Annotated in this window: 121 protein-coding genes, 1 tRNA gene and 1 other RNA gene (2 of these 123 running past the window's edge); 74 read left to right on the top strand and 49 right to left on the bottom strand. The window is 57.2% G+C overall.

The features are described 5' to 3' along the window. From WMP97_RS03540 to WMP97_RS03530, 3 genes are all read left to right on the top strand, one after another. Window positions 1-141: the 3' end of a glycosyltransferase family 2 protein gene (locus WMP97_RS03540; RefSeq protein WP_086587977.1), read on the top strand. The gene continues 759 nt to the left of window position 1, outside the view; the window shows 141 of its 900 coding nt (coding positions 760-900); its start codon lies off the left edge, out of view; the stop codon is at window positions 139-141. 100 nt (window positions 142-241) lie between these two features. Further along, the gene (locus WMP97_RS03535; RefSeq protein WP_086587978.1) at window positions 242-1336 is read left to right on the top strand and encodes a sugar phosphate nucleotidyltransferase; all 1095 of its coding nucleotides are present in this window, start codon (window positions 242-244) and stop codon (window positions 1334-1336) included. A 567-nt stretch (window positions 1337-1903) separates the two neighbouring features. Beyond that, window positions 1904-2152: a WhiB family transcriptional regulator gene (locus WMP97_RS03530; protein WP_005528147.1), complete on the top strand. Its 249-nt coding sequence runs from the start codon at window positions 1904-1906 to the stop codon at window positions 2150-2152. Window positions 2153-2232: 80 nt separating this feature from the next. On the opposite strand, the gene WMP97_RS03525 is transcribed toward WMP97_RS03530, so the two are convergent. After that, window positions 2233-2703, bottom strand: coding sequence for a metallopeptidase family protein (locus WMP97_RS03525; RefSeq protein ID WP_023020761.1), 471 nt, complete (start codon window positions 2701-2703; stop codon window positions 2233-2235). Between the two features lie 95 nt (window positions 2704-2798). Between WMP97_RS03525 and WMP97_RS03520 the strand changes: the two genes are divergently transcribed. Beyond that, on the top strand, window positions 2799-3266 hold the full coding sequence (locus WMP97_RS03520; RefSeq protein WP_086587979.1) for a DUF3499 domain-containing protein: 468 nt from the start codon (window positions 2799-2801) through the stop codon (window positions 3264-3266). A gap of 54 nt (window positions 3267-3320) precedes the next feature. Beyond that, complete coding sequence (locus WMP97_RS03515) at window positions 3321-4688, top strand: phosphomannomutase/phosphoglucomutase (protein WP_340439817.1); 1368 nt, start codon at window positions 3321-3323, stop codon at window positions 4686-4688. On the opposite strand, the gene WMP97_RS03510 is transcribed toward WMP97_RS03515, so the two are convergent. Beyond that, a complete protein-coding gene (locus WMP97_RS03510; RefSeq protein WP_340439816.1) occupies window positions 4685-6040 on the bottom strand; it encodes an FAD-dependent oxidoreductase in 1356 nt (451 codons plus the stop codon). The genes WMP97_RS03515 and WMP97_RS03510 overlap by 4 nt on opposite strands. 252 nt (window positions 6041-6292) lie before the next feature. Here WMP97_RS03510 and WMP97_RS03505 point away from each other — a divergent pair, with 252 nt between their 5' ends. Genes WMP97_RS03505 through WMP97_RS03490 form a run of 4 tightly spaced genes read left to right on the top strand, consistent with a single transcriptional unit; the run spans window position 6293 to window position 9956 of the window. After that, complete coding sequence (locus WMP97_RS03505) at window positions 6293-7969, top strand: nitrite/sulfite reductase (protein ID WP_340439815.1); 1677 nt, start codon at window positions 6293-6295, stop codon at window positions 7967-7969. Continuing rightward, window positions 7966-8217 carry a hypothetical protein gene (locus WMP97_RS03500; protein ID WP_023020766.1) on the top strand — a complete coding sequence of 84 codons (252 nt, stop codon included), beginning with the start codon at window positions 7966-7968 and terminating at the stop codon, window positions 8215-8217. Before WMP97_RS03505 ends, WMP97_RS03500 begins: the two co-directional genes overlap by 4 nt. A 9-nt stretch (window positions 8218-8226) precedes the next feature. After that, a complete protein-coding gene (locus WMP97_RS03495) occupies window positions 8227-8913 on the top strand; it encodes a sirohydrochlorin chelatase (protein ID WP_086587983.1) in 687 nt (228 codons plus the stop codon). Next, window positions 8907-9956 carry a sulfite exporter TauE/SafE family protein gene (locus WMP97_RS03490; RefSeq protein WP_086587984.1) on the top strand — a complete coding sequence of 350 codons (1050 nt, stop codon included), beginning with the start codon at window positions 8907-8909 and terminating at the stop codon, window positions 9954-9956. The genes WMP97_RS03495 and WMP97_RS03490 overlap by 7 nt, the downstream gene beginning before the upstream one ends. 111 nt (window positions 9957-10067) lie before the next feature. Here WMP97_RS03490 and cobA read toward each other — a convergent pair whose 3' ends face one another. Beyond that, on the bottom strand, window positions 10068-10805 hold the full coding sequence (gene cobA, locus WMP97_RS03485) for a uroporphyrinogen-III C-methyltransferase (protein ID WP_086587985.1): 738 nt from the start codon (window positions 10803-10805) through the stop codon (window positions 10068-10070). Window positions 10806-10846: 41 nt separating this feature from the next. On the opposite strand from cobA, the gene WMP97_RS03480 reads away from it, so the two are divergent. Then, window positions 10847-11869: an exopolyphosphatase gene (locus WMP97_RS03480; protein ID WP_340439814.1), complete on the top strand. Its 1023-nt coding sequence runs from the start codon at window positions 10847-10849 to the stop codon at window positions 11867-11869. 6 nt (window positions 11870-11875) lie between these two features. After that, a complete protein-coding gene (gene manA / locus WMP97_RS03475; protein WP_340439813.1) occupies window positions 11876-13105 on the top strand; it encodes a mannose-6-phosphate isomerase, class I in 1230 nt (409 codons plus the stop codon). A 253-nt stretch (window positions 13106-13358) separates the two neighbouring features. On the opposite strand, the gene WMP97_RS03470 is transcribed toward manA, so the two are convergent. Beyond that, window positions 13359-14165 (bottom strand): hypothetical protein, encoded by an 807-nt coding sequence (locus WMP97_RS03470; protein WP_340439812.1) that lies wholly within the window; start codon window positions 14163-14165, stop codon window positions 13359-13361. Between the two features lie 248 nt (window positions 14166-14413). On the opposite strand from WMP97_RS03470, the gene WMP97_RS03465 reads away from it, so the two are divergent. The 9 genes from WMP97_RS03465 to WMP97_RS03425 all read left to right on the top strand — a co-directional run bounded on the left by WMP97_RS03465 (window position 14414) and on the right by WMP97_RS03425 (window position 24988). After that, window positions 14414-14767 (top strand): DUF4259 domain-containing protein, encoded by a 354-nt coding sequence (locus WMP97_RS03465; RefSeq protein ID WP_340439811.1) that lies wholly within the window; start codon window positions 14414-14416, stop codon window positions 14765-14767. Between the two features lie 67 nt (window positions 14768-14834). Beyond that, window positions 14835-15449: a dTMP kinase gene (locus WMP97_RS03460; RefSeq protein ID WP_340439810.1), complete on the top strand. Its 615-nt coding sequence runs from the start codon at window positions 14835-14837 to the stop codon at window positions 15447-15449. Between the two features lie 3 nt (window positions 15450-15452). Further along, on the top strand, window positions 15453-16145 hold the full coding sequence (gene mtrA / locus WMP97_RS03455) for an MtrAB system response regulator MtrA (protein ID WP_023027822.1): 693 nt from the start codon (window positions 15453-15455) through the stop codon (window positions 16143-16145). Window positions 16146-16234: 89 nt separating this feature from the next. Beyond that, on the top strand, window positions 16235-18004 hold the full coding sequence (mtrB, locus tag WMP97_RS03450) for an MtrAB system histidine kinase MtrB (RefSeq protein WP_445293076.1): 1770 nt from the start codon (window positions 16235-16237) through the stop codon (window positions 18002-18004). Then, a complete protein-coding gene (lpqB, locus tag WMP97_RS03445) occupies window positions 18001-19740 on the top strand; it encodes an MtrAB system accessory lipoprotein LpqB (protein WP_340439806.1) in 1740 nt (579 codons plus the stop codon). The genes mtrB and lpqB overlap by 4 nt, the downstream gene beginning before the upstream one ends. 177 nt (window positions 19741-19917) lie before the next feature. Further along, the gene (locus tag WMP97_RS03440) at window positions 19918-20406 is read left to right on the top strand and encodes a ComF family protein (RefSeq protein ID WP_340439805.1); all 489 of its coding nucleotides are present in this window, start codon (window positions 19918-19920) and stop codon (window positions 20404-20406) included. Window positions 20407-20551: 145 nt separating this feature from the next. Further along, window positions 20552-21196 carry a ribosome hibernation-promoting factor, HPF/YfiA family gene (gene hpf / locus WMP97_RS03435; protein ID WP_023020779.1) on the top strand — a complete coding sequence of 215 codons (645 nt, stop codon included), beginning with the start codon at window positions 20552-20554 and terminating at the stop codon, window positions 21194-21196. Window positions 21197-21443: 247 nt separating this feature from the next. Beyond that, window positions 21444-24029, top strand: a complete 2586-nt coding sequence (gene secA / locus WMP97_RS03430; RefSeq protein ID WP_086587994.1) for a preprotein translocase subunit SecA — start codon at window positions 21444-21446, stop codon at window positions 24027-24029. 140 nt (window positions 24030-24169) lie between these two features. Further along, window positions 24170-24988, top strand: coding sequence for a hypothetical protein (locus WMP97_RS03425; protein WP_340439804.1), 819 nt, complete (start codon window positions 24170-24172; stop codon window positions 24986-24988). A gap of 95 nt (window positions 24989-25083) precedes the next feature. On the opposite strand, the gene WMP97_RS03420 is transcribed toward WMP97_RS03425, so the two are convergent. Continuing rightward, the gene (locus WMP97_RS03420; RefSeq protein WP_340439803.1) at window positions 25084-25395 is read right to left on the bottom strand and encodes a hypothetical protein; all 312 of its coding nucleotides are present in this window, start codon (window positions 25393-25395) and stop codon (window positions 25084-25086) included. A gap of 178 nt (window positions 25396-25573) precedes the next feature. Here WMP97_RS03420 and WMP97_RS03415 point away from each other — a divergent pair, with 178 nt between their 5' ends. The 3 genes from WMP97_RS03415 to WMP97_RS03405 are packed head-to-tail and all read left to right on the top strand — an operon-like array spanning window position 25574 to window position 26767. Continuing rightward, window positions 25574-25984 carry an HAD-IA family hydrolase gene (locus tag WMP97_RS03415; protein WP_023020783.1) on the top strand — a complete coding sequence of 137 codons (411 nt, stop codon included), beginning with the start codon at window positions 25574-25576 and terminating at the stop codon, window positions 25982-25984. Next, complete coding sequence (locus WMP97_RS03410; RefSeq protein WP_411703449.1) at window positions 25984-26499, top strand: DUF6912 family protein; 516 nt, start codon at window positions 25984-25986, stop codon at window positions 26497-26499. Before WMP97_RS03415 ends, WMP97_RS03410 begins: the two co-directional genes overlap by 1 nt. 16 nt (window positions 26500-26515) lie before the next feature. Beyond that, on the top strand, window positions 26516-26767 hold the full coding sequence (locus WMP97_RS03405) for a hypothetical protein (protein ID WP_340439802.1): 252 nt from the start codon (window positions 26516-26518) through the stop codon (window positions 26765-26767). Here the strand turns inward: WMP97_RS03405 and rsgA are convergent. Beyond that, window positions 26764-27789 (bottom strand): ribosome small subunit-dependent GTPase A, encoded by a 1026-nt coding sequence (gene rsgA, locus WMP97_RS03400; RefSeq protein ID WP_086587999.1) that lies wholly within the window; start codon window positions 27787-27789, stop codon window positions 26764-26766. The two genes, WMP97_RS03405 and rsgA, sit on opposite strands and share 4 nt — an antisense overlap. Next, on the bottom strand, window positions 27782-29083 hold the full coding sequence (gene aroA / locus WMP97_RS03395) for a 3-phosphoshikimate 1-carboxyvinyltransferase (RefSeq protein WP_340439801.1): 1302 nt from the start codon (window positions 29081-29083) through the stop codon (window positions 27782-27784). The genes rsgA and aroA overlap by 8 nt, the downstream gene beginning before the upstream one ends. On the opposite strand from aroA, the gene WMP97_RS03390 reads away from it, so the two are divergent. Beyond that, complete coding sequence (locus tag WMP97_RS03390) at window positions 29082-29729, top strand: SOS response-associated peptidase (protein WP_340439800.1); 648 nt, start codon at window positions 29082-29084, stop codon at window positions 29727-29729. The two genes, aroA and WMP97_RS03390, sit on opposite strands and share 2 nt — an antisense overlap. Here the strand turns inward: WMP97_RS03390 and ybaK are convergent. After that, complete coding sequence (gene ybaK / locus WMP97_RS03385; protein ID WP_340439799.1) at window positions 29715-30218, bottom strand: Cys-tRNA(Pro) deacylase; 504 nt, start codon at window positions 30216-30218, stop codon at window positions 29715-29717. The two genes, WMP97_RS03390 and ybaK, sit on opposite strands and share 15 nt — an antisense overlap. A gap of 28 nt (window positions 30219-30246) precedes the next feature. On the opposite strand from ybaK, the gene WMP97_RS03380 reads away from it, so the two are divergent. Beyond that, a complete protein-coding gene (locus tag WMP97_RS03380; protein WP_023020790.1) occupies window positions 30247-30858 on the top strand; it encodes a sigma-70 family RNA polymerase sigma factor in 612 nt (203 codons plus the stop codon). Continuing rightward, complete coding sequence (locus tag WMP97_RS03375; protein WP_023020791.1) at window positions 30858-31130, top strand: mycothiol system anti-sigma-R factor; 273 nt, start codon at window positions 30858-30860, stop codon at window positions 31128-31130. Before WMP97_RS03380 ends, WMP97_RS03375 begins: the two co-directional genes overlap by 1 nt. Window positions 31131-31237: 107 nt before the next feature. On the opposite strand, the gene WMP97_RS11805 is transcribed toward WMP97_RS03375, so the two are convergent. Continuing rightward, window positions 31238-31312 (bottom strand): 50S ribosomal protein bL37, encoded by a 75-nt coding sequence (locus tag WMP97_RS11805; protein ID WP_100067784.1) that lies wholly within the window; start codon window positions 31310-31312, stop codon window positions 31238-31240. Window positions 31313-31395: 83 nt separating this feature from the next. After that, window positions 31396-31656, bottom strand: a complete 261-nt coding sequence (locus tag WMP97_RS03370; RefSeq protein WP_005322377.1) for a WhiB family transcriptional regulator — start codon at window positions 31654-31656, stop codon at window positions 31396-31398. A gap of 496 nt (window positions 31657-32152) precedes the next feature. On the opposite strand from WMP97_RS03370, the gene WMP97_RS03365 reads away from it, so the two are divergent. Next, complete coding sequence (locus WMP97_RS03365; RefSeq protein ID WP_239205912.1) at window positions 32153-32641, top strand: hypothetical protein; 489 nt, start codon at window positions 32153-32155, stop codon at window positions 32639-32641. Window positions 32642-32716: 75 nt separating this feature from the next. Here the strand turns inward: WMP97_RS03365 and WMP97_RS03360 are convergent, their stop codons facing one another. Both WMP97_RS03360 and WMP97_RS03355 read right to left on the bottom strand, forming a co-directional pair. Then, the gene (locus tag WMP97_RS03360) at window positions 32717-33955 is read right to left on the bottom strand and encodes an Rv3212 family protein (protein WP_340439798.1); all 1239 of its coding nucleotides are present in this window, start codon (window positions 33953-33955) and stop codon (window positions 32717-32719) included. Then, window positions 33952-35277 (bottom strand): DEAD/DEAH box helicase, encoded by a 1326-nt coding sequence (locus tag WMP97_RS03355; RefSeq protein WP_340439797.1) that lies wholly within the window; start codon window positions 35275-35277, stop codon window positions 33952-33954. The genes WMP97_RS03360 and WMP97_RS03355 overlap by 4 nt, the downstream gene beginning before the upstream one ends. Window positions 35278-35348: 71 nt before the next feature. On the opposite strand from WMP97_RS03355, the gene WMP97_RS03350 reads away from it, so the two are divergent. The 8 genes from WMP97_RS03350 (at window position 35349) to WMP97_RS03315 (ending at window position 47650) form a co-directional block, all read left to right on the top strand. Beyond that, window positions 35349-35573, top strand: a complete 225-nt coding sequence (locus tag WMP97_RS03350) for a DUF3107 domain-containing protein (protein ID WP_005322370.1) — start codon at window positions 35349-35351, stop codon at window positions 35571-35573. Window positions 35574-35634: 61 nt separating this feature from the next. Beyond that, window positions 35635-36573 carry a DUF3152 domain-containing protein gene (locus WMP97_RS03345; RefSeq protein WP_340439796.1) on the top strand — a complete coding sequence of 313 codons (939 nt, stop codon included), beginning with the start codon at window positions 35635-35637 and terminating at the stop codon, window positions 36571-36573. Between the two features lie 9 nt (window positions 36574-36582). Next, window positions 36583-37368 carry a hypothetical protein gene (locus WMP97_RS03340; protein ID WP_340439795.1) on the top strand — a complete coding sequence of 262 codons (786 nt, stop codon included), beginning with the start codon at window positions 36583-36585 and terminating at the stop codon, window positions 37366-37368. A 32-nt stretch (window positions 37369-37400) separates the two neighbouring features. Beyond that, window positions 37401-40508 carry an ATP-dependent helicase gene (locus tag WMP97_RS03335; protein WP_340439838.1) on the top strand — a complete coding sequence of 1036 codons (3108 nt, stop codon included), beginning with the start codon at window positions 37401-37403 and terminating at the stop codon, window positions 40506-40508. Then, window positions 40501-43680 carry an ATP-dependent helicase gene (locus WMP97_RS03330; protein WP_340439794.1) on the top strand — a complete coding sequence of 1060 codons (3180 nt, stop codon included), beginning with the start codon at window positions 40501-40503 and terminating at the stop codon, window positions 43678-43680. The genes WMP97_RS03335 and WMP97_RS03330 overlap by 8 nt, the downstream gene beginning before the upstream one ends. Window positions 43681-43773: 93 nt before the next feature. Continuing rightward, complete coding sequence (locus WMP97_RS03325; RefSeq protein ID WP_034655803.1) at window positions 43774-44868, top strand: potassium channel family protein; 1095 nt, start codon at window positions 43774-43776, stop codon at window positions 44866-44868. Then, the gene (locus tag WMP97_RS03320) at window positions 44869-45600 is read left to right on the top strand and encodes an NAD(+) diphosphatase (protein ID WP_340439793.1); all 732 of its coding nucleotides are present in this window, start codon (window positions 44869-44871) and stop codon (window positions 45598-45600) included. After that, entirely contained in the window at window positions 45593-47650 is a 2058-nt protein-coding gene (locus WMP97_RS03315; RefSeq protein ID WP_340439791.1) for an ATP-dependent DNA helicase UvrD2, read from the top strand. The genes WMP97_RS03320 and WMP97_RS03315 overlap by 8 nt, the downstream gene beginning before the upstream one ends. On the opposite strand, the gene WMP97_RS03310 is transcribed toward WMP97_RS03315, so the two are convergent. After that, the gene (locus tag WMP97_RS03310; RefSeq protein ID WP_340439789.1) at window positions 47628-48449 is read right to left on the bottom strand and encodes a hypothetical protein; all 822 of its coding nucleotides are present in this window, start codon (window positions 48447-48449) and stop codon (window positions 47628-47630) included. The two genes, WMP97_RS03315 and WMP97_RS03310, sit on opposite strands and share 23 nt — an antisense overlap. Before the next feature lie 127 nt (window positions 48450-48576). Between WMP97_RS03310 and WMP97_RS03305 the strand changes: the two genes are divergently transcribed. Beyond that, window positions 48577-49098: a M48 metallopeptidase family protein gene (locus WMP97_RS03305; RefSeq protein WP_301716048.1), complete on the top strand. Its 522-nt coding sequence runs from the start codon at window positions 48577-48579 to the stop codon at window positions 49096-49098. On the opposite strand, the gene WMP97_RS03300 is transcribed toward WMP97_RS03305, so the two are convergent. Continuing rightward, on the bottom strand, window positions 49095-50507 hold the full coding sequence (locus WMP97_RS03300) for a zinc-dependent metalloprotease (protein WP_340439788.1): 1413 nt from the start codon (window positions 50505-50507) through the stop codon (window positions 49095-49097). The two genes, WMP97_RS03305 and WMP97_RS03300, sit on opposite strands and share 4 nt — an antisense overlap. Before the next feature lie 93 nt (window positions 50508-50600). Here WMP97_RS03300 and WMP97_RS03295 point away from each other — a divergent pair, with 93 nt between their 5' ends. Beyond that, complete coding sequence (locus WMP97_RS03295) at window positions 50601-51665, top strand: YlbL family protein (protein ID WP_316360376.1); 1065 nt, start codon at window positions 50601-50603, stop codon at window positions 51663-51665. Window positions 51666-51670: 5 nt separating this feature from the next. Here WMP97_RS03295 and WMP97_RS03290 read toward each other — a convergent pair whose 3' ends face one another. Together WMP97_RS03290 and WMP97_RS03285 are read right to left on the bottom strand one after the other, a co-directional pair. Continuing rightward, window positions 51671-52342: a beta-N-acetylglucosaminidase gene (locus WMP97_RS03290; protein ID WP_340439787.1), complete on the bottom strand. Its 672-nt coding sequence runs from the start codon at window positions 52340-52342 to the stop codon at window positions 51671-51673. 46 nt (window positions 52343-52388) lie between these two features. Then, window positions 52389-52925 (bottom strand): PPA1309 family protein, encoded by a 537-nt coding sequence (locus WMP97_RS03285; RefSeq protein ID WP_023020808.1) that lies wholly within the window; start codon window positions 52923-52925, stop codon window positions 52389-52391. Between the two features lie 90 nt (window positions 52926-53015). Between WMP97_RS03285 and WMP97_RS03280 the strand changes: the two genes are divergently transcribed. The 10 genes from WMP97_RS03280 to WMP97_RS03235 all read left to right on the top strand — a co-directional run bounded on the left by WMP97_RS03280 (window position 53016) and on the right by WMP97_RS03235 (window position 63320). Further along, window positions 53016-56006 carry a UPF0182 family protein gene (locus WMP97_RS03280; RefSeq protein ID WP_200288036.1) on the top strand — a complete coding sequence of 997 codons (2991 nt, stop codon included), beginning with the start codon at window positions 53016-53018 and terminating at the stop codon, window positions 56004-56006. A gap of 154 nt (window positions 56007-56160) precedes the next feature. Beyond that, window positions 56161-56237, top strand: a tRNA-Met gene (locus tag WMP97_RS03275). 362 nt (window positions 56238-56599) lie between these two features. Then, window positions 56600-56980 (top strand): hypothetical protein, encoded by a 381-nt coding sequence (locus WMP97_RS03270; protein WP_340439786.1) that lies wholly within the window; start codon window positions 56600-56602, stop codon window positions 56978-56980. After that, the gene (locus tag WMP97_RS03265; RefSeq protein ID WP_340439785.1) at window positions 56973-57734 is read left to right on the top strand and encodes a hypothetical protein; all 762 of its coding nucleotides are present in this window, start codon (window positions 56973-56975) and stop codon (window positions 57732-57734) included. Before WMP97_RS03270 ends, WMP97_RS03265 begins: the two co-directional genes overlap by 8 nt. A gap of 528 nt (window positions 57735-58262) precedes the next feature. Next, the gene (locus tag WMP97_RS03260; RefSeq protein WP_023020814.1) at window positions 58263-58709 is read left to right on the top strand and encodes an ABC transporter ATP-binding protein; all 447 of its coding nucleotides are present in this window, start codon (window positions 58263-58265) and stop codon (window positions 58707-58709) included. 142 nt (window positions 58710-58851) lie between these two features. After that, window positions 58852-59724, top strand: a complete 873-nt coding sequence (locus WMP97_RS03255) for an ABC transporter substrate-binding protein (protein ID WP_023020815.1) — start codon at window positions 58852-58854, stop codon at window positions 59722-59724. A gap of 29 nt (window positions 59725-59753) precedes the next feature. Beyond that, window positions 59754-60686, top strand: coding sequence for a FecCD family ABC transporter permease (locus WMP97_RS03250; protein ID WP_198010448.1), 933 nt, complete (start codon window positions 59754-59756; stop codon window positions 60684-60686). After that, window positions 60676-61659 (top strand): FecCD family ABC transporter permease, encoded by a 984-nt coding sequence (locus WMP97_RS03245; protein ID WP_200288010.1) that lies wholly within the window; start codon window positions 60676-60678, stop codon window positions 61657-61659. Before WMP97_RS03250 ends, WMP97_RS03245 begins: the two co-directional genes overlap by 11 nt. Before the next feature lie 2 nt (window positions 61660-61661). Further along, window positions 61662-62474 (top strand): ABC transporter ATP-binding protein, encoded by an 813-nt coding sequence (locus WMP97_RS03240; RefSeq protein ID WP_200288008.1) that lies wholly within the window; start codon window positions 61662-61664, stop codon window positions 62472-62474. A 24-nt stretch (window positions 62475-62498) separates the two neighbouring features. Continuing rightward, window positions 62499-63320, top strand: coding sequence for a kinesin (locus WMP97_RS03235; RefSeq protein ID WP_200288006.1), 822 nt, complete (start codon window positions 62499-62501; stop codon window positions 63318-63320). 305 nt (window positions 63321-63625) lie between these two features. Here the strand turns inward: WMP97_RS03235 and WMP97_RS03230 are convergent, their stop codons facing one another. Then, window positions 63626-64066, bottom strand: coding sequence for a DUF1990 family protein (locus WMP97_RS03230; protein ID WP_023020821.1), 441 nt, complete (start codon window positions 64064-64066; stop codon window positions 63626-63628). Window positions 64067-64215: 149 nt separating this feature from the next. Between WMP97_RS03230 and WMP97_RS03225 the strand changes: the two genes are divergently transcribed. The 4 genes from WMP97_RS03225 to WMP97_RS03210 all read left to right on the top strand — a co-directional run bounded on the left by WMP97_RS03225 (window position 64216) and on the right by WMP97_RS03210 (window position 67988). Then, the gene (locus tag WMP97_RS03225) at window positions 64216-65304 is read left to right on the top strand and encodes a S1 family peptidase (RefSeq protein WP_023020822.1); all 1089 of its coding nucleotides are present in this window, start codon (window positions 64216-64218) and stop codon (window positions 65302-65304) included. A 259-nt stretch (window positions 65305-65563) separates the two neighbouring features. Next, window positions 65564-65809 carry a FeoA domain-containing protein gene (locus WMP97_RS03220; protein WP_084279013.1) on the top strand — a complete coding sequence of 82 codons (246 nt, stop codon included), beginning with the start codon at window positions 65564-65566 and terminating at the stop codon, window positions 65807-65809. Beyond that, the gene (feoB, locus tag WMP97_RS03215) at window positions 65809-67731 is read left to right on the top strand and encodes a ferrous iron transport protein B (RefSeq protein ID WP_248099675.1); all 1923 of its coding nucleotides are present in this window, start codon (window positions 65809-65811) and stop codon (window positions 67729-67731) included. Before WMP97_RS03220 ends, feoB begins: the two co-directional genes overlap by 1 nt. Next, window positions 67728-67988 carry a MarR family transcriptional regulator gene (locus WMP97_RS03210; RefSeq protein WP_301716040.1) on the top strand — a complete coding sequence of 87 codons (261 nt, stop codon included), beginning with the start codon at window positions 67728-67730 and terminating at the stop codon, window positions 67986-67988. Before feoB ends, WMP97_RS03210 begins: the two co-directional genes overlap by 4 nt. On the opposite strand, the gene hisN is transcribed toward WMP97_RS03210, so the two are convergent. Further along, the gene (hisN, locus tag WMP97_RS03205; RefSeq protein WP_301732436.1) at window positions 67985-68767 is read right to left on the bottom strand and encodes a histidinol-phosphatase; all 783 of its coding nucleotides are present in this window, start codon (window positions 68765-68767) and stop codon (window positions 67985-67987) included. The genes WMP97_RS03210 and hisN overlap by 4 nt on opposite strands. Next, window positions 68760-69596: an inositol monophosphatase family protein gene (locus WMP97_RS03200; protein ID WP_340439784.1), complete on the bottom strand. Its 837-nt coding sequence runs from the start codon at window positions 69594-69596 to the stop codon at window positions 68760-68762. Before WMP97_RS03200 ends, hisN begins: the two co-directional genes overlap by 8 nt. A gap of 60 nt (window positions 69597-69656) precedes the next feature. On the opposite strand from WMP97_RS03200, the gene prfB reads away from it, so the two are divergent. Beyond that, window positions 69657-70754 (top strand): peptide chain release factor 2, encoded by a 1098-nt coding sequence (prfB, locus tag WMP97_RS03195; RefSeq protein ID WP_200288005.1) that lies wholly within the window; start codon window positions 69657-69659, stop codon window positions 70752-70754. A gap of 76 nt (window positions 70755-70830) precedes the next feature. Here the strand turns inward: prfB and WMP97_RS03190 are convergent, their stop codons facing one another. Continuing rightward, entirely contained in the window at window positions 70831-72450 is a 1620-nt protein-coding gene (locus WMP97_RS03190; RefSeq protein WP_340439783.1) for an AbgT family transporter, read from the bottom strand. 109 nt (window positions 72451-72559) lie between these two features. Between WMP97_RS03190 and ftsE the strand changes: the two genes are divergently transcribed. The 11 genes from ftsE to WMP97_RS03135 all read left to right on the top strand — a co-directional run bounded on the left by ftsE (window position 72560) and on the right by WMP97_RS03135 (window position 79820). Further along, complete coding sequence (gene ftsE / locus WMP97_RS03185) at window positions 72560-73249, top strand: cell division ATP-binding protein FtsE (protein ID WP_301732440.1); 690 nt, start codon at window positions 72560-72562, stop codon at window positions 73247-73249. Next, window positions 73246-74148, top strand: coding sequence for a permease-like cell division protein FtsX (gene ftsX / locus WMP97_RS03180; RefSeq protein ID WP_340439782.1), 903 nt, complete (start codon window positions 73246-73248; stop codon window positions 74146-74148). Before ftsE ends, ftsX begins: the two co-directional genes overlap by 4 nt. A gap of 44 nt (window positions 74149-74192) precedes the next feature. Continuing rightward, on the top strand, window positions 74193-74696 hold the full coding sequence (gene smpB / locus WMP97_RS03175) for an SsrA-binding protein SmpB (protein ID WP_005322310.1): 504 nt from the start codon (window positions 74193-74195) through the stop codon (window positions 74694-74696). Next, window positions 74689-75045 carry a DUF488 domain-containing protein gene (locus WMP97_RS03170; protein ID WP_023020832.1) on the top strand — a complete coding sequence of 119 codons (357 nt, stop codon included), beginning with the start codon at window positions 74689-74691 and terminating at the stop codon, window positions 75043-75045. Before smpB ends, WMP97_RS03170 begins: the two co-directional genes overlap by 8 nt. A gap of 62 nt (window positions 75046-75107) precedes the next feature. Beyond that, window positions 75108-75488, top strand: a transfer-messenger RNA (tmRNA) gene (gene ssrA, locus WMP97_RS03165). A gap of 170 nt (window positions 75489-75658) precedes the next feature. Beyond that, the gene (locus WMP97_RS03160) at window positions 75659-76906 is read left to right on the top strand and encodes a tyrosine-type recombinase/integrase (protein ID WP_340432230.1); all 1248 of its coding nucleotides are present in this window, start codon (window positions 75659-75661) and stop codon (window positions 76904-76906) included. 244 nt (window positions 76907-77150) lie between these two features. After that, on the top strand, window positions 77151-77342 hold the full coding sequence (locus tag WMP97_RS03155; RefSeq protein WP_340432232.1) for a helix-turn-helix domain-containing protein: 192 nt from the start codon (window positions 77151-77153) through the stop codon (window positions 77340-77342). Further along, window positions 77342-77722: a hypothetical protein gene (locus WMP97_RS03150; RefSeq protein ID WP_340432234.1), complete on the top strand. Its 381-nt coding sequence runs from the start codon at window positions 77342-77344 to the stop codon at window positions 77720-77722. The genes WMP97_RS03155 and WMP97_RS03150 overlap by 1 nt, the downstream gene beginning before the upstream one ends. Continuing rightward, window positions 77723-78307 (top strand): DnaB-like helicase N-terminal domain-containing protein, encoded by a 585-nt coding sequence (locus WMP97_RS03145; protein ID WP_340432236.1) that lies wholly within the window; start codon window positions 77723-77725, stop codon window positions 78305-78307. A gap of 2 nt (window positions 78308-78309) precedes the next feature. Next, window positions 78310-78504 (top strand): hypothetical protein, encoded by a 195-nt coding sequence (locus tag WMP97_RS03140; protein WP_340432238.1) that lies wholly within the window; start codon window positions 78310-78312, stop codon window positions 78502-78504. After that, window positions 78504-79820: a hypothetical protein gene (locus WMP97_RS03135; RefSeq protein WP_340432240.1), complete on the top strand. Its 1317-nt coding sequence runs from the start codon at window positions 78504-78506 to the stop codon at window positions 79818-79820. Before WMP97_RS03140 ends, WMP97_RS03135 begins: the two co-directional genes overlap by 1 nt. 567 nt (window positions 79821-80387) lie before the next feature. Here WMP97_RS03135 and WMP97_RS03130 read toward each other — a convergent pair. Then, window positions 80388-80915, bottom strand: coding sequence for a CAP domain-containing protein (locus WMP97_RS03130; RefSeq protein ID WP_340439781.1), 528 nt, complete (start codon window positions 80913-80915; stop codon window positions 80388-80390). Between the two features lie 69 nt (window positions 80916-80984). Next, a complete protein-coding gene (locus WMP97_RS03125; RefSeq protein WP_340439780.1) occupies window positions 80985-82076 on the bottom strand; it encodes an ATP-binding protein in 1092 nt (363 codons plus the stop codon). A 164-nt stretch (window positions 82077-82240) separates the two neighbouring features. Between WMP97_RS03125 and WMP97_RS03120 the strand changes: the two genes are divergently transcribed. Together WMP97_RS03120 and WMP97_RS03115 are read left to right on the top strand one after the other, a co-directional pair. Further along, window positions 82241-82522, top strand: a complete 282-nt coding sequence (locus WMP97_RS03120) for a hypothetical protein (RefSeq protein ID WP_340439779.1) — start codon at window positions 82241-82243, stop codon at window positions 82520-82522. A 43-nt stretch (window positions 82523-82565) separates the two neighbouring features. Beyond that, window positions 82566-82958, top strand: coding sequence for a DoxX family protein (locus WMP97_RS03115; protein ID WP_023021060.1), 393 nt, complete (start codon window positions 82566-82568; stop codon window positions 82956-82958). 1630 nt (window positions 82959-84588) lie between these two features. Here the strand turns inward: WMP97_RS03115 and WMP97_RS03110 are convergent. The 16 genes from WMP97_RS03110 to WMP97_RS03035 all read right to left on the bottom strand — a co-directional run bounded on the left by WMP97_RS03110 (window position 84589) and on the right by WMP97_RS03035 (window position 91880). Then, complete coding sequence (locus WMP97_RS03110; protein WP_023021057.1) at window positions 84589-84840, bottom strand: hypothetical protein; 252 nt, start codon at window positions 84838-84840, stop codon at window positions 84589-84591. After that, window positions 84837-84995: a hypothetical protein gene (locus WMP97_RS03105; RefSeq protein ID WP_023021056.1), complete on the bottom strand. Its 159-nt coding sequence runs from the start codon at window positions 84993-84995 to the stop codon at window positions 84837-84839. The genes WMP97_RS03110 and WMP97_RS03105 overlap by 4 nt, the downstream gene beginning before the upstream one ends. Continuing rightward, complete coding sequence (locus WMP97_RS03100; protein ID WP_340439777.1) at window positions 84988-85329, bottom strand: hypothetical protein; 342 nt, start codon at window positions 85327-85329, stop codon at window positions 84988-84990. Before WMP97_RS03100 ends, WMP97_RS03105 begins: the two co-directional genes overlap by 8 nt. Beyond that, window positions 85322-85501 (bottom strand): hypothetical protein, encoded by a 180-nt coding sequence (locus WMP97_RS03095; protein ID WP_340439776.1) that lies wholly within the window; start codon window positions 85499-85501, stop codon window positions 85322-85324. The genes WMP97_RS03100 and WMP97_RS03095 overlap by 8 nt, the downstream gene beginning before the upstream one ends. Before the next feature lie 68 nt (window positions 85502-85569). Further along, window positions 85570-85929 carry a hypothetical protein gene (locus tag WMP97_RS03090; RefSeq protein WP_340439774.1) on the bottom strand — a complete coding sequence of 120 codons (360 nt, stop codon included), beginning with the start codon at window positions 85927-85929 and terminating at the stop codon, window positions 85570-85572. A 125-nt stretch (window positions 85930-86054) separates the two neighbouring features. Next, window positions 86055-86456: a RusA family crossover junction endodeoxyribonuclease gene (locus WMP97_RS03085; protein ID WP_340439773.1), complete on the bottom strand. Its 402-nt coding sequence runs from the start codon at window positions 86454-86456 to the stop codon at window positions 86055-86057. Then, window positions 86453-86632: a hypothetical protein gene (locus WMP97_RS03080; RefSeq protein ID WP_340439772.1), complete on the bottom strand. Its 180-nt coding sequence runs from the start codon at window positions 86630-86632 to the stop codon at window positions 86453-86455. The genes WMP97_RS03085 and WMP97_RS03080 overlap by 4 nt, the downstream gene beginning before the upstream one ends. Then, window positions 86629-87462: a hypothetical protein gene (locus WMP97_RS03075; RefSeq protein WP_340439770.1), complete on the bottom strand. Its 834-nt coding sequence runs from the start codon at window positions 87460-87462 to the stop codon at window positions 86629-86631. Before WMP97_RS03075 ends, WMP97_RS03080 begins: the two co-directional genes overlap by 4 nt. A gap of 130 nt (window positions 87463-87592) precedes the next feature. Further along, the gene (locus WMP97_RS03070) at window positions 87593-88012 is read right to left on the bottom strand and encodes a dUTP diphosphatase (protein WP_340439769.1); all 420 of its coding nucleotides are present in this window, start codon (window positions 88010-88012) and stop codon (window positions 87593-87595) included. 13 nt (window positions 88013-88025) lie between these two features. Then, window positions 88026-88187, bottom strand: a complete 162-nt coding sequence (locus WMP97_RS03065; RefSeq protein ID WP_340439767.1) for a hypothetical protein — start codon at window positions 88185-88187, stop codon at window positions 88026-88028. Between the two features lie 54 nt (window positions 88188-88241). Further along, the gene (locus WMP97_RS03060; RefSeq protein ID WP_340439766.1) at window positions 88242-88448 is read right to left on the bottom strand and encodes a hypothetical protein; all 207 of its coding nucleotides are present in this window, start codon (window positions 88446-88448) and stop codon (window positions 88242-88244) included. Then, window positions 88448-88930: a single-stranded DNA-binding protein gene (locus WMP97_RS03055; protein WP_340439764.1), complete on the bottom strand. Its 483-nt coding sequence runs from the start codon at window positions 88928-88930 to the stop codon at window positions 88448-88450. The genes WMP97_RS03060 and WMP97_RS03055 overlap by 1 nt, the downstream gene beginning before the upstream one ends. Then, a complete protein-coding gene (locus WMP97_RS03050; RefSeq protein WP_340439763.1) occupies window positions 88931-89710 on the bottom strand; it encodes a hypothetical protein in 780 nt (259 codons plus the stop codon). Then, the gene (locus WMP97_RS03045; protein WP_340439762.1) at window positions 89711-89914 is read right to left on the bottom strand and encodes a hypothetical protein; all 204 of its coding nucleotides are present in this window, start codon (window positions 89912-89914) and stop codon (window positions 89711-89713) included. Between the two features lie 166 nt (window positions 89915-90080). After that, a complete protein-coding gene (locus WMP97_RS03040) occupies window positions 90081-91064 on the bottom strand; it encodes a YqaJ viral recombinase family protein (protein ID WP_340439837.1) in 984 nt (327 codons plus the stop codon). A gap of 630 nt (window positions 91065-91694) precedes the next feature. Next, window positions 91695-91880, bottom strand: a complete 186-nt coding sequence (locus tag WMP97_RS03035) for an excisionase family DNA-binding protein (protein WP_340439761.1) — start codon at window positions 91878-91880, stop codon at window positions 91695-91697. 361 nt (window positions 91881-92241) lie between these two features. On the opposite strand from WMP97_RS03035, the gene WMP97_RS03030 reads away from it, so the two are divergent. Then, window positions 92242-92736, top strand: coding sequence for a hypothetical protein (locus WMP97_RS03030; protein ID WP_340439760.1), 495 nt, complete (start codon window positions 92242-92244; stop codon window positions 92734-92736). A gap of 1101 nt (window positions 92737-93837) precedes the next feature. Here WMP97_RS03030 and WMP97_RS03025 read toward each other — a convergent pair. Then, on the bottom strand, window positions 93838-94020 hold the full coding sequence (locus WMP97_RS03025; RefSeq protein WP_340439759.1) for a hypothetical protein: 183 nt from the start codon (window positions 94018-94020) through the stop codon (window positions 93838-93840). A gap of 118 nt (window positions 94021-94138) precedes the next feature. Next, window positions 94139-94864, bottom strand: coding sequence for a Rha family transcriptional regulator (locus WMP97_RS03020; protein WP_340439758.1), 726 nt, complete (start codon window positions 94862-94864; stop codon window positions 94139-94141). Window positions 94865-95327: 463 nt separating this feature from the next. Between WMP97_RS03020 and WMP97_RS03015 the strand changes: the two genes are divergently transcribed. From WMP97_RS03015 to WMP97_RS02985, 7 genes are all read left to right on the top strand, one after another. Continuing rightward, a complete protein-coding gene (locus tag WMP97_RS03015) occupies window positions 95328-95855 on the top strand; it encodes a helix-turn-helix domain-containing protein (RefSeq protein WP_340439757.1) in 528 nt (175 codons plus the stop codon). Further along, entirely contained in the window at window positions 95848-96849 is a 1002-nt protein-coding gene (rhuM, locus tag WMP97_RS03010) for a RhuM family protein (protein WP_340439756.1), read from the top strand. Before WMP97_RS03015 ends, rhuM begins: the two co-directional genes overlap by 8 nt. Continuing rightward, complete coding sequence (locus tag WMP97_RS03005; RefSeq protein WP_340439755.1) at window positions 96842-97870, top strand: DUF3644 domain-containing protein; 1029 nt, start codon at window positions 96842-96844, stop codon at window positions 97868-97870. The genes rhuM and WMP97_RS03005 overlap by 8 nt, the downstream gene beginning before the upstream one ends. A 28-nt stretch (window positions 97871-97898) precedes the next feature. Beyond that, the gene (locus WMP97_RS03000) at window positions 97899-98384 is read left to right on the top strand and encodes an ImmA/IrrE family metallo-endopeptidase (protein ID WP_340439754.1); all 486 of its coding nucleotides are present in this window, start codon (window positions 97899-97901) and stop codon (window positions 98382-98384) included. A gap of 810 nt (window positions 98385-99194) precedes the next feature. Beyond that, window positions 99195-99611: a hypothetical protein gene (locus WMP97_RS02995; RefSeq protein ID WP_340439753.1), complete on the top strand. Its 417-nt coding sequence runs from the start codon at window positions 99195-99197 to the stop codon at window positions 99609-99611. Window positions 99612-99794: 183 nt separating this feature from the next. Beyond that, complete coding sequence (locus WMP97_RS02990; protein WP_023021029.1) at window positions 99795-100109, top strand: hypothetical protein; 315 nt, start codon at window positions 99795-99797, stop codon at window positions 100107-100109. Between the two features lie 78 nt (window positions 100110-100187). After that, complete coding sequence (locus tag WMP97_RS02985) at window positions 100188-101288, top strand: tyrosine-type recombinase/integrase (protein ID WP_340439752.1); 1101 nt, start codon at window positions 100188-100190, stop codon at window positions 101286-101288. A gap of 139 nt (window positions 101289-101427) precedes the next feature. Here the strand turns inward: WMP97_RS02985 and WMP97_RS02980 are convergent, their stop codons facing one another. From WMP97_RS02980 to WMP97_RS02965, 4 genes are all read right to left on the bottom strand, one after another. After that, window positions 101428-102801 carry an NAD-dependent succinate-semialdehyde dehydrogenase gene (locus WMP97_RS02980; protein ID WP_284798776.1) on the bottom strand — a complete coding sequence of 458 codons (1374 nt, stop codon included), beginning with the start codon at window positions 102799-102801 and terminating at the stop codon, window positions 101428-101430. Between the two features lie 98 nt (window positions 102802-102899). Then, the gene (locus tag WMP97_RS02975) at window positions 102900-104105 is read right to left on the bottom strand and encodes an oxygenase MpaB family protein (RefSeq protein WP_340439751.1); all 1206 of its coding nucleotides are present in this window, start codon (window positions 104103-104105) and stop codon (window positions 102900-102902) included. Between the two features lie 43 nt (window positions 104106-104148). After that, entirely contained in the window at window positions 104149-105516 is a 1368-nt protein-coding gene (locus WMP97_RS02970; RefSeq protein WP_239208752.1) for an oxygenase MpaB family protein, read from the bottom strand. Window positions 105517-105560: 44 nt separating this feature from the next. Next, entirely contained in the window at window positions 105561-106928 is a 1368-nt protein-coding gene (locus tag WMP97_RS02965; RefSeq protein WP_340439749.1) for an oxygenase MpaB family protein, read from the bottom strand. Window positions 106929-107391: 463 nt separating this feature from the next. Between WMP97_RS02965 and WMP97_RS02960 the strand changes: the two genes are divergently transcribed. After that, window positions 107392-108459, top strand: a complete 1068-nt coding sequence (locus tag WMP97_RS02960; RefSeq protein WP_200288804.1) for a PDR/VanB family oxidoreductase — start codon at window positions 107392-107394, stop codon at window positions 108457-108459. Between the two features lie 11 nt (window positions 108460-108470). Here the strand turns inward: WMP97_RS02960 and WMP97_RS02955 are convergent, their stop codons facing one another. From WMP97_RS02955 to WMP97_RS02935, 5 genes are all read right to left on the bottom strand, one after another. Next, complete coding sequence (locus WMP97_RS02955; protein WP_340439747.1) at window positions 108471-108878, bottom strand: DMT family transporter; 408 nt, start codon at window positions 108876-108878, stop codon at window positions 108471-108473. Further along, window positions 108794-109393, bottom strand: coding sequence for a DMT family transporter (locus WMP97_RS02950; RefSeq protein WP_340439745.1), 600 nt, complete (start codon window positions 109391-109393; stop codon window positions 108794-108796). The genes WMP97_RS02955 and WMP97_RS02950 overlap by 85 nt, the downstream gene beginning before the upstream one ends. A 168-nt stretch (window positions 109394-109561) precedes the next feature. Further along, window positions 109562-110935 (bottom strand): acetyl-CoA carboxylase biotin carboxylase subunit, encoded by a 1374-nt coding sequence (gene accC, locus WMP97_RS02945; protein ID WP_340439743.1) that lies wholly within the window; start codon window positions 110933-110935, stop codon window positions 109562-109564. Between the two features lie 33 nt (window positions 110936-110968). Next, complete coding sequence (accB, locus tag WMP97_RS02940) at window positions 110969-111520, bottom strand: acetyl-CoA carboxylase biotin carboxyl carrier protein (protein WP_239208746.1); 552 nt, start codon at window positions 111518-111520, stop codon at window positions 110969-110971. Between the two features lie 2 nt (window positions 111521-111522). Continuing rightward, window positions 111523-111589, bottom strand: the final stretch of a protein-coding gene (locus WMP97_RS02935) for a pyruvate carboxylase (protein ID WP_239208744.1). The gene runs 1493 nt beyond the window's last position; 67 of the gene's 1560 nt are visible here — the last part of the coding sequence; its start codon lies beyond the right edge, outside the window — the gene reads right to left on this strand; its stop codon occupies window positions 111523-111525.

Here is a 111589-nt window from a genome sequence, read left to right as displayed (position 1 = left end):
ATGCTACGCGCTCACCACAACTCCGCCTATCGCTTCCAAGCAGACCGCCACCCCGCCTGGTGGCAGGCCCCATTGCGTGGTGCACTGTGGCTGGGGCTGCGGGTGCGTGGGTTAATTGCCTCGGCATCGGCAGGTTCTTAGGCCGCGGTGCGCGTGCCGTTGACCTAGATTGCGCTTTTAAGCTCTACACTGTCCCTCAGAAAATCACCGAATAAAACTGTCCGCATACATAAGGAAGACTATGACTGAAGCAGTCACCACCCACGGTGCCAGCACGGATGCAGTGATTCTCGTTGGCGGTCGCGGTACCCGCCTGCGTCCACTAACCATCGGTACACCGAAGCCGATGCTGCCGACGGCCAACTATCCGTTCCTGCAGCATCTTCTCGCCCGCATCAAGGCCGCCGGCATCGAGCACGTGGTCATGTCTACCTCATATAAGGCTGAGGTCTTTGAGGAGTACTTCGGCGACGGTTCGGACCTCGGCCTGGAGATTGAGTACGTGGTGGAAGAGACCGCACTCGGTACCGGCGGCGGTATCCGTAATGTCTACGACAAGCTGCGCAATGACACCGTCATGGTCTTCAACGGCGATGTGCTGTCCGGCATGGACCTGGAGGGAATCCTCACCACGCACCATGACAAGGATGCCGATGTCACCATGCATCTGCTCAACGTGGCTGATCCTCGGGCCTTCGGTTGCGTGCCTACCGATTCCAATGGACGGGTAACCGCCTTCTTGGAAAAGACTGAGGACCCGCCGACCAACCAGATCAACGCCGGCTGCTACGTATTCAAGCGTTCGGTCATCGAGTCTATTCCGGCCAATCGCGTCGTCTCTGTCGAACGCGAGACTTTCCCGGGACTGCTGGCAGAAGGCCGCCTCGTCGTCGGTCACGTGGACAACTCCTACTGGCGCGACATGGGCCGCCCAGATGACTTCACTCGCGGATCGTCGGACTTGGTGCGCGGCATTGCGCCTTCCCCGCTGATTGAAGGCAAGACCGGCGAGTCGTTGGTGGATCCTTCGGCCGGCATCGCTGGTGGCGTGCTGCTGCTGTCCGGTACTGCCGTGGGCCGTGGCTCCGAGGTAGGCGCCGGATCTCGCCTCGAGGGCACCGTCGTCTTCGATGGCGTGCGCATTGAGCCAGGTGCCATCATTCATAACTCCATTATTGCCTCCGGCGCTCATATTGGCGCCAACGCGGTCATTGAAAACTGCGTCATTGGCGAGGGCGCCCACATCGGAGCGCGCTGCGAGCTTCTCGACGGCATGCGTGTCTTCCCCGGCGTTTCCATCCCGGACGCTGGAGTGCGTTTTAGCTCCGATGCTTAACGCTTCTGCCGTGGGCTGAGCCATGCGATAAGTCCGACTGGGGTAGGCCGAACTGAGGACAATGCGTCTTTGGTTCGGCCTTTTTCATGCGGAATTACTCAGCCTGTCCTTCTCAAGCTGCCACCATAATGCGAAATCTGTGCAGCGTTGCTGAGTACGTAGATCCCTTCTTTGAGAGATTGTGCGCGCGACACGCCGGAATTTTCTGAAAATTGTTGACAGAAAAACGGGGTGCCACTACATGTAGTACCCCCTACCTACACCCCCGGTGGGGCGTAGTTGTTACAGATGTGACGTGTGGGGATCGTGTGCTGCGTTTTTGCCGAAAAGTGCGAAGAAGCCACTAATTCGGGTTGACGATATTTAGTGATCCGGTGTGAAATTACATCAGTGAAAGAAACAGCGGCCGACGCCGTTACTTCCACACCGGCCCGGCGGGGTTACCCAAAGGGAATGTGGTGTACGGTCGGTTGCACTGATTAGAATTACCCAACCTCGGAGAAAGGAAAAGGCGTGGACAAAATGGCTAATAACAACGCCATTCTCCGTGGCGGTGCTGCTGCAGAGATGTCACTCGATGAACTCTTCGGTGCCGTCGAGCAGGAGTGGCAGGACCAAGCGCTGTGTGCACAGACGGACCCTGAAGCATTCTTCCCTGAAAAGGGAGGTTCTACCCGTGAGGCTAAGCGCATTTGCCAGGCCTGCGCGGTGCGTGATGAATGCTTGGAGTACGCGCTGGAGCACGACGAGCGCTTCGGTATTTGGGGCGGGCTTTCGGACCGTGAGCGCCGCCGCCTCAAGCGCGAGATTGGATAATTAAGGTGTCCAGAAAGGTCCCGGGCAAGCACATGACGTGCGGCCCGGGGCCTTTCTGCTAGGTCATATCGTGAAGGTGGCTACCAGCTATAGCGTGGATCCACTTCCTCCGGATCCAAGTTGAGATAATTCGCCACGAGCGCGGTAATAACCGTACCTAGAAGCTCGGAACGCTCGGACGGGGTGGAAGCGCGCTGCTCGATGGGCATGCGGAAAATGACCAACCGGGCGCGCGTGGGGTGGCCTGCGGAGTCTACGCCGGCAGGAACCACGCGCCCGAGGGGGACCGGCCCATCGGCGATAATCTCATCCGGGAGCACGGTCATATCGGGTGAGAGTCGCATGCGCGGAATGGTGTCTACGGCTAGGTCGAGGCCACGCAATTGCGGGGCGAAGGAGTTTTGGATGGGGGCATAGGCCTCCAAGACGGCCATGTCGAAGTGCTCGCGCGCGCTGCGGTAGCGCGGGGTCTGCTGGGGGAGGAGGGGTCCGCGCATGCCGTGGCCGTGTCGGTCGCGGGCGGGGCGGATATGCGGGCGAGCGGCGGTCATGCCCTGATTCTAAGTCGCAGGTGGTCTGGATTTAGCGGAGCCACGCCGGGGCGAAGACTATCTAAATCTCAACTAAGGGTTTAGACTTATGCGCTGTGACTATTTCTCGCCATTGCTCCCGCCCAGGCTGCGGCCGCCCCGCCGTGGCGACATTGACCTATGCGTACGCGGACCAGACGGCCGTGGTCGGCCCGCTGGCGGAAGAAGAGAACCCGCACAGTTGGGACCTGTGCGCCACGCACCGCGATCGCATCTCGGCTCCGGTGGGCTGGGAGCTGGTGCGCGTCGATCGCATCGAGCTGGATGAGGAAGACGATTTGATGGCCCTGGCAGAGGCGGTCAAGGAAGACGGCCGCGTGACCACCGGCTTGGTCGATGACGGTAGCGCCGGTTCGGGAGCAGACCCTATCGACTATTCCGCGACCTTTGATGGCGCTGACCCAGCTAATTCGAATCACCCGGTCTTTCGTACCCGTCGCGTGGCTTATGCCAAAAAGGCCCGCCGTGCCCACCTTTCGGTTGTACCCGATGAAACAACGCCGGCGGAATCGGAACTGGACTGACACGGACCCCGCAGTGCGGTAGTTTCCCTGCGGGCGAGAGTACTATTGCTGGGTATGCGAACTCGTGAGCAGCTTGATGCAGTAATTAAGGCCTATGACGTCCGTGGCGTGGTGGGCGAAGATATCGATGAAAACTTCGTGCGCGATACGGGCGCTGCGTTTGCCGCCATCTTGCGTGAGGAAGGCGAAAATACCGTGGCCGTCGGCCACGATATGCGTCCCTCCTCACCGTCTTTGGCGCGCGCCTTCGCTGAGGGTGTGACCTCGCAGGGGCTCAATGTGACCCTGTTGGGGCTGACCTCTACCGACGAGCTTTACTACGCCGCTGGTTCCCTGGAGTGCGCGGGCGCTATGTTTACCGCCTCCCACAACCCAGCCAAGTACAACGGAATTAAGCTCTGTCGTGCCGGCGCAGTGCCTGTGGGCCAGGAGACTGGTTTGGGGCAGATTAAGCAGATGCTTATTGAAGGCACCCCGGAGTACACCGGCACTGAAGGTGCGATTGCAGAGCAGGAGATCCTGGCTGGCTATGCGGACTTCCTCCGCAAGCTGGTGCCGTTGGAGGATTCCAAGCCTCTCGTCGTGGCTGTAGATGCCGCCAATGGTATGGGTGGCCACACCGTGCCGGCTGTCTTCGATGGCCTGCCTTTCGAGGTTCGCGATTTGTACTTCGAACTTGACGGTACCTTCCCGAACCACGAGGCTAATCCGCTGGACCCGAAGAACCTAGTGGATCTGCAGAAGTTCACCGTGGAACAGAAAGCCGACATTGGCTTGGCGTTCGATGGCGATGCGGATCGCTGCTTCGTCGTGGATGAAAAAGGCCAGCCGGTTTCCCCGTCTGCCATTTGCGCGTTGGTGGCAGGGCGCTACTTGGATAAGTTCCCCGGCGCTACCATCATCCACAACTTGATTACCTCTAAGACCGTGCCGGAGCTCATCAAGGAAAAGGGCGGCACCCCAGTGCGCACCCGCGTGGGTCACTCCTTCATCAAGGCCCAGATGGCTGAGCACAAGGCCGCCTTCGGCGGTGAGCATTCCGCGCACTATTACTTCCAAGAGTTTTGGAATGCTGATTCCGGCATGCTTGCCGCTATGCACGTGCTGGCAGCGCTCGGCCAGTCCGATAAACCGCTGAGCGAGCTCATGGCAGAATACTCCCGCTATGAAGCCTCTGGTGAGATCAATTCCACCGTGGAGGACCAGAAGGCCGCTACCCAGGCAGTGCTGGATGAGCTGGCGGATAAAATTGAGTCCGTCGATGAGTTGGATGGTGTGACTGTCGAGCTCAAGGGAACCGAGGCCTGGTTTAACGTACGTGCCTCCAATACGGAGCCGCTGCTGCGTCTTAATGTGGAGGCAAAGACCGCCGACGAGGTTCAGTCCATCGTCGACGAAGTCCTCGCCATCATCCGCCGTTAAACCTCGGCGCGCGAGTGGGAGACCATGTCCTCCCACTCCACGAACTTCTTGCGTTCGCGGCCCTCGCGTTCGCCCAGTGCGCGCTCGGCCGCGTCCAAACGCTGCCAGTCCTGCCACGTCAGGTATTCGATTCCCCGCTCGCTAAGAACCTCGGTGATATCTGCGGCGCTGGAAGGGGAGGGGAGGGTGCCGGAGGCGGCGTCGGCAAGCAGCATGTCAATCGTTTCCGTGGCATCGGACTTGGTATTGCCAATGAGCCCCACTGGCCCGCGCTTAATCCACCCGGTGGTGTACAGGCCCGGAACTACCTTGCCAGCCGCATCGATGACATGGCCGCCATCATTATTGATGACGTTTTTGTCCTGGTTGAAGGGCACGCCATCGACCCCATCCGAGCGGTAGCCGGTGGCGAAATAGACCGCCTGCACCGGCCATTCGGTGAACTTCCCAGTACCGTGCACGCTGCCATCCCCATTAAGGGCGGTGCGCTCGGTCTTAATTCCGCAGACTTTGCCGTCTTTCCCCAAAATCTCCACCGGCTGCTCAAAAAGGTGAATCTGCAGGGTGTGCGGTGCCTTTTTCGGATCGCGGATAGCGTACTGCTCGAGCACCTGGCACACCAAGTCAGTGGACTTGCTTTCTTGGCGCGCGGCCAGCGAAGCCTCGTCATAGTCAATGTCCTCCGGGGAGACCACGACATTAATGGATTCCGAATGGTCCAGCTCCTTGAGCTCCTGCGGGGTGAACTTGGCCTGAGCCGGGCCGCGGCGGCCGAAGACGCGCACAGTCTCGGCCTGGTTCTGGGCCAGGGAATCGTAGACATTATCGGGGATTTCGGTCACCTTGAGCTCGTCACCGGTCTTGGACAGGATGCGGGAGACATCAAGGCCCACGTTACCCACGCCGATGACTGCAACCTCCTTGGCAGAAAGATCCCAGTCCCTCTCGAAGCGCGGGTTGCCATCGTAGAAGCCCACGAACTCGCCGGCACCATGTACGCCGTCGAGGTCCGCGCCGGGGATGTCGCGGTGGCGGTCGCCCACGGCGCCGGTGGCAAAGATCACGGCATCATAATGCTGCTGCAGCTCATCGACGGTGATATCCCGGCCGATGTGCACGTTGGTCAGCAGGCGAATCTGCTCCGTATCGAGTACGCGGTGGAGGGATTTAATGATGCCTTTAATGCGCGGATGGTCCGGTGCTACGCCGTAACGGATGAGGCCAAAGGGGGCGGGCATCTGTTCAATGAGGTCAATCTGTACCTCACCACCGGTCTTTTTTACCAAGATGTCGGAGGCATAGATGCCGGCCGGGCCGGCACCGATAACGGCTACTTTTAAGGGCTGATTCATGCTACACGAATGCCTTTCTCTTTCCTGCGGGGCTAGACCGCTGGGTTCATTTTCTTTGCCTTATTCTTCTGGCAATTGAACCGTCTGGTCTAGGTTGCGGCAAGGCTATGAATTAGTTTCTAAAAATGTTCTGACTTTTGTGCAGGTTATGGCGATTTTTTACTTGAAAATAAAAAAGACCGCTTTGTCTGCCTGATTTAGACGGGTAGGTTGTCTTTCAATACTTAGGAAAGGCAGGTTGAGATCTACACCATGACCACCGCGACTAATACCAAGCGCACACCCCGCGCCAAGAAGCCCGAAGGCCAATGGAAGATTGACGGTACCAAGCCCCTCAATAACGATGAGGTAATTAAGCAGGAGGATGGTGGGCTTTCTGCCAAGCAGCGCGTCATCGATATCTATTCCAAACAAGGATTTTCCTCGATCCCTTCTGATGACCTAGCTCCTCGGTTCAAGTGGTTGGGCCTTTATACCCAGCGCAACCAGAACTTGGGCGGCGAGATGACCGCTAAGCTTTCTAACGCTGAGCTGCAGGATGAGTACTTCATGATGCGCGTGCGCTTCGATGGCGGCCGCGCCGATCCTGCCAAGCTGCGCGCCGTGGGTGAAATCTCGCGCGATTATGCCCGCTCCACCGCGGATTTTACCGACCGCCAAAATATCCAGCTGCACTGGATTCGCATCGAGGATGTCCCCACCATTTGGGACAAGCTTGAGTCGGTGGGGCTGAGCACGCTTATGGGGTGTGGCGACGTGCCCCGCGTTATCCTGGGCTCGCCTGTCGCGGGCGTGGCAGAGGACGAGATTATCGATGCCACCCCGGCCATTGAAGAGATCAAAAATACTTACCTGCCGCGTGAGGAGTTCCATAACCTACCGCGCAAATTCAAAACCGCCATCTCTGGCAACTCCCGTCAGGACGTCACGCACGAGATTCAAGACGTCGCCTTCGTAGGCGTGAATCATCCGGAGTACGGCCCCGGATTCGATTGCTTTGTTGGCGGGGGCCTTTCCACTAACCCGATGCTCTCGCAGTCCCTTGGTGCATGGGTTCCCCTGGAGCGTGTGCCTGAGGTGTGGGCCGGTGTGGTCGGCATCTTCCGTGACTACGGCTTCCGCCGCAATCGAAACCGAGCCCGCCTGAAGTTCTTGGTGGCTAAGTGGGGCGTTGAAAAGTTCCGCCAAGTGTTGGAAGAGGAATACCTAGATGAGCCGCTGCTGGATGGCGTCCCGTTGGAAGTCGAGCCCGGCTCCCGCGATCATCTTGGCGTGCACCGCCAAAAGGACGGCAAGTTCTACGTGGGCGTGAAGCCTACAGTGGGCCATGCCACCGGCGAACAGCTCATCGCTATCGCAGACGTGGCTGAGAAATTCGGGATTAGCCGTATTCGCACTACCCCGATGAAAGAGCTGCTTTTCCTCGACGTCGATGAAGAGGACATCCCGAGCCTATCCCGTGCGCTCGACGAGACCGGCCTGTATTCCCAGCCATCCGAGTTTCGCCGTGGCGTCATCTCCTGCACCGGGCTGGAGTTCTGCAAGCTCGCGCACGTGACCACCAAGGCCCGCGCCATCGAGTTGGTGGACATCCTGGAAGACACCCTGGGTGATCTGGATGTGCCGATTTCCATCGCGCTCAACGGCTGCCCCAACGCCTGTGCGCGTTCGCAGGTAGCAGACATTGGCCTGAAGGGGCAGATCGTCACTGATTCCGAGGGCAACCGTGTCGAGGGTTTCCAGGTCCATCTAGGCGGCGCCCTTGGCCTGTCTCCGGACTGGGGCCGCAAGCTGCGTGGCCACAAGGTCGTGGCCGATGAGGTGCCTGAGTACGTCATTCGCTTGGTCAACAAATACAAGGAACAGCGCGAGGAAGGTGAGCAGTTCCGCCACTGGGTCTTGCGCGCAGCTGAGGAGGACTTGCAGTGAATTTTCGCCGCCAGCCCAATCCCAACCGCAACCATCCCAGCTTCTGCCCGTATTGCGCCGGAACCGACCTCTTTCCGGACGAGGAAGACGACTTTGCCTGGAAATGCCAGGAATGCTTGCGGATTTTCTCCGTGCGTTTCCACGGCCAGGACGATGCCCCGGTAGCCCCTGCACCGGCCGTGTCCTCCAACGAAGCACTGAAGCGTTCGCTTGCCCGCCGCGGCCACACCACGGCGCCAAAGGCTTAAGGATGCCCCATGCCCGCACTTATTACCCTGTCTCACGGTTCACGGCATCCGGGTGCTGCGGCCGGAATTGAGCGTTTGACCCAGGCCACGGGCCTGCGTCCAGCTCGTGCGGCGCACCTGGAATTCAACGAGCCCGACCTCACCGCGGCCGCGCTCGAGCTTGCCCAGGTGGGGGAGACCGAGGCAATTGTGGTTCCCCTGCTTTTCACCCAGGGTTACCACCAGCGCGTTGATGTTCCGCGCGCGCTTGCCGCAGCCTCCCAGACCTCACACTTGTCCCTCCACCTCGCCGCAGGCCTCGGCACTGGCGAGGACCTCGCCCATGTGCTCGCCTCACGTACCCGGCCCGGCGACGCCCACGTGGTCATCTATTCCGTTGGTTCTTCCGATTCAGCGGCGAATGATGCCATCCGTGAGCTCGCCCACCGCACCTTCGCGCTCACCGGCGTACCCGCGACGGTGGAATTTGCTACCCGTGGTGGTCGCGAGGGGATCGTGCGCCTGTGCCGCGAGCATGCGGCACCTAAGCGCGTGCGCGTCATACCGCTCTTTGTCACCGAGGGGCTGCTCCTAGACCGCTTGGCGGGTGTTCCCGCGACCGTTGAACACCCGCTCGGCACTGATCTTTCAGGCCTCGTCGCAGACCGTTTTCATCATGCACGCCGCGGCGCACAGGAGGTATTCGCGCCATGCTAACTCTCATTCTTATCGCCCTCGCCGGCGCGGCCGCCAACCTCGTGGACGGTGGCATCGGCATGGGGTTCGGCGTCACATCTACCACGATGCTGCTCCTTGCCGGCCTAGGTCCCGCGCAGGCCTCTGCCGTCGTGCACACCGCTGAGCTTGGCACCACTGCCATTTCCGGTTTGAGCCACGCACGCTTCGGCAACGTGGACTGGAAGACGGTGGTCCGCCTTGGCGTCCCCGGCGGTATTGCCGCGTTTGTGGGGGCCACGTTGCTTTCGAATATTTCCACTGCCGCTGCCGCACCGGTGACCGCACTCATCCTGGTAGGCATAGGTGCCAACCTCATCTGGCGGTTCGCTCAGCCACGCCGCCGCGGTTCCGCCTACAAGCGCTCGCATTCCACTCCGTTTCTCGCTGGCCTTGGCCTGGTGGGTGGATTTGTCGATTCAACCGGTGGCGGTGGCTGGGGTCCCGTGTCGACCTCCACGCTTATGGCCATCGGTCGCGAGCAGCCGCGCCGCATTGTGGGCACGGTCAACGCCGCCGAATTCCTCGTGACCTTGGGCGCTACCGCGGGCTTTATCGTCGGCCTCTGGCACGACATCGTCGGCAACCTTGCCGCCGTTATCGCGCTTCTCATCGGCGGCGCCATCACTGCTCCCATCGCTGCGTGGCTCATCTCTCGTATCAACCCGGTCCTGCTTGGTGGATTGGTGGGCACGGCCATCGTAGGGCTTAATATCAGCAAGGTTATCGGCGGCGCCGAGACCTACTTTGGCTGGTCAGTGCCATCAGCAGTTACCTGGGTAGTCATCGCCGTCGTGGTCGCTGCTGGTGTGGCCGCTACAGTTTGTGGCACGCTGCGCACCAGGCGTGCCCGTGCAGCGGAATTGGAAGCAGAAAACGCTGAGGAAGCCGCCCACGCAGACTTTCATACCCCGGATTACCCAGAGCGTGTCGCCGCCGCCCATCACTTCCACGGTTCGCGCAGGTCAGGTGTCACCATCGTGCAGGATAAGGCGCCCGAAAGCCCCGCCTCGGACCGAATGTAGCGCATCGACTGCGGCCTTTGGCCAGGCAATAGACCAACGTTTGGCTGCAGTAGGCGGAACGCGGCCGAAGGTGGGGTTAGGGCTTATGTGAGTCTTGCTACCCTGAACCCGCTAGAGGCCGGCCACCTCGCCGATGACATAGACCGCCGGCGAGGAGATATCGTGCTCTGTCATCGTCTGCGCCAGTGTGGCCAAAGTGCAGCGGTAAGCGCGCTCGGTAGAAAGCGTGCCTTCTTGGATGATGGCGCAGGGGGTGGAAGGGGAGAGGGAAGCTGCAATAAGCGTGCTAGCAATCGCCGGTGCATTCTTAACCCCCATAATGACCGCCAGCGTGGCGCCAGAACGGGCGAGAGCTTCCCAGTCCACCAAGGACTTCTCGTGGCCGGGTGGTAGATGCCCGGAAACCACCGTGAAGCCGTGGACGATGCCGCGCTGAGTTACCGGAACGCCAACGGCTGCGGGAACGGAAATAGCTGAAGTTACGCCCGGAATGACCGTGGTGGGAATCGAGGCTTCCGCCAGCGCTTGAACTTCCTCAAATCCGCGCCCAAAGACGAAGGGATCGCCACCCTTAAGGCGGGCTACCTTGCGGCCAGAGCGGGCATGAGTGATGAGCAACTCGTTGATCTTTTCCTGCGAGATTGACTTCTTATAGGGGAGTTTAGAGACGTCAATGAGCTCTTTGGAAGAAATATCACACAACCTATCGAGCTGCGCCGTAGGTCCCAGGTGATCGGCGAGAATAACCTCTGCATCCTGCAAGGCGCGCATGCCGCGTACGGTAATGAGGTCCCACGCGCCGGGGCCGCCGCCAATGAGGGCCACGGGATGGATCTGTGCGGAAGTCATGGGACTCCATCTTAGTGGGTGCCCGACTATGCTTAAGCCACATGGATACCGGTAATTATGATGCCGAAACCGTGCGCTTTTTTGATGTCGCGCACGAAGGCGCTCAAATCCGCCTACTGGCCGGAGAAGTGGAGCTTTGGAGCGAGGCGCTCCGCGGGCTTAATCCTCGCTCGCTGGTCATTATCCCCACCGATGCGATTGCCAGGGAAGCCGCCCACTTGGGTGTCGGCCTTGCAGAGCCGCTGCGAATCCCGCTCGTCGTCACCGAATCGCTCCCGCGTTACGTGGGAGCATTGGACGTGGTTGTTGTCGTAGGCGAGACCGGCGAATGCGATTGGGCTTCGCGCGCACTAATTGCCGCCAGCCAGCGCGGCGCCACCACCGTTTTGATTGGCCCGGCCAAGGGCCCGCTCGTGGAGGACTGCCCGGACGATACCCTCATCGCCCCCTGCCTACCTACGGCAGAGGGCAGTTCGCCCGCTCGCAACATCGCCGCACTGCATGCTCTGTGCTGCCTGCTCTACCAGGACCCGACCGCGGTGAAAGAGATCCTGGAGGATGTTGCTGCAGCCGTGGACCGAGAACTCGCGCAGCTTTCCCCTGAGCGCGATGCCACTACCAATCCGGGCCGCCAACTGCGCGAATTTATCGAAGGCGCCCGCATCATCCACTCCTGCGTGCTCGACCCTTATTCCTTTTCTGAGCGGCGTGAGCACGTGCAGATCGACGCCCTCGTCGCTCGTATGGCTGCGACCATCTGGGCGGTGCATGGCCTGCCGAGCGCTTTCGTGGATCCTGCGGAATTGCGACGCGCACTCGACCGAGATTCCGATAGCTCCCGAGCAAATGATCTCTTCTTTGACCCCTTCATTGATGGCGATGGCACTGCGGATGCTTTGGTACCCTTGAAGGTGATTTTCTGGGGGCAGGAAGAGGCGAACCTGCCCAACTCGCTTGCAGTCCGCAGCATTGACCCGGAACCGGGCCTCGGGCATCTTGCCCGCTCACTGCAGCTTATTACGCGGAGTTTTGCCGCGACCGCCTACGAGATTTCTAAAGGATAGAAACACATGCAGCTGTTGCACAGCGCCACCCGCAACTATTCCTGGGGCTCGCGTACCCTCATCCCACACCTGCAGGGTCAGCCCGATTCAGAAAAGCCCGTCGCAGAGCTGTGGTTCGGCGCCCACCCCGGTGACCCGTCTATGGTGGATGACCGCCTGCTCAATGAGGTCATTGCGGAGGATCCAGCAGGGCAGCTAGGCAGCCGCGTTTCCGCCGAGTACGGTGAGCGCCTGCCTTTCCTCCTCAAGGTGCTTGCGGCCGAGGAGCCGCTATCCCTACAGGCGCACCCGTCGAAGGAGCAGGCAGAGGAAGGTTTTGCCCGCGAGAATGCCGCTGGGATTGAACTCACCGCACCCAACCGCAACTACAAGGACGATAACCACAAGCCCGAGCTTATCGTTGCACTCACGGATTTCTATGCCATGGCTGGCTTCCGCCCGCTGGCGCGCACTCGCGAGCTTTTTGCTGCCTTGGAGTGCCCCGAGCTGGATCATTACGTTGCCATGCTGGACGAGGACCCCTCGGTAACCACCGAGTCCGCCAACCTTCGCGTTCTCTTTACTACGTGGATTACCATCCCGTCCGCCAAGCGCAAGGAACTCATCGCCGCCATAGTCTCCGCTGGTGAGCGCCTTATTGCCGCGGACCCGGCCGATTGGAAGTCCCGTGTAATGTCCACGGTGCTGGAACTCAACCAGCGTTACCCGGGCGATATCGGTGTATTGGGTGCACTGTTGCTTAACCACATCGAACTTTCTCCCGGCGAGGCCGTCTACCTAGATGCGGGCCAGCTGCACGCCTATGTCTCCGGCCTTGGCGTAGAGATTATGGCCAACTCCGATAACGTTTTGCGCGGCGGCCTTACCCCCAAGTTCGTTGACGTTCCCGAACTAGTCAAGGTTCTCACCTACGCGGCTGCCGATGAACCGCGTGTTCAACAGCAGGATAAGTCCGCTCAGAATAATGTGCACGATGCCGCCGCATGGTCTTACCCGGTCCCGATTGAAGAATTCCTGCTAGACCGTGTAGAGCTTAGCGGAGCGTCTTCTGTGGATTTTGATTACGATGGCCCGACCATCGCCCTGTGCACCGCAGGCTCCGTTACCTTTACTGATGCCGCCGGCAAGACCCTCACCGTGACCCCCGGCCAAGCCGTCTGGTTGCCTGCCTCTGAGGGGCGAGTCACCGCCACTGCGGCATCCGACGCGGCCGACCTCTTCGTCGCCCGCGCTTAGCCCGCCTGCGCTTGGCTCGCCTGCGCACCAGCGCGCTTTGCCGAACCCCTCTTCGCCGGGGTTCAGGCGAGGCGTGGAACTTCAATTCCGGCGCGCTGCCGCCGCTTTCGTCGCTGCGCGAGTGCCTCATATGGCTGTTTCTTTCACAGCTCTAATGGTCCGGCGCATACAAAAAGCACGTTTCCTCGAAATTCGCGTTCAGAATCGAGGAAACGTGCTTTTGTATTCAGCTAATTGCCCAGTGGGCTATGGATTAGGGCGAAGCGGCTGCTTTGCGCGGCGCCTGCTTGGTCGGCACGAAATCGGTCGGCTCTTGGTTCTGCTCGGCAGAAGGCTGCTCTGCGGCGGCTTGATCGTCGCGTGGTACTTCTGCCTCTGCGACCTCTTGCTGCTTGTTTTCGGTTAGTTGTCCCCGGTCCGGGTTGGGCTTGTTCTCGCCAGTGGTTGTGCCCGTCCCATTTTGCTCCGAAGGCTGCGTCGGGGAAGGCTGCGGAGCGGACGGGGCAGTGGTGGTTTGCGGAGCGGTGCCGCCATTGCCGCCATTGCCGCCGTTGTTGCCCTGGTTGCCCTGTGGGGAACCGGTAGCCTGCGAGCCGTTTTGATTGCTTGGGTAATCAGGCGTCGGGTACAGATTGCCCTGGCCGGTGCCTTGTCCACCCTGGGCGTTGCCATTGCCCTGCGAGGTGGTTCCTTGCGGGGAAATATTTTCCGGGCGGTAAACCTTGGTGGGCTGGGTAGCCGCCTGCGGGTGCATGATCGCATTGGGGGCTAGATACGGATCATTGTTATGCGGCTGGTGGTGCTTCGAATCGCCGGAGGAAGCTGTAGAGCTTGTCGCATGTGCAGAGCGCTTCTTTGAAGGCGAATGGTCCGTGGAAGAAGTGGTGGTCTCCTCGGCCGCAGTGTGCGTCGGGGAGACGGAGGTGGTCGCGGACTGATCCGCGGCATTGGAATAGTTAGCGCTCGGCGAGCTCATGCGCCAGACTGTGAATCCGACGACGGCCGCGGCTATCAGTCCGGCCACAATGAACACGTAGACGCGGCGCGAATCTGGCTTCATCGTGGCTGTCCTTTCTGTGAGGTGGGCTGATTTAACCCCATGGGAGGTGGCGGTATAGCACCCCGGTAACAAGTTGGTAACGAGACTATCATGTTTAGGAAACATTGCTACGGCGTTGCGATTCTGTGATACGCCAACAAAACGCCAGTTCGCGGATGTAGGACGCCCTGCAAACCTTTTCATTGCGTGCTTTCTTTAGCTGGGAAAGCGTGTATAAATGGCGCTGAAAGCACCGAAGGAGTCAAAAAGTGAGTACTTGGGACGAAGATATTTTCAGCACGGACCTCAACGTCGATTTCTTGGAAGAAATGGCAAACCTCGATGAAGAAGGGGTAATTCGCGCCGTTGAGGATGCCTGCGAAGTAGCACATAGCAAGCCACAGCTCAGTGAAGAAGAGGAACAGAACGCGCAAGCAGCAGCCACCATCGCTGCCATTTGGGCTGGCGCGCCCTTTAGCGTGGGCGAGGTTGTTGAAGACTACCCCTATATTAGGGAGCTGGTGGGATCTGGCAGCGAAACCTTGACGGAAAATGCCCTCGAGGTACTAGAAAATGTCGAGGAAGAATATGACCTCGAAGCGTTTATAGAGGCCCTCTCCTAAGCCATACCTACTGCCCGCAGCAGTGGCCTCATGCCAGACAAAATAGAAGGGAAGGTACCCCACACCTATGCTTATCAGCATCGAAGGCATCGACGGTGCCGGTAAGAATACGCTGGTCTCCACAATCAGGGAGTCGTTGGACCGACCCGTGGAAGTCATCGCCTTCCCGCGCTATGCAGAGTCGATTCACGCCCAGCTCGCCCAAAAGGCGCTCTACGGAAAAATGGGTGACCTGACAGATTCGGCATATGCCATGGCAACTCTTTTTGCCTTGGATCGTTACGGCGTAAAAGACCAATTGCAGCGAGCCAAGGGTACGGACGCCGTGGTGCTATTGGATCGGTATGTGGCTTCCAATGCGGCATATTCGGCGGCGCGACTGGAAGACGATGCCGTCATGGACTGGGTGCATGATTTGGAATTTGGCACTTTAGGCCTGCCCCAAGCGGATCTGCAGGTTTATCTGGATACTGCGGTAGAGGTGGCGTCGGAAAGAGCACAGGCAAGGGCCCAAGCAGATGCCAACCGGGAGCGTGACCGCTACGAGCGCGATGACGGATTGCAGGAACGCACCGCCGCGGCCTACCGGCGCCTAGCAGATGCGGGCTGGGGTGGACGCTGGATTGTCACCGCCGATGCGGATACTATAATTTCAGCGATAAAAGACCTTGTAGGAGAATAAAACGTGGCGCCCAAGATTTTGGTAGTCGATGACGATCCGGCTATCTCGGAGATGCTGACCATTGTGCTCGAGTCCGAGGGACTTAAGCCCATTCCGGTCATGGACGGCAATGACGCCGTGCCCGCCTTTGAGCAACACGAGCCGGATCTCATTCTGCTGGACCTTATGCTGCCGGGCATGAACGGCGTGGATATCTGCCGCGCCATTCGCCGTGAATCCTCCGTACCTATCGTTATGCTGACCGCCAAGACGGACACGGTCGATGTGGTGCTAGGCCTTGAATCTGGCGCGGATGATTACATCACCAAGCCATTTAAACCCAAGGAACTCATCGCCCGCATTCGCGCGCGCTTGCGCCGCACCGATTCCGCGGAGTCTGAAATCTTGGAGGTGGCGGACCTCATCATTGACGTGCCGGAGCATACCGTGCGCCGCACGGATGGTACCGAGTTGAACTTGACTCCCCTGGAATTTGACCTGTTGCTGGAAATGGCGCGCCGCCCTGGCCAAGTGCATACGCGTGAGTCGCTGCTGGAGTCTGTGTGGGGCTACCGCAATGCCTCTGATACGCGCTTGGTTAACGTCCACGTGCAGCGCCTACGCGCCAAGATCGAGCATGATCCGGAGGATCCGCAGATTGTGCTGACCGTGCGTGGCGTGGGGTATAAGACCGGCAAGCCCGGCGCCGGGGAGTAAGAACCATCGGCATCATTGAGCGTTTAAGGCGTATTCGAGACGCCTTCATTACAACGTGGCGTACCTCTTTGCAGGCGCGCGTCATTGGCATGATTTTGGTCGCCTCCTCGGTGGTCATGATCATCTTGGCCTACGCGTTGGTTTCTGTGCTGACTCAGCGCTTGGTTAGCCAAAAGGAAGACGTGGCGCAGCAGGAGCTGGAGCGTGCCCGCACGGCCGTGGAACAGCAGATTGATGCCACCAGTTCCGCCAATTCGGTGCAGGTACGCATCAATTCTGCACGTGCGGCACTGGGCCAGCTCTCTGCCCAGCAGGGCGATGCCCAGGCGGTTTATGAACCGGTCATCGTGGTGGAAAACCAGGATGGCTCGGTTATTACCTCGCCAGAAGGTTTCCCCGTGCCGGATCAGTTGCGGGCGATGGTGGATCAAGGCCAGATTGCGCAGCAGTATTTCCCGGCTCCGCGGGAAAACGGTGAGCACTACAACGCTTTGCTCGTAGGCACACCGACCGATACTGATATTCCGCATACCCAGGTCTACTTGGCACTGTCCATGGAATCGGAAGAATCCACCATGGCGTTGATGCGCGGCCTGCTTTCGGCGGCCGGTGTGGTCGTCGTGGTGCTGTTGGTAGGCATTGCTTGGCTGGCCACCCAGCAGGTTATTACGCCGATTCGTTCGGCCTCGCGCATTGCACAGCGCTTGGCGGCTGGTCACTTGAAGGAACGCATGGCCGTCGATAGTGACGATGAGATGGGGCGCCTAGCCGCGTCCTTCAATAACATGGCCGATAAACTTTCTTCCCAGATTGCGCAGCTGGAGGAATACGGCGACTTGCAGCGGCAGTTTACTTCCGACGTCTCCCATGAGCTGCGTACCCCATTGACCACCGTGCGCATGGCCGCGGACATGATTGAGGCCGAAAGCGATAGCTTGCCGCACGGCGCCCAGCGAGCTTCCCGCCTGATGTCGAGCGAGCTCGATCGTTTCGAGGAATTGCTCGCGGACCTGCTAGAGATTTCTCGCCACGATGCCGGCGTCGCGGACCTGTCTACCGCCGCCATTGATCTGCGCTCCTGCGTGGAGTCCGCCTATGGACAAGTCGAGCATTTGGCTCGCGAGCTCGACGTGGAGGTTCAGCTCAACCTGCCGGATGAGAGCATCGCCGTCGAGGCCGATTCACGCCGCCTTGAGCGCATCTTGCGCAATCTTTTGGCCAATGCCATCGACCATTCGGAAGGCAATCCGGTGGTGGTGGATGTCGCCACCACAGAAACTGCGGTGGGCGTTACGGTTACAGACCATGGTGTGGGCTTGAAACCAGGCCAGGAGGAGCTGGTATTTAACCGCTTCTGGCGCGCGGATTCTTCCCGCAAACGCCACTCCGGAGGCACCGGCCTGGGGCTGGCTATCGCCCGCGAGGACGCCGTCTTGCACGGTGGCACGCTGGATGCCACCGGCTACGAGGGCTTTGGCTCGCGCTTCCGGCTCATTATTCCGCGCACTCCAAATACCGAGGTGGGAGAAGAACCCATCTCCGTGGAGATCCCTGGCGCACCCGTAAATAACACTACGGAGGGCGGCTCGTCGCCGGAATCGACCCCAGATGCCGGAGTTGAACTTCCAGAAGCGCAGGACTCTAGCACCGACAATCCGGGTGTCGAACCCGCCTCTGCTACGCCTGCCATTGCATCCGGGATGAGCTCACCGCGCGCCGAAAAGAGCGATAAGACTACCACTGGCCAGGCGGAGGGGGATGGCATCCTATGGCCCTCGGAACGAGAGCTCAACCGTGGTGCGGCCGCCCCAGATAGGCGCGCCTATAAGGCCCCGGACTTTGAGGGGAGGAGGAAGTGAGCGTGTTCAGCAGCAACTATTGCAAAACCGCGGTTTTAAGCACCGCAGCGGCAGTGCTTTTTGTCAGCGGTTGTTCCACTCTGCCGAGCAACACCGGGCCGCAGGTGGTCGGGACCTACCAACGGCAGGAAGACAGTCCTGGGGAAGTCATCGCACCGCAACCGGGCGATGACCCGGACCTGACCTTGCGCGATTTCTATCAGGCTTCGGCCGTGCCTGGAAATGACCACGAAGTCGCCCGTGGTTTTCTTACGGATACTGCTCGTGGTGCATGGGACGCCAGCGGCGATGTGATGGTGGTCGATAGCCTGGATATCGTTACCGCGCCCGCCAATAAACAAAGCTCGAAAGATAATGAACGTGCCTTTACAGTACGTGGCACTATTATCGGCCGCCTGAAATCCGGTGGCGCGTATGTCCCGGAAAATGAGGGCTATGAGGCAGTCATCTACATGAAGATGCAAGACGCTAGGTGGCGCGTCGATGGACTGCCGGCCGGAGTGGTGATGGAGCGCAATGAGATGCGCAACCACTACGCCCCGCAATCGCTGTACTTCTATAAGCAGAGTAACGATGTGCTGGTTCCGGATCGTCGCTGGTTGTATAAGGGCGGCGAGCAATCGGAGTCGACGCTCATCACATTATTGATGGAAGGGCCTTCAGCCAGCATTGCCCCTGCCACCCGCCGCGCGGCGGCGGAGAACGTCACCTATGCCGGCTATGACCGCGAACAGGGCTACCAATTCGAAGGCCTGGTGGATCTGGACGCCCATGACCGCACGCTTTTTGCCGCCCAGTTGGTGTGGACACTTTCGGAAGCCGGTCATACCGGTCCCTTCAGGGTCAAGGCCGATGGCGGTGACCTGGTGGAAGGTATGGATAGCTTGAGCGTGGATGACTTTGCGGACTATAACCCGGAGGAAAGCAGCACCGCGTTGTCTAAGCTCTATGCCCTCAATGAGGGCAACCTGCTAGAAGTAGACGATGGCGTGGCCGAGCCGGTGAAATCCACGCTGGGCAGCAGCGGCGACGTGCAATCCGTGGATGTGGCCGATAGCGGCCTCGTTGCGGCTGTGCGCCGCAAATCTAATAACGAGTTCTCGCTGCAGATGGGCGAGCTCGATGGCCAGCTGCAGGATTCGGTGGATGGTCGCACGCTCGCACGGCCGACCTTTGAATACAACGGGCAAGCCGCGTGGACTGTGGTTGACGGAGATCGCATCGTGCGCGTGGTGCGCTCCAAGACCACGGGCCGCATCTCCAAATCCGAGGTGGATGCCCGCAGCATTGACGATATTGAGGGCGAAATCTCCGTTATCCGCTTGTCCCATAGCGGTGCCCGCGTGGCCATGATTATCGATGGTCACGTGTATATCGCGGCGGTTGCCCAATCCAGCAGTGGCGATAAGCGCATCGTCAACGCCCGCGAGGTCGGCCCGGAAGTTTCCGGTTCGGCGCTATCGTTGGACTGGAATATGGATGGCTCGCTCATCGTTGGTACCTCCTCGAGCCAGTCACCCGTCTGGCGCATCGAGCAGGATGGTTCCTCGGCTTCGACCATGCCTACCGGTAATATCACCGCCCCCGTGGTGGCTGTAGCTTCCTCGCCCACCAAGCTTTTCATCACTGATTCTCACGCCATGCTTGAGCTTCCTTCCACCGTGATGGATGAGACCAACTGGCGTGAGGTCTCCGGGCTGCAGGGCCGGCGTTCTTCCCCTATCGTTTCTAACTAGCCGTCGGAAGGCTTGTGCGGCTAAGGGGGAGGCAACACGATGAGCTTGGGGGAGCTTATTTTTCCGCGCGCGTGTGCTGGATGCGGCGCGCCGGGCGAGGTGTTGTGTGCACAGTGCCGCGAGCACTTGCGGCACCCGCCCTACCTGGTAGCACGGCCCCGGCTGCTGGGGGCGCCCGTGTATGCCCTTGGCTCTTATTCCGATATTCGCCGCCGCATCATCATTGGCATGAAGGAGCGCGGCAACCAGCCGGTTCGCGAGTATGTCGGGGCCGTCTTTGCAGCTGGGCTGGCCTATCTGAGTGCCCGTGGTGATATCCCGCGCGAGTTCACCCTTGTTCCTGCGCCTACCCGTCCGCGCTCGGCGCGGGCGCGCGGGGGAGACCCTGTGGCCGCTGTGTGCCATACAGCGGCACGGCGGCAGCGCGTGGGCGTGTGCGCGGCTCTTTCCATGGGGCAGTCCACCGCGGATCAGTCCGAGCTTAACGCGCAGGATAGGTGGGCTAACCTGCAGGGGCGAGTCCGCGTTCATGCTCCCATTGCTCGCGCCCCTGCGCTGCTTGCCGACGACGTCGTTACCACCGGCGCTACCCTAGCCGCGAGCATTGCTGCCCTGCAGGCCGCGGGCGTAGAAGTATGTGGAGCATTGGTCTTTGCGGATGCCTAGATAAAGGCGGGATCTACCCTCGAGGTAGGGGAGCGGGAAAAAATTTCGCCCTGTCAGGTCATAACCAGTGATACCATGAGGAGTGTCACAGAGAGATAGCTACTGTGATTGAATCCAGTCCCCACTACTCAAGGGAGGCATTTCAATGTCCCAGCCAAACAAAGCTCAGGTAACGATTACGGGCCGTAATGTCGAGGTCCCTGATCACTTTCAAGAGCGAGTCAATGACAAGCTGGCCAAGATTGAACGCCTTGACCCCACCCTGACCTTCTTCCACGTGGAGCTGCAGCACGAGCCGAACCCGCGCCGCGATTCTGAAGCGGATCGCATCCAGATCACCGCTACGGGTAAGGGACACATCGCCCGTGCCGAAGCAAAGGAAGATTCTTTCTACGCTGCGCTCGAGACCGCCTTGGGCAAGATGGAGCGCTCCCTGCGCAAGGTGAAGGTGCGCCGCGAAAACGTCAAGAGCGGTCACCGCGCGCAAAAGGGCACCGGAGAGATTGCCGCTGAGATGGTGGCACAGGCTGAGGCACAGCGCGCCAAGGAAGAGCGCTACGTTGACCCTTATGCTGAGACCGTCGAGGATGTTCGTCCCGGCCAGATTGTGCGCACCAAGGAGCACCCGGCTACCCCGATGAGCGTGGATGATGCCTTGAGCGAGATGGAGCTGGTTGGCCACGACTTCTTCCTCTTCGTTAACGAGGAGAATAATAAGCCCTCCGTGGTTTATCGCCGCCACGCCTTCGACTATGGCCTTATCTCCCTGGCTGAAGACGCGGAGGCCTAAAGCGCTCGCACTTTCCTGAGGTAATGACCCCGCTGCATAACTGCAGCGGGGTCGAATTCGTATCAAGGGAAATGGTGTCTTGGTGGGGGGGAGGTTCGACGTCGGCAAGCGGCTTTAAAGGCTTAGATATGCCAGATGAAGGTTGCGCGCATGCCCTATGCGCTAGGCGGAAGGTGCTTTGTGAATGCGAGTGAGTACAATAGCGACGAGTTAACTTTATTGTCGCGACTAGAAGGACTAACTAACCGTGTTTGGACTTTCCAAGCTGCTGCGCGCGGGCGAGGGCCGTACGGTCAAGCGCCTGGGCAAAATGGCAGACGACGTAATTGCCCTTGAGGATAAGTACGCGGAGCTTTCGGACGAAGAACTTAAGGCAAAGACCGATGAGTTCAAAACTCGTCTTAAAGACGGCGAAGAGATGAATGACATCTTGCTCGAGGCATTTGCCACCGTCCGCGAGGCTGCCTGGCGCGTCCTCGATCAAAAGCACTACCGCGTGCAGATCATGGGTGGCGCGGCCCTGCACTTCGGCAACGTTGCCGAGATGCGCACCGGTGAGGGCAAGACCCTGACCTCACTCCTGCCTGCCTACCTTAATGCGCTTGAGGGCAAGGGCGTCCACATCGTGACCGTCAATGATTACTTGGCAAAGCGCGACGCGGAGATGATGGGCCGTGTCCACCGCTGGCTCGGCCTGTCCGTAGGCGTCATCCTGTCTGAGATGCGCCCACCAGAGCGCAAGGCTGCCTACGATTGCGACATTACTTACGGCACCAATAACGAGCTAGGTTTTGACTACCTGCGCGATAACATGGTGCGCTCCCTCAATGAAGTGGTGCAGCGCGGTCACAACTTCTGCATCGTGGATGAGGTTGACTCGATTCTTATCGATGAAGCCCGAACCCCGCTTATCATCTCCGGCCCAGTAGACGGTTCCTCCCAGTTCTACAGCGTCTTCGCCCAGCTGGCACCGCGCATGCGCGAAGGCATCCACTACGAGGTGGACCACAAAAAGCGCACCATCGGTGTGCTGGAAGCGGGCGTGGAATACGTAGAGGATCAGCTCGGCATCGATAACCTCTACGCCCCGGAGCACTCCCAGCTGGTGTCCTACCTGAACAACGCCTTGAAGGCCAAGGAACTTTTCACCCGCGATAAGGACTACATCGTCCGCAATGGTGAAGTCATGATCGTCGACAGCTTCACCGGCCGCGTGCTGGCCGGCCGCCGCTACAACGAAGGCATGCACCAGGCCATCGAGGCCAAGGAGCAGGTAGAGATCAAGAACGAGAACCAGACGCTGGCTACCGTTACCCTGCAAAACTACTTCCGCCTCTATGAGAAGATCTCCGGCATGACCGGTACGGCAGAGACCGAAGCCGCCGAGTTGCATTCCATCTATGGCCTGGATGTAGTGCCGATTCCTACCAATAAGCCAAATCAGCGTGCGGACCACTCTGACCGCATTTACAAGACGCAGGAAGCCAAGTTCGCCGCCGTGGTGGACGATATTGCTGAGCACGTCGAGGCTGGTCAGCCAGTCCTGGTAGGTACCACCTCTGTGGAGCGTTCCGAGTACCTGTCCCAGCTGCTATCCAAGCGGGGAATCAAGCACAACGTGCTCAACGCTAAGCACCACGAGGAAGAGGGCCAGATCATTGCCCGTGCCGGCCGCCCCGGCACCGTAACCGTGGCTACGAACATGGCCGGCCGTGGTACCGATATCGTCCTTGGTGGTAACCCCGAGGTGATCCTCGATGAGAAGCTGCGCGAGCGCGGCCTCGATCCATTCGAGGATGAGGAAAAGTACCAGGAGGCCTGGGAGGCAGAGATCGATGCCGAAAAGGAACACTCCAAGAAGCTGGGTGACCAGGTCCGCGAGGCCGGCGGACTCTACGTGCTGGGTACCGAGCGCCACGAGTCGCGCCGCATTGATAACCAGCTGCGTGGTCGTACTGGCCGCCAGGGTGACCCGGGTGAGACCCGCTTCTACCTGTCCATGCGCGATGAGTTGATGGTGCGCTTCGTGGGACAGTCCATGGAGAACATGATGAATCGCCTCAATGTGCCGGACGATGTTCCAATCGAAGCCAAGATGGTCTCCAACTCCATTAAGGGCGCCCAGGCGCAGGTGGAGAACCAGAACTTTGAGATGCGTAAGAACGTTCTCAAGTACGACGAGGTGCTCAACGAGCAGCGCAAGGTGGTCTACGCTACCCGCCACGATATCCTCGATGCCGGCGATATTCAGGACAATATCCGCGGCATGATTGATGACACCGTTTCCGCTTATGTCGCCGGCGCTACCGCCACCGGCTACGTGGAGGATTGGGACCTAGATGCGTTGTGGAACGCATTGGATTCCCTGTATGGTCCCACCATTTCCCACGAGGAACTGGTCGAAGGCTCCGAGTATGGTTCCCCAGGCGAGCTTTCCGCTGAGCAGCTTCGCGACGCTTTGGTAGAAGACGCCAATAACGAATATGACAAGCTCGAGGAATCTGTAACCGCAATTGGCGGCGAGCAGCAGATGCGCAATACCGAGCGCATGGTCATCCTGCCGATTATTGACCAAAAGTGGCGTGAGCACCTCTATGAGATGGACTACCTCAAGGAGGGCATTGGCCTGCGCGCGATGGCGCAGCGCGATCCGCTGGTGGAGTACCAGAAGGAGGGCGGCGAGATGTTCAATGCCATGAACGAAGGCGTCAAGGAAGAGACCGTTCGCCAGCTCTTTATGCTGCGCAAGCAGTTCAAGCAGCAGGAAGAGGAACAGGCTGGTGAGTCTTCGGCCGCTGCGAACAACAATGGTGGGGATACCGTAGAGGCCTAAAACTCGGTGTCCTTTCTCAAACTCCGCCCCGCTCCCACTCTTAAAAGTGGGAGCGGGGCGGGTTTCTTTTTAGGGAAAAATGAGTAGAATATAAGAATCTTGTCCAATCTGCTTTTTTCCTGTGAGGAACTCCACTGACGATGCGTCGCCGTTCTTTGCGTCTAGGAATTACGACGCTTCTGTCTGCTACCTTGCTTGGTGGCGCCACCCCAGCCGTGGCGTATGAGATGCAGCGCGACTCTGCGTCTTCTCTGCGCATCATCTTGGACTCGGGAGAAAAACTAGAACAGGACAACGCGGCAGCGGCCATCCTGGCTATCGCTACCCAGCGTAAGGAAGCGTTGGTGGCAGATGGGATTTTGTCGCAGGAGAAAGCGGACGCTGCCTTTGATTATTACTTTGGCGCATCCCGGCTCAACACTGCGCGGGCCGATGGCAATATCTATTCCACGCCGCTCGATTTCCCGTGGGAGCCCGACGCGCGTCCACAATCGCGGGAAGGTAAGCAGTTCACCGAAGCTGCCGTGTTGGATTACCTTGACGTGCTGGGTGCCAACTATGCCCAGGCGGTGATTCGCGCCGAGCTGGGTGAATTCACCCAGGACCTGCCGCAGTCCACCGCCGGCAATGCAGAGTCTTCTCCGCGGCCACAGAGGCCCGCCACCGGGGATACAGGCTCCGCCTTCCCGGATGAGTTCCCGGATTACGCGTCAGCGCTGCGCGATATCGTCACTATCACCAAGCAGGTCAATGCTCCCTTGGAAAAGGCCGCAGCAACCCACCGTGATGTGAATACCGTACTCGCGGATGGCACTGCTGATGACAATTCCGGGCTATCCGTCCTGGAAGGTGGCCTGCTGACTACCGGTATTGCGGCGCTAGCAAGCGCTGCCGGAATTGGATGGTCCGCACTGAACTGGTCCGATATTCTTTCTCAACTCGGCCAGTTCATTTCCTAGGCGGTGAGGTCCGTTCGCATAGCTTAGAGCAAGCGGAACGAGGTTAATCCCGTGTGACTGGCTGCTCCCGTAAAAGCATGCTGCTGTTGACCTATTTAAACAGAGCCGAAGTATTCGCCATTAGGGCGCGCGTGCAGGCTTGTCAATTGCAATCTGTCCGTGGTGTAAGGGCTGGGGCGTTGGCGCACCCACGAGCCAATATGCAGCCGGATTGCGTCCGAATAGCGCGCGGAATTGAGGTGAGCTAGCGGCCGATAGCCGGCAGCAACCTCGAGTGCGAAGATTACCCAGCCTTGGATGCGGTGTTGGGCGGCGACCTCCGCGGACGTCGGCAAGCGGCCATAGCGCACGCGATGAGGCGCGAGGAAGAGTTTGAGGTGTGAGTAGCCAGGAATGGGCTCGTACATGATGGGGAAGTAGTGCTCCTGAATAAGGACAGGAGACGGACGCGTGATAATTGTCTCATGCCCGCCCCACGGCCGCCATTTCTGAGGGTTTCCTGAAAGAGGTGGGCGCGAATGTGCGCGTGGTTCGCTATACTCTCGGGGAGTTAAAGAGAAAACCGTAACCAAAGGATTTAAGTACATGCGTGGTCTGATCGTTGACTATGTCGGCGTCCTCGACGGCACCGAAGAAGATAACCGTCGCTGGAAGGCGCTGCTGGCCGCCGCAAAGGCAAATGGCGCGGCAACCGCCATCCTCTCCAATGACCCGGGCGGTCCAGGCGCGGAGCACATTCGCGAGTGGGAGTACCGCGGAAACGTAGATGCAGTAATTCTCTCTGGTGAGGTTGGGGCGGAAAAGCCAGAGGTCGCTGCATTTCAGGCGGCCGCAGATGCCCTAGAGCTTCCGCTCAATGATTGCGTCATGGTTGATGATTCTATTCTCAACGTCCGCGCCGCCGTGGAAACCGGCATGGTGGGCTTTTTGTACACCAGCTTTGATCGCGTTTCCGTAGAAATCCAGGCTGTCTTCGACATTGAAGGTGAGTTTTAGTGGCTAAAGCCCGCGTCTACATTCCCGCAACTTACGCCATGCTGGCGGAATTGGAAGAGACTGGTTCCCTTTCTGCGCGTTCCGGCTGGGGTTTCATGGTGACACCAGCGCTGCAGGATTTCTATACCGAGGGCGATGAAGAAGAGATTGCCTACTCGGCATTCCTCGAGGCATCTATGGCCTCTATGCGCCTTCTGGCCATCGGCGATGATGAAAAGTTCCCGCATCGCCGCGTGGTCATCTCCGTGGACCTGGATGATTCTGTCATCACCCCACGACCGGATATGGGCGAGCCGGTGGTAGAACTTCAGCCGGCGCAGTTTAGCAAAGACGATTTGGCGGCCATCCACGTGGATATTGCGGAATCCGAAGAAACCACCGCGAAGGCCATTGAGGCTATTGACACCGCAGACCTTGGCGATGAGGACGCGGAGCTGGCCGTGGGAGATGCGCTGGATAAGTTTATGGCCTTTTATCACCCCAGCGAGCTGCCTTTCCTCGTAGAATTGCTCTAAAACTGAAGGAGAAAACATGACTCAACGTTTCCAGAACCTGGCTGCAGCTACCGTTACCGCAGGTGTAGCCCTCATTTCCGCGCCAGCCGCTCTGGCGGCCGATACCACCCCGGCCGCAGATGCCGCTGCCGATGTCGTGCCCACCACCCCGTGGCTAGCATTGCTAGAGACCTCGTCCCAGGGCACCTGGGGCCAGATCCTCGATGTGGTCTTTGGCATCGTAGATGGCCTGCTAGGCGTTATCGCCGATACCGGCTTCCACCTTTAATTTTCCCAGTCCACGTTGGTGCGCAGGGCCTCAAGTAGGCCGCGCACCGCGTCGCGCCGCCGCGCACTGGCGGTATCCGGGGGGATAAGCGCAGGGTCATCCAGCCCGCATTCTGGGTCCGCAGGCGGGCCCATATGCGTACAACCACGGGGGCAATCCTCGACGGCGGCCGCAAGATCTTCAAAAACGCCGAGCACGTCATCAGCATCAACATGTGCGAGGCCGAAGGAACGAATGCCGGGGGTATCGATAATCCAACCGCCAGAGTATGCATCATCGGCGGGGAGGGGAAGCGCTACCGATTGGGTAGAAGTATGCCTGCCTTTGCCTACGCCCGATACTTCCCCCGTCTCCCTATCCGCATCCGGAACCAGGCGGTTGACCAGGGTGGATTTGCCCACGCCGGAGTGGCCGATGAGCGCGGTGACGTGGCCATCGATGTGCTGGCGCACGGACTCGAGGCCGTCTTCGACGCCGGCTTTCACCACCGTGACATCAAGATCAGCAAACTCGGCCGCGAACGGCTCAGGATCCGTGAGATCTGTTTTAGTCAGGCACAAGATTGGGTGGATATTGCCCACGAAGGCGGCGATGAGGGCCCGCTCGACAAACCCGGAACGCGGTGGTGGATCGGCCACGGCGGTGACGATGAGCATTTGGTCCGCATTCGCCACCACGATGCGCTCGTAGGGGTCGGTGTCATCGGCGGTGCGCCGAAGAACGGAGGTGCGCTCTTCCAGCTTCACTATGCGCGCTAAGGTGTCTTTCTTTCCGGAAGTATCGCCCACGACACCAACGCGGTCGCCCACCTCGATGGCGGTGCGGCCGAGTTCGCGGGCGCGCATGGCGGTGACCCGTGGGCCGTCATCTAGCGCGACGCCCCAGCGCCCACGGTCTTTGGTGATGACCATGCCGAACTTGGCATTTTTATGTTTGGGGCGATCCTTGGTGCGCGGCCGCGAACCCTTGCCAGGGCGCACGCGCACATCGGATTCATCAAAGGAACCGAAACGCCTAGCCATTGCTCTCCTGTTGTTCGGGGTCCAGCATCGTCTCCCACATGCGGTCGAAGCCAGGAAGGGTCTTCGCCGTGGTAGAAATATCTTCGATCTCTATGCCCGGCACCTTCAGACCGAGGATGGCACCCGCGGTGGCCATGCGGTGGTCCGCATAGCACGGCCACTCGCCGCCGTGGAGAGGGGCGGGGTTGATGCGCAGGCCGTCGGCAAGCTCGGTGACCTTGCCGCCCAGGGCGTTGATATTAGTTGCCAGCGCCTTGAGGCGGTCGGTCTCGTGGCCGCGCAGGTGGGCAATGCCGGTGAGCGTGGAGGGGGTTTCTGCCAGGGCACACAGCGCCGCGACGGTGGGGGTGAGCTCGCCAATATCACCCATATTGCGCTCAATGCCCTGCAGCGCTCCGTCTTTGGAGCCCTTTGCAGTGACAAATCCCGGCTCTTGGGTGACCATAACGCCCATATCCACCAAGATATGGCGAATAGCGTCACCTGGCTGGGTGGTATTGGCGGGCCAGCGCTTGATGGTCACACGGCCGCCGGTGACAGCAGCGGCAGCAAGGAAAGGCGTGGCATTGGACAAGTCCGGCTCGATCGTCCACTCCCGGCCGGCAATCGGGCCGGGGTGCACGGTCCACGTATTCTCGCCGGAGTCTACGCGCACGCCCGCTTGCCGTAGCATGCCCACGGTCATTTCCACGTGCGGCAAAGAGGGCAACGGAGCGCCCTCGTGGGTTACGGTGATGCCCTTTTTAAAACGTGCACCGGCTAGCAGCAGTCCGGAGACGAACTGCGATGACCCAGAGGCATCGATGGTGACCTCGCCGCCTTCTGGCACTCCGTGCGAGCGCACGCTAAAGGGCAGGCTATCGCCGTCCACCTCTACGCCAAGGTGGCGCAGCGCATCGAGGGTGGTGGACATGGGGCGGGCGTAGGCCTGCTCGTCGCCGTCGACAAGCACGGCGCCATCAGCCAAGGCCGCAACCGGCGGGATAAAGCGCATGACCGTGCCGGCCAAGCCGCAATCCACCGTGGCGCCCTTGAGCGGGCCTGGGGTGACGTGGATGTCCTCGCCGTCGTGCTCGAAGCGCACGCCCATAGACTCCAACGCCTTTTCCATCAACTGCGAATCCCGCGAGACCAGCGGAGCGCGCAGGGTAGAGGGGCCATCGGCCAACGCGGCCAGAATGAAGGCGCGGTTGGTAATAGACTTTGAGCCCGGCACGTGCTGGGCCCACGTAATGGGGCCTGCCGCTTGCGGGGCGGACCATGGTTGAGACATATCGTCCATAATAGAGGGCATGTGCGGAAGATTCGTTCTTTTTACCGAGTCCCTCCTTGATGAGGTGGGGGAGCTGCCCAGAGTCACCGAGGTACATGCCCCGCAAGGCACCCCAGGGCCCCGCTACAACATTGCGCCCACCCAGCCGGTGGCCATCGTGCGTGTGCGCGAAAGCCTTGCTCAAGTCGATCCTGCGCGGTGGGCGCTATTGCCGCACTGGAAGAAAGATCTTGAGGGCCCGCCGCTGTTTAATGCGCGGGCGGAGACCGTGGCCTCCAAGCCTTCTTTCCGGCACGCTTTTAAGGGGCAGCGCTGCCTCATCCCGATGAATGGTTACTACGAGTGGCGCCAGGAAGAGCGCGGCAAACAGCCCTACTTCGTGCGTGCGGAGGAAGGCTTGTTGTGGGCCGCAGGCCTCTGGGACACCGGCTTAGACCGCCTGTCCGCCACGATCATTACCACTGCAGCCACGGAAGAAATGGAGTGGCTGCACCATCGCCTGCCGCGCTTTTTGGCGGCCGAGGAAATGCGCGCCTGGCTAGAGGGCAGCCCCGAGGAGGCCGCCGAGCTGCTCTTGCCGACGCCACTGCGGGGCTTTCACACCCACCCCGCCGACAAGGCCGTGGGCACTGTATCCAACGATTATCCGGAGCTACTCGGCGAGTAGATCGGCAAAGCTGGCGTTGCACAGCTGGGCGAGGTCCTCGGCATTGAGCTCGATATCTAGCCCGCGGCGCCCGCCAGAGATGAAGACGGTATCGAAAAGGATGGCGGTTTCCTCGATAATGGTGGGCAGTGGATTCTTCTGCCCCAGCGGGGAGATGCCGCCGGGAATATAACCGGAAGACTTGGTCGCATCGTGCGGGTCCGCCATAGTGGCCTTGGAAACCTGGTGTGCGACTGCGGCTTTTTTCAAGCCTAGGTGGTGGGTAGTAGGGATAACGCACACCGCCAATTTGCGCTTGGGTCCCTTGCCCGCCGTTAAATCGATGACCAGGGTTTTGAGCACGCGCTCCGGCTCTACGTCTAGAGCTGCGGCGGCGTGATCACCAAAGTGATCGGTGCCCGCCTCAAAGGTGTATACGCGGTGCTCGATACCGGCGTCTTCTACAACTTTGAGCGCTGGGGTGGCTGCATGCGGGGACTTTTTAGACATGACTGGGATTCTAACGCTAGGCGTTAGTATGGAAATTGTGGCTAAAGAAACAATCAGCGAAAAGGAGCTGCAGCGCCGTTTTGAAGCGGAAGCGCTGCCCCTGCTAGATCAGCTCTACGGTGGTGCCTTGCGCATGACGCGCAATCCCCAAGACGCTGAAGACCTAGTGCAGGAGACCTACCTCAAGGCCTATAAGTCCTTCCATTCCTTTACTCCGGGTACGAATCTCAAGGCATGGCTTTATCGCATCATGACCAATAACTACATCAACTCCTACCGCAAGGCGAAGCGCCGGCCAACGGAGTCCTCGGCTGATGACTTGAGTGATTTTCAGCTCTATACCACCGCCGGACATGATTCCACCGGTCTGGAATCCGCCGAGGTAGCCGCGCTCAAGGACATGCCGGATTCCACCATTTCAGAGGCCATGAATGACCTGCCCGATGATTACCGCATGGTGGTTTACTACGCGGATGTGGAGGGCCTGGCATATAAAGAAATTGCGGAAATCATGGACACTCCTTTGGGCACAGTGATGTCTCGGTTGCACCGGGGAAGAAAACTACTCCGAAAAGCGTTGAAAGACGTGGCACGAGAACAAGGTATTGGATTAGAACACCCAGACATGGAGGAGAAGTAATGGAACGCGCAACGGAACACAACTGTGGTGCGTGTAGCTCCCCAGAGGTACAGGCCCTCCTGTGCGAGCTTCTCGATGAATCCACCACCTATGCCCGCGCGCTTGCCATCCGCGAGCACATCGCCCAGTGTGATTTTTGTCAAAAACGCCTCGAGAGCGAGGAGATTATTCGTTCGCTGGTGCGCAACTGTTGTAACGGGCAGGCCAAGGCGCCGCAGGCGTTACGCCGCCGCATCTCGGTTGAAATCACCCGCATCGAGACCACCTGGTAGTGCGGACATACGGCACGGGCTGCTAAGCAGCCTGCGCCGATTCGGCAAAGCAAAAGCCCGGCTCCTACGGTCTGTGATGACCGTGGGCCGGGCTTATGTGCTGTGCGTTATGCGCCAGGACGCTTGCCGTGATTAGCGGACTTCTTGCGGCGATCCTTGCGCTTGCGACCACGCTTGCTCATTGCGCACTCCTTCGTTGAGGGTATCTGAACTTTATTCAACTTTAGCGGCTAAGGGCGCCGAAACGAAAATTGGGGGCCGATGATTAAGCGGAAACGCGGGCGCGTCCACGGCCGCGGTTGCGGCGGCGCTTGAGGGCGCGGCGCTCCTCTTCAGATAGACCGCCCCAGACGCCGGCGTCCAAGCCGGACTCCAGTGCCCACTTCAGGCAGGAAGAGGCAACGGGGCAACGGTTGCAGACCAACTTGGCCTTAGCAATTTGGGTAAGTGCAGGACCAGAATTGCCTACTGGGAAGAACAGTTCGGGGTCTTCGTCGCGGCAAACAGCTTCGTGGCGCCAATCCATGATTGATATCTCCTAACAAAAATTCGACAGCAGAAAGCACAAGCACTTTTCATAAAATGAAAAGCAACCAATGCCATGGGTGGGTGGTTGTGTGAACTGGTCTGCGCGCAGTGGGGCCCGGTCTCGAGGTCGGGCCAGCGTCGCCGCCGCCAATGGTCCACATTGTGGTTACTTGAAGTTTCCTTCAAGTTAAGAAGAGGTTTACGTCCTCTTTCTTTTTGCTACCCCAGAATCATGACATGTTTACTCAGGCTCCGCTAGGGGTAGAGGCGAAAATGTGTTAAACATCACTGAATGGAAAGTGGTGTGGGGGTCATTTAGATAGACGCTGGAGTTGAAAGAAGCCTGTGAGAAACGCGCTGAACTGGCGCATTGACTGAAACTGCTTGAGTGTGGTGACTAGAGAAGCGTCAAATCTGTCCGGTTAGCCCTTGCCCCCGCGAAACCTGAGTGGCGCACAAGAAAATGGCGTTGCCCGTGAGTAGACTGTGGGCTTGTGTCCAAACAAAACAAGAAGGTAAACACAAAGCAAAATGCTGCCTCCACGCGGTCGATTAGTGGGGAAGAAAAGACCCAGCACGGGGCGCCGCAACCAGTCCTCGTGGCCGCAGCACTCGCCGTGATTCAGTCCATCGCCGTAATCTGTTTTGGCATCTTCCTGATCGTGCGCGAATTGACCGGTGCGGAAAACGGCTCCATGGTGTCGGATTCGGGCTCTGGAAGCTTTGTGGGGCTAGGCACCGCACTCTTTATCTTTATCGTGTTTGGTTTTGTCATCATTGGCGCTTGGGCCATGGTCAAGGGAAAGCGCTGGGGTAGGGGAGCCATTATTTTGGTGGAGCTAATCTTGGCGGCTAGCTCCTTCCAAATGTTTAGCGGTGGATCGCCGCTACTGGGCGCGGTGACATTGCTGAGCGCCGCAGTGGTCATCTTCTTGCTGATGTTCGTACGCGCCTCCACTGAGTGGGCGGCAGCAAACTTTTAAAGTCGTCTTCACGTGTAAAAAGGCCGCGCCCGGTAAAACCCGGAATGCGCGGCCTTTTTATGCGATGGTGGGGTACTAATCGGCGCTAAGGCCCACTACCTTATCGCCGCGGGCTTCCACAATGGTGTCACCCGCTAAGGTGAGATAAACGGCACCGCGGTAGGCGCCGCGGTCAACCGGGACGGTCCGCAGAGTCTTGCCAGTGGACCAGTCCATGACTGCAATTCCTTCTTTGGTAGGCACCAGCATCTGCTCGTTGACAGCGATGGGGGTGCCGATGGCCTCTTCCACGATGCGATCAACCGAGAGGTCGCTCGGCTTAAAGAGGTAAAGCCGGGAGCCATCAAACCAGGTCATATGGTGCGCCAAGTCCGCAGTTGCCGGCGCGAAGGGGGAGTCGCCGGTGTCTATAGCCGGAGAAGGCTCTGCTGGGGAAGAGTCGAGCTTTTTACCTTCATTGTTATATGACTCGATGGAGGGGTGTGGTCCTGGCCGGTATACGGCGGCGGCCTTTTGGCCCACGGCGACAAGGCGGGCGCCATCGGTGGCAATGTCCACATCGGCGGCGATGTCCGGTTGACGGGAATCATCGGGGGTGGTGTCTTGGAAGCGCAACCAGGTGGTATTCGGCTTATCGGGGCAGGACTCGGTCAGGGCTAAGTTCTCGGTACGGGTAAGGGCCGAGGTGAGCGTGCAATCCTCATGCGGTTGCTTGTCCGGTTCTTGTTTTGCCTCCACGTCACCGTATTCCACGGTACGTACCATATCGGAGCGCCACAGATCGATGCGGTCGGTGGAGACCGTTCCTATCCGGTCATTGGAGGATATGGGTACCACCTCGTCCGAATTTATGGCACTACGGGTGCTGTCATACTCACCAGTCGCGGCATCAATCGCCACGGTATCTCCGCAGCCCACACCGGTCTTATAAGTAGCTACTATCTTGCCCCATGCAGCAGACAGTGAGCATAGTTCGGCATCAGTGCGCTCATAGGTCCACGCTTCGGAACCGTCCGGATTGGTAGCCGTGAGCGTGTGATCCGCATGTGTGATGGTCAGGCCGTGCGCCGAAACCGCTCGGTATTGGCCAGGCACCGGTTCATTGGGGAGGCTGAAGGACTCGTGGAGGTTAGTCGGGACTGTGGAAAGTGCGGGTGCATCCTTTTCCCCAGGAACGGCCGCCTGGCTCAAATGTGCCTGATTGATATTGGCAGTGACGGCTGCACCGCCTACCGCGATGGCGCAGACCACGGCAATGATGCCGGTGGCCTTCCAATCAGAGAGCGTGGAACGCAAAATGGGAGCCTTAGTCATCGGCGGCCTCCTCGTCGGCGCCGGGAGCTGCCGCGGCGCGCAGTGGTACGGGTGGGGGATTTCTCGCGGACTGAAACCTGGCCTACAACCTTGGTCTCGGGGCCTACGGTCTCCTCTGCATCCGCGGGGATGTCTAGCGCTTGGGCCAGCTCTGGGGAAGTAGAAAACCATTGTGGCGGCTCCGGCTCTCCCAAATCCAGCTCATCGTTAATGACTTGCCATTTGCCCAGCTCATCGTAGCCCACCAAGGTGATGGCGGTACCGGTATGCCCGGCGCGACCCGTGCGACCAATACGGTGGACAAAGGTCATTGGATCATCTGGTACCTGGTAGTTGATGACGTGAGTGACATCATCGACGTCGATACCGCGGGCAGCAATATCGGTGGCGACCAGGATGTCTACCTGGCCGGAGCGGAAGGCCTGCAGGGATTTCTCGCGGGACTTTTGCCCAAGGTCGCCGTGGACGGCTCCCACGCGGAAGCCGCGCCGGGCGAGATCATCGGCCAAATGGGCGGCCGCTCGCTTGGTGCGGGCGAAGATGATGGTGCGCCCGCGGTCGGCAGCCTGCAGGGCGTGCGCGACGATGGCAACCTTATCCATGCGGTGAGCTTGGAAGGTGACCTTGCGGGTGGAGGAATGAGTGAAATCCTGCTCGCCCGATTCGGCGCGGATATGGATGGGCTTATCCATAAAACGGCGGGCCAGCGTTAAAATCGCGCCCGGCATCGTAGCGGAAAAGAGCATGGTCTGGTGCGCATTGCCATCCAGAGCCTGCAGGATGGCCTCCACCGAGGGTAAAAAGCCCAAATCTAGCATCTCGTCGGCTTCATCGAGTACCAAGATGGCCACCCGGTCTAGTTGCAGATTGCCGCGCTCGTGGAGATCGATCAGGCGGCCAGGTGTACCGATGATGACATCGGCGCCCTTATTGAGCTTTGTGATCTGTTCCTCGTAGGGCCGGCCTCCGTAGATGGAAACCAAACGCACCGGTATGTCAGCGGCGGCTACCTGCAGGTCTTTGGTGACCTGCTGAGCAAGCTCACGGGTGGGGACCACCACGAGGGCGCGCGGGATGCCATCGAGCTCTTCGATATCGGCATCATCAAAGACACGATCCAAAAGCGGCACGCCAAAGCCGTAGGTTTTGCCCATGCCGGTGCGCGCTTGGCCAATCAAATCCTGACCGGACAAAGCGATGGGCAGGGTTAATTCCTGGATTGCAAAAGTACGCGTGATGCCACGGGTGGCGAGTCCATCGCAGATTTCGGCCGCAACGCCGAGTTCCGCGAAGCTCGGTGGCTGGGATTTTATGTCAGACACACCTTGATAGTAGCCGGGATGGTTATAGTGGGGCCATTGACAATAAAACTCTAGTTAGAGGAGGAACCCTCATGGATATCAAGTTTGGCTTCGCAGACACCGCTCGCGAGCTGGTCATTAGCGCTGCAGGTGACCAGGCTGAGCTGACGCAGAAGATCAATAGCGCCCTGGCGGATAACTCCACCTTGGAACTGGAAGATGACAAGGGCCGCAAGTACCTCGTGCGCACTGACCGCGTGGTCTACGTTGAGGTGGGCATTGCGAAGAAGCACGCCGTGGGATTCGCCGGCGCCTAAAGACGAGCGCACCGGTCTGCTGATTCAGATTTTTAAAAATAAACGGGTAACCTAAGGCCCCATGGAAGACAGGGAGACTCGCCACGCTCACCGGAGCCAGGGCCATTCGCCGGACCACCCAAATGCGGTGGTCCGGTTTGCGCGTCAATATGGCTGGTGGCGCGTGGTGGCTATCCCTTTGATGATCGCCTTAACCATCTGGTTCATTGTCGATATCGCCACCGCTTCCTCCTCTGAAGAAGGGGCGGAAGAAACTACCACAGCTGCCCCGACGAGTGCCGAGAAAATCGGGCCTGATCCGGCTGATGCGGAAGCGGTCAAACGGGAAATTAGTGAGATGCCGCCCGGTGGGGCGTTTACCAAGCTGGGAAAGGGCACTTTCCATGAGGTGGGCGAGCCCGGCGCCGTAGCCGGTAAGGGTGGCGCGCAGAAGGTGCGCTATTCCATCGAGGTGGAAGATGGCCTCAATACCGCACCGTATGGCGGCGATGATTCTTTTGCAGCCATGGTGGAGGCCACCCTTTCTGATCCGCGCGGCTGGACCGCGCACAAGGACTTCGAGTTCGAGCACGTGGCCTCTGATGCGGATCCAGATACCCGTATCCAGCTGACCTCCTTGGGTACCGCCGCGGAGCGGTGCGGGGAGAAAATTGAAACGGAAACCTCCTGCCATACCACCATTACTGGCGAGTCCACCACGGTTATTAATGAGGCTCGCTGGGTGCGCGGTGCGACGCCGTTTGAAGGCGATATGGGTAACTACCGCCAGTACGTTATTAACCACGAGCTGGGCCACGCCATTGGCTATGCGGCCCACCAGCCGTGTGGTGGGCAGGGCAAGTTAGCTCCGATCATGATGCAGCAGACCTTGGATCTCAATAACAAGGCATTGCACGATCGCAAGCCCAGCGAGGTCTATCCTGATGAGGACGTGACCTGTGCAGCTAACCCGTGGCCTTTCCCCAACCCGGATAATAAGGATCCCCACCAACCCGAATAGGAGTTAAGGATGCCGCTTCCCCCAGAGCATGTTTTAAGCGCCTTTCACGCGGAAACTGGTGCTACCGGTACTCGCCGCGCTCAGGGCGATCAATTAGGCCCGGTGTGGGATAACGGCATCAAGGTGGGGGACGTGGTCTATTCGCAGGCCGGTCCTTTTGCTGCATGGTCCGCCAAGACGCGCGAGCGCCTAAGTGTGCAAGGCGCCCGGGTTTCCCGGCCAATTTTATCTAGCGATGGCCGTCATACGGCCGCTGGCTGGAAGGCCACGCAGTTTATTCCGGGGCAGGTCCGGGGGCGCATTGATGAAACCGCACAGATGGCGCTGCGCCTTGATACGGCTATGGCCGAGGTGGCACTTCCCACCGGGCAGCGTGACGATGTCTTTGCTCGCGCGGAGCGCGCCGCGTGGGGAGAAACGGGGGAGGCCTATCGCCCAGCTCTGCTTGCCGACGTCCCTCTTATCCCCGCCCACACCGCTCTTCTCACCACCACGGTCTATCACGGCGCCAACCCGCCGGGAATCGTGGACATTGTGCCGAGCGAATTTCCGCGCCCAGCCGGTTGGAGCGCCGCCCTAGTCATCGTCGACGGGCTTATTGCTCAGGCGGTTGATGATGAGATCTGCCAACGCTTTAGCCACGTGCCGGGCATGCAGGAGCTGCTGTTGCGTGCAGTGTCGTATCGTCGTCATATCAACGATCTGCATCCTGCTTCGCGTTCAAACGCGCGTTCGCACATTGAACGGGTGGAGCAATATCTGGTGTCGCGGGCATCTGCCATACTGGAGCGGTGAGTTACGACCCCCATTCCACCGCGCGTGCGGGAGTGGTCCTCCCACCGTCCCCACAAGTGCGCCTCGTTCCCCGTACCCCGTCCGCCACGTCCCGCAGCTGGCCGGTTGACCTGCCCGAATCCGGTTCCTGGAAAGTAACCGGTGCGGCAGGCAGTGGCGTGTCGAGCTTCCTTATCGATACCGTCATTCATGCCCTGGACAGAGCCCAGGAAACTGGCGCGGATCCCTCCGGCATTCTCGTTATTGCGCCCTCGAAGGAATCCGGTGCCCGATTGCGCCGCGAACTTTCTGAACGCCTCGAGAATTACGCCGCACAGACCTCAATGGTGCGGTCTGTGCACTCCTTGGCTTTTGCGTTACTGCGCACGGCGGCCGAGGAGGAGTTACGGCTCATTACCGGTGCGGAACAAGATGCCGTCATTCGGGAGCTACTTATCGGTCAAGCAGAGGACGGCCACGGTTCCTGGCCAGAAGAGATGCGCCCCGCGCTGGAATATGTGGGCTTTGCGCGGCAGTTGCGCGATTTCCTTTTGCGCTCCATTGAACGAGGTCTGGGCCCAGGAGACCTGGAGCGCCTAGGCCACGAATATGGCCGCCCTATGTGGTCCGCCGCGGGCGAATTTCTGCGCGAGTATGAGCGCGTGCAGCTCCTCTCCCGTTCCCATTCATACTCTGCTGCAGAGTTGGTTACCGCGGTTCTCCAACGCCCTGAATTACTGCGCGATCATCCCTTCCACACCATTGTCGTCGATGATGCTCAACTGCTCGACCCCACCGCAGGAAAGCTCATTCTTGGGCTAGCTGCGCAGGCCAACCTCGTAGTTGTGGGTGGAGATACAGCCCAATCTGTCTTTGCCTTTCGTGGTGCTAGCTCGCGCTTTTTGCAGGACTTTCCAGCCGAGCATGACATTGAGCTCACCGAGTCCTACCGCAGGCCCACACCGGCGTGCATCTCTATCGTGGACTCGGACGGTCGGCTGCGCGACGTCGTAGCTAATACCGTGCGCCGCCGCCACTTGGAAGATGCCGTGCCCTGGCGCGACATCGCTGTCATTGTGCGCTCTACTAGTGACATTGGCCAAATGCGCCGCACCCTCCTAGCCGCCGGTGTGCCCGTACATATCAATCCCACCGACGTTGTCTTGGCCGAACAGCGTTTGGTCTCCGCTGTGCTGCTTGCACTGCGCGCCTTGGAGGAGGATCTATCTAACTCTGAGTTGGAAGAACTACTCACCGGACCTGTCGGTGGCGCCGATCCTGTCACCCTGCGCCGACTCATCCGTGGCTTGCGCCGCTGGGATTCCACCACTCGGGGCATCGATAGCCTCCGGGGCCTTCTCTACGGCGAGCTCCCAGACTTCAACGGACAGCTCACTGAACGGGAATACTCGATCCTCGAACGCGTTCGTGCGGTGCTTAGTGCCGGCCGGGAAGCGCTCACTTCCGGCGCTTCGGTGGAGGAGATTCTGTGGGCCGTATGGAGTGCTACCGAGCTGGACAACCGCCTACAGGCCTCGGCCTTGCGCGGCGGTGCAACGGGCTCGCAGGCCGACCGCGACCTAGATGCAATGATGGCGCTTTTTGACGCTGCTGGAGACTTCGTAGAACGCCGCCCGGATTCTTCACTGAGCGCGTTTTTGACCCATATCACTGAACAAGAACTTCCCACCGGCGTGCGTGACCGCCGCACCGCCATCCCGCAGGCCGTAGAAATCCTGACCGCGCACGGTGCAGTGGGCCGCGAATGGGATACCGTCATCGTGGCCGGCGCCCAGGAAGGCAGCTGGCCTTCGCTAGGAGAGACTGGCTCCATCTTCGGGCAAGAAGATCTCATCGATCTCCTCGACCACGATATTGATCCCGATACTCCCGTCAGCCACATCGCCTCCCGCTTGGCAGAAGAGCGTCGTCTCTTCCACGTCGCTACCACCCGCCACCGAAAGCGCTTGCTCATTACTGCCGTGGAGAATCCAGAGGGCGATACGGTCTCCGAGCCTTCTCGGTTCATCGACGAATTCGCCGGACGTGGTGTCGATGTTCCCGGTCAAGCTGCGCGTCGCCAAGCAAAGCGGGCGCTGCGCCGCGCCCAACTCCCGCGCGAATTGGGCCTCGATGTGCCCGAACCCGCACCCGTATCTTTGCGCGATGGTCTGGAGATTGATCCACTCGATGTTGCGGTGCTGTCCGTGCCGGCCTTTGTCGCACAGCTGCGCCGGGTAGTTAGCAATCCGGAATCCGGTGAGGTTGAACGCAAGCAAGCTGCCCGCCAGCTCGCGCGGTTAGCGGCGGCCGAAATCCCCGGCGCCCACCCGGAGCAGTGGTGGTCGGCGCGTTCCGTTGCGGCTGAACTGCCGTTGCATACCAGCGGCAGTTTATCGCCCTCTCGCGTAGAAGCGTTGCTCAACTGCCCACTCAAGGCTGTGCTGGGCAATGTGGCTGAGGACCCGAGCGCTGAGGAGCACCTGCTCCGCGGTACGTTGGCCCACGCCTTCTTTGAAGCCATTGGCCGCGGTATGGATGCGGAAAAGGCCAAGCTTTTGGTGATGGAGGCTTTCGAGCGCATCCAGGACGTGCCGCAGTGGCAATTGCGATTCAAACTCGACGAGTTTTCCACTCTATTGGACCGCGCCCGCGAATGGGCGCGCCAATCTGAAGTAAATCAAGAACTAGTGGGCGTGGAAATTCCTGTGGGCGTACATGTCGGTGAAGGCGTGCGCATCGGCGGCTATATGGACCGTCTCCTTCGCGATGAAGAAGGAAACTACTTGGTCGTGGACCTCAAGACCGGGAAAACCCAACCGGCCAAAAAAGAAGCCGAAGACCATGTGCAGTTAATGACCTATCAGCTCGCGCTTGCCCATGGTGCATTCGACGGCCATCAGGTCCACGACGGTGAAGGAATGCCGCGCCAGGGAGGGGTGCTGGTTTACCCGGGCGCAACCACTAAGAAGATTGGCGAGATTTGGCAAAGCGATAAATCTCCGGAAGCACTCGAAGAATTCGCCGCACTTCTGCCCCCGCTGGTGGAGGAAATGCGTGGTCCGCGCATTACTGCGCGTACCAATAAAGACTGCGATAAATGCCCAATTCGCTCCATCTGCCCCGTGCAGGAAGAAGGAAGGATGACCACCGATGCCTAAGAGCAACTTTTCCCCACAGCAAATCGCTGCGGCCTTGGGCAAGGATTTCCCGCCTACCGACGAACAAGCTCATGTCATTGAAGGCCCATTTAGCCCCAAACTCGTGGTTGCCGGCGCTGGTGCTGGCAAGACAGAAACCATGGCCTCGCGCGTGGTGTATTTGGTGGCCAATGGTTATGTGCGACCTGAACAGGTTCTTGGCCTGACCTTTACCCGCAAAGCCGCGCAACAACTGGAGCAACGCATTCGCAGGCAGCTGATTCAACTGCGCGATTCCGGTCTCATCCCACCAGGCAGCGATGTGGCAGAAGCATTAGAAAACATTGCGCCGAAGGTATCCACCTATGACTCCTACGCCGGAGAACTCGTTCGTGAATACGGCCTATTAGTTCCGGTTGAGCCCACCGCGCGCATCATTACTGAGGCCGAGCGCTATTCCTTAGCCTACGATGTGGTGCGCAATTACACCGGCCAACTAGAAGACGATCGCACCCTAGCCACAATCACCGAGACCCTGCTGAGCCTCAGCCAGGATATTGATAACGGTCTCAAAGACACGAGCCATATCGCTGAGCATGCGCGCGATTTTCGCGCAGATATCGATAACCTTGACAAATCGAAGAAGAATGGCCCCGAATACTCTCAAAAACTGCTGGGCTATATACAGACACAGGAACGCCGTGTGCAGTACGTACCGCTGCTGGAGGCCCTGAAAAAGGAACAATCCGAGCGACAAGTCATCACCTTTGGCGAGCAAATGTCTGTCGCCGCCCGAGTAGCGCGTGATTATCCTGTTGTGGGCAGGCAACAATCCCAGCGCTACAAGGTTGTCATGTTGGATGAGTACCAAGACACCTCCTATGCCCAGCGCGTTCTACTTCGAAGCCTTTTCGGCGGCGAGAAAGATGAACTGTCTGTTACGGCTGTAGGCGATCCAATGCAGGCCATCTACGGCTGGCGCGGCGCGACCTCTGAAAACCTCACCGCCTTCGTGGAGGATTTTCTAGTCGCGCCGGGCACACCTGCTCCGAAGGACCAATTGACCACCTCGTGGCGCAACCCTTCGGGTGCGCTGGATTTGGCTAACTCAGTGGCGGAGAGGGTATTTGAAGGCGTTGAGCGTCCCGTGGATGAACTTTCTGCCGCCCCACATAAAGGCGAGGGTGAAATCCAGCTGGCCTACTTTGAAAGCGAAAATCGCGAGCGCGAATTTATCGCCGAGCATTTGAAAAAGCAGTGGGACAAACGCGAAGGAGACACCTTCAGCGCAGCGGTTCTGGTGCGTAAAAATAGGCAGTCCGCACCTATCGCTGCGGCTTTAGACAAGGCGGGCGTACCTAATGAAATCATCGGTCTCGGTGGTTTGTTGTGGCAGCCAGAAATCCAGGATCTCGTGGCCATTGCCACGATGCTCGTACGCCCAGAAGATCTGTCTGCAGCAGTGCGGGTACTGGCTGGCCCTATGTGCGGTTTGGGGATTAGCGATATTCAAGCCCTCGCTTCGCGTCAACGAAACCTCGCCGGAGCAAGGGAGGAGCGCTTGCGTTGGGAACCAGGAATGGACCCGGAAGATTACCTGCGAGCGCAGTTGGAAGATGTCACCGCAGAAGAACCGGATCAGCGCGTTGGCCTTGCCGACGCCCTGGCTGACTTGGGGGAGAGGGACCGCTATACCCCACAGGGCCTTGCCCGCATGGAAGAGGTATCTGCCAAACTGCGGCACTTGCGCACCTATTCGCTATCCAAGCCGCTGGTGGACATCTTCGCTGATATTGAGGCATTGTTTAATATCCGTACCGAAGTCTTGGCGCGCGGAAGCGCGGGGGGAACGGCCCACTTGGATAAATTTGCCGATATCGTCGCTAGCTTCCACGGTGATTCTTTGTACGCACTCTTGGACTATTTTGCGCTTGCACTCGAAAAGGAAGACGGTTTGGACATGGGCGAGGTGCCTGCCGCAACGGACCGTGTGCAAATTATGACTGCGCATAAGGCCAAGGGCCTGGAATGGGAGCATGTCTGCGTGGTGCATGCTGATTCTTCTAGCTATAACGCGCAAGCGGAGACCTTCCTTAGCAGGATCGAAAAGGTCCCGGGGGAGGACGACTATATTGAGGTCCCAGAGGATGCCGAAAAGCGCTCGCAGTTCCAAAACGCCTGCGAAGAATTTAAGAAAGCAGATAGTGCCCTAAAGGCGGAAGAATCTGCGCGCCTTTTTTATGTTGCATTGACCCGTACCGAATCCACGCTGACCGTTACTGGCTCGGGAACCAATAACGCTTCTGGGAAGAGCAAGAAGGCGCCCTATGAATACCTAGAGCGCCTGAAAGAGCAATTCCCGCAGTACGTGGTGGAGTGGTCCGTGCCAGATGAACCGTCCGAGGAGGACTTTGGTGAGAGCGCACAGTTCCCAGCGCTGAAGGCCAACCCGGAGGCAGTTGCCGGTGCCGATGCGGTGCTTGAGGCGATGGAAGAACTTCCAGACCTCAGCCACGGTGAAACCTTTGAGTTGTGGGAGCAGGAGGCTGGCGCGCTCATTGAAGAATTCAAGGCCCTGCAACAACCGGTGGTAGACGTTGAGTTGCCCAGTGAACTGACTGCTTCTGACATGGTTGCGCTGCGGGCTGACCCGCTGCAGTTCGCCCGGAGGCAACGCCGTCCAGTGCCGTTTAAGCCGAATGCTTATGCCAAGCGCGGTACCGCCTTCCACGCGTGGTTGGAGGACCGCTTTGGCAGCCCTGCACTATTGAGCGAGGAAGAGCTGCCGGGTACTGATGAGGCGGCGGACTATGACTTGGAAGAGCTGAAAAAGGCTTTCTTGAGCTCGGAGTGGGCGCAACGTCAACCGGAATACGTAGAAGCGCCTTTTGAAATCACCATCGGTGAGGCCGTGGTGCGCGGGCGCATGGACGCGGTATTCCGCTTGGACGACGGCACGTGGATGGTGGTGGACTGGAAGACAGGCCGCCCACCCCAAGGGGAGGCTATGGACGCCGCCAAGATACAGCTTGCGGTTTATGCAGAGGCATGGCGGCGTATCCATGGCGGAGAGAAGATTCGCGCTGCTTTCTACTACGTGCACGATGGCTATACCTTCGAGCCAGCCCGCCTTCCACGTGGGGAAGAGCTAAAGAAACTCCTTGAATCGTCAGTTGAGCACCAAAAGGGCTAAGGTATGTGAGCGGTTGCGTAAGCACGCAATCTCTTGAGCAATCATTCGAGACCAGAAAAGGCGGGGCTAGTGGGCAAAAATCGTGCGCGAGCTATGAAGTCGCACTTTAAGAGTCGCTTTTTGCCGCAGGTTGAGCTGTCCTCGCAGCCGGACCACGCGCTCATTGACGTCATTACGGTGCCGAGGGATGAAAATTCCAGCCCGTGGCGTCAGTTGGGCAAGCGTGTGCTGTGGGCTTTAGGCATTGTTGTCTTCGTGACAGTCGTGGTCTATTTGGACGGCGGTGGATATAGCGAGGACATGTCGCTTTTGGATTCCGCCTACTATGCTGCGGTGTCGCTAACTACAGTGGGCTACGGCGATATCGTTCCTGTGTCCCCGCAGGCCAGGTTCATTAACTTAACGCTTATTACACCTGCCCGCCTGATCTTCCTTGTTTTATTGGTTGGCGCGACCTTGTCCGTGCTAACGGATAAGGCCCGACGTACTTTCCAAATCCAGAACTGGAGAAAGCAATTGCGTAACCACACCGTCGTTATCGGGTATGGCACCAAGGGCGCCGGAGCGGTGGCCGCGCTGCTGGCCGATGATGTTCCGTCCTCCCAGATCGTGGTCATTGATACCAACCGTGCCTCCCTAGCTCACGCAGAGCACCACGGACTAGTCACCATTTTTGGTTCCGGCACAAAGCAAGACGTATTGAAGATCGCTGGGGTAGAGCACGCAAGCTCTATTGTTGTAACCCCATCTACGGACGATACTGCGGTGCTGTGCTGTCTATCCGTGCGAGAGCTTGCACCCAAGGCCAAGATTGTGGCGTCGGTTCGCGAGTCTGAGAATCGCCACCTGCTGCTGCAATCTGGTGCCGATTCCGTGGTCACCTCCGCTGAGACTGCCGGCCGACTACTGGGCCTAGCTACCGTGACCCCGACGGTGGTGGAGATGATGGAAGACCTGCTTTCACCTAATGAGGGCTTCTCCGTGGCCGAGCGTGCCGTGCGCGAGTTTGAGGTTGGTTCTAACCCACGCCACCTGGCAGATATCGTGCTTGCTGTCCTGCGCAATAATGAGCTGCACCGAGTGGATACCGCGGACGCCTCCGCGTTGAAGCCGGGAGACCGATTGCTGTATATCAAGCACGAGATGGAACAACCCATTGAGGTCATGGACGATGATGACGAGGACTAAATGTTCCTCCCAGTAACTCCTAGTGGCCTCGTACCGGTTACGGGGGTGGGGGAGCCGGTGCTGGTGAAAGAGGTTCCCGGGGGCGTCGGCAAGCAGGTCGTGGTGGACCTAGGCACCTTGCAGGCATTCTTGGTCTCGGAGGATAGTGCCGGGAAGCTAGGCCGTTTGGAAAGTGCAACCTTTTTTGCAGACCAGCCGGTTATCCTGCAAGCCATCGCGCTTATCCGCAACCGACGCGAACAGCGCTTTGATCCCCGGACCGGACGCCAGCTGGACTACCCGGCGCCGGGAATCGTTGGGCGCGATCCGCACGACGAGAAACGGCTGGTCTTCCCGCGCTTGGATCCCGCCGTCATTGGGCTCATTCGCCTCAGCGGTACAGACCGGATTTTGCTGGCGCGCAATCGCCGCCGCAATAGCTTCTTCTCTTTGATCGCTGGTTACGTTGAACCCGGTGAGACTGCGGAGGCAGCCTTTGCACGCGAAGCGCTCGAAGAAACCGGGCGTAGGGTGGACCATATTCGCTATTGGGGCTCGCAGGCGTGGCCACCGAGCGGCTCGCTTATGCTGGGCTTTTGTGCGCAAACGGCTGATGTCCAGCCCACCTGCCATACTGATGGGGAACTGGAAGAAATCCGGTGGGTGGAGCGCGCCGAGCTGCCTCAGCTTAAGCTGGCCCGTCCGGGTTCAATTGCACACACGATGATTATGGAGTGGTATCACGGTGACTAAGCCGGATTTGTCCCTGCTGGATGAAGATCAGCTGCGCGCGGCCACGGCGCCGCGCGGGCCCGTGTGCATCTTGGCTGGCGCGGGTACGGGCAAGACCCGCACTATTACCTATCGCATTGCCAACCTGGTAGACCAGGGTTTTGTGAGCCCGCAACGCGTGCTCGCGGTGACCTTCACGGCGCGGGCAGCCGGAGAGATGCGCGACCGCCTGCGCACCATGGGCGTGGCCGGCGTACAAGCGCAGACCTTCCACGCCGCGGCGCGTCGCCAGCTGAAGTATTTCTGGCCCCAGGTAGCGGGGGACCTTCCGTGGCAGCTGCTGGATAATAAATTCCCGCTGGTCGCCCGCGCGGTGCGTTCGGTGGGGTTAGATAATTCCAAGGATATGATCCGTGACGTCCTAGCGGAGATCGAGTGGGCTAAGTCCGCGCTGGTGAGCGCCGAGGATTATGAGTCTGTGATCGCCACTACGGACCGCAGCGCTCCGGCTGATCCCGCCAAGGTGGCAGAGGCCTTTCGCCGCTACGAACAGTCCAAGGCCACACCGGACATGATGCACCTGGATTTCGATGACCTGCTCATGCACATCGCGGGTGCCATTGAAAATGTGCCGGCAATTGCAGAAACCTTCCGGGAGCAGTATCGCACCTTTGTGGTAGACGAGTATCAGGACGTAACCCCGCTGCAGCAGCGGGTGCTCAATGCCTGGTTGGGCGGGCGCGACGATTTCACCGTGGTGGGTGATGCAAATCAGACCATCTATTCCTTCAACGGCGCCTCTCCGGACTATCTGCTCAACTTCTCGCGCACGTACCCGGATGGGACCGTGGTCAAACTGCAGCGTGACTACCGCTCGACGCCGCAGGTAACGGACTTGGCCAATCGGGTCATTGGCAAGGCCACAGGGCGTGCGGCTGGCACACGCTTGGAGCTGCAGGGCATGCGCGAGCCTGGTCCAGAGCCCACCTTCAAGGCCTATGAGTCTGAAGAGACTGAGGCCCAGGAGGTTGCCGGCCAGGTTCTCACACTGCTGGACCAGGGCGTACCGGCCTCTGAGATTGCCATCCTCTACCGCATTAACGCTCAGTCGGAGCAGTTTGAGCAGGCGCTTGCTGACGCCGGAGTGGTCTACCAAGTCCGTGGCGGCGAGGGCTTCTTCCGCCGCCCGGAGATCCTAGAGGCCATTCGCGTTCTCATCGCCGCGACCCGTCGTGAGGACTTGCCGGATGATCCGGTGGCAATTGCTCGCGCAGCCTTTGTCGAGTTGGGGCTAAGCGCCACCGAGCCGCAGGGCGCGCAGGCCCGCGAGCGCTGGCAATCCCTCAACGCATTGGTAGGGCTCATCGAGAAGATTGTGGAATCGGCTCCTGGCATAGATCTCAACGGGGTGTTGGGGGAACTGCGCCGGCGCTCCACCGATAAACAGGCCCCAGCCATGGAAGGCGTCACGCTAGCTACCGTGCACGCTGCCAAGGGCTTGGAATGGGATGCGGTGTTCCTCGTGGGGCTGACAGAAAAGCTCATGCCTATCAACCACGCTATCAAGGCGGGCGATGAGCAGATTGAGGAAGAACGTCGTTTGTTCTATGTCGGCATTACCCGCGCCCGCGAGCACCTCGCGCTGTCGTGGGCGTTGGCGAAGACCACTGGTTCGCGAGCCTCGCGCGAGCGTACCCGCTTCCTTGATGGCATCGTACCGGCGGCCGAAGACGCCTCTGGCAAGGGGACTCGCTCACGCCGCCCGAAACGCTGCCGCGTATGTTCAGGTCTGCTGGCGACACCGGCCGAAAAGGTTATCGGCCGCCACGAAGACTGCGAGGGAGGCGGAGATGAAGAGGTCTTTTCTGCCTTGCGCTCGTGGCGTTCCCAGGTTGCGCGCGAGGAAAAGGTGCCGGCCTATGTTATTTTTTCCGATGCCACCCTGCAGGCCATTTCGGAGGAACTGCCTGCCGATGAGGCAGAAATGCTGTCCATTTCCGGTGTAGGCCCCAGCAAGCTGGAGCGCTATGGCGCCCAAGTACTCGAGGTCATTCGTTCGGTGCGCAGCTAGCCAGGTTGGTTTTCCCGCCAAAACATACTGGGCAGCGCGGATGCGCAATGATGGTGCGTTGCTGGTGGTGACCGTAGACATCGACCTCCCACTGCTGCCCAGGGCGCGGCTTCGCGGTCGGCGCTCCCGGCGGCAGTGGCCGCCCCATAAGCCGCCGAATGATCACCTGCGTATGCGCTGAGACCGCATCGAGCACCACGGCTTCTGGGGTGCGGCGCACGCGGGGTAATTGGGTGCTGATGATATTCCAGCGCGGGTCTGTATCCACGCGGGATAGGTGCGCACACAGTGGGCATGGGCCTCGGCCCTGCACGCGTACCGGCCCGATGACGCCACGATTGTCCAATAAAGACACCGGAAGCCACGTGGTTTCCGTCCCCGCCAGTGCATTGGCGCAATCCAGCGGGCAGTGCAGCTGGTCTACGGCCAGGACCGGATACATGCCGTCGAGGTCGTGGATATAGGAAAAGATATTGTCATCCTCTAACGGGATGCGAACTTGGAATCCATCTGCCTCCAGGCGTGCGCGTAAGCCTTGCGCCAGTGCGGATTCTCCCATTAAGACAAGAGTGTCCGATTTCTCTACGGCCTCTTTATAAGGCCAAAGGATGCCATAGTCCAGTGCGTCCTCGATAAGGCTATGCGCTGCGGCCTCATCTAGACCTGCGGCGCATAGTCTCCCAGACAAATCTTCTGGCCTCACTGGCTCGCGAGCGGTATTGAAGGCCGCCGCGACGGAAAGCGCGCTGCCCGTTTCTGCCACTCCAACGCGGGTGGCATCCATGCCAAATTGAACCACCGTTTCCTCGCGGCAAAACACTGCGCTGCCCGGCGCCAAAACTACCTGGGTGACACAAGCCCCCACGCCTTTACCCCTTTCCCCGATGCATGTGGATTCCATTGCACCACAGGTACAATCACCTGTCATGTCGAGCACGCAGCCCCCCGCACCACAAACCCCAGAGGTCAAAGTCATTCGTTCCGCCAAGCGGAAGAAAACCGTGCAGGCTCGCATGGTCTCCGGGGTGCTCGAGGTACGCATCCCCGCCTGGATGTCCGCTCGCGATGAGCGCGAGGCAGTGGCGGATATGTTGGCGCGGGTAGAAAAGAAACAGGGCAGTAGCCGCCGCTCGGACGCGCAATTAGAAGAGCGTGCTCGGCGGCTTAACGCGGCTTTCTTAGACAGCCGCGCTACCATCGGCTCTATTCGTTGGGTAAGCAATCAAAATACGCGGTGGGGTAGCTGTACTACCTCCACCGCGGATATTCGGCTGAGCGACCGGCTACAACACGTGCCGGACTATGTGCTGGATTCGGTGATCATTCACGAGCTCACCCACACCTTCATCCCGCGCCATGGGCGGGATTTTTGGCACTGGGCGGACAGGGCGCCCCACGCTGAGCGGGCGAAGGGCTATCTTGAGGCCTACCAGCGCTGGGGCTGTTAGTTCTCGTCGTCCTCGTTGCCCTTTTCTTTCTGCTCATCTTGGCCATCGGCCTCGCCGGTTTCATCGTCCTGAGCAGCAGAGGAATCCTCACCGTTTTTGAGCATTTCCTCCAGCTTGGCAAACTCTTCCTCAAAGCCCTCATCAGGGCCGTCATCCAATAGGGAGTCGATAAAGGCGGCAGGGTTATCTAGGTGCTCTGCAGTTGGCAGGAAGTCCGGGTGGTCCCACGCCTTATCGCGCTTTTCCGCACCCACGGCAACGGTGGCGCGGCGCCACAACTCAGCGGCCTCAGAAACCTTGGGGGCGTTGAGCTCGATACCAACGACCTTGCTGAAGGCGTTTTCGGCAGAACCACCAGTGCTACGGCGGTGCGCCCATGCCTGGGTTAGCTTCGAGGTGGATGGGATGCGCTCGCCCAGTGCCTCTGTGACGACGTGCTCGGCCCAGCCTTCCACCAATGCCAGTAGGGTTTCTAGGCGAGAGGCTGCCGCAGTGTTCTTGGACGTGATGCGTGGGGAGAGGTCCATGCCCTGCAGCTTGCTCATCGCATCCTGGATTGCTTGCGGATCGCCGGACTCTAGGTTGAGCTCGCGGGTGACTTCCTCCAAGTGGGAGGTGTCAATGACCAAACCGATGGCATATTCCTCCACAGAGGAGACGATGCGCTCTACCAACCACGGCACGTGCTTGAACAGGCGCTGCCGCGCGGCCTCGCGCGCTGCAATATAGACCAGCACCTCTTGGCCAGGAATATTGAGCTCCCGGGCGACCTTCTGAATGGCCTGTGGCAACAGTGCCACGGTATTGGCCGGGGCGATGGGAAGACCGAAATCAGAGCCGGTCAACGCCTGCGCAGCCAAATCACCCAAGGCGTGACCGAGCTGCATGCCAAAGTTCATGCCAGACATCTGACTCATCATCTTGGTCATCGGGCCCATCATCTCGCGGGCTTCTTCCGGCATCGATTCCATCTGGGCATCATTCATATGCTCCGCCACCGGAGTGACCATGCGCTGCCAGGCCGGCATGGTTTCTTCCAACCACTGCTTGGAATCCCACGCCTTGGCCGTGCCGGAGGCGGTGGGCAGGTAGGTAGCGTCATCAAGCCACAGCTCCGCTAGGCGGACGGATTCCTCGACTGCCTTGGTATCGTCCGCGCTCACACCCTTTGACTGGGAGATTTGCTGCAGGGCGATGCGCTTGGCCATGTCGTAGTTAACCGGGCCGGAATTTTCCGGCGAGTTCATGGAAGAGCCCATGCCGGACAGCATCTGACCGAACTGGTTCAGCATGTCACCGAGGCCGCCACCATTAGCGCCGCCGAATGCGCCGAACGGGTTCTGGTCACGACGTCCGTCATTATCGTCGTCATCATTATTGGGGAAAGAAAAACCGAATCCGTTGCTCATGCGTCCTAATCTACCGACACCATCCGGCTAGTTTCCATGATCCCTGCTACGCTGACAGCGAACACGACGGCAAAGGTTGTAGGGTAGTGATTCGTGAATTCTCCTGCTAGCCGTCGCGTCCGCACCATCGCCTGGGGTGCTATCCCCGTCGTCTTAACCGGTGCGTTGGTATCGCTTGACCATATTCCCGGCACCGATGTGTCTTTGACCGTCCCCTATGCTGCCGAAGGCCCAGGCCCCACGGTAGACACATTGGGTGAGGTAGACGGCACCCAGGTCGTTGACGTTCAAGCCCCGAAAACCTATGACACGGATGGTCACCTCAACATGACTACGGTCTCCGTGCGTACCAATATGACCTTGGCCCAGGCACTGGGACGCTGGATGATGACCGATGACACCATCGTGCCCATCGATACCGTCATCCCGCAGAACATGAGCGATAAAGAAGTAGAAGAGTCCAATAAGCAGGCCTTTACTCAATCCGAGTCCGCAGCGACTCTGGCAGCCATGGACTACCTGCATTTGCCGGTAAAGATCTCCATCGCAGAGGTGCTGGATAAGGGTGCTGCGCAGGGCAAACTGAAAAAGGATGATGTCATTACCGCCGTGGCGGGCAAGGAAGTCTCGGAGCCGGGTGAGGTTCAAGACATCATCAAGGAAAAGAGCCCCGGCGATAAGGTCACGATGACCGTGGAGCGTGGCGGCAAAAAGCACGAAGAAGAAATAGAGCTAGGGGAGAACCCCCACCAGAAGGGGCAGGCGATGCTGGGCATCGCCATGCTCTCGGTCCCGCAAGACGATATAGAGGTCACATACAACCTGCAGGATATCGGTGGTCCATCCGCTGGCATGATGTTTACCCTGGCGGTCATCGATAAGCTCAGCGAAGAAGACCTCACCGGCGGCAAATTTGTGGCCGGCACCGGCACCATTCAAGAAGATGGCAAGGTGGGCCCCATCGGCGGCATCCAACATAAAATCGCCGCCGCCCACGCAGCCGGCGCGGAACTCTTCCTGGCGCCACAAGATAATTGCTCCGAAGCCGCCGCGAGCGACCACGGGGACATGCCCATCGCGGAAGTGTCCAACCTGGATGAAGCGGTATCCACGATGAAAGACTTCGCGGACGGCAAGGAAATTAAAACCTGCCAATAAGCGGCCTACTTAGCTAGGCCCAATTCCTTGATCTTCTCTTCCGGATCTTCCTGGTCTGAGGAGATCATCTGCTGCATGACCATGCCTTCTTTATTGTCCACCACGGTAATAACCGCCGTGGTGCCCAGCGTGGACCAGCCCACAACGCGGTCGCCGCTATCCTCAATGACCTGCGAGCTGCGCAGCTCAGTAAGCACCTGCGTGGTCTGCTTTGCCTTGGAGTGTGAGCGGAAGAACTGGAACTGGCCTACCTTCGGCCCAGAGCAGTTATACGAGTCATCCCCGCCCGTGGAATCGCAGCGATCGAAGTGCGCGAAAAGCTCTTGCGGTGCCACGGGTGCGAAGATGTCATAGGCCTTGGCAACGGATTTCTCCATTTTCTCGCCACCGGGTTCCTTGCTTGCCGACGCCCCCTCGGACTCCTCCGAGCTTGCCGCCGCGCTCGATTCGACCTTGGAAACAGTAGTGGAGGCAGAACTGGAGGAGGCGCTGGTCTCCTCAGAGGAGTCCGCTTCAGATGTGGCGGCCTCGGCGCCGGCAGTGGTGGTCTCCACGGGGACGTCGGCAGGCGCGGCATCATCCGAGGAACAGCCGGCAGCGCTCACGCTTACCCCCAGCAGGAGTGCTGCTGCGGTAGCGCGGGTAGCGGTCAGGCGAGTGAGAGTAAAGCGTCGCACGGTAGGAAACTGCTCCTTAGTCGCAAGCGAGAATTGTCTTTCCAGTCTAATCTAGTTCATCCGGGTCCTGGCTCAGCCCATAGCGCAGGGCCGCGATAATCCCGGGTGCTACCTGGGGGCCGCCGCGCAGCTGGATGTCATCCTCCGCGAATGGCCCGGCTGCTTCCAACTCCTCTTCGGTGGGGCGCAGCTGCAGCAATGTGGTTTCAATCCCTTCCTCACGCAGCGCACCGGAAAACAGGCGCGCCGGGCGAGGGGAGGGGTCCTCGCTGGAGGTATCGCGGAACCTAATCTCTTGGGCCAGGATGACGCCGGCCACCTCCCGCGGCCAAGCCAAGCGGGAGACATAGTCGGCCAACTGCTCAGAACCGGGCTCAATGTTTTCAGGCACATTATCCTGCACGATAAGGGTAAGCGGCGCCGCATCTTCCTCATCGAGGGCGGCAAGCTGGTCTGCTACCAAGTGGGTAGGAACGAGCGCGAAGATAGTGGGGCGGGCGTCCCAGCCCTCTGCATGGACGAATTCCACGGCTTCGGTCATCGCGCGGTTTAAAGCTGGCTGTGATAATTCGGGGGAACTCATAAACATCCTTATTCGTTATCTGTGTATTGCTTCCTTAAGCTGGAAGAAGTCTACAGGTTTTAAATTCGCACTATTTGATTGGAGCTGGCGTTGTCCTTAGGGTCATCCACACCAGCCGCCCCGTTGAAGCGGCCCCCGCGGGTCGCGACAATCATTGCGGCCATCATTGCCCTCCTTTTGTTCATCGGCCCCATGTTTGTGGGCCTGTACACGGATTGGAGGTGGTTTGGTGCGATTGAATACCGGAACGTCTTCACCACCGCGATTATTGCGCGGATAGTGCTCTTTATCATCTTCGGCTTCATCGCCGCTGCCGTGGTGTGGGCCGCGGGCTTCTTTGCCTGGCGCGGGCGTCCGGATTCGCTCGACCTTGGGGACTTGAACTCGCCGGTGTATCAGTACCGCAAGTCCATTGAAAAGTCTATGGGCGTCTTCTTCAAGGTCATCCCCGCCATCGTGGGCATCATTGCCGGTTTCATCGGCCAGGCTAATTGGCGCACGGTCCTGCTATTTTTAAACGGCCAGGAATTCGGCCAACAGGACGCCCAGTTCCACCACGACCTAGGTTTCTATGCCTTCACGTTGCCGGTTTTGAAGATGGTGGTCAGCACCCTATCTATCCTGTTGATTTTGGCGTTCCTCATCGCGCTTTTCGGTCACTATGTGCTGGGTGGCATCCGCATTGGCAATAAGGCCGCAGGAGTTCGCGGCTCCATTTCCCACTCGGCTCGCCTGCAGCTGGCGATTACTGCCGGCCTGTGGATGGTTGTTCAGGTCATCGGCTACTGGTTGGAGCGCTACGAGCTCCTATATGCCCAGCACGATCTCTTTACCGGTGGTTCCTATACCGATATTCATGCCTACCTGCCGGCGAAAATCATCTTGATGATCATCGGCGTCTTTGTGGCGGTGGCATTGTTTATGGCCATCGTCATTAAGGACCTGCGCATCCCGGGTCTGGCCGTGGTGTTGATGTTGCTGTCCTCGCTGGTTATCGGCCAGGCATGGCCGCTGCTGATGGAACGCTTTTCCGTGCAGCCAAACCGTCAGGCAAAGGAAGAAGAATCCATTGCCCGCAATATTGAGGCCACGCGCTATGCCTATGGGCTTACCGATGACCATGTCACTTATGAAGACAACTGGGGTGGGGACGAGGTCTCTGATGACAAGGTGGCTTCTGATAACGCCACCATCAATAACCTCCGTCTGCTGGATCCGGAGATTCTTTCTCCTACCTTCACCCAGATGCAGCAGCTGAAGAATTTCTACGGCTTCCCAGAGACGCTATCGATGGACCGCTATGAGATCGATGGTAAGAAGCGTGACTTCGTCGTTGCTGCGCGCGAGCTGGATCCAAATGAGTTGCGGGAGAATCAGTCCGACTGGATTAACCGTCATACCGTCTACACCCACGGCAATGGCTTTGTGGCAGCGCAGGCCAATAAGGTCGATGAGGTAGCCCGCGATGCGGGCTCTGCCCGCGGAGGCTTCCCCATCTTTACCGTTTCTGATCTGCAGACCCAGGCCGGTGAGTCGGAGGGCGAAGGCGAAACCCAAGACGCCGAGAAGTCTCTGGGCATCAAGGTAGACCAGCCGCGCATCTACTATGGCCCGGTTATTGCTGGCGCTGCCGATGGCATGGATTACGCCATTACCGGCAAGACTGGCGATAACCCGGTGGAATATGACACCGATAGCTCCACCTATACCTATGACGGCAAGGGTGGCGTCGGCATTGGCAATATCTTCGACCGCACTATGTACGCCGCCAAGTACCGCGAGCTGAACTTCTTGCTTTCTGACCGCGTCGGCAGCGAGTCAAAGCTCCTCTACGACCGCGACCCGCGCGAGCGCGTGGAAAAGGTTGCTCCGTGGCTGACCACCGATTCTGCTACCTACCCGGCCGTAGTGGATGGCCGCCTGAAGTGGATCGTCGATGGCTATACCACTTTGGAGTCCTTGCCTTATTCCCAGCGCGCTTCGCTTTCCGACGCCACCCAGGACACCCTCAATCCTGATGGCACGACCCAACGCCTTGTCAATGACAAAGTGGGCTATATCCGTAACTCGGTAAAGGCCACCGTCGATGCCTATGACGGCAGCGTGGATCTCTACGAGTTCGATAAGAATGACCCAGTGCTCAAGGCTTGGGAGGGAGTCTTCCCGGACGTCGTCAAGCCAGAGGCAGAAATCTCTGACGAGCTACGCCAGCACTTCCGCTATCCGGAAGATATGTTCAAGGTGCAGCGTGACCTGCTGGCGCGCTACCACGTGGATGACCCGAATGTATTCTTCAACAACGATGCCTTCTGGTCCGTGCCGAATGACCCCACTGCGGAGGAATCTCGCCAGCTCAACCAGCCGCCTTACTACGTGATGGCCGCAGATCCAGAGACCGGCAAGCCCAGCTTCCAGCTGACGACCTCTTATCGCGGCTTGAACCGCGAGTTCCTGTCCGCACACATGGCTGTCTCCTCCGATCCGGAAACTTATGGCGATATCACCGTGCGGGTGCTGCCGACCAATACGCAGACTCAGGGCCCGAAGCAGGCGCAGGATGCGATGATGTCTTCTGACCAGGTCGCCCGAGACCGCACCCTGTGGGAAGGCACTAACGACTTGCACAACGGTAACCTGCTGGCCCTGCCAGTAGGTGATGGCGAAATCCTGTACCTTGAGCCGATTTACTCGCAGCGCAAGGACCAGGCCTCTGCCTTCCCGAAGCTGCTGCGCGTACTCGTGTCCTATAAGGGCCGCGTAGGCTACGCCCCCACTATCGGTGATGCCCTTGAACAAGTTGGAATCGATGCCAAGGCTGCTCAGAATATTGAGGAAGTCGACGGCGATTCTGGCGAAAAGACCGACACCAAGGACGACAAGAATAAGAAGGATGCCAAGGAAGATAAGCAGTCGGCCCCAGCCTCCGCTCCTTCCTCTTCCGACCAGGCAGGCGCCATCGATGACATCAACAAGGCTTTGAAGGGCCTAGAGGATGCTCGCGATGGTTCCTTCGAGGAATACGGCCGCGCCCTGGATGAACTCGATAAGGCAGTTGAGTCTTATCAGAAGACGGAAAAGTAGTTCTTTCACTCTTTAAAAGCAGCGATTAAGGCACCTGCCCAGCGGATTTGGGTAGGTGCCTTTCCCTATGTATAGTTACATGAGTCGCCAGGACAGAGCGAATACACTTAGTGTTAACGTACTGTTCAAGCGCAGATGATGGAAGTCATCTCGACGCGGGGTGGAGCAGCTCGGTAGCTCGCTGGGCTCATAACCCAGAGGTCGTAGGTTCGAATCCTGCCCCCGCTACCAACTTCCGGGCCCCTACCAGTGGAAACGCTGGTAGGGGTCTCTTTCGTTTTATGCTGAAATCGCCATTTGGTGCACTAGTCTCAAAATCCTGCACCGCGCAATCCCGCAACCGGATCTGCGCTTCACAAAGAGATCACTGCAGCACAACGACGCGGATATGATGATTTTGCCAAGAATTTCGGTCCTGACGTCGATACCTATACTCGGAACGAAGTGAGAGCCATCGAGGTAGAGGCGCACACCTCGGTCGGATTCAGCCAATCTGAAGCGGAAGCACTAACCGATTATGGTATCGAGAAGCTCAAGCAACAAGGCTTGTCTCAACCTACAAATATCCCGTGGAACCCTGGAGTGTTATAAGAGTGTTAACGCAGCCCACCAACGAACAGCTGACGCAATTTCAATCGGACCTCGAAGACATCGTCACGCCAACCATGGAACAGCTTCACACGCGAATCCAGGAAACAGGGCCCCTGTCATCTGATGACGCAATCAGATTCGTTGCAGATATCACTGCGCTGACAATATTCGAGCTGGCCGAGCGACTTGACGGAAACGCTGACAAACCCGGCGCCCTCAGCTACAGGTTCGCTGCAGCAGAAGGGGAAGAAGTGCGCCTGCCTGCCGAAGTGCTCAGCGCCATCACCGGATGGCTTTCCGCTCCACAGGATCGAAACCCCCTCGCCGGGAAGACCAGCCACCCGTACCCCTTCGACTTTTACGGAGCGAAAGACTATGCATAGCGATTCCGCACTGCTGCTCATCGGACGACTGTATGCGAAAGTTTACGACCAATCCATGGACTCGGATGCCGCTGAGCACCTCCACCACCTGCTGAGCAATATTCATGACACCACCGCCATCGATGAGGCCATCTACGCCTACCAAGGCGAAATACTCGGCATCCTGCTGGATTCAGTGAATCAGTCCGACTCGCTCGAGTTGTACACGGCGAGTACGTCGCAGCGCGAGTCTCTTAACTTGGCCATCACCGCCCTCGAAGATACACCTCAGTCTATGGTGGCACTCGACGCAATTGCGCAGTTGGCGCAGGTTGAACCACCAGCTCCCGGCCAAGCCAAAATCGACATCTCCACGGAAAATCTCTCGAGCGACGCCCGAAAACTTTCAGCGCTCGGCCTCCACCAGGGCATCGCCATTTCGGTCCCGCATTTGGGCATTCCGATCTTGGAAGGCGACGAAACCACTGACATCTCCACCTCGTCTACCGTATTGGGCGAGCAACGTTACACCTCTGCCAAAGCCGTACCCAAGTGGCTGACTCACTTGTCGGAGGCTCCGTCCGCTAGCTTCGTTACGTACCAGAATTCGCACGGCGAGACCCTCCAGGTCAAGTTTAATGCCAAGGGAAACTACTTCCCGCTTCTTCTCACGAACCATAACGGAGACCGCCGCCTCGACAAACTACCGTCCGCGAGACAAGCCGAAAACCACATCGTGGCCTGGCTAGACAATTCACAATCACCGATCATCTAGCTGCCACTCAAAAGCGGTTTGGGTCTGTTTACTTTGGAGATAGAAAACTGGGGCCTGACCCCCCGACGTGTCTAATTTCCGGGGTCAGGCCCATGAATGTCATGCGCAGGCTAAAAACGGTGGCCTGATTAAGATAAACTGATTGGTAAGGAATTTGTTGTGAAAGAAAGAACGATCATTCCGGGAATACTTTTTGGAATTGTCTTGGGCGTCGCAACCCTTTATGGCGGAGTGCTCCTGTCCACATGGCTTCCAATACCTTTCGTCTTCTATGGGCTACCTCTACCTTCATTGGTGGTGTTGGGTGTATTAGCCATATCTGTCTACATGTTGAAAAAGGATCGGCTTAGCGACCGATCATGGCGTGCTTTTGCCTTCACATTCGCCGCGGCTTTCGTCGTATCAGCGTTCTTATGGGTGAGCACCATTTCTGGCTATGGAAACTTCGCATAGCCTATAGATATGGAACCGTTGTAAGGCCAATGACAGTTAGCCCCTCTAGACTGATGAACTGCTCCCCATTCGCCGATGAGGGCCATTTTCGTTTTCTTCGGCGGCCAGCGGCAATGGGCACGGCTTGCACTGGCTCTGGCTCAGGGCGCGCCGGTGCCGCTGCTCGACGAGCCTACGACCTTCCTTGATCCCGCCCACGCGATTAGTGTTTTGGAGCTCGTTCGCAAGCAAGCCCGCGCTGGTAAGACAGTCGTTGTTGTGCTGCACGACCACATGTTGGCTGGTCAGTACTCCGACACCAGGGCGGTTATGAACAACGGCGAGGTCATAGCCCGGGGGACTCCCAAGGAAGCACTGCGGAAGGATATTTTAGCCGCAGCCTACGGTATCGATGTAGAAATCTGGGACGATCCTTTCAGCGACGCCCCCCGTCATCGTTTCCCGCGCTGTGCTCAAGGGCTAGAGCATTCGAAAGATGAACACCAAAGACCGCAGTTTGGAGTTCGTTCGCAGAGGCTGTAGATGATCGTGGCTAGAGCGGATTTCGGTTTCCGCTCCTCACCGCTATCCCTCATGGAACTCATCCTGTGGCTGCATGGTCCGTCATGGAGAGGGAAGCAATCAGGCTCTAGACAGTAAACCCTTATAAAGCTAAGGTAAGCCTATGCAAAAGAGAGACTTCATGAATGTGCGTGCAGTTATCGCACTTGTAGCCACCCTAGCCCTAGGCGCAGGCCTTGTTGCGTGTTCTTCTGATTCTTCTCAGGGACCGGGTGAAGATAGGAAAATCGAGCGAGTTGTGGCGCTCGATTGGCGCTATGAGGAAATTCTCAAGGCCCTCGATGTGGACCCAGTGGGAATCGTGGAAATCGGCAAGTCGGAGGCACCAACTACGTTGAAGGGACAGTTAGGTCAGGCGACCTCCGTGGGCCAAGCCAAGCAGCCGAACCTAGAAGTTATCCAGTCTTTGGAACCAGATCTGATTTTGGCTAGCCCTACCCGTCAAGCTGATATCATGCCGCAACTGGAAGAGATTGCGCAGACGGAATCCTACCCAGATGAAACTTACTCGGACGTGCTGGACTCGATGGATGAGATCGCGGCCAAACTCGGCAAAGAGGAAAAGGCTAAAGATGTCCGTCAGCGCATCGAGGACAAGATTGCTCAGACCAAGGACACGGTAAAGCCGGGTAGTCGTGCTGTCGTGGCTGGCTGGTCCAGCGAGATGCTCTATACCTGGGTCAACCCCTCTTTCTCTCAGTCGCTACTGAGTAAAGTGGGCTATGACTATGCCTTCGAAGGCGAGAAGTCTTCTATCGAATCTAAGACTGATGTAGCGGAACTGACCGGCGATAAGCTCCCTGGAATGAAGGCTGACCGAGTCTTTATGTACAAGGACGTCGAAGCGTTTAAAAAGACGCCCTATGCCAAGGGCAGCGGTGACATCGTAGAGGTAGACCAAGATATCTGGTCGCGCGCCCGCGGGCCATTATCTGCCGAGCATATGCTCGATGACATTATCGCCGCTGAAAAGTAGTGGCACCTCGAACTAAAGCCAGCGTCTGCTTGGTCCTTGCAACCGCTGCCGCTGCCTTTGTGTGGTGGTGGCGGCTCCGCCATGTTCAGGTGCCAGTTGATACCCCGTGGTTAGAAGAAGAGCTGCATAGCGTGGCTTTTGACCGTCTCCTTGCTACCACGGTGGTCGGTATTGCACTAGGTGTAGGTGGGTTATTGCTGCGCACGGCAACCGCGAATCCGCTCGCCGATCCGTCCATCACTGGTGTGAACTCCGGTGCGGCACTCGGTGCAGTCGCAACCGCAATGTTTTTAGGAAGCGAAACCTCGAGCGTTGACCAGCTGCCCGGTGCGCTGCTGGGTGCGGGGATTGCTGTGGGGGTGACGGTGGGCGTCGGCAAGAGCGGTGCGATCCAGCGCATGGTTCTGGTTGGCGTTGCCGTTTCCTCGCTGTGTAGCGCCTTGACCTCCATTTTCCTGGTGGTGGATGAAGCTCAACTGGCGACGGTGATGTCGTGGCTTTCTGGCCGGCTTGCCGGTGTACGCCTAAGCGATATTATGCCCGCGCTGATCGCTGTGCTGGTCGTGGTTCCCTTGACTTTAGTCGGTGCGAAAACGCTGGACTTGCTCGTAGCTGGCGATGCCGTGGCCGGTGCTGTGGGGGCGAAGCCGGAGCGCATTCGGTTGGCCGCCATTGTGGCGGCGGTAGTGCTCGTTGCTCCTTCGGTAGCCGCAACCGGGCCGATTGGATTTTTGGGGCTGATGGCCGCGACCGTAGCGTGGCGGGTGTGCGGCCCGCACCATCGCATGGGGCTATGTGTGGCTGGAATTGTAGGAGCAGCGGTGCTTCTGGTGGCCGACTCGGTTGGGCAGGCAATCTGGGCGCCAGCCGAGACCCCAGTGGGCATCGTGACTTCTTTGGCTGGTATGCCCTTAGTGCTGTGGTCCGTCCATGCGCTAGGGAGGAGGAGACATGCGGCATAAGAGAATTGTAGGGGTTCTAGTAGGACTCATCCTGGCGTTGATATTGAGCGCAGTTATCGGCATGGGCGTCGGTGCGGTGATGAAATCGCCGGGCGAGGTGACCACTGGCTTCTTTACCGGAGATCCGCTCATATGGAAGTACCGCGCACCGCGGATCTTGGTGGGTATTTGCGCGGGCAGTGCCATGGCTGTTTCTGGCTGTATATTGCAATCCGCGCTACGCAATCCCTTGGCCGCACCAGATACGGTGGGTATTACCTCCGGCGGTGGGCTCGCGGCCGTTGCGGTACTTATGGGAGCAGGCGCCCTGCCGGCCCACCTGCTGACCTTTATCGCCTTTATCGGCGCGTTGGCTGGAACTGGGTTGGTTCTCCTTCTCGCCGGACGCGGGGCAAGCGATCCGGTGCGCCTGCCCCTTACCGGGGTGGCGGTATCTTTTGGGCTGGGTGCCATCACCGAATTGCTCCTGGTGCGCGCCGCGCCAGAGGCAGGAGCGGCCATGACATGGCTGAAAGGTTCGCTTTACGCCCGCTCGCTTGGCGACGCCACTATTGTCGCCCCCTTTATCCTTCTCGCCCTAACCGCCGCGATGGTGGTGGCAAAACACCTGGATATGCTCGCACTGGATGGTTCCACCATGGCCGGCATTGGAGTGAACGCCAAGATGTGGCGCCTCATAGCAATAGCTTTGGCCGTTATCCTCGGCGCAGCGGGAGTCGCCGCGGCTGGGGTCTTGGGCTTCGCCGGGCTCATCGTCCCACATGCTGCCCGCTTGATGGTTGGTTCGAACCTGCGCCGGCAAATGCCCGTGGCGGCCCTAGGCGGCGCGACCCTCGTGACTGTATGCGATACGTTCGGTCGCTGGGCCTTCGCCCCCACGGAAATCCCCGTTGGCGCGCTCATCGCGCTGATTGGCGCACCCTATTTCATTTTCCTATTGACTGGGCTAACCCGAGTGCGAAATGGAGGCTAGACATGACATTGACATGTAGCGGATTGACCGTGGGTTACGGTGGTCCCGATGTGGTCAAAGATGTAAATCTCCGCTTATCTAGCGGTCAAGTAACGGCTCTGATCGGGCCGAATGGCTGCGGCAAATCGACGCTTCTCAAAACATTGGGGCGCCAACTTACGCCCAGCGCAGGCGCGGTGTACCTCGCGGACCAAAAAATTAGTGAGTATTCCTCGCGTGCCTTTGCCCGTGAAGTTTCTTTTCTGCCACAACACCCTGCGGCTCCGGAAGGGGTACTAGTGCGCGACGTTATCGGCTACGGCCGCTATCCCTATACAGGGGCGCTAGCGACGATGCGGGCCGGAGATCATGCAGCGGTTGAGCGTGCTGCCTCGCGTGCTGGGGTGAGCGAGCTTCTCGACGTCCCTGCTGCAGACCTTTCCGGCGGTCAACGCCAGCGTGTTTTCCTCGCCATGACCTTGGCCCAAGAAACACCAATTACCTTGCTTGACGAGCCGACTACTTACCTCGACCCTGCGCACCAACTGTCCATCTTGGAGCTCATCCGAGACCTCAATGGTGCCGGGACCACAGTGGTCATGGTGGTTCACGATATGGTCCATGCTGCGCGTTACGCCGATCGAATCGTAGCCATGCGTGAGGGGCGCATTGTGGCCGAAGGGCCTACCGAGGAGGTGATGACCGCTGAACTCGTACGCGAAACCTTCCAAGTTGAGTGTTTAGAGATGACTGATCCATCCACCGGTAGACGCTTTCCTATCCCCATTTCCGTGCACGCTCCTGAACTTTCTGGAACCCTAGAAGGAAGAAGATAAATCTATTAAAAGGAGTAAGTAGCAATGGCGAACGAACTAGGCCACGAGGTCGACTTGGACCGTAACGAATACAAGTACTTAGCTTCTGAGGATTCTGTGTCTTCAGCTGCTAAGTCTGACAAGTCCTCCGGGGCGGCTACGGGTGTCGCTGCTGGTGCAGCTGCTGCGGGCGCCGCAGGTGCTGCCGGCCTGTCCAAGCCGGTCGGTAAGCCATCTGCGGACGGAGATGAGCCCACCGCAAGCAAGTATGAGCCGCAGAACCACGTTGTCGCTGGTGCGGAGGAAGAACATGTTGGCAAGGCCGCAGAGCAGCCGGACCTGCAGGAAGCGCTGGATGAGAACAACGCGGACTATGCACCGAGCCAGCACATCGTAGGTGAGGCAAAGGAAGAGCACATTGGTTCTGCCCCACAGCAGCCGGACCTGCAGGAAGCGCTGGATGAGAACAACGCGGACTATGCACCGAGCCAGCACATCGTAGGTGAGGCGAAGGAAGAACACATTGGTTCTGCCCCACAGCAGCCAAACATTGATCTGGAAGCCTCGGGCGAGACCCCAACCTCTGTCAATGATCTGGATGTAGATCCAGAGATGTCTGGCGATGACCGAGACGAAGCAGATGACGTCACCGGCGAGGCTGGCAATGAGCGTTTGGACCAGCTGAAGGGGAAGGCATCGGAGGCAGGTAGCGCCGTAGGTGATGCCTTCCAGCGTGCTAAGGGCTTTGTGGAAGATAAGGCTCACGAGTACCAAGAAGAGACCACGAAGAAGGGCGGATTCTTCGATCGCGTCAAGGGCGCTGTTCGTGACGCACGCGAATCCATCGAAGATAAACGCAAGAATTAGATCCACGTTTTCTTCGGATTAAAGGGCCGTCTCCTTACAGGGAGGCGGCTTTATTTGATCGAAATATACTCGGCAATCATCCGATCTTTTGTGGATACCGTAGAGGAAAAAGTTCTCTTAACGTGATGGGGGAGAAGAGGTTGCACCCTTAGTAGAGGATCCACAGGTGCTGCTTGTCAACGAACCCACGGCTGTCCTAAGCTGCTGCCGCTCCCAGCATGACCTGATGTTCAATTCCTGGTGAGCACCACAAAAAGGTAGAACGGACAGCTTAAAGGCGAGATGAATGCGGCTATCGTTGCCGCTTAGTCCAGCGCGTGGAGATATAGCCTGCTGATAAGCAGGCGCCTCGGCACGTCCACAAGGGGGCGCAGGAAGGGTAGGAAGGGCTCTGAGGCGGCGTCGATAAGCAATACCGTGCGACCATCGCGCAGACGCTCTAGGGTGAAGGTCTCTTCGCCGCGCTCGAGGTGTCCAGGGAGGGTGCCATAGGTGAATCCGCAGCGGCCATCCTCATGGAAGACATCGACTACGCGGCAGTGAAAATCCCATGGACCCAAGCCGAGGGTGACCTCCGCGCCGAGCTCCACAACCTCATGGGTCGGGCGGACACGGAAAAGGCCGCTGCGTTGTACTGACCAGCGGAAAAGTCGGTGTGCGGCGGCGTCAAAGTCAGCATCGATAACCCGCGACATATGCAGCTGTGGAAAGTCGGAGACATCAGAATAGGACAGCGGTGTGGGCATGTTCTCCATGATAGGGGAGGGGTGATCACCCCCGAAGTCTGGAAGAAATATAACGGCTTGGACACAGTCACAAGAGTTTGCTGTTTCCACAATTTTTTCGTGCCACTATCGAGTTTGCACGATGTTGACAACTGAAAGTAGGTACCTTGATGCTTCGCATTCCGCACCTCAAGAAAGTCCTAGTGGGCTCGGCTTTCGCTGGTGCGTTTTTCCTGGGTTCCCCGGCCGCAGGCGCCCAGGAATTGCCCCAACCGGATTTCGACTCCGCAGGGATTATTAACCAGGTCCGCGATAACCTAGCGGGGGTCGGCATCCAGACCCCGCAGGTGGATAAGAATGTTACCGATGCCGTGGATTCCTCTGTGCGCAACGCGCAGCAAGCCGTGCAGCAGAACCTGCAGCAAGGACAGTACGCGGAGCCGATGACTAATCCGAATCCCATCGGTCTAGCGGAGCAGGCTACCCAGCCGGAGTTTAAACCGAAGGGAACCAATCCGAACTATAAGTGGAAAAACGATGGATTTTCCAAGGTAGCCGCCGGAAAGCCACAGGCTGATTACGTCCTGCACCGTGTGCCGGGTTCCATGTTTGATGCCCCACGCATTCCAGAAGAGTCTGTTGCAGCCATGAATCAGGGTGACTCCCTCTATGGTCCAGGCACCCCGCTCTACGTCAATGACAAGACGATGTGTACTCTGACCGCGGCAGGCAACGATAATGGTGGCCGCAAGGTGGGGCTGACCGCTGGCCACTGCGGCAATGTGGGCGATTCAGTTACCTCCGCTGATTCGGAGCAAATCGGCCCGACGGGCACCGTGGTGTCTAAGAACGAGGACTTGGACTACGCCGTCATTGAGTTCGGCTCCAAGGCTAAGGTGTCCCGTTCCTACAATGGCGTAACTGTCAATGAACTAGGCGGTGGCGTCAAACCGGGCCAGCAGGTGTGCAAGCAGGGCGTTGCCACCGGCAAGACCTGCGGTATTACCTATCAGCAGGCAAAGAAGATTCAGGTAAACCAAGTCTGCGCCATGATGGGTGATTCTGGTGCGCCGTTGCTCGTCAATGGCCGCCTCATTGGTTCCATTTCCGGTGGATTCCTGCCGGTGAATTTCCCGTGCCGTACCCCATTGCAGGGGCCGGTTCATAACCCGACTGCTGCCACCAATATGGATGCGGTCTTGGCGGATATGAACCGCCGCGGTGGCGTAGGTGCCGGTTTCACGCTGCCTGAAGACTAGCTGTACTGAGGCATTCGCCCGCTCCCCAGCTCGGGGAGCGGGCTTTTTGCGTCCCTGCCCGGTGCCGATAATCACAACTAATCGGAGCTTGTGTGAAAAGCTTAGGCGGACTAAGGTTAGCCTTATCTAGTAGCTACTTAGGTGTGGCTAATATCACCGGCATGGTCCGGTCAGAGAGAACTGAGGTAACCGCGCGATGTTGCAGCTGTCCTTATTGTCCCGCACCCGGCGCAAACCGGGGTGCGAAAAATCCGAGTGTATGCGCGCCGATCAGGCACCGGTAGACGCTTTGGTGGAACTTCCTGAGTGCTGCTTGCAGCACGCCATCGACGAGCGGCCGGCGTTGGCGCTGCGCTTGCGGGAATTAGGTTTCCGCCCAGGTGTGCGCGTACAGATCGGCCGCAAGGTAGCCGGCGGCGCGCGCCTAGTTACCGTAGGCACCGCCCACTATGCGGTGGATGCGGCTACTCTTCGCCAGCTCGAAGTCATCCCGGTGGCAGCATAATGGCACGGAAAACCGCTGCGCCGAGCTGCCATTCCACCTCCTCGATGCGCATTGCGAAGGAGGGAACGCCGGTCCTCGCATTGGTCGGGGCTCCAAATTCCGGCAAATCTACCTTGTTCAATGCGCTAACCGGAGCGAAGGTGCAGACCGGAAACTGGCCAGGTACCTCCGTTGAGATAAGCCGTGGCTTGTGGAATGCGCAGCCAGAGGCCTTTGACATCATTGATCTTCCTGGTGCTTATTCATTGGATCCAATGAGCCCAGACGAGGAATTTACCCGCGATATGCTCGTGGAGGCTCCGCCGTGTGAGCGCCCCGATGTGGTTGTGGTGCTCGTGGACGCCACTGCGCCGGCGCGCGGACTGAACCTCGCTTTCCAGATTGCGGAGCACCCATACCGGGTAGTGATTGGGGTGACCAAGGAGGACATCGCCAAGCAGCAGGGCATAAGCATCGATACGTCCGCGCTTTCACACGAGGTGGGCATCCCGGTGGTCAGCGTTAACGGTCGGCGGCGTGAAAACTTGGATGCGCTCGAGCGCGAGGTTGCCCGTGCAATGCACACTGATCCGCGGACCATCCGGCCCAATGCTGACCTAGACCAGCGCTTTGTGGATTTGGACGCGGCGGAAAAGGCTGCCGTTTCACGGACGGATACTGGCGAACCGCTCAGCCACCGCGCGGACCGCCTAGTCTTGCACCCAGTGCTCGGGCCGATTCTGTTTCTGGCGGTGATGTGGGCGGTCTTCTTCATCACCACTACTGTCGCGGGTCCGCTACAGGACGGATTAGAAGCATTCATCACCGGCCCGGTCTCCGCCGCTGCGCGCAGCATCCTCCCGGATAACTGGCTGCTCACAGGCTTGTTGGTGGATGGTCTCATCGGTGGTGTAGGCATGGTGCTCACCTTCGCGCCGCTTCTTGCGCTGATGTTTTTGTGCTTGGCGGTGCTGGAGGATTCCGGCTATATGGCGCGCGCGGCCGTGGTCACTGACCGCGTGATGCGCGCCATCGGCCTGCCGGGTAAGGCTTTTATCCCCATCGTGGTGGGCTATGGCTGCAATGTACCGGCTATCTCAGCCACGCGCGTGCTTGGCGACGTCCGCCACCGCATCCTCACCTGCCTGCTTATTCCCTTTACTTCATGCTCTGCGCGTCTCATCGTATTTATGATGCTGGCACAGGTATTTTTCCCTGCTCATGCCGGTTCCGCGGTATTTGCCATGTACGTGCTGTCCATCGCTTTGGTGGTATTGGTAGGCCTGGCGCTGCGGCGCACGGTGTGGCGGGCCATGCCGGCCGAAGCCCTCGTTATCGACCTTCCGGCCTATCAGCTGCCCACGTTTAGACTCACCATCTCAGTCATGTGGGTGCGCCTCAAGGGCTTCTTGCATACCGCCGGCGGCATCATCGTGGCCACGGTGGTAGTCATCTGGCTACTCATGTCCATCCCGGTCACCGGCGGGCACTCCTTTAACGAAGAGGCAGTGCCGCCACAGGATTCCGCCTATGGTGCCGTTGCTCAGGCAATGTCTCCCGTCTTTGCCCCAGCAGGCTTTGATTCTTGGTCGCTGACCGGACCCTTGGTCACCGGATTCGTAGCGAAGGAAACCCTCATTTCCACGTGGGCACAGACGTACGCAGTCGAAGACGTCACTGACGATGCACCGGAAGAGCAAGCAGAATCCCCACTGGCCAGCCATATCCGCGCTGATTTTGATGCGGCCTCTGGCGGGCACGGGCTCGCGGCAGTATGGGCGTACATGGTATTCCTGCTGGCCTACACCCCGTGCGTAGCCACGGTAGCCGCGCAGCGGCGAGAAATAGGCTGGAAGTGGACACTCATCGGCTTCGCCCTACAACTCGGCTCCGCCTGGATCCTGGCGGTGGGAGTTTTCCAAGTCCTCAAGGTCTTCCTATGAGCCCCACGGAGCAGGTCAAGGAGGCCATTAAACAGGGAAAATCCAACCCGGCTGACATTGCAAAAGCTACTGGGTTAGGGCAGGGGACCGTGGAAATCATCCTCGCCCACCTCGAACGCACGGCGGAGCTGGTGCGTGAATCGCTCACTTCGTGCCCCACCGGCGGCTGCGGCAGTTGCGCGCAGGCGGGCGGTTGTTCCGGAGCGGCTGCCGGGCACCGCGGTCCGGTGCTGCTCCAGCTGCGGAGAAGGCCTTAGCCCTGTAGCGCGGCGAGGGCGTGCTTATGCAGCAGTCCGTTGGAGGCTACGCCGGATCCGCCATGCGGTCCGGGGTTGCCGTCAAGGTCAGTGAAGGTACCGCCGGCCTCGGTCACGATGAGCGAGGGCGCAGCGAGGTCCCACAGGGAAACCTCCGGTTCGGCGGCGATATCTACTGCGCCTTCGGCGACGAGGCAATAGGACCAGAAGTCTCCGTAGCCGCGCAGGCGCCACGTTTTATCCGTTAGCGCGAGGAATTTATCGCGCAATCCGCGCTCAGCCCATCCGGTAAGCGAGCTCATCGCCAGCGAAGAATCGGAGAGCTTTTCTACGTGGGAAACGCTCAAACGCTTCGGCTCGCCGCCGAACACGCGGAAGGCACCCGCGCCCTTGGCCGCGTACCAGCGGCGGCGCAGGGCGGGAGCGGAGACGACGGATACCACCGGTTCGCCGTCTTCCAAGAGGGAAATGAGCGTGGCCCATACGGGCACGCCACGCACGAAGTTCTTGGTGCCGTCGATGGGATCGATGACCCACTGGCGGCCTTTATAACAGGCCTCGCCGCCGTATTCCTCGCCCAGCACCTCATCGCGCGGGCGGGAGCGCTTGAGGGATTCGCGGATTTGCTTCTCACAGGTGAGGTCCGCATCCGATACGGGAGACATATCCGGCTTTTCCTTAACGGAAAGATCCGAGGCCTCGAAACGATGCATGGTTACCACATCGGCATGGCCCGCCAGCTCGAGCGCGAGGCCCAAGTCTTCTTTGAACTTACCCACGGAGCCAATCCTCCATCTGATCCACTACCAATTTATTGCCGGCGAGGCACCATTCGACACCGCCGGCTTCTACCTTGCGGGCGGCACCACCGGCTGCTTCAACGAGAGCTTTGCCGGGGAACCAATCCCAATCCGCTACCGAATGCTGCATCCATGCGCCCCACGTGCCATCGGCTACGGAGGACAGGTCAACAGAACCGGCACCGAGCATACGGACTGTAGCAAAGTTTTCCGCCACGCGCTGCCATGCCCCGCGGATATCCGCATCCATCAGCGAGGTCGGGTGCAAATAGGTAGATAGCGAAATCTGCTTGGCTGGCTGAGCCGCAAGGCGGGAAACTTCTTTGCCGTCCAGAGAAGTGGGGTAGTCGCGGCCACCGAACCACGTATAACCCATGGCGGGGCGGTGGACGGCGCCGAGGGTGATCCCGGTGGCGTCGGCAAGCGCGAGGGCAGAGCACCAATAATCGGAGCCGGAAGAGAAATTGTAGGTGCCATCGACTGGGTCAATGACCCAGGTGCGGCCGGACTGGGACTCGCGGGCGGCGCCCTCCTCACCCAGGATGCCGTCCTCCGGGCGCACGGCCTCGAGCACGCCCGCGACGAAGCGCTCGGCCGCGCGGTCTGCATCCGTGACAACGTCCGAGATGGAAGTCTTTTGCTCCACGTCAACGCCCATCTCGCGCAGGCGCCAGGCTAGGCGGCCGGCGTTATAGACGAGGGCTTGCGCTAGGTGCGCATCCCCGTCATCGACGTGCGCGACAATAAAGGTCTTGATGACCGCGTCGATCATCTCCTGCAAGCTCGGCTTTTGATCCATGCCCACCATTGTCACCCTAAACGCGGCCGATGGCTAATTGTGATGGCCCGGTGGGTAGGATTGGGGCCTATGCGTCCCGAAGTAACAGCACGGCTCAAGCAACTAGAATCCACCCTGACCACCATTGAGAAGGTCATGGACCCAGAGGCTTTGGCTGCCCGCATTCGGGAACTAGAGGCCCAGGCCGGGGATCCATCCCTGTGGGACGACCCCGTACATGCCCAAAAGGTCACCTCTGAGCTTTCCGCAGCGCAGGCGAAGGTTCGCAAGCTAGAAGCGCTGCGCGGGCGTCTCGAGGACATGCCCGTCATGTACGAACTTGCGGAAGAGGAAGGGGATTCTTCCCTGGCAGACGAGGAGCTCGATTCCCTGGAGTCCGCCATCGAATCCCTAGAGGTCACCACCATGCTTTCCGGTGAGTATGACCCGCGTGAGGCGGTTATCAATATTCGCTCTGGTGCCGGCGGTGTGGATGCGGCGGACTGGGCTGAAATGCTTATGCGCATGTATACCCGCTGGGCAGAAAAGCACGGCCACAAGGTGGATGTATATGACATTTCCTATGCGGAGGAAGCGGGCATCAAGTCAGCCACGTTCGTAGTCCATGGTGAGTACATGTACGGCCAGCTTTCCGTGGAACAAGGCGCGCATCGCTTGGTGCGCATCTCGCCTTTTGATAATCAAGGCCGACGCCAGACCTCCTTCGCCGAGGTGGAAGTCCTGCCGGTGGTGGAACAGACCGACCACATCGATATCCCGGACAATGATGTGCGCGTCGATGTTTATCGTTCTTCTGGTCCGGGTGGCCAGTCCGTCAATACCACCGACTCGGCGGTGCGTCTAACCCATATTCCCACCGGAATCGTGGTCACCTGCCAGAACGAAAAATCGCAGATTCAAAATAAGGCCTCGGCTATGCGCGTGCTGCAGGCAAAGCTCTTGGAGCGCAAGCGCCAAGAAGAACAGGCGGAGCTCGATGCGCTGGGCGCTGGTGGTAACGCGTCCTGGGGCAACCAGATGCGCTCTTACGTGCTGCACCCGTACCAGATGGTCAAAGACCTGCGCACCAACTTTGAGGTGGGTGATCCCTCCAAGGTGCTTGATGGCGATATCGATGGCTTTCTTGAATCCGGCATCCGCTGGCGCATGCAGCAAGAGCAGGACTAGTTAGGAAAACAACGAAGGCCGAACTGAGAGGATTGTCTCTGCAGTTCGGCCTTTGTCTTGAGCTCGCGGCGAAATCTTATGCGGGGAAGTGCATCGGTGCACCTGGTCCCAGCGGGAGACCGATGAGGTACCAGATGACAAAGAAGATGAACCAGCCCACCAGCATGCATAGCGAGTAAGGAAGGGCGAGCGACATCAAGGTACCCACACCCGTGTGCTTGTAGTAGCGCTGCAGGAAGGTCAACGCCAGCGCGAAGTAGGGCGACATTGGGGTGATGATATTCGTCGGTGAGTCACCGATACGGAAGAGCATCTGGGAGACCTCGGGTGAGACGCCAACATACATCATCATCGGTACGATGACCGGGGCCATAAGCGCCCATTGGGCAGAGCCAGAGGTAATGAATAGGTTGAGCAGTGCCACCATGGCGACCAGCGCGGCGAACATGAGCAACGGCGGCAGGGACCAGTGCTGGAGTAGCTCGGAGCCCTTAATAGCGGTCCATACGCCGAGGTTGGACCACTCGAACCAAGCGAGGAACTGGGCGACGGCGAAAAAGAGGACCAGCATGGGAACGAGAGTCTCGATGCCCTTGGCCATAAACGTCGGCACATCAGCAAAGGACTTCACGGTGCCAGCCGCCAAGCCATAGGCAATGCCGCATACCAAGAAGGCCAAGGCAATGGGCACCGCGATGGCGCTGATGAGCGGCGACTCCATAAAGCTGTCTTCTTGGCTCGCCAGCGGGGAACCAGGGATAAACAGCAGGGCGAAGAAGGCGGCGAGGAAGATCGCCAGGGTGACGCCGGACGCTATCAAACCACGCTGTTCATTGGGTTTGATGCGCATGGCCTCTTCATCATCCGTGAAGTCGTATTCTTCCTTTTCCCCTTCCGCGTTGGAAGGGCCGCCAGCGGCTTTGGAAAAGGAGACTTCTTCGTAATTGATGTGGTCATGGTCTACCAATTCGCGGGCCTTTTTCACCATGAGGAATTCCGTGACCGCGGTAATGATGAGCGAAAGCACCACGGCGGAAGGGATGACGAAGAAGATATTCGCCAGCGGGCTGACCTCATACTCGGCATCGACGAACTGCGCGGCTGGAGTAGAAATACCAGCCAGCAGGAGGTCGGTGATATTGAGAATCAGCGAGGCATTAAATCCGGCTGACGAGGCGGCAAAGGCCACCATTGCACCCACGATGGGGGAGCGGCCCACCGCGTGGAAGGCCATGGCTCCCAGCGGAATCAGGATGACGTAGATGGCATCGGAGGCCACAGAGCCGGTCACACCGGCCAACGCCACGACGAAGGTAAGCATTTTGGCACTGACCTTGGTGACCATGCCGCGCACCAAGGCGGAAAGCAGGCCGGACTGCTCTGCTACGGCCACGCCGAGCATCACGGCAAGGATGACGCCGAGCGGTGGGAAGCTGGTGAAATTCTCCACGGCGTCTGTAACCATGCGCGAGATATTCTCGGTGGTCAGCAGCGATTCAACCTCAATGGTCTCGCCGGTCTTGGGATCCTCGGCGGTCATGCCAATGAGGTGCCCCAGCCAGGATGTCACAGCAACGATTGCCGCGAGGATGACGAAGAGCCAGAACGGATCCGGCAGCTTATTGCCAATCTTTTCTACAGTGCCCAGGAAGCCGCTTGCAGAACGTGGTTTTTCTTTAGTTTCGGTTTCGGCCATAGTATCGGCACTTTCTGTCGATTGGGTCGGAACAAATTAGTGTCTTAGACCACATTACTTAAATATAGTTCACAGCGCGGTGTCAACTTTGGTTGCTACAGTGATTTGCGTGATTAGATTCGACAACGTGACTAAGGCCTACTCCGCCGAGTCCCGCCCAGCGCTCGATGGGGTGTCTTTCGAGATTGCGGATGGTGAATTCGCTTTCCTGATCGGTCCATCCGGCTCCGGTAAGTCCACCTTCTTGGAGCTGATGGTGCGCTACAGCAACGTAACTGAAGGCGATATTTACTTTGATGATTTCCACGTCAATGAGCTTTCCGGCAAGCAGATCAACGCATTGCGTCAGTCCATCGGCTACGTCTTCCAGGATTTCCGCCTGCTGCCCAAGCTGACGGTGTATCAAAACGTGGCCTTTGCACTGGAGGTCATTGGCAAGAGTAAGTACCGCATTTCCACTGCGGTCCCGCAGGTATTGGAGCTGGTGGGACTCCACGATCGCCACAACGCCTATCCGCATGAGCTCTCCGGTGGTGAGCAGCAGCGTGTGGCCATCGCCCGCGCGGTGGTTAATCGGCCGAAGCTTCTGCTTGCCGACGAACCAACGGGCAACCTCGATCCCTCCACTGCTGACGAGATCATGGACTTACTGCTGGGCATCAACCGCCGCGGCACCACCGTGGTCATGTCCACCCATAACGCCCGCGCCGTCAATAAGGCGCGCAAGCGCGTGCTGGAGCTGCGCAATGGAGTACTCGTGCGCGATGAGCACGAGGCAACCTATGAGGGGGAAGCATGAAGCTAGGATTTATTTTCCGCGAAGCCACCAAGGGGCTTGGCCGCAACCTGACTATGACCATTGCCATGATTATCACCACCGCGATTGCGGTCGGGCTCGTTGTCGCCGGCATTATGGTGACCAACCTGACCAAGGACACCAAGGATATCTACCTCGACCGCGTCGAGGTCATGGTTCAGCTCAATGAGGATATTTCTGCCGGGGATCCAGACTGCACGAGTCCGGCCTGTGCGGATATCAAGGAACAGTTGGAGGCGGATGATTCCGTCGAGTCCGTGGAATACCGCAACCGCGCAGATTCTTATGAGCGGTTCAAAGAACTTTTCCAAGACACCGACCCTGTGATGGTGGAGCAAACTTCCCCTGATGCGCTGCCGGCTGCATTCCACGTGCGGCTTGTAGACCCAGAAGACGCCTCCGCAATCGATGCGATTCGGGATAACCCAGCGGTAGAGGACGTCGTCGACCAGCAGCAAGAGGTGCGCAATGCCGCCAGCAACCTCGACTCCATCCGCAATGCCACCTTCATCCTGGCCATCGTGATGTCTGTGGCGGCCATCTTCTTGGTGGCTAATATGGTGCAAATTGCTGCGTTCCACCGCACTCGCGAAACAGAGATCATGCGCATGGTGGGCGCAAGCCGGTGGATGACGCAGGCGCCATTCGTCATGGAAGCAGTCTTGGCTTCCCTCATCGGTGTATTCCTCGGCGGGGCCGGCATCTTCTTGGGCAAGTCCCAAGTGGTAGACCCGTCCCTGCAGGGACTTTATGAATCCCAGCTGCTGGCTCCTATGAAATCCGGCGACCTCTGGATTGCCCTCCCGCTCGTCGGCCTGCTAGCGCTGGTGGTTACCGCCGTCACGGCCCATATCACCCTGCGGTCATATGTACGCAAATAGTCTGTTTGCCGGGCCAGTCAAAAGGGCACTACACTGGCATAACTATGGCTAAGAAGGGCAAGAAAAACAAGAAGGCGGCATCCGGCGAGGCTACGCTTGCGACCAACCGCCGGGCCCGGCACGACTACAAGATCCTCGAGGAATACGAGTGTGGCATCGTCCTGCTCGGCACCGAGATTAAATCACTGCGCGAGGGAAAAATCTCGCTCAACGATGCCTTCGCCACCATTGACGATGGCGAAGTGTACTTGCGGAACCTCCACATTCCGGAGTACTCCATGGGCTCGTGGACGAACCACAGCCCGCGGCGCACCCGCAAGCTTTTATTGCACCGCCGCGAGATCGACAAACTTTATGGCCAGGTGCGCAATGGCAATAAGACCCTGGTTCCGCTCAAGGTTTATCTCAAAAATGGTTACGCCAAGCTTTCGCTTGCGCTGGCCCAAGGCAAGCAGGACTATGACAAGCGAGAGGATATTAAGCGCCGCGACCAGGACCGCGAAATCTCCCGCGAGCTCGGTCGCCGCGTGAAGGGCATCAATGTTTAAGACAGCGAAAGTCCACGACGTCATCAAGGGTGAGGACACCATCGAAGGCGTCGGGGTGCTGGTGGATCGGATGTGGCCCCGGGGCGTCGCCAAGAGCGATGTGGACTACGAGAAATGGTTCAAGGAAGTCGCGCCGAGTCCGGAGCTGCGCAAATGGTGGAACCACGACGAGGATCGTTTCGACGAGTTTGCCCGCCGCTACAAGGCTGAGCTGGATGACAATGACTCCGAAGAGCTCACCCAGCTGCTTGCGCTTGCCGACGCCACCCTTCTCTTTGCCGCCGCCAACCGCAAGGTCAACCACGCAGTGGTCCTCAAAGAGTGGCTGAAGGAGCACTTGAGGAAATAAAAGTGGGTGGGGTAGTGTTATACGAACCGTAGGGAAGATGCACTATCCCGTCCCTACCGCATGGGGTTGATTTGGTTTCGACTTCGTGCACTGAGCCAGGGGAAGCGTGCCGGTGCAGGCTAACGACCACCGTATAAGCGTCGTAGCAACCAATAAACGCAGAGAAGAACTCTCAGCGTGACTACGCCCTCGCTGCCTAATTACAGCGACGCGTGTCTGTCAGCCTAGGTTTCGTTCCTGACCTAGAACCTGGCATCGACTAAGGAACTAGCCGGCTGGCCGGGTCATCAGGACCAGTCGGGACTCTTACTGGTGACTGGGCCCATCATCCGGACGTGTTCGCCCGATCCGGAGGGCCGAGGAGAGATCCTGTGCGAACTGCGCACGGAGAAGCCCTGGCAAGGTGACGAAGGACCCGGGTTCAATTCCCGGCAGCTCCACCAATTGCATTTCCCCTAGTCGTTCGCGACTAGGGGTTTTGCTTTATCTATGCAGGTTATTGCCTGTCTAGTATCTTGCCATAGGTTGCCATAGAATGACACTAAATGAACTCTGAACGGGAAAATAACGGGAATACATTCCCGCTTCCCGCCCTTATCCCTGGAGCACATTCATGGCAAGTAAGAAAGCACGGCGCAGCTCATTCGGGCGCGTCCGCCAAAAAGGCAAACGTTGGTACGCGGAATACACCGGCCCCGATGCCGCAATACACACGCCTGGCCACTCATTCGCCAATAAAATTGATGCAGATGGATGGATAGCCACAGAGCGCCGCCTAATCGACTTAGGCACGTGGGAGCCGCCCAAGACGCGCCGGGCTAAGGAGGAAGTTTCAGGCGAAACGGTAGGGCAGTGGTTAGACCGCTTCCATAATCTGTTGGAGCAGCGCCCCATTCCACTTGAGCCATCCACAATGCAGAATTATCGCCGTGTGGCCCGCGTGCGCATCACACAGCCCTCTGGCCCTGGAGCTGAAGATAAAGACGTATGCAGCTTGCGGGATATTGCGCTAGCGAAGCTGACTAAAGCGGACGTGTACCGCTGGTGGGACGGTGTACAGCGGTGCTATCCCAATGCCCACACGATTAATCAACAGGCGTATAAGCGCCTAAAAGCCGCGTGTGCTGCAGCCGTTGAACGCGAAATGATAGAAGCCAACCCCGTGGATATTAAGGAAGCGGGCAAGCGCGTACAGCCTAAAGAAAAGTACCTGCCTACGGATGCGGAAATAGCCGCCATCTTAGACCACGTGCCTGCCCGCTATCGCGCCTTAACCTCACTCATGTTGCACCATGGCCTGCGCATTGGTGAAGCTATCGCCCTGGAGCGAGACGATGTACAGGTGGAGCACCAGCCCGGCGCGTCTGTGCCCCGTGTGACTGTGAGGGTGAAGCAGAACGCGCAGCGCATTTCAGGTAACAGCGGTATCTATATGATGGTGCAGCCGCCTAAGACTAGGGCGGGTTATCGGGAGGTGCCGATTATGGCGGCGGATACGCCTATCTTTCTGGAGCACTTAGAAAAGTATGCGCCCGGTGCGCCAACGGTATTGCGTACTACGGAAGGTGACCGTAGTGCCGTGCTTTTTAGTGCTACCTCTAGCGGCAAGATGGTGATGGATACCAGTTATCGCAGTGTGCTTGAACGGACGAAAGAGGCGGCTGGGGTAAGTCCTGATATTGATCCGCATACTGGGCGTAATTGGTTGATTACTCGCTTGGCGGAGCAGGGTGCGCATTTGAAGGAGATTGGTCGCCTGCTGGGGCAGGATGATGTGACCACAATTCTTAATGTGTATCTGAAGGTGAGGGCGGAGCGAACGACCTCGTTGATGGAGAAGGTGAGCGCTTCGCTTACGTAGCATCTACCACTTTTGATTAACCCCTCTACATGTGTCCTACATCACTCTCTAGGGTCTGGTTACCTGCGGTTATGTTGCGGTTGGTGCAAAAATGTGATTAATGCCATTAATGCAAAATGGTAAACGACCGTATCCCACCGTATCCCACCGTATGCCACCGTATGCCACCGTAAACAACTCTGTATTACCCCTGACCTGCACCAATATGTGGCATTTCAATTCCCCTCATGGCACCTTAAGGGACATGACGGACACACAAATGCTCACGATTGAGCAGGCAGCAGACTATACCCAACTATCCCCCCGTACTATCCGCCGCTACATTGCGGAAGGTCGCCTAATCGCGTATAGGGCCGGGCGCAATATCCGCCTGAAGCCTGAAGATGTGGACGCACTGTTCACCCCAACCAACCAGTGGAGCGGGGGTGCAGCGTAATGAACGTGAACGCCAATGACCGGATTATCTACATTCGAGAGCTGATCCATAATCTCGTGGATTGCGCGGAAGATAATCTCATACTCAGTGGACTCGACGATGCCACGCTAGAACCTGTGTGCGATATTCTCGGCAGCTTAGTTAGCGCCGTCGATGCTGAACTACGTGACGCCGGTCTGCTGACTGTACAGCCCAATCCGGAGTTTGAGGGGCTATCTGATGGGCCTGTCTGGCAAGTATGCCACCAGAGGCATTACAGCAACGGCCAGCCCGTCTACATCGATGACGGGTATAGCAGCAGGCTTAACCCGCCAGGCCAAGACGATGACGATGCGGATAACCCCGTGTGGGACGCGTGCATCGAAGGCGGTGATTACTAAATGCCCACATCGGCAAAGAAATACCCCCTGCCCGGCGAGGAAGGCCAGGAAGAGGGCAAGAATGATGGTGGTGGCGCGTCAACCAGTCTTGACTATACCAGCGCCTTATACAGTCGGGAAGCTGAATTAGCCCTGCTGCGTGGCTTATTAGCAGCGCGAGCTGGCCAGGTTGCAGACCTTGCCAACAGGTTAGATGCGCGTGATTTCTACATGCCGCACCACGGCACTATCTATGTGGCTATCACCAAAGCGGCACAGCGGCTGCATGATGAAGGCCAGCCCGACGCGCCACTGCAGCCAGATTTAATCCAGCAAGACCTACAGGCTGCCGGGAGCCTGTCTGACACGGTGGCTAGCGCCCTACTGCAGGCGACTTCAGGCAAGTACCTACCGCCGGTAATGGCGGACGTGTACCGCCTTGCTGATGGGCTTAAAAGGATGCGCCTACACCGTGCTTTAGACAGTGCCGGGCATGAGCTCGTTAACGCCGCCTCCAGTGGCGCAGATGAAGATATTCGCCGCTGCATGAACCAGATTGTGTTCCTTCCACACATGGCGCACCGCGCCGGTCTGGAGGTGGCTTAACAATGGCCAAGGTAACTAACCGCCTGGTGGATGAGCTCACCGCCCAACAGCAGGCGAGAGGCACCTACGATGCTGCTCAACGTCGCCGTGATGCAGCCCTGCGCCTTCCCCTGCTTCGCAGTGGCCATCGTGACCCGGACGGGCGGCGGACTGATGCACCAGCCCGCGGGTATTTCGTCGCTGGAGGTGAGGGTTAATGACCGAGAGCAATAGTGCCTACAGCCTGCAGCAGTGGCAGGAACTAGAAAATACGGTATTTAATACCGATTCCAAGGCGCTGGCAGCGATACGCAAATATGCGCGCCATAACAGCCTTCCACCAGTCTCATTCCTTGTCGGTTGTGCCCTATACGCCATCGCAGCAACCCCCGGAAAAGTCATGCTGGATGCAGGCCTAGGTACCGGAACTGCGAACCTATTCGTTTGCCTGATGGACGCGCCGGGTATGGGCAAAGACCGGCTTATGAAGTACGTACGCCACGCTATGCAGGTCTCATGCCAGGGCAAGACCTTAGAGCCTACACACGCGTCTATAAGTTCAGGGGAGGGCGTAATCACGTCGATGATTGAACACGACGATAACGGCAACCCTCTGGTGGAAGATGGCACAGCGATACCTGGCGCGCCTGTGCTGTTTGGTGTCGCAGAAGTTGGCTTATTGGGCAACCTGATGAAGCGGCAAGGCAATACGCTCAGGCAGAATCTTTTATCTGTCTACAGTGGCAACCCTCTGGGGATTAATAACCGGAGGGATAAAATTCAACTTCCGGAAGATTCCTACCGTGGCTGTTTGTCGGTGGGGGCTCAACCTGATACCGCCGGTATTTTGCTGGAAGGTGGCGATGATGGTTTGCGGCATCGTTTCGTGTTCGTAGAGCTAGTAGATCCATTGGTGGATGTTGACCGCGACTATCCTAAAGCGGAGCTCTTGCCGGTAGATATTCCAATGCAGTTGATGGAGGGCAAGCCGTTTAGCTTCCCTCGTTCAGTGCAGCAGCATTCCCGGGATATGCAAAAGCAAAAGCTCAAGCATGGTGCAGCGGTAGCGCCGGTAGGTCACGCTGATTTCACTACCGCCAAGCTAGCTATGGGCATTGCCCTACTGCGCAGCCAGGCTAGTGCTAGCCAGCATGACTATGACAGCGCTAAAGCGATTATGGATTATTCCGCCGCGGTTATCGCCCGCTGTGAACGGCACGATAGCGATAAGCGCATTGAGGATAGGGCGGCGCGGCGGGGCGAGGATGAGCAAGCCGCGGAGCTGGCAGCAGAGCGGAGGATAAAGCGGAAGGAAGAGAAACGCAGCCGTCTAACCCAAAAGATTGTTGAATGGGTTGATGTTGAAGATGGTTGTTCTCCAGAGCCTGAAACATGGCAGCAATTTAGGCAGGCGCTTAATAGTCGTGACCGTCCCGATGCCGATTCGATATTGGGGCAGATGGTTCACGATGGCGCGCTTCGCTGGGATGGTTCGCGTGTAGAACGCGGCCCTGCTTTCCATCATCTCGTGTAGACGGGCCTGTCCTAGTGTCCTACCTGTCCTGTGCAGGTCACGCGGTGTTTTGCCTGTCCTAGAGTGGTGTCCTGACTGTCCTGGGCTTAGCTGTCCTAGGACACGTAGGACACCTAATAGGACACCCAAAAATAGGCCCTGACCTGCATAGGACACATAGGGCACCCTTGTAGTGTTTCTACACTTGTAATCCTATTTCTAGAGTGATTAGTTACCGCGGGGATGGCCTAGGGGCATTTCATAAGCGGGTTAGTGTGGTGACTCCCCGCCCTGCCACTGTGAGTCGCGCCATCTCTCTCCACACCACAAATACACACCCACCCCCAGGGGAACCTGGGCGCGAAACTCCATAATCCAGAATTCTGGAAATGCACACCCACCCCCAGGGGCAACCCCCGCCCCCACAACTCCCCAACCCACGGGCGACCAAGGCGTTTAGGGCGTGTACGGGTCTCGAGGTTAGTTGGGCGCATCTCTTGGTTAATGTGCTGGTTTCTATTTCAGTGCTCGTGGCGACATGCTAATGGCCTCAAAGGAAGTTCTCCTTTGAGGCCATTAGTGGTCTATTTAGCGTCCGAAGTTTTGAACCGCAAAGAGCTTGCCTTGTGGGTTGACGGCTATTCCTGTGCCGACGGTCTTGGCTTCGGGGTCTAGAAGAATTTCTCGGTGTGAGGGTGAATCGACCCAGAGCTTAACGAGTTGTGCATCTGAGAAGTCGTTCCATGCTTGGAGGACGTTTTCTCCTCCTGGCGGTATTTGGGCTGGGTAAGTCTTCCAGTGTTCTGGGCGGTGGTGTAGGTTGTCAGTTTGGCAGACGTGGTCTGCCCAGTTTTGGGCTATGCCGTTGAGGGCTGGGTTTTCAGTTACGGGTTTGAGTCCGTTTTGTGCTCTTACTTCATTGATTTTAAGGACGATTGAGTGTGCGCGGACTCCTTCTGGTTTTAGTTCATTGACCGTTGCGGGGTTTGGCCCTCCTGGTCCTTGGGCTTGCGCTGGTGGGGTTGGTATTGCGAGTTCGCCGCCGACTAGTGCTGCGGCTGCGGCAGCTGGTGCTGCGATTTTTTCTACTGGTTCGGGCATGATTTCATCCGACATTGGTAATTCCTCCTTGAATTTCGGGGTGGGAGTGATACCGGTTTTAAGTCTACAGTGCTTCGTGGGTTTTTATTTTTGGAAGAATCTTGGGCTGTAGATGTCGACTTGCTCCCAGTTGCCTTTGTTATCGCTGATCGTTACTCTTCCTGGCGGTAGGTTTGTGGGTTTGGGGTCGAAGTTTGTTGGTTTTCGGCCAAGTACGTGTGCGGCTTGGTTTGTGGTTGATACGTTGGCGCATATTTGGGTGTTGGTTTGGTCTCGTATGGGGGTTGGCAGTGTGGTTGGTGTGGGGTTCGCGGTGACGATGATGACGATGATTCCCACTCGGTGGCAGTTTTGCATCGCCTTTGTGGCTTTTGCGATTTTTATTTCTGTCTGGGGTGCTGGCGTATTCTTTTTGTCTTTTGTTTGGAAGTATTCCTGGATTTCGTCGAAGATAAAGATTGCTAGGTGCTGGTTGTCGTTTTTCTCTCGCCAGTAGTCAATACCGTCTTGTAGACGTTGTTGTTTTAGTTCTTCTAGTTGTTGTAGGCTTTTGGCGATTTCTGCTGTGTCGCCGGCTAATCCGTTGAAGTAGAGTACGTGAGCGTTTGGCCGTACTGCGTCCATGATTCCTTTTAGGAGTGTTGTTTTCCCGGTTCCGGGCTGGCCGGCGACTACTATGTTGGAGGTTGTTTCGAGTTGCAGGTGGGCTTTCTTTTTTGTTTGGGTGTTGCGACCTAGTGTGAGTAGGTCGGTATTGGGGTCGTAGGTCATTTTTCCGGGTATTGATGTAGAGTTTGGAATTAGCGTTGCTATTTGTACTAGTTGATTTGAGATTTTGATTCTGGTTGGGATTTTGAGGATATCGTCAAGTTGTCGGGTTTTGGCTAGCAGTTCCCACCATTCTTTGTCTTTTGGTGCTATTTCAATCCAGCCTTTGGGGCTGATTTCTTTTATTTTTACGTTTGCTTTGTATTCGACTGCTGCTTTGCGTTTGGCTAGGCGACGTACGGCTGGGTCTCGGTATCGAGTGAAAAAGTAGATTTGCCGTGCGGCTATTACGAGTAGGGTTGCTATTGCAATAGTGCTTAGTAGGATAAGTGCAATATTGTTGACTTGGTCTCTGAGTGCGTCTAGGTGTGGCGTGTTGAGTGGGTTTGTCGGGGTTTTTGTGCTCATTTCAGGACTGCCTTTCGGTGTTAGTTAGGGTTGAGCTTTAGCCTACTAATTAGGCATGGTGCTGAGCGGATGATGGGTTTGTCGGTTAAGCTTGCAGGCGTTAACTTCCCAAGACTGAATTTACTGCGATTTGATTGGTTTCGGGGTAGTGAAGTTTCGTTGTTTTGTCGATTTTGGAAGGTATTGCTGTGCTGTATTTTTTGGCTGAGCAAGGTTCTGACCCGAACAATACGTGGTGGGGCATCGTACCTATTTTGCTTGTTGTTGTGCCGCTTGTTTTTTGGTTTTGCGCTGTGGTGTCAATTGTGCGGTCTGGTTTTGGTTGGGGCGTTAAGCTTTTGTTGGTTTTGGCAGCACTTGCGTATCCGCTCATTGGGCCTCTGCTGTGGTTTTTTGCTGGTCGGGGCACGGAGTTTAAGACACAGCTAGATGTTGGGCGTGGCTGAAATTATTTCGTTGCTGAGTGATTTTGAGGAGTAGGTTTTGGGTATGAGTAAGTTTAGTGAGTATTTTACTGCTGGTGTTCTTGGTGGGTTTATGTCGTTTGCTGGTGTGTCGCATTTGACTCATCAGCGTGAGGAGTTTCAGGCTCAGGTTCCTGATTGGTTTCCTGGTTCCAAGGATGCTGTTGTTGTGGCGTCCGGTGTTGCGGAGATTGTGTTAGGGGCAGGTTTGTTGCTTTCGCGGCGCCGTCGCGCTGATTTTGGTGTTGCGTTGGCGGCTTTTTATACCGCTATCTTCCCTGGGAATATTGCTCAATATGCGGAGCGGCATAATGGGTTCGGGTTGGATACTGATACTAAGCGCTTTGTGCGTCTGTTGTTTCAGCCGGTGTTGATTGCTGGGGCGTTGCATGCGGCTGGGCTGCCGGCCAAGAAGTAGGGATTTGATTGTTGTGCCTTGTTCCAGTCGTGAGCTGGTGGCCTGCGCCTCGGGTGTTGCTCAGAGCTGTTCTAACTTTCAATGCTTAATGGTTAGTTACAGGGTGAGGTGGCTACAAGGCTTGGTTAAAGCGACGAATGCCCCCAACGTGTGTTGAGGGCATATTGTGTCGTCGCGTCGACGATTATAGCACACAGCGTGACAATCACCAGCTGGAATGCCGCCGAGCAGGAGGACACCCAGTTTCTGGTGGGGTCACTTTGAAACCTAAGCGTTCTAAAGCATCCATCGCGACGGCGGGGTTATCTCGAACAGATGCCTGGAGTTGAATGTCAAACCACTTTTCTCGAGAATCTTTCAGCGCTACCTCCCAACCGTTCTTTCCTCGAAACCCGCATTCCTGAATTACGAAATACAGGAATTCCTCAAGCGATGGCCGGAATCGATGGCCCCCTACCGGTACATGGAGTGGGCTTATGTCTCCGTCTTTCCGTTTATCGGTTTTACTAGTCCGTCCATTTTTCATTAGGGCTGGGCTAAGCAGCCCCCCAATGCCCGAAAAGTGAATATGGGCAGCTGGAACCCGCTCCTTGTTGCGCTCGTATTCAAATTTGATTGCAGATTGTGTATGGACGCGGATTGAATAATCACTGTGTCTAACAGTCAGGTACTGCCCACTTCGGTCACTTTGCAGCTTGTAAGTAACAGCTAGGGTATATAGATCACAGGTGCTGAGGCATTCGCATTCTTCAATGCTTGAGGTCCCCCGACCGTAATGCAGCGGTGCATGAAACGAAATGACGTAAACGCCAGACTGGTCATTTACGTCAAGGTGTTTCTTGAATTGTGATTCCCGCAGCGGCAACGCTGCCATCAATATTGCAAGCACTTCGGAAGCGAAATCTTGTGCTGATTTGTCGCTGAATTCTCGTTGCGTGACTGAGCTACTTGTCAATGTCGAGCATCATTTCTACGCGACGAAGCTCGTCATAAAGTTCACGTTCTTCCGTCGAAAGGCAACCCATTGAAGCCAAGTCACGAAGGTCTCGGAGGCTGATCGGAGCGCCTTCAACTGAGGAATATGCACTAGTAAGTTGTCTCGAAAGCTCATCGTGGCGACGGTACAAATCTTCCGGTGTGTGGCGCCTGATTGTAAGTGACATTTTTAGGACCTCCTCTGCTTCAAGTATGTCTGAATATAGTCTGTGGCACGGACATTGGGTACCAGCGGGTCATGGTCGCATTTCTCGATTTTGCTTCACTCCTGCTTTTTGTAAAGCAATCTCTGCACGTCATTTAGCAAATACCGGTTAGTTCCGTTGATTGTCCTTTTCGAATTTTTTCTCTTTCTGCCTATTTCCGCAGTAGTTCGGGTGTGATTTGATACCCCTGTTATCTCAACCTGTAGGTGAGGGTTTTGCTGTGAGCCAGACTTCTTGCGGGTCCTTTATGGGTTCTGGTGGTCGAGTTCGGTTTTGTGCCTTGTTCTGGTCGTGAACCAGTGGCCTGCATCTCATTGGTCAGTTACTGAATTTGCCGTTTTAGTGGTCGTTGAGTCAGGCAACAAGGCTTGGTGTCCGCTGGTCATTCTAGCGGATCATTGGGGGTTAGTGGGTGCGGGGTGTGGTGCTCATGCTTCCTCCCACTCCCCTGTTGGCGGTGTGCCGTCTGGATTCCAGGCGCGAGGTAGGTCGGGGCGTGGAGTGACTTTGGACAGATCCGCTTCAAAATAGCCATGCCCAGGTTTGAGCATCGTCGGTTCCTTAGTCCATCTGGACTGGTCGTAAATCGCTAACTCTGGCCCTACCGGTGTGTCTATTTCGCACCATGTTCCTCGGTATTCGGCGCGTTCCTGTACGGTCATGTCTGCGAGGGTTTTCATGCTTCCTCCGCGTAGTCAGCTGCTGCGAGTAGTCCTGCTTGGGCGAGGGTTTGCGCTATCCGGGTGGCGGCTATCTTCGATAGGTCGTTTTCGATGTCTAGGTGGTTTCTCACTAGGTGATAGATAGTCTGCGCTGCCTGGTCTTGGTTATTCATCGTGGTCTCCTAACGCTTCGTTGATGTGGTCTACTACGCGGGCTGCGAGGTTCTGCTCTATTGGAGTGCGCTCCGGGTCAGTGCTGGCGTACTTCCAGATTTGGATAACGTCTGCCAAAGCGTCTCTCAGGATTAGCAACTCGCGGGCGAGTTCTGGGGCGGCTGCTGCGAGGTTTACGTCGTGGTCGTTTCTGCTCCAATCGACTGCCTGGTCTGCGTTCCATAGCACTTCTCCGCTCTGACTGGTAATGCAGTCGGGGTCTTTTGTTTCCCACGGCCCTGGTGTGGCATTCTCTAGCAGGCACTTGATGTGGGTGGTGGTGAGGTCAGTCATTGGCTTCTCCTAGTTCCTTGAGTAGTTTCTTACCGTGGCTGTTTATCCGTGGGTGGTTTACCTGTCGTGCTTTTTCTTCCCAGTCGCACCATTCGACGATGTTCATGCCACGGTGCGGGGTGATGTAGTGGGCGGTGCTGTAGCACTCCCGGATTACCGGGTCGTTTCGCATAGTGCGGGTTATTGTCTGTCCGCGCCCTAAGCGGCGTAGCGCTTTTCGTTGCATGTAGTCCAGGCCGGTCATTCCTGCACCTCCGTGAGTGTGTAGCGGCGACCAGTCGGGGTGAGATTCTCGGGCGACGTGTAACCCATATAGAACTCTCCATAGCGGTTGAATAAGATTCTCACTTTCCCAGAAACCTGGGACACGTTAAACATGATCACCTCCCCGTGGTCGAGGTGCTCCGCTTCCGCGAAGCGGTGCTTGTCGTCGTCCCATTCGACCTCGGCCATGGTGGGGCGTGGGCGCGGTGGCAGGACGGCGAGGATCTGGTCTCTTTCTTTCGATGACCAGCGGCCACTGCTACTCAAGATGCGTTGGAGCATATCGTCTAGCGCGTCGTGCGCGTCGATGATTTGCTGTCGGGTTGGGTTGGTCATTGGTTTCTCCTTGTTGGTGGTTTATTTGTCTGCCCAGAGTTCGTAGGCGTGGTCTTGCCAGGGGTCGTATTCGGGTTCTTCGTCTGGGTTGGGTTCGTTGGTGTCGTCAAAGGGCCAGGGGTAGATCATTGGGTGTCTTTCCATGTGATGGTGATGTGGGCGCCGGGTGGGTTGGTGTTGGTGGCGTAGTGTTTGGTGGCTTCGAGGTGGGTTACTCGGGAGTCGTTTTTGAGAACGCCGCCACTCTCTAAGCCATCGAGGATTGAGCGGGCTAGTTTGTCTCCATCCGGTTTGACTGCTGGGGCGTTGTAGCGGGGTCGTTTGGGCCGGGGTAGGTAGAAGTGCATGAGGACGGTTGTTGGGCCGTCTATGGGGCTGCTGGGCCGGTTTTTGGCGGCTTCTTGTTTGATGGCTCGCATCCAGGCGGGGAGTTTCTTCGAGGACTCAATGAGCCTGCCGTTACCCACATGGCGTTTACTACCCTTCGGGGCCGGGTCTCCGTCTACTCGGAAGGTGATGGTGTTCATTTCTGGTTCTCTCGTTCTTGGGCGATTCCATAGGCCAGGAGTGTGGCGCCGGCGAGCATGATGAGGTGGAGCAGGATGCTGATGGGGTCGTCGTTGCCGTTGAGTTGCCAGCCGCAGAGCGCAGCGGTGTAGACGATTGTTAGGGCGTAGATGGCGGAAATTGTTCGGCTTCTCAAAATGGTGGTTGCTTTCTTGGTGGTTGGTGGTCGCAGCGGCGGGCGGGGTTGGTGCCTTTTACCCATCCGTTTTCGTCGCATTGGTCGCAGTTGTTGATTGCTTGGCGGCGTTGTTTGCGCTCGTCTGCTTTCGCGGATTCTTGGTGTTCTTCATAGGCGCGGCGGGCTTCGGCGCATTGGCCGCAGTTGGGGACGGTGCCGGGTGCTAGGCCTTGGTGGTCTGGGCAGCGTCGTGGGTCGGGTTGGCTGGCGGCGTGAGCCGCCGCTAACTCGTCGAGAGAAGTGGGGGCCGTTGGGGCGGTTTTGGGGGCGACGTTGGCGGTGTTTTTGGCCTGTTCCCCTCCCCCCTTCTTATTCTTCTTCTTGCTAGATTTTGCTACCCCTTTTGCTAGCGGTTTGCTAGCGGTTTGCTTAGCACCGTGCTTAGCACTTGCTGTAGCACTTGCTAGGCGTTTGCTACTTTTCGCAGCGTGTGCCCTACTTTTAGCTAGTCCCCCAGCGCGTCCTGCGGCCCTTCTCTTCTCCCTAATTGCCTCAATTTCGGCCCTTGTTGTCTGGTGTTCTGTGAAGTCGTGGATGAGAAAATCACCGTTTTCTAGCTCGACAAGTGACGGTGTTTCGGGGTCGTTTTCTAGCAACTCCTGGCAAACGTCTAGCAAATGCTTAGCACTTGCTACACGGTGGTCAATTACCCCGTCGGTCTGCATCCGGCACGACCATAGAATCATCTCCAGAAGCCCCAATTTCGCCCTATCAGACAGGACCATAATCTTCGGGGATTCAAAGAAATCATGGGTGATATTCGCATACAGCCGACTATCTTTCGGCATCGTCTTCTCCTCCTTTCTCTATGGATTGGAACAATGTGATGAGTGTGTCGAGGAAGTCTGGCTGTGCGCAGTACACGTCGCGTGATTCGAGGTAGGCGCGCATGTCCTCACGCTGCTTATGGGTGGGCATTTAGTCGCTGCTTCCTATTGCGTTGATGCCGCGTCGGGTGTGTTGGAGGGCGGGTACTTCGCAGATGTCGTGGTTGTGGGTGGGGGTTACTACGAGTTGGGCGATGTATTGGCCGGCTTTTATTTGTTGGCCGGTTGTGCCGGTGTTGTGGAGACTGATTTTGATGGCTCCGCGATACCCGGAGTCAATAATGCCGGTGCCGTTGCTGAGCACCAGGTTCCGTTTGATTCCAGTGCTGCTGCGTACAAACAACATGCCTACATGGCCTTCCGGTATAGCCACATGAACTCCGGTATCGCCCATGCGGTGACCACCCACAGGCACAGTGAGGTCGTGGGATAGGGCGAGGTCCATGCCGGCATCACCTTCATAAGCGAACTTAGGCTGGTACGCGTCCTTGTCCAGGGAGTAATAAAGCAATGTTGGGTTCCTTTCAGAGTCGTTGTTCGTCTTTTTCGAGGATGAATTTGGTCATGTCAGCGGCATCGAAGTAAGCATCGCGGTAGAGGCTGCTGCCTGCGGCGAGGTATTCGAGGTCGTGTTTGAGTTGGCGGATGTCTTCTTTGAGGTGTTCGTAAAGTTGCTGGTATTTCATCGCGGGGCAAAAAGAACCCCGCTTGTGGACTGTTGAGGTCCTAAACAAGCGGGGTTATGTGGTGGGGTCAACGAGGACGGTGGATGTTGCTTTGAGAGCGAAGCGTCCGTCTCTGGTGGCGCCGTGAACCGTGCCGTCGTATTCGGCGGCGTAGGTGATGCGGTCGGGTATTGAGTCCGGGGCGAAGACGGCGGGAAATAAGGCCACGCGCTTGCCCTTATAGTTGGGCAGTTCTGCGGCCTTAATCTCGATGTAGCCCATTAGAACGGAGGGGCTTGGTCTTGGCCTGCCTGCGCCGGCGGGGTGGACCATGCGCCGCTAGTAGCTGTCTGCCCCTGCTGGGCGGCGTTGTCCCACTGCTGCTGCGCCTGGTTGGGCTGCTGTTGTGGCGCCGCAGGAAGTACGTAGTAGCGCATTGCGGTGAACTCAACCTTGCTGCGCTTCTCCCCGTCCTTGGTTTCCCACGAGCGGGTTACGAGCTTGCCGGTGACGGCTACCTGGTCGCCCTTTTTCAGGTTTGCGGCCATCTCAGCCCACGGGGTGGGATTCTGCTTATTACCCTGCTCGTTCCAGATGGTGACATCTAGATACATGCTGCGAGTCTTCACCCACTGGTTCTGCCCTTCGTCGTACCTATTATCCGAGTTAGCGAGGGTGAAATTCGTAACCGCCGCGCCCTGCGGCGTGAACCGCAACTCCGCGTCCCTAGGTAGCCCACCAGTAAGAGTGATGACATCAATCATTTACTTTGCTTCCTCCTGTAGTTCATTCCACCGCTGACGCCCAAGGTCGATGACTGCTTCTGGTACTTCGCCGTCGGCTCGGATTTCCTGCATAAAGCTAGTCACTTCCTCAGCGCTGGTGAGCTCAGCCAAGGCCTGCTTGACGTCTTCAACGAACTGGTCCGGCTGCTCGTCCCGCTGCTGCTTCATTTTTGGCGCCGGGGCAGCTAAAGCCTGCGCAGCCACATCCTGACGAGTAGCAGTAGCAGTCACCGGGCCGGTGTTGAAGTTTCCATTTTCGACCTCTTCGCGGGTGTAGTCCACACCGCCCATAACCTCATTACAGGCCTCACGTACACACTCGGAAACAGCGCGATTCTTCAACATGAGTTCCGGGTTCTTCTTCCAGTGCCCCTTACCCCACAGGCCATGTGCCTCAGCCTTGGCCTTGTCCCAGCGGATAGTGTGCTCAAAGTCTGGGTCATCGTGTCGGATGATGGTGCAGGTGGCGGTCATGGTTTCCGGGTCGAAGGATTCGCGCAGAATGTGCTTCGCGGCGCGGACACGGGTACGCATGTACTTCGCAGAAAAGGTGGGAACATTACCCACGAAGTACAACTCGCTCATGGTCACCCACGTGGATTCGCCCATAGACTGTGCCAGCTCCTGGGCTACGAGCACGTTAGCGGGGTTGCCTTTGAACTTGTCGGGAATCATGTTCGCCTGAGACAGAATCTCCGCGTGCTTCATCTGCACCGATAGATTGTTCTCAAAACTGGTGGTTTCGATTTCATTACTCATTTAGATGTTCCCTTCATCATCGAATCGATCGAGAGTGATTTCTGTGAGTGCCACGGCTGTTTCAACATCGTGGCCGTGTTCGGTGAAGTGTTGGATGAGGTAGATGGCCTGGTCTGCGAATGCTGTCAGTGCGTTGTAGTTCTCGGCGGTGGCTGTGCGGGCGACTTCTAGGCGCCGGTGGGGCATGTCGCTTGGTTTGTTCATAGGTTCTCTCGTTCCTTGTCTGCTTGGTCGTGGATTTGTTGGTAGAGGTCACGCATTTCTGGAAATGTGTCTCCGTGGTCGCGTATCCAGTCGAAGGCTTCGCATTGTGCTCTGTTTAGGGCGCGGTTCTTTGCTCCCTTGCTTGGTTCTGTGGTGTAGATGCTCATTAGTTGACGACCTTTGTTAGGCGGAGGCGTGTGGAACCGCGTCGGGTTTTGGTGTTGAACTCGGAATAGAGGTCCGGGTGGGCGGTCTTAAACGCCTTCGAGTCGAACGTCTTAGAATCCTTGGTGGTGGACACACTCACCTTGTAGCCGGCGTGCGTACCCGCGTAGGAGTCACCGAGGAGTTTAAGTAGGTCTTTCTTGTATGTCTTTGCCAGGTCAGACCACCTGGAGGCTTTTTCTTCCGCGTCCGCTAGTTGCGCTACGAGGTCTTCTACCTTGTCCGCATCTTCTAGGCTGGTGACTTCACCCATCCAATCCGGGGTAGTGCCTTCCAGCCAAGCGAACCAGTCCGCGGCGGTGCGTTGCATGCCCTCCACCACCTTGGGGTCATAGTGGATTACCTGATACTCGTACCCGTCCGGGGTGAACTCCCCGTCCTGCTCCTTGTAGTACTCCACCAGCAGCACGCATGCTTCGGCACCCGCATGCCACATGTTTGCCTGCACCTGCAGGTAGTACCCGTCGGGGCACCAATCATGCCAATACCCACCAGTGAACGGGTGCTTAGCGGTCTTAATCTCACCAATCACCTCCCCGTCCTCGCTGTATAGGTCTGGGGTGCCGCATAGGCGCTCATCATCTTTGTTGATGATGATGGTCTGTGGGTCCGCGTTGTACACAAGACGCGAATCAACCTCGACCACAAGCGGAGCCAGTATAGGTTCACGGGCTGTGCCCCAAACCGTGTAGTCATTACCGCCCCACCGCTTCCCTGTTTCTTTCTGCTCGCGCAGCTCCTGCCACTGTCTAGCAGTCCTGCTTAAAAGCAGGTCCCTTAGCTCCGTTGAGGTGAGGTGCTGGCGGCGGAACTCGTGCCATTCATCATTATTTTCTGGTTTGAATATCCTCAATTTAGTTCTTCCTCTTAAAAATAGTGGTGCCCTTATTCGACTCACGCAGAACTTTCTTCGCGTTCCTTGCATGGCGCTCACAGAACCGAAAACCCAAACCCAGGCCGGGCATATCCTCACCTCGGATGAGACAATTCGCGTAAAGGCAACGTTCACGCTGTTCATGGCAACGTTTGATGTACGCCAACGCCGTCTTCAACGCCTGAAAGCTCCGCGGCCTATCTCCGAGGTCTACCCACCATTCCCCGTTATATTTGACAGGCCGGTAACGCTGGTACGCCTGCTCGAGTGTGATTTCTACATCCATACCGGCGGAACCGAAATCACTGCGTGGAACAGGAAACCAACCAAACCACCAAAAATGCCAGTCGCCCAAGCGAAACGAATCCGCTTTTCAGCGATGTCTTTCCAATACGCAACCTCCTTATGCGTAGGTTCACGACGCTGCAAGCGACTACTTGTGTTTTGCACGGCAAAACCTCCTCTCATAAGCAGAAATCTGGCCGGTCACACTATTGGCACCACTAGCAAGCGTGAGAATCTGACGACGAGTCTTTTCCGGAAGATGAGCAAGGTTGTAAATCGTCTTCAACCGAGCCTCAACATCCCTCATATAAGCCTTCGCCTCAGAAGCCGTAATCTGACGCATCATCTACCTCCAAATCATGACAAAAGTTCGATTAGTTCGTTGGAACACGCGTTTTATAAGGCCCATTGGTTCTCCCCCATCAAAAAAGCATCGCACCACTCAGACTTGACGCGATACGTGCGCCCAGTCTTCACCGAACGCAATTCCTTACGCTGCAAAAATCGATACACCGTCTCCGGATGCATACCCATATACTCAGCAGCTTCCTTCGCGGTAAACCATTTCCTGATACCATCCATAACGACCTTTCTGGAAAGAAGAGGTTGAATCACGGGTAAGGCCCCCGCACTTCTTAGTTCATGCAGGGGCCTTCACCATGAAAACTTCCGAAAAATAAACGGGGATGCAGGTGCAGCAGAGCGCAGCAGCGGCAAGTGCTGAAACCGCCAAAATCCTGGGATACTGCCCTTGAAGCGGTCAGTGTCCAACCCGCCCTTAACAACCCCTAGTGCGCAGCCGGGGAGTTGCACCCCGGTGGTCTTTTGTAAGCACAAATTTCTTTAGCCCCTGTAGTAGGTACAAGAAAAATGTGAATAGTTACTACTCTGCGCTAGTACGCCCCTTCAGGCCACCTGAAGAGGCCAGATAAAATGTGAAAGCATGAACACGTTCGAAATAATTTCCACGCTCATCGCCGCAGTCTCCGCCGGCATCGCACTCTGGCAAGCAATAGACGCATCAAAATCACGCAAATCAGCAGAGGCTGCACAAGCCGAAGCCGCAGAAAGCTCCGACCGAGCCGCCCGCAGCGCCGAAAAGGCCGCAGCAGAACAACGAAAAATCGCCGAAGCACAATCAACAATCTCCGCATACACGCAGAAACTCGCCGCAGCGAACCGACGAAACGTCACCCTGCACCACGAGAGCAAACAGCTCTACGTCATCACCAACGAAACCGGCGAAACCATCACCAACGTCAGCATCAACCCAACCAGAGACGACCAAGCAGCCACCATGAGCGCTGAAACCGCCGCCGCCCTCGACCACGGAGACGTCATCGAAGTACTCCTTGGTTTCCAGGGAAAATACATCCTACGCTGGACAGACAGCGACGGTAAACAGCAACAAAAAGCAGTAATCGCTAGTGCCGATTGATGTGGTTGACATAGATAGCGCACCCCGCAGAAATCAAGGCACACGCCGAAATAATAATCGGAGCAACCATACCGAAACACCTCCCCTCCACAATCAACTATCCGCCTCACGGTGTGTGAGGCCAGTGCCGCGCCCAGGACTTGCACCCGGGGAGTAGCTCATTCACGGCCTAGTGTTTTACGTCCTTGGTGGTTCCCTCCCGCTTACGGCGGGGTTCCTGCCTGTCGGCTTGGCCAATGCTTCACGGACATGTCGACGTGGTTCTTAAGCCCGGTATCTTCTATCAGGACAATCCACTATTCAGTTTTCGATACAACATGGGCTGTTAGCCCTGTGCACTACCGGGGCCACGCTCCCCGGATGGACTACCTAACGCTTAAAGTCTCGTGACTTTATTAGCGGGTACTGATACACCCTCGATGTGACGAAAAGTGACGATATTTCAGCGCCTGCTAAGTCGGGCTAAAATACATACATGGCAATAACCGCACTTATAACCGCAATAGCCGCGCTCATTACCGCCATAACCGGACTTGCCGCACTACTACTAGGAATCAAACAACTCCAACACGACCGCCAATACGACGGCGCACACCAAACATCAATAGAATTCCAACGAGCCGGACAACCCATCCAACGCTCAACAGCCCCGAAACCTCACGACGTCATACGCGTAGCCATCCACCACCGAGGATTCGAAACCCTCCACGGAGTCAGAACTTCACTGGTCTGGGAAAACGGCGCCCACTGGGACCTCTACCCCGAGACTCATCTTCATCCTGGAGAAACACTCGGCCCGAAGCATCTCGAAATACCGTGTAGCGACCTGGATAAAGTACATCTACATGTCGTATGGCAGACTCCGCGTCTTGCCATTCGACGAAACGGCATTCAGTATCAAGCACTCCGGTTGAACCTGGCTCAAGAGGCTCAACAATGGCAATGGCATCCATTCGAAAACCTACGACGTCGTCGTCACCGCCCCCTCGGAAAATGGAAGACCATCCACCATCAGCCATCCGACGAAACAACTTTTCCAGGCTGGCCGCACGACCTGCCAACCAAGACCATAGACTGGTAAACATCAACAACACTCTTTCCCTAAATCCCGAGCTCGGCGAAGCGATTGGCGGTGCTAAGCGAATCGACCAACGCTTGAACATCATCGCCATCCAGCCGGGCCACACCATCCACCGAAACCGACACCACACCATCAAAAACAGTCACTTTCACGCCAGAAACAAGAGCATAAAAACTAACTGGCGTTAACTTCACATCTCCCACGACAACATTCCTTCCCTAAACCGAATAAACCCGGAATAAACCTGAATAATCCGATACACTCAACAACGTCGAATAGGCCCGACCAGCCCCGCCCACACACGTGGCTTTTACATATGCGCTAGGCGTAGTACTCATCCCACACCTGCTGCATCAACGCCCGGTCGGCCTCGGTGTAACCATTAACCTGGCGCACCTGCCCGTTAGGCAAAGTAAGGTCATACTTTTCCGGCTCGCGCCCCTTCTCCAGCGTGTACAGTGCCTTCATGCGCTTACCGAACATCGGCGCCACCGACTTCATCTTCTTGTTGGAAAGATTCTTCGACTTCAAAAAGTCCGCCGTGTACAAAGGCCGAGTCTCCGGGTCCAACTCCGGCACCTCACCCAAACCACGAGCCAAAACAATCCGCGCCTTCGCCTCCAAATGGTCAGGATGAATCAACCCCTTCGCCGCCTGACACAACTCCATCCGCATCTGAGACTCACGCATCAAAGCGTTCAACTGGTGTTCAGCCTGTACCAGTTGATTTTCCATAGCCACGAAGGCCTTAATGAGGTTCTTCTTGAAATCAACCACTACCGGCGTATTGCGGAACAGGGTCATTGCGAACATCGCCTGCTCACGATTCAGGACCGCAATGTTGGTGGCCTTGCCGTAACCTCCTTGGGGCAGTGGCGCACCCTTTCGCGTTTCAAACGCGATGGGGCCAAACTCCTCGAAGTTTGCTTGGTTCTTACGAATCGTCTCCAACACGTTCTTGTGCTGAATCCCAACACCGCCGGCGATAATCTCCGAGGTGGTGGTTAGGGTTCCATCATTGTTGGCATGAACCAGTTGCTTATCCATTGTGTTAAACTCCTAGTCAGTTAGTTTTTCTTTGGCTCGGTGTTCTGGCACCGGGCCTTTTCTTATGCGACGGACCGGACTCGGATTCGTCGTGTGCGCATTTCTTCTTCGGTTACGTCGAATACGTCCTCAAATGACACGGGGTAGTTAGTGAGGATGGCTCCGATTAGTCGGGGTCCTGCTTCTGCCTTGTCATTGAGTTGGCGGCTAATTGTTGAGGGAGCGCAATCAAGTTTGTCTGCGAGGGCTGAGATTCCTCCGGCTTCGTTGACTGTGTTCTCTAGCCACGCTTTGCGGACTCGAACTGTATGAAGGAAAGTCATGCAACCTCCTTGTTTGTGTGTTCGCAAACTCCGTTTGTGCTTGCAAAATTGAAATTACATGACTGTTTGTTTCTGCGCAAGTTTTGTTTGTTTTGTCGCTATCACTTGCTATTTTGCGTCTGCGCAAATATGGTTAGGTCATGACTTCAACACGTTGGTGGCAATACATCGAACCCGTAATCAGCGGCATGACAATGCGAGACGCCGCGAAACAGGCAGGCTTCAACCAAAGCGCCTTCACACGCTGGAAGAACGGCGCCAAAGCAGACCCCGATTTCGTCGTTAAATTCGCCCGCGCCTTCCATCTCAACGTTCTAGAGGCACTCGTAGAAGCCGAGTTCATCACTGACAAAGAGGCCAACCTCAAGGAGGTCACAGTGGGAGGACCTACACTTTCCGACGCCACTAATGAAGAACTAGTAAAAGAATTCCTCTATCGCTGCGATCCCCACGCCAAGCGCCTTTTCAACACTGAGACCGGGGAGGAAAGCTTTGAGGTTTCTCTCCATATCGCTCCATCCCCCGTGTCGGGCTCGTCTGCTTCACTGCATGATGACGATGATGGCGTGGTCCGCGAGTTTGATTACGAACCGGGCGAATACGCCGCCGACTCATCACCCAACGAACAAGAAGAACGCGAAAAGCGAGGTGAAGACCCCATTGACTAGCCCAGACCAAGTTGCCATCTACACCACCGAAGATGGCAAAGCACACGTCCGCCTCCAGATAAAAGACAACGACGCTTGGCTCAATACCAGCCAGATGGCCGAACTTTTTGACGTCGGGGCTCCGGCAATAAACCACCACATACGTGAAGTACTCAAACAAGGAGAACTCGACGAAGCTAAATGTAAAAAACTTTTACAACAGCCTGGTAAAGACAGGAAAACTAAACACTACAACCTGGACATGATTCTCGCCGTCGGCTTTCGAGTACGAGGCCCCCGCGGTTCACAATTTAGAAAATGGGCTACAGAAGTTCTACGCGGATACCTCACCAAGGGATTCGCTATCGACGCTCAGAAACTCAAACACGATGGCGTCGATACCCACTTCGATGAATTACTCGAGACTATTCGAGAGATTCGAACTTCTGAACGCCAATTTTTTCGTAAAATCTGCGATGTTATATCCGCAACCAGCGCCGATTACCAAGAGAAGAAATCATTTAAGGAAGTCCAGCAATTCTTCGCCGGGATTCAAAACCGACTTCATTTCGCCACTCATGGGCGAACCGCAGCGGAGCTAATCTGGGAACGTGCAGACCGCACCAAACCATACGCTGGGCTCACAACATGGGACGGAGAAGCGCCCCATAAAAGTGACATGAGCGTAGCTAAAAACTTCCTCACCGAAGACGAAGCCAAACGCATGCGCAGACTCACCACCATGTTCCTGGACTATGCAGAAGACCAAGCCGAGATGGGTAAAACCATGCTCTTAAAAGACTGGATGGAAAAGACAGAAGCCTGGCTCGTGTTCAATGAACGCGAAGTCCTCAAAGGATACGGAAAGAGAAAGCACAAGCAAGCAGTAAACAAGTCCGAGGAAGAATGGAACGCTTACCAGCGTCAACTCGATTCTAAAGTCAACGAAATAGACATGAAAGCTCTAGAAGCCGAGGTCAAGACTCTGAAACGAGGTGAAGACCCCATTGACTGAGCAGGAAGGAATGAATACAAGCAATACAATCAAACGCCTCACCGAGAAGAGTAAAGAATCCTTCTCACTCGCAATCGAGCTATATAACCGACCAACCTTGAAGTATCACGCAGAAGCATGCTCAATATTCCTATGCAATGCTTGGGAACTCATGCTCAAGGCATACCTCATCAAAACACAAGGCATCTCATCAATCTATTTCAAAGACAACCCAGAACGCACAATTTCTCTAGATGACTGCCTTGGCAAGGTATTCACAAACAGCAAATCGCCATTAAGAATCAACATGCGTGAGCTGATTGACTTTAGAAACACCAACACACACTTCATTACTGATGAGTGGGAGATCTTTTACGGACCGTTTTTGCAAGCTGCAGTGACCAACTACGCCCAACAACTCGAAGAACTACTTAATGAGTCAGTCAGTGATTTGATGCCTGAAAATCATCTCACATTGGCAGTAAGACGCGGTGACGTCCAACCAGATATCATCCACGCCAAGTATGACCCAGCCGTAGCAAAGCGGCTTCTGAAGAAAAGCCATGAGCTAGCCGAAGCTGCAGGTACAGGCGGAAATGAAAACATCGCTGCGATTTATGAGACAACGTTGCGTATCGTCAAAAAGGAAAGAGACGCAGACCTAAACGTCTATTTTTCAAAAGGATCCGATATCCCAGTAAACGTTATCCGCGACGTTAAAGATTCGAGAAGCTATTACCCTTACACTCCAAAGATGGTTCTCGGCAAAGTTAACCATCGCTTGAAGCGAGAAAATATAGACCTAACTCGTGATGGGAAACCGCATGAGCGCTTCAATATGTACGACTTCGGGTTGTTCACAAGCGGTCACAATATGAAAGGCGACGAGCGATTCAGTTACGACAGGAGTTCACCCCATGAATTAAATCCTGCCTACATCTACAACGACAACACTGTTGACTTCATTGTCCAAAGGCTTAAAGAAGAGCCTGACTACTTGGACAATCTGAAACAGAAGTCATCAAAAAATAATCGACACTGACCCCAGGGGCAAAGGAATTCTCGACCTAATGTCTTACTCCCATTCGGGAACCCAGCCTGATCCATCACGAGTCAGTGTCTCTAAGTCAGACAGTACCTCATCTACTCACGAACAAACAACCCTTAACACGCCAATGATTGAAGCTCTTATTCAGGCGGCTGAGGGCCGGGGCTACCGAATCCGGTGGCATCGTGGTGGGCCGAAAGCAGCATGGATACCCCGCAGAAACACCATCACGCTCCGCCTCGGCATGGACGATGCGACCACCCTGTGCTCCCTAGCCCACGAGTTAGGCCACGCGCATTATGGTGACCCTCCCGGCCACCACGGCGCCCATGAGCTACGTGCAGACCGGTTCGCCGCCCAACTACTCATCTCGCCTGCCGAATACGCCACAGCAGAAGCAATCTACGGACCACACCCAGCCGCCATCGCAGCAGAGTTAGGAGTGACCGTCAATATCTTGAAATCATGGCAACGGCTGTACACAGCACTATTGGTGAAAAGCAGTTAGCAGCAAAAGGAGGGGCCATGAGTTTCACAAACTATGCCCCTCCTCTTTTACCACTATCCCAGATAGAGTAGAAAAGGCCGCCGGATGCCTTTCTACAAGGATGAACTACGTAGCCCCAGCGGCCTTTCCTAGTCCCGCCGCTAGAGTACAGAAGGAAGGCGGCGGGATTTAGGGTAAGAGTGCCCCTAAAGTCAGCCAGCGTAAGAATTCTGACCGACAGCACTAAGCCTAATATTACTAACTAAAAATAGCTACATCTCTCTCTGTGAAATTGACTTCATACCACAGGAAACGTACCCATACGCAGGATATTCAAAGTAAAGTATGGCCCACCACAATCAGAGGAAGTTAGCCTAGTAAAACGTAAAAGGCCGCTAAGAGTGCAAGGGGTACCAGCACTACTTAGCGGCCGCAACATGAGCTACTTTTCTACATTAATACAACCAACGTAGAAAAGATCAGGAGAGCGGAATCGTACTCTCAACCGGCCAGTACGTACATCCCAGCCGGTGTCGAAAACACTAGCCGACTAAAGCTAACCCCGCAACCATTATTCAGCACGACATCAAATTAAAGAACTAGGCGAACTACTACAACCGACTTACCACCCTCATACCAAGAATTTAATGTAAGCGTCAACACTAAACACTTAGTAGTTCACCGAGGCCATCCATGGGCGCCTACACGCTTCGACCAAACCCTCCCATTTCAGTTCCTGTGCATTCCACCACAAAACCTGACTTTTCCTTTAAAATAAGCTAGCATTCCTTTTTGCGTTCTTAACACCCCCATACGACTCAAGGAGACACAATGCTACGCAAGGCAACCATCGGCCTGACCACCCTGGCCATCGCCACCACCACCGCCATCGCACCAGCAGTGGCAGACGACACCGTCACCTCTGAAACTACCTCTGCCGACGCCGTCACCACGACCGAAGCCACCCCTGAACAAAACGACGCAGCTTCCTCCAAGCTCGACAAGGAAGGCATCCACGCCAAGTTCGAGGAGCTCTCCAGCAAGCACAAGGAAAACAAGCAAGACCTTGACGCTAAGCACGAAGAGCACAAGAAGAACTTCGACGCAAAGCTCGACCAGCTCTCCAGCAAGACTGAAGACTTCAACGCTAAGGTCGACAAGTTCGTCAAGAACATTGACTTCAGCAAAATCGAGGACGCACTGAAGGTCGTAGAAAAGATCATCGTAATCGCCGGCAAGCTCGCCTAACACACGTCTTTCAACTCCACCATTGCCTCGGGCACAACACTAGTGCTCAAGGCAATTTTTTATTCCCCCATCCACCTCAAACTTGTGCAGACTGACACAAAAGAATGCAGTTTCCCCGCACAGGCACTACCCTTCTTACTGGGTAAACCTACCCTGAAAGCACCCCCCCGATAAGGAGACGCAATGCTACGTAAAGCAACCATCGGCCTGACCACCTTGGCCATCGCCACCACCACCGCCATCGCACCAGCAATGGCAGACGATGCAGCCCCCACCAAAGAAACCACTGCAACAACAACTACCACCACGGAAGGCAACTCCTCTCAGCCAGAGAACGCTAAGCACCAGAAGAAGGAAAAGACCCCCGAAGAAAAGCTGCAACAAGCAGAAATCGCTGCCAAGCGACTCGATAACGCTAAGAAAGGCATTGAAGTAACCAAAACCATTGTTGAGATTGGCCTCAAAGTCGGCGAATTTCTATTCCCAGTAGCCGCATAGCCCTATCTCTCCACCGGGCCCCGGCAATCCACAGTATTTGGATTGCCGGGGCTTTTATACAACACAAAGATCTCTATCATGTCTTCAATCAAGTCCTATAAGACCGCAAAAGGAAAGTCCTGGCGCGTCCAGTACCGCGACCCAAACGGCACATCCCACACAAAACGAGGATTCCGCACCAAAAACGAAGCGCAAGCATGGGCCGACAAAAACGCAGTCAATATACGCGAAAACGACTGGATAAACCCCAACGCCGGCAAAATCACCATCGAACAAATGGCCGTCCCATGGCTCACAAACATCACCCACCTCAAACCAAAGACTAAATACGACATGCTCGCTATATGGCGAAACCACGTGAAACCACAATGGGGGAACCGCCAAATATCAAGCATCAAACCATCAGAAGTACAAGCCTGGGTCTCATCACTGGACAAATCAGCCTCACTCGTACGACAAGCACACGCCGTACTAGCCCAAATCCTCGACTTAGCGGTAATGGACAAAGCCATACGAAACAACCCAGCCCGAGGAATCAAACTACCCCGCAAAACCGCCGCCAAAAAGATATACCTCACCGCAGAACAACTCGGACTACTCGTTAACGAATGCACTAAGTACAAAGAACTCGTATGGTTACTAGGCACCGTGGGGCTTCGCTGGGGCGAAGCAGCAGCCCTCAGAGTCCGCGACATAGACGTCACGCGAAACCGAATTAGCATTGAACGAAACGCCGTCACAGTAGGCACCGAAGTGGTTATTGGCACGCCTAAGACGCATGAGGTACGCGAAGTGGCTGTGCCGGCATCGGTGATGCGGATGCTTATACCGGTAATGGAAGGTAAAAGCCCGGATGAGTTGTTATGGCCGCGTCGTGATGGTTCGCCGATGAAGCCGCCTACGCATGGCAAGTGGTACTACAACGCGTTGGATAGGTGTATGGATAAGTACCCGGATTTTCCGCGTGTGACTCCGCATGGTCTTAGGCATGTGGCCGCCGGGTTGATGGTGTCGGCTGGGGCGAATGTGAAAGTTATCCAGCGTGAGCTCGGCCATTCTTCAGCGGCGATGACGCTTGATATTTACGCTGAATTGTTTGATGAGGATTTGGAGGCGGTGGGCAGCGCTGTGGATGAAAAGATTTCAGATGTCGTCAGATTGTCGTCACGTAGGGCTTAAAAAGGGTGTTTATGCAGTTTAAATAGGGTTTAGGTCACTGGTTCGAGCCCAGTTGGAGGAGCAAAAATCCCGCTTAGCTTTGCTAAGCGGGAACTTTTGTATTCAGCCCTATTACCTCTGGGCTAGAACGGCTTGTGGCCTAGTCGTTGATGTACAGATACTGCTTATTTACGAACTCGTCTAGGGCAAAGACAGAAAGTTCACGGCCATAGCCGGAATTCTTGATGCCGCCGAAAGGCAGCACTGGGGAGAAGTACTGTCCCAGGTTGACGTGAATCATTCCGGTATCGATCTGGTCAGCCACGTTGGTGGCACGCTCGGTGTCCTCAGAGAAGACGGCGCCGCCCAGACCGTAGTTGGAGTTATTGGCTAGCTCCACTGCTTCCTTTTCGGAAGAGACCTTATAGATTTCGGCCACAGGGCCGAAGAACTCCTCATAGTAGGAGTCGGAGCCTACGGGGACGTCGGTAAGCACGGTTGGCGTGTAGTAGGCCGCAGTCTCATGCAGCTCGCCACCGGTACGGATAGTGGCACCATTGTCCACGGCACGCTGGACCTGCTTGTCTAGGTTCTCTGCAGCGCTGCGCGAGGACATTGGGTAGTACTGGTTCTCTGCTGGGCTGGAAGGATCACCTTGTGCCATTCCCTCGGCGATGCGCACCATTTCATCAACAAACTCGTCGTAGATATCCTCCATGACGATGATGCGCTTATTGGAGGTGCAGGCCTGGCCGACGTTCTCGATGCGCTTGACCCAGGCTTCCTCAGCCGCCTTAGTGATATCGGCGGCATCGAGAATAATATACGGATCAGTGCCGCCGAGCTCCAGCACAGCCTTCTTAAGGTTGCGTCCGGCGATTTCCGCAATGGCGGCGCCGGCGCGCTCAGAACCAGTGAGAGAAACACCCTGGACACGCGGATCAGCAATAACGTCCGCAATCTGGTCATGGTCGGCATAAATATTGATGTACACTCCCTCGGGCAGGCCAGCCTCGCGGAAGATCTCCTCGATAGCAGCGGCGGACTTCGGGGTAATTTCGGCATGCTTTAGCAAAATGCAATTGCCGTTCATCAGGTTCGGTCCGGCAAAGCGGGCGACCTGGTAGATGGGATAGTTCCACGGCATGATGCCCAGGAGGGAGCCAACGGGAAGGCGGCGAACCACGGCCTTTCCGCCGGGTACATCGACTGGCTTGTCTTTATTGTGCTCTGCCGCATTATCCGCATAGAACTGCAGGATATCGCCGGAGAAGTTGATCTCCCACTCCCCTTCCGGGGTGGCCTTGCCCATTTCTTGGGCCTCAATCTTGGCTAGTTCGCCTTTACGCTCCTTAAAGAGCTCGGCAGCACGGGAGACAATCTTGGCGCGCTCGTCAATTGGGGTCTTACGCCAGGTTTGAAAGGCCTCGTGAGACTTGGCTAGTGCATCCTGGATCTGCTCGTCGGTAAAGGTATCGAAGGTTTCTACCACTTCATTTGTGGCGGGGTTGGTAACTGCGTAGCCCTTAGACATCGGGACTTCCTTCCTATGGGGTGTGGTTGTTGATGTACGTCGCACAGGCACTGTGCCTATCACAACAGTACGCGATACATGTTATCTATGTCACCGTTTTAGGCGCCGATGGCCATCGAGCCGTCCTTCATTTTCACGCCCTCATCCTGCTTCATGTAGGTGGCATCACGGGTAAGCATCTGGCGGACCATGTCTTCATTCTTTTGGATTTCTGCTTCAAGGGCTTCCTGGTCTTGGCGCAGCAGGTCAAAACGTTCTTGCACTAGTGGGGCTTCCATTTCCAAGATGGGCTGCATCACGGACTGCGCCACGCCACAGGCATCAGCCACCTCATCGCCGTGGATGATGCGCACATGCGCAGCGGTCCAATCTGCAAGCGTGTCTTCTGGAAAGCCGGTGAGTTCCTTAGCATTAACAACGAAGCCGGACATCAGGGCATCGACAAGCTGGCGGGCAGCCTCATTAATCTCGCCGTCGACCGCATGGATGGTGTCCATGGTCTCCTGCGAGGCCTCTACATCATCTTCGCCGCGGAAGAGATCGGAGCGGATACCCAACATGCGGCCGACTATCTTCCACAGATAGAACACGTCCTTTTCTTCTTCCGCGGTGAGTTGCCAGCCCATGCGGCGCAGCCCGGCATATGGGATATACGTGAAATCGAACCAGGTGCGCAGCATGTCGAATTCACTAATCGGCGCACCATAGTCGGAATAGTCCAAGCCTTTGCGGTTATGTACGCGGCGCACATGAGCGTGAATCGCGCGCACCATGCCTGTATGAATAAAGCCCTCCCCTCCTGGCTGCAAAGCATCCGGCAGGTAGAGCGAATAGGTCCAATTTGTGGTGTAGGCAAGGCGCTTGACTGCACCGTCAGTAAGCTCGCCGGTGTTAACCAAAAGGTCAGCGATGGCCGGGGTAGCATACGTATGCACCAAGGAACCAGGGCCCAACGCCAGACCGTGACTCAACGGCGGGATGGATAGGTAAGTGCGGCGACCACGCTCAAGCTTTTCGGCGTCTAGACCAGCAAGCGCCTTGGTCATATCCTCAATCAATGCCGCTACCTCCGGCAGGGTATCGTCATCGGCGGTGCCGCGAGCTAAGGCCTCGCGCAGGTTGGGCATGATTTCCTTGACCGTATGACCGCTGGTGAATAGGGCGTCTGCCACGGGATCCATAGCCCAGAAGGCCTCTTGGTAGCGGTCTGCGCGCTGCGTGCCATACTTGGCCACAAATTCTTCGCGGCTACCGCGGCCGGCCGGCCATTCATTTACGGTGCTCAACGGTGCTGGTGCATTCATTGTGGTTTCTCCTTATAGTCTGGTGAGAGTTGGTGAAGTCGGTTTAGCTGCGGGCTTCTTTCGAGTCATCGTGCAAGGTGTAATCGGACTTGGTATCTGGTTCGTTCTTAGCGATGTAGTCTTTGATCACCTCCGTCACCGCAGTCCAAGGGGGCTTGCCGTTATTGGCTCGCTTTATCCTGGCCCTTTTCGCACCTGGCAGCTTGTCCCGAATTCGGGCCGCACGAGCTTCCGCTTTAGCGGCTGCCTTGAAGAGGATGGCCCAAGGCCTAAAGTTGATCTTTTCCCAGCGTGTGCCCTGCACCATAAACTTGGTGTCTTTCTCGCCGCAGATGGTAGATAGTGCGCCAAGGGCAACGTGCGGCACGAGGGGGTTGAGGCTTTCTAGGATGGACATCAGCGCGGTAGCCACACGCTCGTGGTAAGCAGAGGAATATCCGCCATTGCCATAGATGTAATCAGTCATCTTGCGCATTTCATCGCCAGTTTTAGGGATAAGGCGCTCCTCCGCTCCCATCATGTAGAGGATGTATCCCCAATACTGAGCCACGTCATCCCACTCCTGGCCGCTATGCGGACGGCCAAAGAACTCGTCGATTGCAAGCGGCATCATGCCAAACCAGCCTTCTCCAGAGACGAGGAAACTGGAGCCGATTGGACGCCCGAACTCGTTATAGTGCTCCGGACCCCACATCTTTTCCAATCCGCGGTTTGCCTGGGCGTGGAGCAAACGCACGCGCACCGCCGCCTTGCGTCCCTCACCAAAACGCTCGAAAACGTTCTTCTTTCCTAGATCCACAAAGAACTGTGCAGTCTCAATAGACCGCTGCATGGCTTGGAACTCGAACATTCCGGTCTCACCTGTGGCCGCTGAGGTGCGGTCCTCCAACGTGGTTGCCCAATAAGCAAAGGCGATAGCAAGAATCTCTGAGGTGCGGGTGACGTTGTAATAGGCTACGCGCCCGCGTTCGGCGGCCTCGAGGTCTAGCCAACCTGGGATCCGATCTACTTCTTGGAAAAACTCCACCAACTCAGGGGCAGGTTCACGCACCGTATCGATGCCCTGATTTAGCGCCTGCTCGAATTTTTTCCGCGATTCCTTCGCTCCATCGCGACGGAAGGCTTGGGCGAGCTTCTCACCCGTCTCATCGGTTTGCCACATGTGGTCATCTAAAAGGCGGGTTTGCGCAGTACCGTAGCCCTCCCAAGAATCTTCCACTGAGTGCCAAGAATCAAAAATATTATGGCGCAACACGGACCAGCTCGGGGTGGGGGTGCGCCGCTTAGGTGCCGGGCGCAGCGGCATTCCATCGCGGTAAAAATAGCGGAAATCCTCATAAGGATTATCGGACATCGGCAAAATCTCTGGCTGCGTGGCTTCGCTCGCCAAGGGCTTCGTGGGGGTTGACATTCGAGTCACTTCACTTTCTAATCTTTAAGTCGGTAGCGCGGGATCTAACGCTTTGCTTCTTTCGAATCGTCGTGCAAAGTCCAGGCCACCTTGACGTCAGGCTCGTTATTTTTGATGTATTCCTGCACCTCTTCCAAGGCGTTCGACCACGGCGGGCGACCTTGAGTAGCTTTCTGCTTCTTATAGGCTTCAGCGTCTGGTCGTTGATCCGCTTCGCGGGCTTCTTCAGCCTCTTTACGGGCCTTTTCCTCAAAATCCTTCGCAGCCTGGCTAAAGTCCAATTCGGCCCAACGGGTCCCCTCCACCATGAACTTGGTATCTTCAGGGCCAACCAACGTGGCCAACGAGCCCAGCATTTCTAGCGGCAGATTGGGATCCATTTGTTCCACAATGGACATCAGCGCAGTGGCAACACGCTGGTGATACGCGGAAGACCGCCCACCATTTGCGTAAATGAAGTCGGTCATTTTGCGCATCTCATCACCATTTTTTGGAATGAGACGGTGCTCTGCACCCATCATGTGCAAGACATAAGCCCAGTACTGAGCTACGTCATCCCAATCTTGTCCAGAGTGAGGACGACCGAATAGCTCGTCAATGGCTAGTGGCATGAGCGCAAACCAGCCCTCACCCGAAACGAGGAAGCTCGAGCCAATCGGCCGTCCGAACTCGTTGTAGTGTTCTGGGCCCCATAGCTTTTCCAGTCCCCTATTAGCCTGTGCATGCAAAAGGCGAACGTGCACTGCCGCTTTGCGGCCTTCCCCAAAGCGATCAAAGACATCCTGTTTGCCCAAATCAACAAAGAACTTGGAAGTCTCTAGCGCGCGCTGCATCGCTTTGAATTCGAACATGCCGGTCTCACCCGTGGCCGCAGAGGTGCGATCCTCCATGGTGGTAGCCCAATAACCAAAGTTGAAGGTGAGCAAATCTGCGCTTGGCGTGGCATTGTAATAAGCCACGCGTCCCCGCTCAGCGGCCTCCAGATCAATCCACTCAGGAATGGTATCTACCTGCTCAAAGAAGGCAACGAGTTCTGATGACGGTTCTTCGACGGTTTCGATGCCCTTATTTAGAGCTTGCTCAAAGTCGGCCCGAGCTTTCTTTGCGCCATCGCGACGGAAGGATTCAGCCAAAGCGGCGCCTTGTTCATCCGTTTGCCACATATGGTCATCTAGGAGTCGTGTTTGGGGCGTGTCATACCCGGCCCAGTCATCGTGGACAGTGTGCCACTTGTCAAAAATATTATGGCGAAGCGTGGACCAACCCGGTTTGTCTACGCGCCGCTTAGGCGCCGGGCGTAGCGGCATTCCATCGCGGTAAAAATAGCGGAAATCCTCATAAGGATTATCGGACATCGGCAAAATCTCTGGCTGCGTGGCTTCGCTCGCCAAGGGCTTCGTGGGGGTTGACATTGCAGTGACTCCCTTTCTTCACTCAAGTGTGAGACCACACACTGTTGAACAATATGTGCCCTATGTCACCTTTAATACGTAGTGGTCATCGTATAGAGAGTCAGATTGCACCGCAATGGAATTCGCGGAGGTTTACCCATTTTGCTCTGCTTTAAACTTTCAACAGTGGACAGAAGGGCTTGAATTACACCCCCTACCATGAGAAATAAGACAGAAGGATGCGCCAGGAAATCTTTTAATTTGAAGTCTTCACCCACCCATGTGGGTGTATCGAATGCGCTTAACTGGCCCAGTGTTACTACATGAGTGACATAGAACTCAGTTAGTGGCTACTATGTCCTCAATTACTTTAAAGCTGAATGGCGTGAAGTGGTGCCGCGAGATGCGAATGGGCCGCACAGCGTTAGAACGCTTCACAGGCTTCCCTCGCTCCGCCCACGCCATTGAGCAGAAAGGGGCCACAATGGACGAAACTTCCTTAAAACACTCTCCGGCACGAGGCACAGCAAAACGGAGCGAAGGTTCGCGGCTGCGGGCCACAGTACAGCAGGTCACCCCAGTCGCTGATGACCTTATGGTGCTGGAATTCTGCTTTAAGAAAGGAGCGAAACTCCCCGACTACTCCCCTGGCTGCCACGTAGACGTCACGCTCACCGGGCCAGAGGATACGGAGTTAGTGCGCCAGTACTCCGTTTTTGAAATGCCATCCAAAGAGACCCCCTGTGGCGGCGCCGGTGCGGATTCAACCTACGGCATCGCCGTTAAACGCGAAGAGAATTCGCGGGGTGGCTCCCTTGTCATGATGCAACTTCGCGCGGGCGATGAGTTACTCATCTCCCCAGCGCACAATAACTTCGAACTCGTTGACACCGCCAGCTACTATGTGCTCGCCGGCGCCGGTGTTGGTATTGCGCCTATGCTTTCCATGGCCCAATCGCTACAGCGCCAAGGCAAACCCTTCATGGTTCTCTACTTCGCCTCTAGCATTACCCGCGCCGTACTGCTGCCCCAATTGCGCAGCATATGCGGCGATAGTCTCATTGAAGTTTTTGGCTCACCCCGTGCACGGCAAGAAGAAATCTACCGACACCTGTTGTCCCAAGCCCCGCAGGAAACAGTGTTTTATGTATGCGGTCCGCAAGGGTTCATGTCCGGCGCAAAGGAGGTAGTGCTGGACTATCTTCCCCACCAGAATTTCCACTGGGAAAACTTCCACCCTGATATGGAAGCGCTTAGCGGAGAGAAAAATGCCGGTGCAGGCGATTGCGCTTTCGACGTGGAATTTTGTGGGGAAACCGTTCACGTTCCAGCCAATGTCACTGTACTCGAGGCACTCGAGGAAGCTGACTTGCCGGTGATGTCACGTTGTTTAGAAGGCACCTGCAGCACCTGCGTTATGAAAGTGATAGAAGGCGAGCCAGATCATCGAGATTCCGTCTTTAATGAACAAATGCATGCAGACGGCGCCTTTGCGCCCTGCGTTTCACGGTCACTGGATAGACGCCTGGTGCTCGAGCGCTGGCGCCGCTAAGGCACTACGCTTTAGAGCGAACGCACCATCACGACCCCAATGATGACTAAGGCCAGTCCCACTACGCGGTGAATAGGGGGCAGTCCCCGGCGCGCATGCCCCCAGCCGAGCGACTCTACTACCTGACCGCACACAATTGATCCCACCAACGATCCAATCACGGTCGTTCCCGTGCCCAAGATGGGAGAAAGCGTAGCCCCACCAACCACGAAGAGTGCCCCAAGGACTCCACCGAACCACATCCACCACGGACCAGGGGCGGGACGGGTGAAAAGAGCACGCCGCGGACCTCGGGGGGCGATAGACAGCACTGCAAGCAAGAGCACGCCGACTGCTAGAGAAACCTCGCCGGCGGGAAGGGGGTTGCCCAATGCACGGCCGAGGAAGCCGTTGACAGCAGTTTGGGTTGCTGAGCCCATTCCAATAAGAACCCCAAAAGCCGCCACAACCACAGCTTCACACCACTGGCTGTAGCATGCGTAGTAGCGGCACCGCGCCCGATTTCCAATACCAACGCGATTCCGACCAACACCACGGCCACTCCGAGGATGCGCAGCGGGCCGACTCCAACGTGTGGGGAATTAAATATGCCGGTGGTATCGCAAAGCAGACCCATTGTTACCTGCCCCAAGATAGGCAAGATAACGGTCTCCACACTGCCGATGCGAGGGAAAAGCAGAATATTTCCCACGATGAAGGAAACTCCCATAAACCCGCCGAGCCACACCCACCAGGGCTGTTGCGCAGCGGTGGCTAAATCCGGAATTAGGTGACCGGTGAGCGCAAGAGCAATAAGCGCAGAAACGAACAAGCCAATAATAAAGGAAAAGAATCCCGCCACAATTGGGGAACCAATACTTTCACGAAACCGCGTATTAATGGCCGTCTGTACCGGCACTATGGCGCCGACCAGCAGGGCGGCAATGACCAACATAGAGCGTCCTTTCTTATAGGCAGCTGGGGGGCATCGCCAAGCATGGCTTCTGCCACATTGCACAATGCAGAAACACTGAGAGTGCAGGCCCAGGGTTGTGGGACCTGCACTCTCGGAGAGGCGGCAGCACTGCCATGAGATGGTGCGGGCTAGCTACCAGAAGATTTATTAATCCGTGGGAATGGAGTCCGTGTTCTCCAGTAGCTTGGCCACATAACCGGTATTGAACTCACCGCTGCGGAACTTTTCGCTATCGAGCAACATCGCCTGGAACGTCGCAGTCGTCACCACGCCCTCCACCTCTAGCTCATCGATAGCGCGCAGCATTCGAGCGATGGCTTCATCGCGATCTTCTGCCCACACGATAAGTTTGCCGACCATAGAATCATAGAAAGGTGGGATCGTGTAGCCAGTTTCGATGTGGGTATCCATGCGTACACCAAAGCCGCCTGGAACGCGATAGTGTTCGATCTTGCCGGGGCGAGGAGCGAAGTTTTGGTTCGGGTCCTCAGCATTGATGCGGCATTCAATAGCGTGGCCGCGTATCTCAATATCATCCTGCCTGATGGACAACTTCTGTCCGGAGGCAATGCGTAGCTGCTCCTTGATAAGGTCCACACCGGTAATCATTTCCGTAACCGGGTGCTCGACTTGGATACGGGTATTCATCTCGATGAAGTAGTACTTGTTTTCCGTGTTGTCGAACACGAACTCGATGGTACCGGCGTTTTTGTATTTAACTTCCTTGCACAGGTTGATGGCAGCTTCCTGCATCCCCGCTCGGAGTTCCTCGGTCAGGACCGGGGACGGGCCTTCCTCAATAAGCTTCTGGTTACGGCGCTGGGAGGTACAGTCACGCTCTCCCAAGGCCACGACGTTCTCTCCATCCGAAAGCACCTGGATCTCAATGTGCCTAATATCGGTGAGATAGCGCTCGATGTACACCGAGGGATCGTTGAACGCCGATTCGGCCTCGTTCATGATCTCATTGAGATCTTTTTCCAGCGTGTCCTCGGATTCAACCACGCGCATGCCACGACCTCCGCCGCCGGCTGCAGCCTTAATAAGCAGCGGGAAGCCTGTGTTGCGGGCGACTTTCATCGCCTCATCAATTTCGGTGACTACTCCATCGGAGCCGGGCACGGTGGGCACCCCGGCAGCTTGCGCGATGCGCTTTGCCTCGATCTTATCTCCCATCAAACCGATGTGTTCGGCAGAGGGACCGACAAAGCCGATGTTTTCTTCTTCCACCATGCGTACAAAGTCGGGCTTTTCAGATAGGAATCCGTAGCCGGGGTGAATGGCGTCGGCCTTAAAAGCCATGGCCGCAGAAAGGATGAGCTCGGGGCTGTTATAGCTTTTCGCGGCGTTGGCTGGGCCGATGCAAACGGCCTTATCAGCTAGTTTAACGGGCAAGGAATCCTTATCACCCTCAGAGTAGACGAGGATGGATTTTATCCCCAGCTCCTTGCAGGCGCGGATAACGCGCAAGGCGATCTCGCCGCGGTTGGCGATCAGAACGCTATTTAAGAGATCTGACATGTTTTCCTCCAGATCGTTGTGCGGGAACGGGGCTTACTTTGGTTCGATGATCATAAGTGGCTGGCCGTGCTCAACGGCATCCTCGTTGTCCACGAGGATTTCCTTGACAGTTCCGGCAAACTTGGCCTCAATATTGTTCATCAGCTTCATAACCTCGACGATGCACAGCACCTGTCCTACCTCGACCTCATCGCCAACTTTGACGAATGGGTCCGCGCCCGGCTTCGGGGAAGCATAGTAGGTACCGACCATAGGAGCGGTGACGGTCTCGCCCTCTGCTGCCGGAGCTCCGGAAGCCTTCGACTGCTCCTGATCAGCTGGTTCTTGTGCAGCGGGTGCCGATGTGGGCTCTTCCTGCGCTGGCGCCTGCTGTGCGGGGACTTGCTCTGCCGGGGATGCGGCTGGAGCAGCTGCAGGTGCGGCAGCTGCTTCCGGAGCCGGGGCTGGACGGTTGAGGCCGCCAGGCGTGCGGGACATGGCGAGTTCGATGTCGCCATACTTGATCTGCAGCTCCTGGATATCATCGGAAAGGTTGGCCCACTTCAGGAGGGCCTTCAGATCCTGCAGGTTGGTGGTATCAGTCATGATTACTTTTCTCCTTTAGTGAGGTTAATTTCCAGGTCAGAGGTCTTGAGGTGGAAGTCGGTGGTATCG

The organism is Corynebacterium sp. KPL4072 (genome assembly GCF_037908395.1).
Classification (GTDB): domain Bacteria; phylum Actinomycetota; class Actinomycetes; order Mycobacteriales; family Mycobacteriaceae; genus Corynebacterium; species Corynebacterium kefirresidentii.
The sequence above is the reverse complement of the archived record's forward strand: the minus strand, read 5'-3'. Positions and strand labels throughout refer to the sequence as shown.

What these genes read in the sequence shown, in the direction of transcription:
- WMP97_RS02995 (WP_340439753.1), top strand. Translation starts at nt 99,195, where the DNA reads ATGCTACGCAAGGCAACCATCGGCCTGACCACCCTGGCCATCGCCACC.
- WMP97_RS03115 (WP_023021060.1), top strand. Translation starts at nt 82,566, where the DNA reads ATGAGTAAGTTTAGTGAGTATTTTACTGCTGGTGTTCTTGGTGGGTTT.
- accC (WP_340439743.1), bottom strand. Translation starts at nt 110,935, where the DNA reads ATGTCAGATCTCTTAAATAGCGTTCTGATCGCCAACCGCGGCGAGATC.
- WMP97_RS03530 (WP_005528147.1), top strand. Translation starts at nt 1,904, where the DNA reads ATGTCACTCGATGAACTCTTCGGTGCCGTCGAGCAGGAGTGGCAGGAC.
- WMP97_RS03140 (WP_340432238.1), top strand. Translation starts at nt 78,310, where the DNA reads ATGGCCAAGGTAACTAACCGCCTGGTGGATGAGCTCACCGCCCAACAG.
- WMP97_RS03030 (WP_340439760.1), top strand. Translation starts at nt 92,242, where the DNA reads ATGAACACGTTCGAAATAATTTCCACGCTCATCGCCGCAGTCTCCGCC.
- WMP97_RS03425 (WP_340439804.1), top strand. Translation starts at nt 24,170, where the DNA reads ATGCGTCGCCGTTCTTTGCGTCTAGGAATTACGACGCTTCTGTCTGCT.
- accB (WP_239208746.1), bottom strand. Translation starts at nt 111,520, where the DNA reads ATGACTGATACCACCAACCTGCAGGATCTGAAGGCCCTCCTGAAGTGG.
- feoB (WP_248099675.1), top strand. Translation starts at nt 65,809, where the DNA reads ATGGCACGGAAAACCGCTGCGCCGAGCTGCCATTCCACCTCCTCGATG.
- WMP97_RS03015 (WP_340439757.1), top strand. Translation starts at nt 95,328, where the DNA reads ATGACTTCAACACGTTGGTGGCAATACATCGAACCCGTAATCAGCGGC.
- ftsX (WP_340439782.1), top strand. Translation starts at nt 73,246, where the DNA reads ATGAAGCTAGGATTTATTTTCCGCGAAGCCACCAAGGGGCTTGGCCGC.
- WMP97_RS03100 (WP_340439777.1), bottom strand. Translation starts at nt 85,329, where the DNA reads ATGACTGACCTCACCACCACCCACATCAAGTGCCTGCTAGAGAATGCC.
- WMP97_RS03265 (WP_340439785.1), top strand. Translation starts at nt 56,973, where the DNA reads ATGCATAGCGATTCCGCACTGCTGCTCATCGGACGACTGTATGCGAAA.
- WMP97_RS03105 (WP_023021056.1), bottom strand. Translation starts at nt 84,995, where the DNA reads ATGAATAACCAAGACCAGGCAGCGCAGACTATCTATCACCTAGTGAGA.
- WMP97_RS03420 (WP_340439803.1), bottom strand. Translation starts at nt 25,395, where the DNA reads ATGTACGAGCCCATTCCTGGCTACTCACACCTCAAACTCTTCCTCGCG.
- WMP97_RS03055 (WP_340439764.1), bottom strand. Translation starts at nt 88,930, where the DNA reads ATGATTGATGTCATCACTCTTACTGGTGGGCTACCTAGGGACGCGGAG.
- WMP97_RS03125 (WP_340439780.1), bottom strand. Translation starts at nt 82,076, where the DNA reads ATGAGCACAAAAACCCCGACAAACCCACTCAACACGCCACACCTAGAC.
- WMP97_RS03470 (WP_340439812.1), bottom strand. Translation starts at nt 14,165, where the DNA reads ATGAAGCCAGATTCGCGCCGCGTCTACGTGTTCATTGTGGCCGGACTG.
- WMP97_RS03130 (WP_340439781.1), bottom strand. Translation starts at nt 80,915, where the DNA reads ATGTCGGATGAAATCATGCCCGAACCAGTAGAAAAAATCGCAGCACCA.
- WMP97_RS03050 (WP_340439763.1), bottom strand. Translation starts at nt 89,710, where the DNA reads ATGAGTAATGAAATCGAAACCACCAGTTTTGAGAACAATCTATCGGTG.
- WMP97_RS02970 (WP_239208752.1), bottom strand. Translation starts at nt 105,516, where the DNA reads ATGTCAACCCCCACGAAGCCCTTGGCGAGCGAAGCCACGCAGCCAGAG.
- WMP97_RS03040 (WP_340439837.1), bottom strand. Translation starts at nt 91,064, where the DNA reads ATGCAAGGAACGCGAAGAAAGTTCTGCGTGAGTCGAATAAGGGCACCA.
- WMP97_RS03505 (WP_340439815.1), top strand. Translation starts at nt 6,293, where the DNA reads ATGACCACCGCGACTAATACCAAGCGCACACCCCGCGCCAAGAAGCCC.
- WMP97_RS03170 (WP_023020832.1), top strand. Translation starts at nt 74,689, where the DNA reads ATGTTTAAGACAGCGAAAGTCCACGACGTCATCAAGGGTGAGGACACC.
- WMP97_RS03515 (WP_340439817.1), top strand. Translation starts at nt 3,321, where the DNA reads ATGCGAACTCGTGAGCAGCTTGATGCAGTAATTAAGGCCTATGACGTC.
- WMP97_RS03110 (WP_023021057.1), bottom strand. Translation starts at nt 84,840, where the DNA reads ATGAAAACCCTCGCAGACATGACCGTACAGGAACGCGCCGAATACCGA.
- WMP97_RS03325 (WP_034655803.1), top strand. Translation starts at nt 43,774, where the DNA reads ATGAAGTCGCACTTTAAGAGTCGCTTTTTGCCGCAGGTTGAGCTGTCC.
- WMP97_RS03045 (WP_340439762.1), bottom strand. Translation starts at nt 89,914, where the DNA reads ATGAACAAACCAAGCGACATGCCCCACCGGCGCCTAGAAGTCGCCCGC.
- WMP97_RS02955 (WP_340439747.1), bottom strand. Translation starts at nt 108,878, where the DNA reads ATGGGCTCAGCAACCCAAACTGCTGTCAACGGCTTCCTCGGCCGTGCA.
- WMP97_RS03220 (WP_084279013.1), top strand. Translation starts at nt 65,564, where the DNA reads ATGCGCGCCGATCAGGCACCGGTAGACGCTTTGGTGGAACTTCCTGAG.
- WMP97_RS03190 (WP_340439783.1), bottom strand. Translation starts at nt 72,450, where the DNA reads ATGGCCGAAACCGAAACTAAAGAAAAACCACGTTCTGCAAGCGGCTTC.
- WMP97_RS03480 (WP_340439814.1), top strand. Translation starts at nt 10,847, where the DNA reads ATGGATACCGGTAATTATGATGCCGAAACCGTGCGCTTTTTTGATGTC.
- WMP97_RS03155 (WP_340432232.1), top strand. Translation starts at nt 77,151, where the DNA reads ATGACGGACACACAAATGCTCACGATTGAGCAGGCAGCAGACTATACC.
- WMP97_RS03415 (WP_023020783.1), top strand. Translation starts at nt 25,574, where the DNA reads ATGCGTGGTCTGATCGTTGACTATGTCGGCGTCCTCGACGGCACCGAA.
- WMP97_RS02990 (WP_023021029.1), top strand. Translation starts at nt 99,795, where the DNA reads ATGCTACGTAAAGCAACCATCGGCCTGACCACCTTGGCCATCGCCACC.
- WMP97_RS03380 (WP_023020790.1), top strand. Translation starts at nt 30,247, where the DNA reads ATGGAAATTGTGGCTAAAGAAACAATCAGCGAAAAGGAGCTGCAGCGC.
- WMP97_RS03535 (WP_086587978.1), top strand. Translation starts at nt 242, where the DNA reads ATGACTGAAGCAGTCACCACCCACGGTGCCAGCACGGATGCAGTGATT.
- WMP97_RS03235 (WP_200288006.1), top strand. Translation starts at nt 62,499, where the DNA reads ATGGCGAACGAACTAGGCCACGAGGTCGACTTGGACCGTAACGAATAC.
- WMP97_RS03305 (WP_301716048.1), top strand. Translation starts at nt 48,577, where the DNA reads ATGTCGAGCACGCAGCCCCCCGCACCACAAACCCCAGAGGTCAAAGTC.
- WMP97_RS03405 (WP_340439802.1), top strand. Translation starts at nt 26,516, where the DNA reads ATGACTCAACGTTTCCAGAACCTGGCTGCAGCTACCGTTACCGCAGGT.
- WMP97_RS03020 (WP_340439758.1), bottom strand. Translation starts at nt 94,864, where the DNA reads ATGGATAAGCAACTGGTTCATGCCAACAATGATGGAACCCTAACCACC.
- WMP97_RS03360 (WP_340439798.1), bottom strand. Translation starts at nt 33,955, where the DNA reads ATGACTAAGGCTCCCATTTTGCGTTCCACGCTCTCTGATTGGAAGGCC.
- WMP97_RS03375 (WP_023020791.1), top strand. Translation starts at nt 30,858, where the DNA reads ATGGAACGCGCAACGGAACACAACTGTGGTGCGTGTAGCTCCCCAGAG.
- prfB (WP_200288005.1), top strand. Translation starts at nt 69,657, where the DNA reads ATGCGTCCCGAAGTAACAGCACGGCTCAAGCAACTAGAATCCACCCTG.
- WMP97_RS03085 (WP_340439773.1), bottom strand. Translation starts at nt 86,456, where the DNA reads ATGAACACCATCACCTTCCGAGTAGACGGAGACCCGGCCCCGAAGGGT.
- WMP97_RS02980 (WP_284798776.1), bottom strand. Translation starts at nt 102,801, where the DNA reads ATGTCTAAGGGCTACGCAGTTACCAACCCCGCCACAAATGAAGTGGTA.
- smpB (WP_005322310.1), top strand. Translation starts at nt 74,193, where the DNA reads ATGGCTAAGAAGGGCAAGAAAAACAAGAAGGCGGCATCCGGCGAGGCT.
- WMP97_RS02960 (WP_200288804.1), top strand. Translation starts at nt 107,392, where the DNA reads ATGGACGAAACTTCCTTAAAACACTCTCCGGCACGAGGCACAGCAAAA.
- ybaK (WP_340439799.1), bottom strand. Translation starts at nt 30,218, where the DNA reads ATGTCTAAAAAGTCCCCGCATGCAGCCACCCCAGCGCTCAAAGTTGTA.
- WMP97_RS03285 (WP_023020808.1), bottom strand. Translation starts at nt 52,925, where the DNA reads ATGAGTTCCCCCGAATTATCACAGCCAGCTTTAAACCGCGCGATGACC.
- WMP97_RS03350 (WP_005322370.1), top strand. Translation starts at nt 35,349, where the DNA reads ATGGATATCAAGTTTGGCTTCGCAGACACCGCTCGCGAGCTGGTCATT.
- WMP97_RS03210 (WP_301716040.1), top strand. Translation starts at nt 67,728, where the DNA reads ATGAGCCCCACGGAGCAGGTCAAGGAGGCCATTAAACAGGGAAAATCC.
- WMP97_RS03150 (WP_340432234.1), top strand. Translation starts at nt 77,342, where the DNA reads ATGAACGTGAACGCCAATGACCGGATTATCTACATTCGAGAGCTGATC.
- WMP97_RS03245 (WP_200288010.1), top strand. Translation starts at nt 60,676, where the DNA reads ATGCGGCATAAGAGAATTGTAGGGGTTCTAGTAGGACTCATCCTGGCG.
- cobA (WP_086587985.1), bottom strand. Translation starts at nt 10,805, where the DNA reads ATGACTTCCGCACAGATCCATCCCGTGGCCCTCATTGGCGGCGGCCCC.
- WMP97_RS03495 (WP_086587983.1), top strand. Translation starts at nt 8,227, where the DNA reads ATGCCCGCACTTATTACCCTGTCTCACGGTTCACGGCATCCGGGTGCT.
- rsgA (WP_086587999.1), bottom strand. Translation starts at nt 27,789, where the DNA reads ATGGCTAGGCGTTTCGGTTCCTTTGATGAATCCGATGTGCGCGTGCGC.
- WMP97_RS03255 (WP_023020815.1), top strand. Translation starts at nt 58,852, where the DNA reads ATGCAAAAGAGAGACTTCATGAATGTGCGTGCAGTTATCGCACTTGTA.
- WMP97_RS03300 (WP_340439788.1), bottom strand. Translation starts at nt 50,507, where the DNA reads ATGAGCAACGGATTCGGTTTTTCTTTCCCCAATAATGATGACGACGAT.
- WMP97_RS03490 (WP_086587984.1), top strand. Translation starts at nt 8,907, where the DNA reads ATGCTAACTCTCATTCTTATCGCCCTCGCCGGCGCGGCCGCCAACCTC.
- WMP97_RS03035 (WP_340439761.1), bottom strand. Translation starts at nt 91,880, where the DNA reads ATGGATGGTATCAGGAAATGGTTTACCGCGAAGGAAGCTGCTGAGTAT.
- WMP97_RS03160 (WP_340432230.1), top strand. Translation starts at nt 75,659, where the DNA reads ATGGCAAGTAAGAAAGCACGGCGCAGCTCATTCGGGCGCGTCCGCCAA.
- WMP97_RS03200 (WP_340439784.1), bottom strand. Translation starts at nt 69,596, where the DNA reads ATGGTGGGCATGGATCAAAAGCCGAGCTTGCAGGAGATGATCGACGCG.
- WMP97_RS03145 (WP_340432236.1), top strand. Translation starts at nt 77,723, where the DNA reads ATGCCCACATCGGCAAAGAAATACCCCCTGCCCGGCGAGGAAGGCCAG.
- WMP97_RS03000 (WP_340439754.1), top strand. Translation starts at nt 97,899, where the DNA reads ATGTCTTACTCCCATTCGGGAACCCAGCCTGATCCATCACGAGTCAGT.
- WMP97_RS03525 (WP_023020761.1), bottom strand. Translation starts at nt 2,703, where the DNA reads ATGACCGCCGCTCGCCCGCATATCCGCCCCGCCCGCGACCGACACGGC.
- WMP97_RS03390 (WP_340439800.1), top strand. Translation starts at nt 29,082, where the DNA reads ATGTGCGGAAGATTCGTTCTTTTTACCGAGTCCCTCCTTGATGAGGTG.
- WMP97_RS03135 (WP_340432240.1), top strand. Translation starts at nt 78,504, where the DNA reads ATGACCGAGAGCAATAGTGCCTACAGCCTGCAGCAGTGGCAGGAACTA.
- WMP97_RS03230 (WP_023020821.1), bottom strand. Translation starts at nt 64,066, where the DNA reads ATGCCCACACCGCTGTCCTATTCTGATGTCTCCGACTTTCCACAGCTG.
- WMP97_RS03240 (WP_200288008.1), top strand. Translation starts at nt 61,662, where the DNA reads ATGACATTGACATGTAGCGGATTGACCGTGGGTTACGGTGGTCCCGAT.
- WMP97_RS03345 (WP_340439796.1), top strand. Translation starts at nt 35,635, where the DNA reads ATGGAAGACAGGGAGACTCGCCACGCTCACCGGAGCCAGGGCCATTCG.
- WMP97_RS03075 (WP_340439770.1), bottom strand. Translation starts at nt 87,462, where the DNA reads ATGCCGAAAGATAGTCGGCTGTATGCGAATATCACCCATGATTTCTTT.
- WMP97_RS03330 (WP_340439794.1), top strand. Translation starts at nt 40,501, where the DNA reads ATGCCTAAGAGCAACTTTTCCCCACAGCAAATCGCTGCGGCCTTGGGC.
- WMP97_RS03225 (WP_023020822.1), top strand. Translation starts at nt 64,216, where the DNA reads ATGCTTCGCATTCCGCACCTCAAGAAAGTCCTAGTGGGCTCGGCTTTC.
- mtrB (WP_445293076.1), top strand. Translation starts at nt 16,235, where the DNA reads ATGATTTTGGTCGCCTCCTCGGTGGTCATGATCATCTTGGCCTACGCG.
- WMP97_RS03260 (WP_023020814.1), top strand. Translation starts at nt 58,263, where the DNA reads ATGAGGGCCATTTTCGTTTTCTTCGGCGGCCAGCGGCAATGGGCACGG.
- WMP97_RS03065 (WP_340439767.1), bottom strand. Translation starts at nt 88,187, where the DNA reads ATGAAATACCAGCAACTTTACGAACACCTCAAAGAAGACATCCGCCAA.
- manA (WP_340439813.1), top strand. Translation starts at nt 11,876, where the DNA reads ATGCAGCTGTTGCACAGCGCCACCCGCAACTATTCCTGGGGCTCGCGT.
- WMP97_RS03510 (WP_340439816.1), bottom strand. Translation starts at nt 6,040, where the DNA reads ATGAATCAGCCCTTAAAAGTAGCCGTTATCGGTGCCGGCCCGGCCGGC.
- WMP97_RS02975 (WP_340439751.1), bottom strand. Translation starts at nt 104,105, where the DNA reads ATGAATGCACCAGCACCGTTGAGCACCGTAAATGAATGGCCGGCCGGC.
- WMP97_RS02965 (WP_340439749.1), bottom strand. Translation starts at nt 106,928, where the DNA reads ATGTCAACCCCCACGAAGCCCTTGGCGAGCGAAGCCACGCAGCCAGAG.
- aroA (WP_340439801.1), bottom strand. Translation starts at nt 29,083, where the DNA reads ATGCCCTCTATTATGGACGATATGTCTCAACCATGGTCCGCCCCGCAA.
- WMP97_RS03460 (WP_340439810.1), top strand. Translation starts at nt 14,835, where the DNA reads ATGCTTATCAGCATCGAAGGCATCGACGGTGCCGGTAAGAATACGCTG.
- WMP97_RS02985 (WP_340439752.1), top strand. Translation starts at nt 100,188, where the DNA reads ATGTCTTCAATCAAGTCCTATAAGACCGCAAAAGGAAAGTCCTGGCGC.
- WMP97_RS03370 (WP_005322377.1), bottom strand. Translation starts at nt 31,656, where the DNA reads ATGGATTGGCGCCACGAAGCTGTTTGCCGCGACGAAGACCCCGAACTG.
- WMP97_RS03340 (WP_340439795.1), top strand. Translation starts at nt 36,583, where the DNA reads ATGCCGCTTCCCCCAGAGCATGTTTTAAGCGCCTTTCACGCGGAAACT.
- WMP97_RS03320 (WP_340439793.1), top strand. Translation starts at nt 44,869, where the DNA reads ATGTTCCTCCCAGTAACTCCTAGTGGCCTCGTACCGGTTACGGGGGTG.
- WMP97_RS02950 (WP_340439745.1), bottom strand. Translation starts at nt 109,393, where the DNA reads ATGTTGGTCATTGCCGCCCTGCTGGTCGGCGCCATAGTGCCGGTACAG.
- hpf (WP_023020779.1), top strand. Translation starts at nt 20,552, where the DNA reads ATGTCCCAGCCAAACAAAGCTCAGGTAACGATTACGGGCCGTAATGTC.
- WMP97_RS03095 (WP_340439776.1), bottom strand. Translation starts at nt 85,501, where the DNA reads ATGCGAAACGACCCGGTAATCCGGGAGTGCTACAGCACCGCCCACTAC.
- WMP97_RS03090 (WP_340439774.1), bottom strand. Translation starts at nt 85,929, where the DNA reads ATGACCAACCCAACCCGACAGCAAATCATCGACGCGCACGACGCGCTA.
- WMP97_RS03060 (WP_340439766.1), bottom strand. Translation starts at nt 88,448, where the DNA reads ATGGGCTACATCGAGATTAAGGCCGCAGAACTGCCCAACTATAAGGGC.